This window comes from Pseudomonas sp. BNK-45, from assembly GCF_047456255.1.
Lineage (GTDB): Bacteria > Pseudomonadota > Gammaproteobacteria > Pseudomonadales > Pseudomonadaceae > Aquipseudomonas.
Genome location: NZ_CP179909.1, coordinates 5614388 through 5725080, shown reverse-complemented (window position 1 = coordinate 5725080; position 110693 = coordinate 5614388). Strand labels below are relative to the sequence as shown.

Below are 110693 nucleotides of genomic sequence, written 5' to 3'. Positions count from 1 at the left end.
GGTCAGCAAGACGTCGGCGGCGCGCAGCGGTGCGCACAGCAGCAGACTCAGCAGGAACAGGCCCCAGCCGAGTCGGCGACGCAAGTCCAAGGCCCCCGAGGGCCGCTGCCGGGCCACGCTAGAACTCCAGCTCGGCGCTGAAATAGACCAGGTGCCGCGAGTCGTAGCGGTTGTCGGCGAAGGTGCTGGGCTGGTGGTCGAGTCGTTGTTGCAGTGTGCCCGCCAGTTCCAGGTTGGCCTTGCCCAGGGCCAGGCGCTTGGCGATGCGCGTGTCGACGCGTTCGAAGCGGTAGCCGTTGAGGGCGCTGTCAGCGTAATAGAACAACGCGCTGGACCAGCCCCGGCCCCAATTGCGCAGCCAGCCGGCGGAGCCGCTGTTGCTGGCGGTCAGGCGCTGGTCCAGGGGGTTGCTGGCTTGGGCGTGGACATAGGCGTAGGTCAGGCGCAGGCGGTCGGCGTGGCTCAATTGCCAGTCCAGCTGGCTTTCGGTGCCGGAAAAGCGTGAGGAATTGCTGTTGCTGGCGATGTATTGGTTGTTGCGCAGCGGCTCGCTGATCATGCCGCTGATTTCGTCGTAGAACAGCTTGATGTCGAGGTTCAGGGCCTGGTCGACGAAGTAGCCGTTGTAGCCCAGCTCGCGGGAGCGCATGTGTTCCTGATCGAGGTTGCCCGGGCCCCGGGTCTTGACGAAGTACTGGGCGCTGCTCTGGCCGTAGACCGGGTTGCTCAGGCCGGTGACCCGGTAGCTCCAGTTGACGTTGTTCTCGAACATGTCCGGGGAGCGGATGGCTTCCGAATACACCGCCCGCAGCCCGTGGCGCGGGTTGATCAGGTAGTTGACGGCGATCCGTGGCGTCAGCGAGTTGCCGGTCAGCTGGGTGTCTTCGTACATAGCCCCGCCCTGGATCAGCCAGTGTTCGCTGGCTCGCCACTCCAGCTGGCCGAACAGGCGCCAGGTGGTGTCGTCGAGGGTGCCGTTGAAATAGGTTTCGGAGTCGGCCCGGTCGTAACGATAGTTCATGCCGCTGACCAGTCGCAGGTTATCGCTGAGGCTCAGGGTGTCCTGCAGTTCAAGGTCGTAACGGGTTTCGCGGGTGCTCTGGTCGATGTTGCCGCAGACGGGGTTTTGGCCTCCGTCATTCCATTGATCGATGATTTGGCTTGCCAATGCCCGTTCCGTTGCAGTTCCTGAGGGGGCGCCACTCAAGGTACTTGGCATATTCCTCGCCAGACGTTCGGCGTAATAGGGATTGAGTTGCCAAAGACGCGTCAGTTCAGGGCTGAAGGAAACCGCGGCATCACAGGCTCTCCATGTCTGCTGGCGGTCCCAGTGTTGGGCCGAGCCCTGTATATAAAGGCTGTGCTGTGGATTGAGCTCCAGGTTCCAGCGTAGAGAGCCTGCGTAGTCCTTGGCGACAATGTCAGAGTTGTAGCCCTTCTCGGCATAGTCCTTGAACACCGGTTTATAGGTATAAGGCCGCTGGTTGGTGCCTTCCTTGGCATTCAATTGCCAATCGATGCTCTGCTGCTCGTCGAGCATCTGGCTCACCGACAGGCTGAAGCGGTTCAAGCGCTTGCTGTCGCGGTAGTCGGCGCCCAGGCGATTGTGGTCGAAGCCGTCATCTTCCTGTCCGGACAACGACAAGCGCAGGTCGCCGGTTTCCCAGCCCGTACCCTGGCTGGCGTACCAGTCGCTGATGCCGCGCTGGCCCCGGGTCACCTTGAACCGGGTGCCGTGGCTGTTGGCCGGTGCGCGGGTAATGATGTTGACCACCGCCATCAGCGCATTGGCGCCGTAGCTGACGGTGTTGGGGCCGCGAAACACCTCGATGCGTTCGATGTCTTCCATGGCCACCGGAATGTCGCTCCAGTCCACCGTGGCCAGGCCCGCGCGATACACCGAGCGCCCGTCGATCAGCACCTGCATGCGCCGCGCTTCGCTGGTGTTGGTGCCGTGGTAGTTGACCGTGGCCTGGTTGCCGCTGATGGCCCCGACCATCATCCCGGGCACCAGGCGCAGCAGCTCGCTGACGTCCCGGGCGCCGCTGGCCCTGATCAGTTCGTTGTCGAGCACGGTCATGCTGCCCGGCACGGCGGCGGGGGATTGTTTCAGGCGTGTGGCGGTCAATACCTCGGGCAGTGCGCTGCCGTCGAGAAACAGATCGTCGGCCAGCACCGGGTGGCCGAAGAGCATGCCCAGCAGCAGCGACAGACGAAGAGGTGAGGGACCAACGGACACGGCACAGCCTTGAATCTTGAAAGATGGCGCGCATGTTAACCGAGATAGTCGAGTTTTCCAGTCGATAAGCCCGACATTCCCCGAATGACAACGCGTGTTCCCGACAGGTTGCCTGAATGGCCGGTGGGGCTGGTGGTGGGAAAAGCGCCCCGTATAATGCCGCCATCGCCACTGCTATGGATAAACGGATTGCATATGACACAACAGCGCCCTATTGCGGTCCTGGGAGGCGGAAGTTTTGGTACCGCCGTGGCCAATCTGCTGGCCGAAAACGGTCACCCGGTGCGGCAATGGATGCGTGATCCCGAGCAGGCCGAGGCCATTCGGGTCAATCGCGAGAATCCGCGCTATCTCAAGGGCATCAAGATTCATCCGGCGGTGGAGCCGGTCACCGACCTGCTGGCCACCCTGAATGACTGTGACCTGTGCTTCGTCGCCTTGCCTTCCAGCGCCCTGCGCTCGGTACTGGCGCCCCACGCGCAGTTGCTGAGCGGCAAGCTGCTGGTCAGCCTGACCAAGGGCATCGAGGCCCAGACCTTCAAGCTGATGAGCGAGATCCTCGAGGACATAGCCCCGGCGGCGCGCATTGGCGTGTTGTCGGGTCCCAACCTGGCCCGGGAAGTGGCCGAGCATGCTCTGACCGCCACCGTGGTCGCCAGTGAAGATGAAGAGCTGTGCCAGCGGGTCCAGGCGGCATTGCACGGGCGGACCTTCCGCGTCTACGCCAGTGCCGACCGCTTTGGCGTCGAGCTGGGCGGGGCGTTGAAGAACGTCTACGCGATCATCGCCGGCATGGCGGTGGCACTGGGCATGGGGGAAAACACCAAGAGCATGCTGATCACCCGTGCCTTGGCGGAGATGACCCGTTTTGCCGTCAGCCAGGGCGCCAATCCCATGACCTTCCTCGGCCTGGCCGGAGTCGGCGACCTGATCGTCACCTGTTCCTCGCCCAAGAGCCGCAACTACCAGGTGGGCTTTGCCCTGGGGCAGGGCCTGAGTCTGGAGGACGCGGTGACCCGCCTGGGCGAAGTGGCGGAGGGCGTCAACACCCTCAAGGTGCTCAAGGCCAAGGCCCAGGAACTGGGCGTCTACATGCCGCTGGTCGCCGGCCTGCATGCGATTCTGTTCGAAGGGCGGACGCTGAATCAGGTGATCGAGCTGCTGATGCGTGGCGAGCCGAAAACCGACGTCGACTTTATCTCCACCAGCGGATTCAACTGAGTAGCACAGGAGCCAGACATGAACGATACGAATTCCGAAGCCAAATACGAATCCATCCTCCTGCGCGTGCTGTGGATGCTGGTGTTCGTGATGGTGTGGCAGGTGGCGCAGTTTCTTCTGGGCGCCCTGGTCCTGGTGCAACTGATCTATCGCCTGATCTACGGCGCGCCGAATGCCGGGCTGATGAACTTTGGCGACAGCCTGAGCCAGTTCCTGGCGCAGATTGGCCGGTTCGGCAGCTTCCACACCGAGCAGAAACCCTGGCCGTTCGCCGATTGGCCGACCCCGCGGGCCCCTGAAGGGGAGGCCCCCCACAGTGTGCCGCCGGCGCCCCACCCGGTGCGTGACGAGGAGCCCAAGCTGTGAAGTTGTGGGTACTGCGTCACGGCCAGGCCGAATCCCATGCGGCCAGCGATGACCTGCGCAACCTTACGGCCCACGGCCGCCAGGAAGTGCTGGGCAGCGCCGCGCAGCTGATTGGCCAGCCCATCAGTGCGATCATCGCCAGCCCCTATGTGCGGGCCCAGCAAACGGCGCAACTGGTGCGTCAGGCCCTGGGCTTCGAGGGCGAGATCCACACCGTGCCCTGGTTGACCCCGGAGGCCAACCCATTGCAGGTGCTGGAGCATCTGGACAGTGCGGACAACCTGCTGCTGGTCAGCCACCAACCCTTGGTCGGCAACCTGATCGGCCTGTTGCAGCACGGTCATCTGCGCGATCCCCAGCCCATGAATACCGCCAGCCTGGCGGAGCTGGAAGGCGACTGGCCGCTGGCGGGGCTGATGACCCTCAATAGCGTCAAGCACCCCTAGAGCGCCACGGCGGCCAGGCAGTTCCTGGCCGCCGCCGGTCCGTCGGGGTGACCGACACCCGGTTGTGCGGCGCTACATTTCTTAACTTGCAGCCCTCCTTTGTGCGTGGAATAGTCGACCAAGCAAGTGCTTGGTTGGTGTCGCGAACAGAATAAAAACAAAGGAGCGAGTCATGGCTGCTGCTTTTCGTTTGCCGCTGCAAGTGTTCTACGAGCGCGAGGCTCGTCATCCCCAGCAATGTTTTCTGGTTCAGCCCAGCGCCGGGGGGCAGGTGCAGGAACTGAGCTGGTTCGAGGTCGGCCAGCAGGCCCGTCGCGCCGCCCAATGGCTGCGGGAGCGCCAGTTGCCCCCCGGCAGTCACATCGCAATCATCGGCAAGAATTCCGCGCACTGGATCATCAGCGACCTGGCGATCTGGATGGCCGGGCATGTGTCGGTGCCGCTGTATCCCAACCTCACCGCCGATTCGGTGGCCCAGGTACTGGAGCATTCAGAGTCGGCCCTGGTGTTCATCGGCAAGCTCGATGACTGGCCGGGCATGGCCCCGGGGATCAGGCCCGGTCTGCCCACCGTGCGCCTGCCGCTGGCCCCTGAAGGCACTTTCGACTGCACCTGGGACGATCTGCAAGGCTGTCAGCCGTTGACTGACAGCCCGAGTCCACCGGCCGAGCAACTGGCCACCATCATCTACACCTCCGGTACCACGGGCCTGCCCAAGGGGGTGATGCACAGCTTCGGCAATCTGGGTTTTGCCGCCACTCACGGGACACAACTCTTCGGCCTGGGCCCGGGGGATCGACTGCTGTCCTATCTGCCGCTGTGTCATGTGGCCGAGCGCATGTTTGTCGAGATGGCGGCGATCTATACCGGGCAGACCGTGTTCTTCGCCGAGAGCCTCGATACCTTCCTGGCGGACCTGCGGCGGGCCCGGCCCACGGCCCTGTTCGGCGTGCCGCGAATCTGGACCAAGTTCCAGATGGGGGTCTACAGCAAGGTGTCGGCCAGGCGCCTGGACGTTCTCTTGAGCCTGCCGTTGATCGGCAAGCGCGTCGGTCACAAGGTGCTGGCCGGGCTTGGGCTGGACGCCTTGCGGGTGGCCTTGTCCGGGGCGGCGCCGGTGCCCCAGGCACTGTTGCACTGGTATCGGCGGTTGGGCCTGGACGTACTGGAGGTCTATGGCATGACCGAGAGTTGCGGTTATTCCCATATCGGCCGTTCCGGGGAGCAGGTGCCGGGCTGGATCGGTCGGCCCTGTCCCGGGGTTGAAGTGCGTATTGATGACGCGGGCGAGGTCCAGGTGCGCAGCGGGGCCACCATGCAGGGCTATTACAAGGACCCGCAGAAGACCGCCGAGACCATCACCGAAGACGGTTTTCTGCGCACCGGCGACAAGGGCGAACAGGACGCAGCCGGCAATCTGCGCCTGACCGGCCGGCTCAAGGAAATTTTCAAGACCAGCAAGGGCAAGTACGTGGCCCCAGCACCCATCGAGAATCGCCTGGCCGTGCATGCCCATATCGAGCAGGTGTGCGTGGTGGGGGACGGTCTGAGCGCTCCTCTGGGGTTGTGCGTGCTTTCGGCGGCGGGCTTGCAGGCCGCGGCAGGGAGCGCCCGGGAAGGGTTGCACAGCAGCCTGGAAAACCTGCTGGCCCAGGTCAATGGCGGCCTGGACAAGCATGAACGGCTGCATCGGCTGGTGGTGGTCAAGGACAACTGGGCCGTGGAGAACGGCTTTCTGACCCCGACCCTGAAGATCAAGCGCAATGTGATCGAGGCCACCTATGGCGGCAGTTTTCAACGCTGGAGCGAGCGCAGCGAAGCCGTGCTGTGGCAGGATTGATCGACAATAACCACCCAGAAGGGAAGCAGCGATGAGCCTATGGCGTACCACTCCGAACATCGAGCAACTGAACGCGGCACAGAAGAACACCATCGGCGAAGTGCTGGATATTCGCTTCGAGTCGTTTGATGAGGAATCGCTGAGCGCAAGCATGGTCATCGACCATCGCACCCACCAGCCCTACGGGTTGCTGCATGGCGGGGCTTCGGTGGTGCTGGCGGAAACCGTCGGCTCCATGGCCAGCTACCTGTGTATCGATGCCAGCAAGTTCTATTGCGTGGGCCTGGAGATCAACGCCAATCACCTGCGTGGCTTGCGCAGCGGACGGGTGACGGCGGTGGCCCGGGCCATTCATATCGGGCGCACCACCCATGTCTGGGATATCCGCCTGAGCAGCGATGAAGGCAAGGCCAGCTGTATTTCGCGCCTGACCATGGCGGTGGTGCCTCTGGGGCAAACGCCGCCGGCGCAATGAGTGAGCGCGCCATAGGCTGAGCCTGGGTGTCAGTATTCCTGTCCGTTACGGTCATTGCCCTGGTGCAAGGGCCTGCGGACAATCGGTGTTGGTTTGGTGGATGGATAGGTCGGTATGTCGCAACAGGTGTTTTTCGCTCACGCCAATGGGTTTCCCTCGGGCACGTACGGCAAGCTGTTTGCTGCCCTGGCGCCGGAGTTCGAGGTGGCTCATTTGCAGCAGCATGCCCACGACCCGCGCTTTCCGGTGGACGACAACTGGCAGAGTCTGGTGGATGAGCTGATCCACCACCTGCAACAGCAGGCGCAGCCGGTGTGGGGCGTGGGGCACTCGTTGGGGGGCGTGCTGCACCTGCACGCGGCCCTGCGCTGCCCGGAGCTGTATCGGGGGGTGGTGATGCTCGATTCGCCAGTGCTGACCCGGGCCGACCAGTGGGTGATCCGCGCCGCCAAGCGCTTTGGTTTCATCGACCGCCTGACTCCCGCCGGGCGAACCCTGGGGCGCCGCGAGGAGTTTACCGATGTCGAATCGGCGCGCAGCTACTTTGCCCGCAAGACGCTGTTCCGAGCCTTCGACCCCGATTGCCTGGACGCGTACTTGCAGCATGGCCTGCAGCAGGTGGGCGACCGCTTGCGCCTGCGTTTCGATCCGGCGACCGAGATCAGCATCTATCGCGGCGTACCGCACACCAGCCCCGGCAGCGCTCGCCAGCTCAAGGTGCCCCTGGCCGTGGTGCGGGGCCAGCAGAGCAGGGTGGTGATGCGGCATCACACCAGTGCCGTGGGGCGCATGCCCCTGGGCGAGTCCCTGACCATGCCCGGCGGCCACATGTTTCCTCTTGAGCGGCCCGAAGCCACCGCCACCCTGCTCAAGGAACTCTTCACCCGCTGGGAACAGCGCCGGAGCTGTGCATGAGCCAGGTCGTCGAGGAAGTTCGCCTGAACCTGCCCCACATCGAGCTGGCGGCCCATCTGTTCGGGCCCGAGGACGGCTTGCCGGTGATCGCCCTGCATGGTTGGCTGGACAACGCCAACAGCTTCGCCCGGCTGGCGCCCAAGCTCAAAGGCCTGCGCATCGTGGCCCTGGACATGGCCGGTCACGGGCATTCCGGGCACCGTCCGCCGGGCGCGGGTTATGCCCTGTGGGATTACGTCCACGACGTGCTGCAAGTGGCTGAACAGCTGGGCTGGAAGCGCTTTGCCCTGATGGGACATTCATTGGGAGCGATCGTGTCGCTGGTGCTGGCGGCGGCGCTGCCGGAGCGGGTCAGCCATCTGGCCCTGATCGACGGCGTGATTCCTCCGACCGCCAGCGCTGCAGGTGCCGCCGAGCGGCTGGGCATGGCCTTGCAGGCGCAACTGGACCTGCAGGACAAGCGCAAGCCGGTCTACAGCACGCTGGAGCGAGCCATCGAAGCGCGGATGAAGGGGCTGGTGGCGGTCAGTCGCGAGGCTGCCGAGCTGCTGGCCCTGCGTGGTCTGATGCCGGTGCCCGGTGGCTATACCTGGCGCAGCGACAGCCGCCTGACCCTGGCATCGCCGCTGCGCCTGACCGAGGAGCAGGCCATGTCCTTCGTCGAGCGGGTCAGTTGCCCGACGCAGTTGGTGGTGGCTGCCGACGGCATGCTGGTTCGGCACGAGTCCCTGCTGCAGCGTCTACCCTTTAGCCGGGAACAGCTGCCGGGCGGCCATCATCTGCACCTCAACGATGAGGCCGGCGCAACCTCTGTCGCAGACTGTTTCAATCAGTTTTTCGCCGTTCCTTGACTTGACGGGGTCAACTGTCGAGGCTGGGCGGGTTGAAATGGGAGACAACCATGATAGATCTGTACACCGCTGCGACCCCCAATGGCCACAAGGTTTCCATCCTGCTTGAAGAGCTCGGATTGCCCTACACGGTGCATGCTCTGAGTTTCGACAAGCGCGAGCAAAAGGCGCCGGCGTTTCTGAAGATCAATCCCAATGGGCGTATTCCGGCCATCGTCGACCGAGACAATGGCGATTTTCCCGTATTCGAATCCGGCGCGATCCTGGTGTATCTGGCCGAGCGCAGCGGGCAACTGCTGCCCAGCGATGCCAAGGGCCGCTCGATCGTCATGCAGTGGCTGATGTTCCAGATGGGCGGCATCGGGCCCATGCAGGGCCAGGCCAACGTGTTCTTCCGCTATTTTCCGGAAAAGCTCCAGGGCGCCATCGATCGCTATCAGCATGAAACCCGGCGCCTGTATGAAGTCCTCGACACCCGCCTGCAACAGGTCGAGTACCTGGCCGGGGACTACAGCATTGCCGACATCGCCACCTTCCCCTGGGTGCGCGGTCATGAGTGGTCCGGTGTTTCGGTACAGGGCTTGCCGGCCCTGCAACGCTGGATGGCGGCCCTGGAGGCCCGGCCTGCGGTCCAGCGTGGCTTGCAGGTTCCGCAACGCAGTGACGACGCCAGCGTCGTCAAGGGCGCCCAGGCCATGCTTATCCGATGAGAGTTTCCATGCGTTCACTCAGTGTTCTGGGCTTGTCCTTCCTTAGCACCCTGGCCCTTGCCGCCGATCTGCCCGGCAGCCATGACCTGCCCCTGGTGCCCCGTCTGACCGATGCACAAATCGTCGACTACCGTCCGCAAGTGGAGCAGGAGCGTGTCTACCCGTTGGGCTCGATCCGCAGAATCAGCGGCCAATTGCGCTTTGACGGTCAGGTCAATGCCTGGGGCAAACTCACGGCCATCACCTACCAATTGCCCGCCGAACGCACTTCCAACGAAGCCTTCACCCTGGCTCGCGAAGCCCTGCAGAAACAGGGGGCAGAGCTGCTGTTCTGGTGCCAGGCCCGGGATTGTGGCGAGAGCAGCCTGTGGGCCAATGAGGTGTTCGGCAACGCCAAGCTGTTTGGCGCCGACGAGCAGCAAGCCTATTTGCTGTTGCGCCTGGCGGCGCCCCAGGACAACTCCCTGGTGGCCCTGTACAGCATTACCCGGGGTAACCGCCGGGCCTACCTGCACGTGGAGCAGTTCGACGCCAGCGCTGCCCTGGGCGACTTGCTGCCCACTTCGGCGACCCTGCTGCGGCAACTGAAGGACACGGGCAAGCTGGACCTGCCCAAGCTGACCGATCCCCAGCCCGTCTGGCTCAACCTGCTTTCCCGCGGGCTGAACCTGGACACCACGCTGCGGGTCAGCCTGTCCGGCCAGCAGGCCGAGGCCTGGCGCCAGGCCCTGATTGGCCAGGGCGTGCTGGCGACGCGCATGGAAACCGGCGACACCCAAGCGGCCGGGCTGCACTTCGAACTGCTGCGTTAAGCTGTTTCAGGCGGCCTGCACTCGCGGGTTCGCCTACTCTTCTCCGTTTACCCTTGTGCGAGACATTTCATGCCCAATAACGATCGCCTGCTGGTGCAGATTCTGCTCCTGGTGTTGTTCGGTGCCAGCTTCTGGGTGATGGCGCCTTTCTGGTCGGCGCTGTTCTGGGGCGCGGTGCTGGCCTTTGCCAGCTGGCCGCTGATGCGTTTGCTGACCCGCTGGCTCAATGGCCGCGAGTCTCTGGCGGCGGCCCTGTTGACCCTGGGCTGGATGGTTTTGGTGGCGGCGCCGCTGGTCTGGCTCGGGCTCAACCTGGCGGATCACGTGCGCGATGCCACGGCCTTTATCAAGGATGTGCAGGTGGACGGCCTGCCCGAGGCTCCCGCCTGGCTGGGCAGCCTGCCATTGGTGGGGGAGCGTCTGGTCGGGCTGTGGAACAGCATCGATCAACAGGGCGCGGCGCTGATGCTGGCCGTCAAGCCGTATCTGGGGCAGGTGGGCAACTGGCTGCTGGCCCGCAGTGCACAGATCGGCGGCGGTATTCTCGAACTGACCCTGAGCATCGTCTTCGTGTTTTTCTTCTACCGTGACGGTCCGCGCCTGGCGTTGTTCGTACACAAGCTGCTGGAACGGTTGATCGGCGATCGGGCCGGCTACTACATCGATCTGGTCGCTGGCACCGTGCAACGGGTGGTCAACGGGGTGATCGGCACCGCTGCGGCCCAGGGCCTGCTGGCGCTGATCGGCTTTCTCATTGCCGGGGTGCCAGGGGCGCTGGTGCTGGGGATCGTCACCTTCCTGCTCAGCCTGATTCCCATGGGGCCGCCCCTGGTGTGGATTCCGGCCACGGCCTGGCTGGCCTGGAAGGGCGAATACGGCATGGCGGTGTTTCTGGGGATCTGGGGCACTTTCATCATCAGCGGCGTCGACAACGTGCTCAAACCCTACCTGATCAGTCGCGGTGGCAACCTGCCCCTGGTGATTGTGCTGCTCGGGGTGTTCGGCGGCCTGATCGCCTTCGGCTTTATCGGTCTGTTTATCGGTCCGACCCTGCTGGCGGTGGCCTACAGCCTGCTGCTGGACTGGAGCGCCAGTCAGGCCCGGACCCAGGAGCCGCGCTGAGCCGCGGCTTGCCGCTCGACAGGGGAGCGGCAAGCACCCATCAGGCGGCGACGTTGACGCTGTTGCCGACGCTGCTGGCAGGGTTCAGCTGATACTGCTTGCTGAGGTTGGCGATCATCTTGCCCAGGGCTTCGGTCAGGTTGGCCTGCGGGTTCTGAGTCTCGCTGTCCTGGTTGCGCCCGGCCTGCAGCGCGGCCTTGAGCTCATCGCTGCTGATGCCGCCGCTGCTGTCGCTGTCGAGTATTTTCAGCAATGCCGAACTGCTGTCGTTGCTGGCCGAGTTCTTGTCGCCGGACTGCAGGGCACTACTCAGTTCGTCGGCACTGATGCTGCCGTTGCCGTCGCTGTCGAGCTGGCCGAACAGTTGCTCGCCGGAGAGCTGTTGCGGGGGCGGTGGAGGCGGCGTCAGGCTGGCGGCCAGTTCGTCTGCACTGACGTTGCCATCCTGATTCTTGTCCAGGGCCGAGAAGAGCTGCTTGCTGTCGGCGCTGCTACCGGCACTGCTCAAGCCGCTGCTCAGTTCGTCACTGTTGATGACGCCGTCGCCGTCACTGTCCAGAGCGCTGAGCAGGGCGTCCGCCAGTTCGGTGCCGGGCGCCTGTCCGTGATGCGCCGGTGGCGCCATGGCGGCCATTTCATCGCTGCTCAGGCTGGCGTTGCCATCGCTGTCCAGTTCGCTGAAGTTCTTGCTCAGGCTGACCAGGACACCCTTGTCGCCCTTGTTCGACAGAGCGTTGTTCAGCTCGTCCTGGTTCACCTCGCCGTCGCCGTTGCTATCGAGCCTGGCGAACAGGTCCTTCTGCAATTGTTGGCCGCGGCTGGTGCTGGAGGCACTGCTGCTGGAGCTGTAATAGCTCGAATAGTTGCTGCTGACGCTACCTATCATTGGACTCGCTCCTTGGGATGAATGGATCCGGTGGAGGCACCGGCTCATGCAGCCTCAAGGCTGGAGTTGTCCTGGGTATGGGCGCTTTGTACCCGTGGCTACACAAGGGACTCAGGGGCGGGGCAGGCGCAGCACCGCGGTCAGGCCGCCGCCGGGAGTCTCTTCCAGCAGCAACTGGCCGCCCATGCGCTCTGCCGCTTCGCGGGCGATGGTCATGCCCAGGCCGACGCCGCCGGAGTTGCGGTTGCGTGAGCCTTCGAGGCGGAAGAAGGGTTCGAACACGGCCTCGCGCTTGTCGGCGGCGATGCCGGGACCATGGTCGATGACCCGGATCAGCAACTGATCCCGATGGTCTTCCAGGGCCAGGGTGGCATGGCCGGCGTAGCGCAGGGCGTTGTCCAGCAGGTTGTTGATGCACGACTGCAGGGCCATGGGCTGGACCAGCAGCGGGGCGCAATGGCCCTGGGCCTGGGCATCGGCGCCCTGGTCCTGGGCGTTCTCGCACAGCGACTCCACCAGCGCCTGCACGTCCATCCATTGCTCGGCCTCGCTGGTGCGCTGTTCATGCAGGTAGCTGAGGGTGGCGTCGAGCATCTTGATCATGTCGTCCAGGTCCTGGCGCATCTGCCCCTGCAGCTTGCTGTCCTCGATCTGTTCCAGGCGCAGTTTCAGGCGTGACAGCGGTGTGCGCAGATCATGGGACACGGCGCCGAGCATGCGCCCGCGTTGTTGGACCTGTTCCCGTATGCGTTTCTGCATCTGGTTGAAGGCGCTGGCGGCCTGTCTTGCTTCCCGCGGGCCGACCTCTTCCAGGGGCGGGCTGTCGAGGTTTTCGCTCAGGCGTTCGGCGGCGTCGCTCAGGCGCTGGATCGGCCGCGAGAGCAGCTTGGCGCCGTACCAGGCGGCAATGACCAGGGAGATCAGTTGGAAGGTCAGAGGCACCAGCGGTCCGCCGAACCAGGGGCGTGGCGGACGTTGCGGGAAGTACGGCGGCGGCCCAGGAGGGCTATTGCCGAGGGCCACCGGCGGCGGTGGTGGTGGAGGGGGCGGCGGATGTCCGTAATGGTGGAACCAGAAAAACGCCAGAAGGTGGGCGAGCACGATCGCGATCAGCAGGAGGCCAAACAGCCGGCCGAACAGCGTATCGAAGCGCCCGCGCATCAGCCGATGTCTCGTGCGTCGAACAGGTAGCCTTCGCCACGCACGGTCTTGATCAGTTGCGGCGATTTCGGGTCGTCCCCGAGCTTCTGCCGCAGGCGCGACACCAGCAGGTCGATGCTGCGATCGAAGGCCTCGATGGAGCGGCCCCGGGCCGCGTCCAGCAGTTGTTCGCGACTCAGCACTCGGCGCGGGCGTTCAATGAATACCCAGAGCAGGCGGAACTCGGCGTTGGACAGCGGCACCACCAGCCCGTCGGCGGAGATCAGCTGGCGCAGGACGCTGTTCAGGCGCCAGTTGTCGAAGCGGATATTGGCCCGCTGTTCGCTGCGATCGTCGCGGACCCGGCGCAGGATGGTCTGGATCCGCGCCACCAGCTCCCGCGGTTCGAAGGGCTTGGCCATGTAGTCGTCGGCCCCCAGTTCGAGGCCGATGATGCGGTCGGTGGGCTCGCAGCGGGCGGTGAGCATGAGGATCGGAATGTCCGATTCGCTACGCAACCAGCGGCACAGGGACAGGCCGTCTTCACCGGGCAGCATCAGGTCGAGCACCACCACGTCGAAGTGCTCGGCCTGCAAGGCCTGGCGCATTGCTGCACCGTCGGTGACACCGCTGGCGTGGATGTTGAAGCGCGCCAGATAGTCGATCAGCAGTTCGCGGATCGGCACGTCGTCATCGACGATCAGGGCCCGAGTGTTCCAGCGCTTGTCGTCGGCATTGGCCACGGCTTTGGAGTCGTCGTTCAGAGGGGCTGGAGTGTTATGCATGGGTGCGTTCATCTGCCAGGTAGGCTGCCGGCCATCAGGAGGCGACGGCGAGGTTATGGCTTCAGCATAGGCGTCCGGCCCGGGGGCAGGAAGTGCTGTTCGAGGGTGTTGCGGCTGGCGAGGGTAGCGCCGGGTATTGTTGCTGGCGTGTCGTCAGTGTATCTGCGTTGATACAAATGCCGGGGCGGCCCGCGGATTTGCCGGCGGATCGAAGATCCCTGGCACCGTTGAGGAGGATTTACCTCTGATCGGGTCCCGGATCGTCCCGGCTTGCGCTACAATCCGCGCCGATTTCGACTTGCCTGAGAGCCCCTTCATGTCCGCCTGCCAGACTCCTATCATCGTCGCCCTGGATTTTCCCACCCGTGACGCCGCACTGAAACTGGCCGATCAACTGGACCCGAAACTGTGCCGGGTCAAAGTCGGCAAGGAGCTGTTCACCAGCTGCGCCGCCGAGATTGTCGGGACCCTGCGCGACAAGGGTTTCGAAGTGTTCCTGGACCTGAAGTTCCACGACATTCCCAACACCACCGCCATGGCGGTCAAGGCCGCCGCGGAAATGGGCGTGTGGATGGTCAATGTGCACTGCTCCGGCGGCCTGCGCATGATGGCGGCCTGCCGCGATGTGCTGGACCAGCGCAGTGGTCCCAAGCCGCTGCTGATCGGCGTCACCGTGCTCACCAGCATGGAGCGTGAAGACCTGGCCGGCATCGGCCTGGACATCGAGCCCCAGGAGCAGGTGCTGCGCCTGGCCGCGCTGGCGCAGAAAGCCGGGATGGACGGCCTGGTGTGCTCGGCCCTGGAAGCCCAGGCCCTGAAGAGCGCCCATCCGACCCTGCAACTGGTGACGCCGGGTATTCGTCCGGCGGGCAGTGCCCAGGATGACCAGCGGCGGATCCTCACTCCGCGCCAGGCCCTGGATGCCGGTTCCGATTACCTGGTGATCGGTCGTCCCATCAGCCAGGCGGCCGACCCGGCCAAGGCCCTGGCTGACGTGGTCGCCGAACTGGCCCTGTAACACCCGGGTCTGCAGGAGCCGGCCAGCCGGCTCCCGCAGGTTCAGACTTTCAGCACCAGCTTGCCGAAGTTCTCGCCGCTGAACAGCTTGCCCAGCGTCTCCGGGAAAGTCTCCAGGCCTTCGACAATATCCTCCTTGCTCTTGAGCTGCCCCTTGGCCATCCAACCGGCCATTTCCTGCCCGGCCGCGGCGAACTGCGCGGCGTAGTCCATGACCACGAAACCTTCCATGCGCGCCCGGTTGACCAGCAGCGACAGGTAGTTGGCCGGTCCCTTGACCGCTTCCTTGTTGTTGTACTGGCTGATGGCGCCACAGATCACCACCCGCGCCTTGACGTTCAGGCGGCTGAGCACGGCATCGAGGATGTCGCCGCCGACGTTGTCGAAATACACATCGACGCCTTTCGGGCATTCGCGCTTGAGCCCGGCGTTGACGTCTTCGCTCTTGTAGTCGATGGCGCCGTCAAAGCCCAGTTCGTCGATGAGGAACTTGCATTTGTCCTGGCCGCCGGCAATGCCCACCACGCGACAGCCTTTGATCTTGGCGATTTGCCCGGCAATGCTGCCCACCGCGCCAGCGGCGCCGGACAGCACCACGGTGTCGCCGGCCTTGGGCGCGCCGACGTCCAGCAGGGCGAAGTAGGCGGTCATGCCGGTCATGCCCAGGGCCGACAGGTAGCGTGGCAGAGGGGCCAGCTTGGGGTCGACCTTGTAGAAGCCACGGGGCTCGCCGAGGAAGTAGTCCTGCACCCCGAGGGCGCCATTGACGTAGTCGCCGACGGCGAATCCGGGGTTGTTGGAGGCAATCACCTGGCCCACGCCCAGGGCACGCATGACTTCGCCGATGGCCACCGGCGCAATATAGGACTTGCCCTCGTTCATCCAGCCGCGCATGGCCGGGTCCAGGGACAGGTATTCATTCTTCACCAGGATCTGCCCGGCGGCGGGCTCGCCCACGGCTACCTGCTGGTAGGTGAAGGTGTCGCGGGTAGCCGGGCCGACGGGGCGTTTGGCGAGCAGGAACTGGCGATTGGTCAGGCTGGTCATGGCAGGCACTCAAGGGGTGGATGAAGCCCTAGTTGATAGACCCTCAGGTGGGTTGTCGCAAGGTTTGCCGATTCAGCGAATGGGGGTCGATCCAGTGTGGTGATGAACGCCCCGGCATTTTCATCACCGGGATGCATAAGACCTCAACCGGCCTTCTGATAATGCTGACGCCGACCGGGACGGCTATGGCTAGATGGGCCCCACAGCTGACCCGTATCTGAACGAGGATCTTTGCAATGAGCATGACGTTTTCCGGCCAGGTGGCCCTGGTGACCGGCGCGGCCAATGGAATCGGCCGGGCGACGGCCCTGGCGTTTGCCGCTGAAGGCTTGCAGGTGGTGGTGGCGGATCTGGACGTGGCCGGGGGCGAAGGCACCGTGGCGCTGATCCGCGCGGCGGGAGGCGAGGCGGTGTTCGTGCCCTGCAACGTCACCCAGGAAGCGGATGTACAGCAGCTGATGGCCCGTACTCTCGAGGCTTATGGCCGTCTGGACTATGCCTTCAACAACGCCGGGATCGAGATCGAGAAGGGCCGCCTGGCAGAGGGCAGCCTGGACGAGTTCGACGCCATCATGGGGGTCAACGTCAAGGGCGTCTGGCTGTGCATGAAGTACCAGCTGCCGTTGCTGCTGGCCCAGGGCGGCGGGGCCATCGTCAATACCGCCTCGGTGGCGGGCCTGGGCGCGGCGCCGAAAATGAGCATCTATGCGGCGTCCAAGCATGCGGTGATCGGCCTGACCAAATCGGCGGCCATCGAGTACGCCAAGAAAAAGATCCGGGTCAACGCGGTCTGCCCGGCGGTCATCGACACCGACATGTTCCGTCGGGCCTATGAAGCGGATCCGAAGAAGGCCGAGTTCGCCGCGGCGATGCACCCGGTGGGGCGTATCGGCAAGGTCGAGGAAATCGCCAGCGCCGTGCTTTACCTGTGCAGCGATGGCGCGGCCTTCACCACCGGTCATGCGCTGGCAGTGGATGGTGGTGCCACCGCGATCTGAGCCCTCGGCCGGCCCCCCGGCGCCTGTCGCCGCGGGGGCTGGATGGAATCGACCTCCAGTGTCCTGAAAACGACCTCCGCGTAGCTATTTGCCATTATTCCGGCTGTGAAGACTTGTGCGTCGGTGCACGCCGTTGCGACCCTTCGCACAGACGGATGGCCCTATGGCCATTGGGGATTGGAAGGGGACTGCGCACCATGACTTCGGCCGCGAGTGGACGTTTTGCCAACCTGGGCATGGCAAAGAAACTGGGTATCGGTTTTGCCCTGGTATTGCTCTTGACGGCCCTGGTGGCCGGCATTGGCGTCTGGTCGCTGCAGACCATCAGCCAGCGCTTCGATGGCCTCAAGCAGATGTCCCAGCTCAACAGTGGCGTGCTCAAGGTGCGGCTGCTGGAGCAGGACTACGCCCTGCATGGCGACAGCCAGACCGTGGACAGCCTGCACGAGAGCCTGGAGGGGCTGTTGCGGCTGGCCCAGCAGCTCAAGGGGCAGTCGGCGGCCAACCAGACGGCGATGGCCGATGTCGAGTTGGCGCTGGCGGACTATCGCAAGGCCTTCGACGAATTCGTCGAGCTGACCCAGGCCAAGGACCTGGCTCTGGAAATGGCCAGTTGGTCGGTGTCCAGCGTGGCCAACAACCTTGACGTACTGCAGGCCGGGCTGGCGGATGACGGCGCCTACACCCTCAAGGATTCCCAGGGCAAGGAGGGCGCGGAGTTCATCGAGCAGGCCAACCAGATCAGCCAGGTTTCACGCCTGATGCTGCAGGCCATGAACGAAGCGCGGTTGCGCCTGGACCAGAACCGCAAGGGCGATGAGCAGGCCAGTGCCGAGCAGGGCAAGATCGAACAGGCCGAGCAGGCGCTGGCTCAGGCCGAACAGCTGAAGACAGCGGTCAAGGATGCGGGCTACCAGACGGTGCTCAACGAGGTGTCGGGGCACATCGGCAACTTCAGTGAAAAACTCAACGAATACACCGGTCTGCTGACTCAGGAAAAACAGGTCTATCAGACGCTGCATGAACGCGCGGCCCAGGTGATGACGCGGGTCGACCAGGCCTATGTCGCCCAGGACCTGGCGATGCAGGGCGAGCTGGACAAGAACTCCTTGCTGATCATCGGCTCCTCGGCCCTGGCCCTGCTGGTGGGGCTGTTGGCGGCCCTGAGCATCACGCGCCTGATCGTGCGGCCGCTGCGCAGCGTGATGCATGTGGCTCAGCAGATCGCTGCCGGGGACCTGACGGCCAGCGTGGCGGTGACCCGGCGGGACGAGATCGGCCAGTTGATGCAGGCGATGCAGCAGATGGGCAGCGGCCTGAGCGGTATCGTCAGCGGCCTGCAGGCCGGGATCGAGCAACTGGCCAGTTCGGCCCAGTCGCTGTCCTCGGTGACCGAGCAGACCAACCTGGAAGTCAGCAGCCAGAAAGAGGAAACCGAGCAAGTGGCCACCGCCATGAATCAGATGACCGCCACGGTGCACGATGTGGCGCGTAACGCCGAGGAAGCCGCCCAGGCGGCCCAGGCTGCGGATGACAAGGTCGAGAGCGGGCAACAGGTGGTGCGCCAGAGCATGCAGCGGATCGAGCAGTTGGCGGACTCCGCGACCCGGGCCAGCAGCGGCATCGAAAGCCTGAGCGCCGAGATCGACAACATTGGCAGTGTGCTGGATGTGATCAAGAGCGTGGCCGAGCAGACCAATCTGCTGGCCCTCAATGCCGCCATCGAGGCTGCCAGGGCGGGGGAGCAGGGCAGGGGCTTTGCCGTGGTGGCCGACGAAGTGCGGGCCCTGGCCAAGCGGACCCAGCAATCCACCGAGGAGATCGCGCGCCTGGTGACGGCGTTGCATGCCGCCGCCGATTCTTCGGTGCAGCAGATCCAGAGCAGTGGCGAGCTGGTGAAGCTGGCAGTCAGTGATGCCCTGCAGACGGAAAGCGCCCTGGGCAGCATTGCCGCGGCGGTGTCGTTGATCCAGCAGATGAACCAGCAGATCGCCGCCGCCGCCGAGCAGCAGAGTTCGGTGGCGGAGGAGATCAACCGCAGCGTGACCAGCATTCGTGCCAGTGCCGATCAGTCGTCACTGGCCATGCAGGGCAATGCCGCGTCGAGCATCGAGCTGGCGCAGTTGGGGGTGGAATTGAAAGGGATGGTGGGGCATTTCCGCTTGTAGCGGCGGGGAGGGCGTAGCGCTATCGAACCCTTGTCCGGCGCGGGTGCGCCGGACAAGGGTTTTTTATTTCAGTCGTAGATGGCTTTCTTTTTCCAGTCGGCGTCGGCTTCCACGGTCTTCAGGCCCTGGGTCAGCTCGTTGACCTCATCTTCCGCCGGCTCCAGGGTCGACAGCACCATGGAGTTGGCGCGAACCAGGAGCTTGTCCAGGTACTCCAGCTGTTCCTTGTAGACCGCCGGATCCGGTTGCTTGCGCAGGTATTGCACACCGCGTTCGAAGGCCAGGCGGGCCTGGCCCGGCTGGTTCTGTTGCAGGGCGTACTGCCCCAGGTTGTTGAAGAACTCGATGTGCAGCAGCACCAGGATGTGGCGGATTTCCTTGATCCAGCGCTTGGCTTCATTGGGTTGCAGGAAACCGTCGTGGGCGGCACGGGTGACCTGGCCGTGCATCGCCTCCAGCAGGAAGCGCACATCCTTGGCCTTGGCTTCGGTCTGGATGGGGGCCGGCGGGTTGTTCACTGGAATCGATTCGCCCTGGCCAATCAGGGTATTGAGCTCGGCCTGGCGTGCCTTGAGCGCGTTGTCGGTCTTGTCGAGACTGAGCATGCGCTGCACCACGTTCAGCTCCAGGCGGGTCAGCAGCAGTTTGAGGGCCGGGGTCATGAACTGGCCGGGGAAGGTTTCGGTGATCTCGCCGCAGCGGCGCAGGCGGTCATTGAGTTCGACCTTGGTGCGGGCCTTTTCCAGTTTGTTGTTTTCCACCACATGGTTCATGTAGCCAATGGCGATCAATAGTGCGATCCCGGCTATTACCAGCAGGGTGATCATGAGTGGTGTCACCGTTAAAACCTCGTTATAGGATTCGCGTGCGAGTGTAGTGGCTTGGCATTTAGGCGCATAGCGCCGCTCGACGAGCCGGGCATGGCGGGTACTGCTTATATAGATGGCAATGGTCCGGGCAGCACCTCGGGTTCAAATTGCCATTACCGGCTGCGGAGGACTATAACGCCTTGTCGAGTGACAGAATATAGGCGTCAAAGCCTGGACCACAGAAAACCCCGCAGCGGGTCTGAAACTGCCCCGAAGTCATTGATTTAAATAAAATTATATCTGGGGGTTGACGGCCTCCCAAAGCATCCATAGAATGCGCGCCACTTTCAACGGAAAGCAAAGCGCGAAACGTTGAAGGCAGTGAATGTTGTAGCGTGTCCCCTTCGTCTAGTGGCCTAGGACACCGCCCTTTCACGGCGGTAACAGGGGTTCGAGTCCCCTAGGGGACGCCAATGCGGGAATAGCTCAGTTGGTAGAGCACGACCTTGCCAAGGTCGGGGTCGCGAGTTCGAGTCTCGTTTCCCGCTCCAATTTTAAACGACACTGCTTTCGGGCGGGGTCGAGTGAAACCAGAACCGAAGTCTTAGGACCAGGGTCTGGACACCGAAACACACACCATGTGTTCCGGGTAGCGTGTCCCCTTCGTCTAGTGGCCTAGGACACCGCCCTTTCACGGCGGTAACAGGGGTTCGAGTCCCCTAGGGGACGCCATTTGCGGGAATAGCTCAGTTGGTAGAGCACGACCTTGCCAAGGTCGGGGTCGCGAGTTCGAGTCTCGTTTCCCGCTCCAATTTTAAACGGCACTGCTTTCGGGTGGGGCCGAGTGAAACCAGAACCGGAGTCTTAGGACCAGGGTCTGGACACCGAAACACACACCATGTGTTCCGGGTAGCGTGTCCCCTTCGTCTAGTGGCCTAGGACACCGCCCTTTCACGGCGGTAACAGGGGTTCGAGTCCCCTAGGGGACGCCATTTGCGGGAATAGCTCAGTTGGTAGAGCACGACCTTGCCAAGGTCGGGGTCGCGAGTTCGAGTCTCGTTTCCCGCTCCAAATTCACAAAAACGCCGCTCATCGAGCGGCGTTTTTGTTTGTCCGCGATTCAGCCCTTCGTCCTGCCCTGGACAAAAAAAGGCCCGCCAGTCAGACGACTGTGCGGGCCTTTGTCATGGGGCGCTTACAGCGACAGCAACAGGCGTCCGGCGAACAGCAGCAGGATCAGTCCCATGCAGCGCTCGAACCAGTGCCCCAGGCGCATGAACAGCAGGCGCACCCGGGCGCTGGAAAAGAACAGCGCGACGATCACGAACCATAAAGCGTTGACCAGGCACATCCAGGCCCCATACGCCGCCTGAATGCCCAGCGGTGTGGTGGCGCTGACCAGGGTGGTGAAGATCGCCAGGAAAAACAGGGTCGCCTTGGGGTTGGTGGCGTTGGTCAGGAATCCGGTGGTAAAGGCCCGCAACAGGGTCTGTTGTGGTTCATCCTGCGCGGTTTCACCCGGGATCGCGGTCTTGGCCTTGCTGCGCAACAGGCTGACACCCAGGTACAGGATGTAGACGGCGCCCAGCAGTTTGGCGGCGCTCAGCAGCCAGGGCGTCGCGTGCATCAAGGCGCCGACTCCCAGCAGGGTGTAGAGCACGTGCACTGAAATACCGGCGCCGATCCCCAGGGCGGTGCAGACCCCGGTCATCCGGCCGAAGCGCACGCTCTGGCGGATGGTGACGGCAAAGTCCGGCCCCGGGGCGACCACGGCGAGGAAGTGAACCAGGGCCAGGGCGAGAAACTCGCCAAGATAATTGGACAGCATGCTGACTCCGCAAAGCAGTTTGGAGGGGGGGGGCGCGGGCGTTTTCAGTCGAGGCTGTAGCTGACCGAGAGAATGCCTTTCTTCTGCGAGACCGAGTCGATGCTCACCCGTCCCAGTTGTTGCAGGTGCTGGACATGGGTGCCACCGCAACCATAGGCGGGCAGCGGGCCAAACCCGACCTGGCGGGTTCCGGCGGCCAGGGAAATATGTCGGGGCAAATCCTCGCCAATCCATTGTTCGAGGGCGTTCTGCACCCTGGCGCAGTCGATTTCCCCAGGTTGTTCGCCCGGTTTGAATGAGACCCGGCCCTCTCCCGGCCAGTGATGGGCCTTGATCGGCGTCCAGCCCTGGCTTTGCACAAAGTGGCCGATCAGGTGCCCGGCCGAATGCATGCGGCTGTTGAATAGGCGCTGCGGCTCATCCACGCGAGCCGCATGGCTTCCCGGTGTCAGAGGCTGGTTCAGGTAATGCACGATCTGCTCATCTTCCTGGGCGACCCGCAGCACCTGCGCGGCGCCGATCCAGCCGGTGTCGCTGGGCTGGCCGCCGCCCTGGGGGTGAAAGGGCGTGGCATGCAAGGTTGCGGCAAACAGCCCGTCCCGGGGGAGGCAGCTCAGCAGTTCGACCTGGGCGGTCAGCAGGTCATGTTCGTAGTACAGGCGAAGCGTCATTTCTCAAACCCTGAATCCAAATGATTTTTTATTATGGGGCCTGGGTAATTGCGTGATAATCCGTTCAAAACTCAATGGACTATTGCGTCATGAGCATAAATCTACCGCTGCCATTACTGGCGGAAATGGCCATCTTCGTCAGGGTGGTGGAAACCGGCAGCTTCTCCGAAGCCGCGCGCCAGTTGGGGTCCTCGCCGTCTGCCGTCAGTCGCAGCATTTCGCGCCTGGAGAAGGCCCTGGCCACCCGCCTGCTGCAACGCACCACCCGCAAGTTGCGCTTGAGCGACGGCGGCGAAGAGGTGTTCAAGCGTTGCAGCGAAATGGTCAGCGCGGCCCGTTCGGTCATGGAGATCAGTGGTCAGTTCACCCATGAGGCCGAAGGCGTGGTGCGAGTCAGCGTGCCCAAGGCGGTGGGACGATTCGTGGTGCATCCCCATATGCCGGAGTTTCTGCGGCGCTACCCGAAGGTGGATGTCGAACTGCTGCATGAAGACAGGGATATCGACCTGATCGAAGACAATGTCGACCTGGCGATCCGCATCACCGATCGCCCGCCGCCGGGCTTGATCGGGCGCCAGTTGTTGCGCATCGATCACCTGCTGTGTGCCACCCCGCAGTATCTGGCGGAACATGGCACGCCGTTGCACCCACAGGATCTGCGTCAGCACAGTTGCATCTATCTCGGGGAGACCCCCAGCGACGCCCGCTGGAAATTCACCCAGGGCGGCAAGGCGGTGACTGTCGGTGTGCGCGGGCGTTACGCCGCCAACCACACCGGTGTGCGCCTGGACGCGGTGCTGCAGCATCTGGGCATCGGCAGCCTGCCGTATTTCACCGCGCGTCATGCCCTGGAGCAGGGACTGATCGTCCAGGTGCTGCCGGAGTGGACCTTTCTTGCCTCCTACCACGGCGGGGCCTGGCTCCTGCATTCGCCGACCCGCTACTTGCCGCCCAAGCTGCGGGTGTTCATCGACTATCTGGTGGAGTGCCTGGCCAGGGAGCCGACCCTGCACCGCCCCGGCAAGGGCGAACGCATCTTGTAGGCGCTGGCTTGCCAGCGAAGGTGTCTCTGAGGGCGATGCAAGACCCAAGGGCCTCTTCGCCGGCAAGCCGGCTCCTACGAGGACGACGCGCTAAGGCGGGCACAAAAAAGGCCCGCCGGACGAACCGGGCGGGCCTTGGCTGCGCGAGGCGCGGCGATCAGTGCTTGCTGTCCTGGGCGGAGAGCGCCAGCAGCTGTTTTTCCTGGTTCCAGTCGAAGGGCTCGTCGTTCTGCTCGGCTTCGAAGCGGCGTTCTTCCAGGGCCTGGTACAGGTCGATTTCTTCATCGGGCATGTAGTGCAGGCAGTCGCCGGCGAAGAACCACAGCAGGTCGCGAGGTACCAGGTGAGCGATCTGCGGATAGCGCTGCATGATCTGGCACAGCAGGTCCTGGCCCAGGTACTGGCTTTCGATCGGGTCGATCGGCAGCGAGGCGCGCAGTTCGTCGAAGCGCTCCAGGAACAGCGCATGGCTTTCCTCGGGAACCTGTTCGGCTTCTCCCACCGCCACCAGGATGCTGCGCAGGTGGTCCAGGAGGACGAGATGATCGGCGACGACGTTGGACATGACAGGGTCCTCAAGAGCAAAACGGGCGCGGGAGTATATAGCCCCAGCGCCCGGTTTCATAATCGGCCTGCCTCAAGGGCCGCCGTTCAGCGGGTCTTGCCCTCAATCAAGGTCAGATCCTCCTTGGCGAAGTCGTCCACGTCGATGACTTTGCGTCGCGCCGCTTCGGCATCCCGCAGGCTCTGGGCTTCGGCCGCTTGCAGCACGCCGGCCTCCAGGGCCGCATCGATGGCCGATTCACCGGCCGCCGGTTTGACCTGGCCGCTTTTCAGCGCTTCGTGGAGTTTTTTCTGCAGTGGATGGCTCGCGCTCAGCAGGTTGCAGGCGTGCTGCAGGGCGCCTACCGGATCGTCCGTGGATTGCGGGCGATAGCAGCCGGCGAGTACCGCTTCCAGGGCCGGGTCGCCCTGGGCGCGGCCAATGATTTGCGCCACTTCGGCATCCTGGCGGTCCGACGGCCCGGTATGGCGACGGCCGAAGGGAAACACCAAGACCCGTAGCAGGCAGCCGAAGAGGCGGCTGGGGAAGTTGCTGAGCAACTCGTCCAGGGCGCGTTCGGAGTGGCCGAGGCTTTCTTCCAGGGCCCAGGTCAGCAGGGGCCGCAGGTACTCCGGTGAATCCAGATCGTGATAGCGCTTGAGTGCCGCCGAGGCCAGGTACAGGTGGCTGAGCACATCGCCCAGGCGCGCCGAGAGCCGCTCGCGCCGCTTGAGCTCGCCTCCCAGGAGCATCATGGAAAAGTCGGCCAGCAGGGCAAAGGCCGCGGCCTGGCGGTTCAGGGCGCGGAAGTAGCGCTGGCTGAGCGGGTCGCCGGGGGCCTGTTCGAAGTGGCCCAGGCCCAGGTTCAGCACCAGGGTGCTGGCGGCATTGCTCACGGCAAAACCAATGTGCTGGAGCAGAAGGGCATCGAACTCCTTCAGCGCCTGGTCATGGTCCTCGCGTCCGGCCAGCGCCATTTCCTTGAGCACGAACGGGTGGCAGCGGATCGCCCCCTGGCCAAAGATCATCAGGTTGCGCGAGAGGATGTTGGCGCCTTCCACGGTGATGAAGATCGGTGCGCCCTGCCAGCTGCGGCCCAGGTAGTTGTTGGGCCCCATGATGATGCCCTTGCCGCCGTGCACGTCCATGGCGTGGCTGATGCACTCGCGTCCGCGCTCGGTGAGGTGGTACTTGAGGATGGCCGAGAGCACCGAGGGCTTTTCCCCCAGGTCCACGGCATTGGCGGTGAGCATGCGCGCGCTGTCCATCAGCCAGGCGTTGCCGCCGAGGCGGGCCAGGGCTTCCTGGATGCCCTCGAAGGCTGCCAGTGGCACGTTGAACTGTTCGCGCACCTGGGCGTACTGGCCGGTCACCAGGCTGGTGAACTTGGCGGCGCCGGTGCCCACCGCCGGCAGGGAGATCGAGCGTCCCACCGACAGGCAGTTCATCAGCATCATCCAGCCTTTGCCGAGCATCTCCCGGCCGCCGATCAGGTAGTCCAGGGGAATGAACACGTCCTTGCCGGAGTTCGGGCCGTTCATGAAGGCGGCGCCCAGGGGCAGGTGGCGGCGGCCGATCTCCACCCCCGGGGTGTCGGTGGGGATCAACGCCAGACTGATGCCCAGGTCTTCCTGCTCGCCCAACAGATGGTCCGGGTCGTGGGCCTTGAAGGCCAGGCCCAGCAGGGTGGCCACCGGGCCCAGGGTGATGTAGCGCTTTTCCCAGTTCAGGCGCAGGCCGAGGGTTTCCTCGCCTTGCCATTGACCCTTGCAGATGATGCCGGTGTCGGGCATCGCGCCGGCGTCGGAGCCTGCCAGCGGGCCGGTGAGGGCGAAGCAGGGAATGTCGTCACCGCGGGCCAGGCGCGGCAGGTAGTGATTGCGTTGTTCATCGGTGCCGTAATGCAACAGCAGTTCGGCCGGGCCCAGGGAGTTGGGGACCATGACGGTCGAGGCCAGGTCGCCGCTGCGGGTGGCCAGTTTCATCGCCACCTGGGAGTGGGCGTAGGCGGAAAAGCCTTTGCCGCCGTACTCCTTGGGAATGATCAGGGCAAAGAAACCGTGCTCCTTGATATGGGCCCAGGCCGCGGCAGGCAGGTCCATGTGCTGGCCGATCTGCCAGTCGCTGACCATGGCGCAGAGTTCTTCGGTGGGGCCGTCGATGAACGCCTGTTCTTCAGCGGTCAGTTGGGCCTTGGGATAGGCCAGCAAGGTGTTCCAGTCGGGGCGGCCGCTGAACAGCTCGCCGTCCCACCAAACGGTGCCGGCATCGATGGCGTCGCGCTCGGTTTGCGACATGGGCGGCAGAACTTTCTGGAACCAGGCGAACAACGGGGCGCTGAAGTACTTGCGGCGCAGGTCGGGCAGCAACAGCGGCGCGGCAACGGCCGCCAGCACTATCCAGAACACCAGCAGCAGCCAGCCGGGAGCCCGGCTGAAGGCACCCATGGCCAGCAGGTAGACGGCGACGGCGCCCAGGGCGGGCAGGGGAGCGGTGCGACGGTGCGCCAGGTAGGCGACCCCGACCAGCAAAACCAGTATCCACAACAACAGCATATTCAATCCTCCATGAAGCCAGGGGCCAAATCACCCTCAGAGCTTAGTCGGCCTCCGACAAAGCGGGTGATCGCGGCGGTGCGGGTGCAACGGTTGACTTTGCCGGCCAGTGGGGGCTTTGACGAACGGCTGGTGGTACTCGGGCCGACCCTGATCTTTGGCCGAAACGTCGTTATCGCCAGGGCGGACGTCTCGATAGACTCCAGGCTTCGCTTGGAGGTTTTGCCCATGAACCAGTACTTGCGTCCCAGCCGCTTCATCGATAGTGACCACCCTGCGGTGGTGGAGTTCGCCGAATTTCATCGCGGTGCCGGCGGCGATCCGCGGCAGCAGGCGGTAAACCTTTATTACGCGGTGCGTGAGGCCGTGCGTTACAACTTCTATTCCTTCAGCCCTGATCCGCAAACCCTGCGGGGCAGTCATGCCCTGGCCGCCGGCGAAAGCTACTGTGTGCCCAAGGCCACTCTGCTGGCCGCTTGTGCCCGGCATTGCGGGATCCCCGCGCGCATCGGCCTGGCGGACGTGCGCAATCACTTGTCGACCCCGCGTCTGCTGGAGCTGTTGCGCAGTGATGTGTTCGCCATGCACGGCTACACCGAGCTGTACCTGCAGGGGCGTTGGGTCAAGGCCACGCCGGCGTTCAACCAGAGTCTGTGCGAGCTGTTCGATGTGGCGCCGCTGGAGTTTGACGGGGTGCAGGACAGTGTCTTTCACCCCTTCAACCGTCAGGGCGACCAGTCGATGGAGTACCTGGTGGACCATGGGCACTTCGCCGATGTGCCGCAGGCGCTGTTCTTCAGCCACCTGCAGGCATGCTATCCCCATCTGTTCGGCGAGCAGGGAGGCGTTCTGCAGGGGGACATCCGCAGTGATTTGAGTCGCGGCTGATCCGGCGTAGACTGCCCCGGCATTCATAACTGAGGGATGGTCATGCTGAAGATCTGGGGTCGCAAGAACTCGTCGAATGTCAGGAAGGCGTTGTGGTGTGCCCAAGAACTGGGGCTGGCTTATGAGTCCCTGGATGCCGGGGGCGCCTTTGGCGTGGTGGACACTCCGGCCTACCGGGCGCTGAACCCCAACGGGCGCATCCCGTTGATTGAAGACGACGGCTTCGTGCTCTGGGAGTCCAACACCATCGTGCGTTACCTGGCTGCTCGGCATGCCGCCAACAGCCACTGGTATCCGGCCGATGTGCAGGCCCGGGCCAGTGCCGAGAAGTGGATGGACTGGACCACCTCGACCTTCGCCGAACCTTTCCGCCATCTGTTCTGGGGCATATTGCGCACTCCGGCGGCGCAGCAGGACTGGCAACAGATCAATGCCGCCAAGGCAACCTGCGTCGAGCTGCTGGCCCGGGTCGAGCAGACGCTGGCCGGGCAGCCCTATCTGTCGGGAGAAGAGATCGGGGTCGGCGATATCCCGCTGGGCAGCTTCATCTATGCCTGGTTTGAAATGCCCATCGAGCGGCCGTCGATGCCCCATCTGCAAGCCTGGTATGAGCGTTTGAAGCAGCGCCCGGCCTATCGTCAGGCAGTCATGACCGCTTTGACTTAATACCCACTATCAACAAGCGTGACTGTACTTGCGTGGCTTGGACCCGCACCATGGCGTGCGTCCGGCGTCGTTGCAATCCGACCGGACCGCCCTTACTTATTCAATTCCCCTTCTTGGTGCATGAATCCGATATGAGTTCCGCTCTGTCCATCCGGCAGCTAACCAAAACCTACGGCAACGGTTTCCAGGCCCTGAGTGGTATCGATCTGGACGTCGCCGAAGGTGATTTCTTCGCCCTGCTCGGCCCTAACGGGGCCGGTAAATCCACCACCATCGGCATTCTCTCGACCCTGGTGAACAAGACCAGCGGCAGCGTCAATGTCTTCGGCCACGACCTTGATCGTGAGCCGGCGGCGCTCAAGCGCTGCATCGGTGTGGTGCCGCAGGAATTCAATTTCAACCAGTTCGAGAAGACCTTCGACATCGTCGTGACCCAGGCCGGCTACTACGGCATTCCGGCGAGAATCGCCAAGGAGCGGGCCGAGCAGTACCTGACCCAGCTCGGCCTGTGGGACAAGCGCGATGTGCCTTCACGCTCCCTGTCCGGTGGCATGAAGCGACGCCTGATGATCGCTCGGGCCCTGGTCCACGAGCCGCGCCTGCTGATCCTCGACGAACCCACTGCCGGGGTCGACATCGAGCTGCGTCGCTCGATGTGGACCTTCCTCACCGAGCTCAACCAGAAAGGCATCACCATCATCCTCACCACCCATTACCTGGAAGAGGCTGAACAGCTGTGCCGCAACATCGGCATCATCGACCACGGCACCATCGTCGAGAACACCAGCATGCGTCAGCTGCTGAGTCAGCTGCATGTGGAAACCTTCCTGCTCGACCTCAAGCACGACCTCAGCGTGGCGCCGCAGTTGGCCGGCTATCCAACCCGGCTGGTCGACAGCCACACCCTGGAAGTCCAGGTGGACAAGGCCGTCGGCATCACCGCGCTGTTCGGTCAGCTGGCCCTGCAGAACATCGAGGTCTTGAGCCTGCGTAACAAAACCAACCGACTTGAGGAGCTGTTCGTGTCCCTGGTGGAGAAGAATCTATCGAAGGTGGCGGTATGAGTTCGGAGTTGAAACCCAACCTGGTGGCACTCAACACCATCGTCTATCGGGAGATCCGCCGCTTCACCCGGATCTGGCCGCAGACCCTGCTGCCGCCGGCCATCACCATGGTCCTGTACTTCGTCATCTTCGGTAACCTGATCGGGCGGCAGATCGGCGATATGGGTGGCTTCACCTACATGGAGTACATCGTGCCGGGGCTGATCATGATGTCGGTGATCACCAACTCCTACGGCAACGTGGTGTCGAGTTTCTTCGGCAGCAAGTTCCAGCGCTCGATCGAGGAACTGATGGTATCGCCGGTGTCGCCGCACACCATCCTGATCGGCTACACCCTTGGCGGGGTCCTGCGGGGCCTGATGGTGGGGATCATCGTGACCCTGCTGTCGCTGTTTTTCACCACGTTGCAGGTGCATCACCTGGGCGTCACCGTGCTGGTGGTGGTGCTGACGGCGACCATATTCTCGTTGCTGGGCTTCATCAACGCGGTGTTCGCGCGCAACTTCGATGACATCTCGATCATTCCGACGTTCGTGCTGACCCCCCTGACCTACCTGGGCGGGGTGTTCTATTCGATCAACCTGCTGCCGCCGTTCTGGCAGACCGTGTCCCTGGCCAACCCGGTGCTGCACATGGTCAACGCCTTCCGCTTCGGCATCCTCGGGGTGTCGGACATCCGGATCAGCGTGGCCATTACGTTCATGCTGGTGGCCACCGTGGTGCTGTACATCGGTTGCGCCCGGTTGCTGGTCAGCGGGCGCGGCATGCGTCAGTGAACGGCTTGCGCGTCTGATGCAAACGGCCTCCTTCGGGAGGCCGTTTGCGTTGTTCATAGGCGCTGCTGCTTGCGCCTGCGCCACTGGCGAGCGACCCACCAGCGCCAATAGAGCATGGTCAGGCAATAGGCCGCGGCTCCCAGCACCAGGCCGGCCACCACCGACCCCAGGAGAAAGGGTTGCCACAGGGTGCTGAGCTGACCGCTGATCCACTCCCAGGTCAACTCGTCGGGCAGGGTGCGGGCCGGCACGTTCATCAGCCAGGCCCCCAGTTGATAGGTGCAGAAGAACACCGGCGGCATGGTGATGGGATTGGTCAGCCACACCAGGCTGACACTGATGGGCATGTTGGCCCGCAGCCAGACGGCCAGCACCGCCGCCAGCAGCATCTGCATCGGAATGGGGATGAAGGCGGCGAACAAGCCCACCGCCATGGCGCGGGCCACGGAGTGTCGATTGAGGTGCCAGAGGTTGGCGTCATGCAACAGCGTGCCAAGAAAGCGTAAGGACTTGTGTTCCCGGATGCTGGCCGGATCTGGCATGTAACGTTTGAATAAGCGCCGGGGCATAAGGCTTCTCGGTTGGATCAGGCCGCGATTATGAACGGATTCTAGTCAGGGCAAATTCAGACATTGTGACAAATGATAAAGCCGCGCCGCCGATCCTCGGCTAAGCCCAGAGTAGGGACTGCCAAGGAGGGGCTGGCTGATGGGGACGGGGTTGCTGGCACTGGCCGCGGGGCTGCTGGCGCTGGGTTTTCTACCGGTGTTGCCGCCGGTCTGGCTGTTGCTGGCGTTGGCGGTCGTGGGGCTGATGCTGCTGCCGTTTCGTACACATCCCGTGGCATTTTTTCTCTTCGGTTTCGCCTGGGCTTGCGTTTCCGGGCATTGGGCCCTGAATGATCGCCTGGCTCCTGGCCTGGAAGGACAGACCCGCTGGCTGGAGGGGCAGGTCAGTGGTTTGCCGGAGCAGGGCCAGGGCGTGGTGCGCTTTGAGCTGCAGGGTGCCCAGGCGCGACGCGAGCGTCTGCCGCGGCGGATACGCCTGGCCTGGCACGACGCCCCGCCGCTGCACAGTGGCGAGCGCTGGCGCCTGGCGGTCACGTTGCGGCGTCCTGCCGGGCTGCTCAATGTCCAGGGGTTCGATCACCAGGCCTGGCTGCTGGCGCGGCGCATCGGGGCCACCGGCACGGTCAAGGCCGGGCAGTTGCTCAGGCCCGCCCGCCTGGCCTGGCGCGAGGGCCTGCGCCAGCACCTGCTGGGTGTCGAGGCACAAGGGCGTGGCGCCGGGCTGGCGGCACTGGTGATGGGCGACGGCTCGGGGCTGACGCGCCAGGACTGGCAGGTGCTGCAGGACACCGGCACGGTTCACCTGATGGTGATTTCCGGTCAGCACATCAGCCTGCTGGCCGGGGTGATCTACCTCGGGGTGGCCGGGCTTGCCCGCTGGGGCATCTGGCCCGAGCGCCGGCCATGGCTGCCCTGGGCCTGTGCCCTGGCCTTTCTCGGGGCTCTGGGCTACGGCCTGCTGGCCGGGTTCGATGTGCCGGTGCAACGGGCTTGCGTGATGGTCGCCCTGGTCCTGCTCTGGCGGCTGCGCTTTCGCCATCTGGGCGTCTGGCGACCCTGGCTGCTGGCGTTGAATGCGGTGTTGCTGTTCGAGCCCCTGGCCAGTCTGCAGCCGGGATTCTGGCTGTCCTTTGCCGCGGTGGCGATCCTGCTTCTTACCTTCGCCGGGCGCCTGGGGCGCTGGCGCTGGTGGCAGGCCTGGAGCCGTGCGCAGTGGCTGATCGCCATTGGCTTGCTGCCGCCGCTGCTGGCCCTGGGGTTGCCCATCAGTTTCAGCGGTCCCCTGGCCAATCTGCTGGCGGTGCCGTGGATCAGTCTGCTGGTGCTGCCGCCGGCCCTGCTGGGTTGTCTGTTGCTGCCGGTGCCACATGTGGGCGAGGGTTTGCTGTGGCTGGCCGGGGGGCTGCTGGATGGGCTGTTCCTTTTGTTGGGGACGATCGCCGGTGCCTGGCCGGCCTGGGTGGCGCCGTTGCTGCCCTGGTGGCTTTGGGGGCTCAGTGCCCTGGGGGCCTTGCTGTTGCTCCTGCCCAGCGGTGTACCGCTGCGGGTGCTGGGGTGGCCGCTGTTGCTATTGGCCATCTGGCCGCCCGAGCAAGTGCTGCCCGAGGGTGAGGTGGAGGTCTGGCAACTGGACGTGGGGCAGGGGCTGTCGATGCTCCTGCGCACCCGCGATCACGCCATGCTCTACGATGCCGGCGCCCGGGTGGGGGATTTCGATCTCGGCGAGCGGGTGGTGCTGCCCAGCTTGCGCAAGCTGGGGATCAGGCAGCTGGACCTGATGCTGCTCAGTCATGCCGACAACGATCATGCCGGTGGCGCCCTGGCGGTCTGGCGCGGAATCGATGTGGCCCGGGTGCGCAGCGGCGAGCCCGGGGCATTGCCCGACGCCCTGCAAGCACAGCCTTGCGAGTCGGGCCTGGGCTGGCAATGGAATGGGGTGCGCTTTTTGCTGTGGCAATGGCCGGCGGCGGCCGATGGCAACCAGGCTTCCTGCGTGTTGCAGGTCGAGGCTCGGGGCGAGCGGCTGTTGCTCACCGGCGACATCGACGTGCATGCCGAACGGGCATTGCTCGCCAGTCCGCTGGCGGTTCACACCCACTGGTTGCAGGCCCCCCATCATGGCAGTCGCACTTCTTCGTCCATGGCCCTGCTGCAACGCCTGCGACCGACCGCGGTGCTGATTTCCCGCGGGCGGGGCAATGCCTTCGGTCATCCCCATGCCGAGGTACTGGCGCGCTATCGACGGCTGGGGGTGGTTGTGCATGACAGCGCCGATCAAGGAGCGCTGAAACTGCGCCTGGGGACTTTCGGGCCCGTGCAAAGCCTGCGCGCGCAGCGGCGTTTCTGGCGCGATTGAGCACTAATGCCTTAAATAACCGTGAGTTATTAAAGCCTGTGAGCATGCGACATCACGGTCTTCGGTGCGTCCGGCCCCTATGTTAGAGTGGCGCACTTTTTCGAGGGGACTGTCACTGTGTGGGAATTGGTCAAATCCGGCGGCTGGATGATGTTGCCGATCATTCTGAGTTCCATCGCGGCTGTGGGCATCATTGCCGAGCGTTTGTGGACCCTGCGGGCCAGCCGGGTCACCCCGCCCCATCTGTTGGGTCAGGTCTGGCGCTGGATCAAGGACAAGCAACTGAACAAGGAAAAGCTCAAGGAGCTGCGCGCCGATTCGCCCCTGGGGGAGATCCTGGCCGCGGGCCTGGCCAACTCCAAGCATGGTCGCGAGATCATGAAGGAATGCATTGAAGAGGCGGCAGCCCGCGTGATCCACGAGCTGGAGCGCTACCTCAATGCCCTCGGCACCATCGCCGCCATGGCCCCGCTGCTGGGCCTCTTGGGCACGGTGCTGGGCATGATCGACATCTTCAGTTCGTTCATGGGCTCGGGCATGACCACCAACGCCCACGTGCTGGCCGGCGGTATTTCCAAGGCCTTGATCACCACTGCCGCGGGCCTGATGGTGGGGATTCCTTCGGTGTTCTTCCACCGCTTCCTGCAACGTCGGGTCGATGAGCTGGTGGTGGGCATGGAACAGGAGGCGATCAAGCTGGTGGAAGTGATCCAGGGTGACCGCGATGTCGACCTGGCCGAGGGCAAAGCGTGAAATTCCGTCGCAAACCCCGGGAAACCGTGGACATCAACCTTGCGTCATTGATTGACGTGGTGTTCATCCTGCTGCTGTTTTTCGTCGTCACCACCACCTTTACCCGGGAGACCCAGTTGCGGGTCGACCTGCCGGAAGCGGTCAGCGGCTCACCCGCCGAAGACCAGGAGGTCAAGCAGCTGGATATCGCCATCAGCGCCGACGGGGTGTTCTCGGTCAACAATCAGGTCCTGCCGAAAAGTGACCTGGCCACCCTGATGGAGGCCTTGCAGAAGGAGTCGGCAGGGGACACCCATCTGCCGCTGTCCATCAGCGCCGACGGCAAGACTCAACATCAAGCGGTGATCACTGCCATGGACGCGGCCGGCAAGCTCGGTTTCAGCCACCTGCGCATGACCACCGTCGAGGCGGCGCCGGCACCCTGATGGCACTCTCCGATCGTTTGCTCGCCGCCTGGTACAACGGCCATCCCGCGCTGAAGCTGCTGCAGCCTCTGGAATACCTGTACCGTCGAGTGGTGGTGGGCAAGCGCCGGCGCTTTCTGGCGGGCGAGGGGGCGATCTATCAGCCGCCGGTGCCGTTGATCGTGGTGGGCAACATTACCGTAGGCGGCACGGGCAAGACGCCGTTGATCTTGTGGCTGGTGGCGCACTGCCAGCGCCTTGGCCTGCGGGTCGGGGTGGTCAGTCGCGGCTATGGCGCCAAGCCGCCGCAACTGCCCTGGCGGGTGACGGCCGATGACAGCGCTGCGGTGGCCGGCGATGAACCGCTGCTGATCGTCCAGCGCTGTGGCGTACCGCTGATGATCGACCCTGATCGCAGCCGCGCGGTGCAGGCCTTGCTGGCCGCCGAACCGCTGGACCTGATTCTCTCCGACGACGGCCTGCAGCATTACCGCCTGGCCCGTGACCTGGAGCTGGTGCTGATCGACGCGGCCCGCGGCCTGGGCAATCGCCGCTGTTTGCCGGCCGGGCCCCTGCGCGAGCCGGTGGAGCGCCTGCAGAGCGTCGATGCACTGCTCTACAACGGCGCCTTTGATGATCATGCCGACGGCTTTGCCTTCCATCTCAAGCCTTCGGCGCTGGTCAATCTGCAGAGCGGCGAGCGCCGCCCGGTGGAGCACTTCGCGCCAGGGCAGGCGGTGCACGCGGTGGCCGGTATCGGCAACCCCCAGCGTTTCTTCAATACCCTTGAAACGCTACACTGGCGGCCTGTCCCCCATGCATTTGCCGATCACGCTCAATACAGTGCGCAGGCCCTGGCCTTCACCCCGTCATTGCCGTTGGTCATGACCGAGAAAGATGCGGTCAAGTGCCGTGACTTCGCGGCTGCCGACTGGTGGTACCTGGCGGTGGATGCGGTGCCGTCCGCGGCCTTCATCGCCTGGTTCGATACCCAGCTGATGCGCCTGCTGCCTGATCGTCTGTTGCCTTAATCGCTTTTATCCAGGGAAACCTCATGGACACCAAACTGCTCGACATCCTGGCCTGCCCGATCTGCAAGGGCCCGCTCAAACTCAGTGCCGACAAGACCGAGCTGATCAGCAAGGGCGCCGGCCTGGCCTATCCGATCCGCGACGGCATCCCGGTGATGCTGGAAAGCGAAGCCCGTACCCTGACTACCGAAGAGCGCCTGGACAAATGAGCTGCGCCTTCACCGTGGTCATCCCGGCACGCTTTGCCTCCACCCGCCTGCCGGGCAAGCCCCTGCAACTGATTGCCGGCAAGCCGATGATCCAGTGGGTCTGGGAGCAGGCGTGCAAGAGCGGCGCCGAGCGTGTGGTGGTGGCCACCGACGACCCGCGTATCGTCGAGGCGTGCCAGGGCTTTGGCGCGCAAGCGCTGCTGACCCGGGAAGACCACAACTCGGGGACCGATCGCCTGGCGGAAGTCGCCAGCCAGCTTGGCCTGGCGGCGGATGCCATCGTGGTCAACGTCCAAGGCGACGAGCCGCTGATCCCGCCTTCGGTGATCGATCAGGTGGCGGCCAACCTGGCGGCCCACACCGAGGCGCGCATGGCCACCCTGGCCGAGCCGATCGAGGATGTGCAGACGCTGTTCAATCCCAACGTGGTCAAGGTGGTCACGGACCTCAACGGTCTGGCCCTGACCTTCAGCCGTGCCACCTTGCCCTGGGCGCGGGATGCCTTCGCCAAGAGTCATGAGCACTTGCCGGAAGGCGTGCCTTACCGGCGCCACATCGGCATCTATGCCTATCGCGCCGGTTTCCTCCATGACTTCGTCAGCTGGGGCCCGTGCTGGCTGGAAAACACCGAATCCCTGGAGCAGTTGCGTGCCTTGTGGCACGGCGTGCGGATTCATGTCGCCGATGCTCTGGAGGCCCCACCCACTGGCGTCGATACCGCCGAAGACCTTGAGCGCGTTCGGCGCCTGCTGGAGGCCTGATGCGGGTTCTGTTCGTCTGCCTGGGCAATATCTGTCGCTCGCCCACTGCCGAGGGTGTGCTGCGCCACAAGTTGCGCGCCGCCGGCCTGGGCGATCAGGTGCAGGTCGCGTCGGCTGGCACCAGCGACTGGCATATCGGCAAGGCCCCGGATTCACGCAGCCAGCAGGCGGCCTTGCGCCGTGGCTACGACCTTTCGGCGCAACGGGCGCAGCAGGTCGGCAGTGCCGATTTCGCCGTGTATGACCTGATCCTGGCCATGGACCAGAGCAACCTGCGCAACCTCAAGGCCCTGCAGCCGGCCCGGGGCAAGGCCGAGCTGGACCTGTTCCTGCGCCGTTACGAGTCGGTCCTGGATGAGGTGCCCGATCCCTACTACGACGGCGAGCAGGGCTTCGAGCAGGTGCTGGACCTGATCGAAGAGGCCTGCGACCGGCTGGTGATCGAGTTGAAGGGGCGGCTATGACCCTGCACATTCAGTCCGATGTCTCGCTCAAGCCGTTCAACAGCTTCGGAGTCGAGGTCAAGGCCCTGCGCTTTGCCCAGGCCCACAGCGATGACGACGTGCGCGAAGCCCTGGCCTATTGCGCCGCGCAGCAGTTGCCCCTGCTGGTGATCGGTGGTGGCAGCAACCTGCTACTGACCGCGGATATCCGGGCCCTGGTGCTGCGCATGGCCAGCCGCGGCATCCGTCTGCTCAGCGACGATGGGCAACGGGTGGTGGTGGAAGCCGAGGCCGGGGAAACCTGGCATCCCTTCGTGCAGTGGACCCTGGAGCAGGGCTTGTCCGGGCTGGAGAACCTCAGCCTGATTCCCGGCACCGTGGGCGCGGCGCCGATGCAGAACATCGGCGCCTATGGCGTGGAGATCAAGGACGTGTTCGCCGGCCTGACCGCCCTGGACCGGCAAACCGGGGAGTTGCGCGACTTTGACCTGGCCCAGTGCCAGTTCGCTTACCGCGATAGCCTGTTCAAGCATGAGGCCGGTCGCTGGTTGATCCTGCGGGTGCGTTTTGTCCTGAATCGCGTCGATCATCTGCACCTCGAGTACGGTCCGGTGCGTCAGCGCCTGAACGAGCAGGGCATCGAGCATCCGACGGCCAGCGACGTCAGTCGGGCGATCTGCAGTATCCGCAGCGAGAAGCTTCCCGACCCGGCGGTGCTGGGCAATGCCGGCAGTTTCTTCAAGAACCCGGTGGTCCCGGCGTTGCTGGCGGCGCAGATCAAGCAGGCCTATCCGGGGCTGGTGGGTTATCCCCAGGCCGATGGGCAGGTCAAGTTGGCGGCCGGCTGGCTGATCGAGCAGGCGGGCTGGAAGGGCTTTCGTGAAGCCGATGCCGGGGTCCATCGCCTGCAATCCCTGGTGCTGGTGAACTACGGCACGGCCACCGGCCTGCAACTGCTGGAGCTGGCCCGGCGGATCCAGCGCGATATCGCCGAGCGTTTCAGTGTCGAGCTGGAGATGGAGCCGAATCTGTATTGAGGCGACTCTTGAACTAAGCTCAGCGCTTGAGCCCAAGGCCTTGCACGGTGCACACCCTGCAAGGCTTTTTTATGTCCGGCGGCTTAACTTAGCTTGCTAACAATGTAAGTATTTGTCGTCCCCAAAGGCCCGGTGAAGCCCCGTCTTCACAAGAGAGCCCGATTAGCCTGAGCCGATCTGCGCGCACCGCAGCCGCGTTGCCCCGTGGCAGATGGCTCGACCCCATCACCTCATAGAATGCGGGCGTGCCCATGATTACCCTGAAGCTCAACGGTCAAGATCATCCCCTGGACGTCACCGAGGACATGCCGCTGTTATGGGCCATCCGCGATGTGGCGGGTTACAGCGGCACCAAATTCGGTTGCGGCATGGGTTTGTGCGGTGCCTGCACCGTGCATGTCGACGGCGACCCGGCGCGCAGCTGCATCACCCCGGTCGGCTCGGTGCTGGGCAAGAATGTCAGCACCATCGACTACCTGCACAACGATCCGGTGGGGCAGGTGGTGCAGCAAGCCTGGCTGGATACGGCGGTGGCCCAGTGCGGCTACTGCCAGGGCGGGCAGATCATGTCCGCCACGGCGCTGCTCAAGATCCATCCCAATCCCAGTGACGAACAGATCGAAGAGGCGATGCTCGGCAATATCTGCCGCTGCGGCACCTATAACCGGATCAAGACCGCGATCCGCCAGGCGGCCAACCATCTGCAGGAGGCCAAGGCATGAACCGGCTCCCCAGTGATTTTGCCCTCTGCAACCTTAGTCGCCGTGGTTTTCTCAAGGGGGTGGGCGCCACCGGAGCCCTGGTACTGGCGGCCAGTTGGGGCTGGCAGCAGGCGTTTGCCGAAGAGCAGAAGTTTGGCGCCGATGGCATGCCCCACGGCTGGGTCGACGATCCCAAGGTCTATGTGAGCATTGCCGGCGACGGCAGCGTGACGGTGATCTGCAACCGTTCGGAGATGGGCCAGGGGGTGCGTACCAGCCTGAGCATGGTGGTGGCGGATGAGCTGGAGGCCGATTGGGCCCAGGTCAAGGTCAGGCAGGCGCCCGGAGACGAAGCGCGTTTTGGCAACCAGGACACCGATGGCTCGCGCAGCATGCGCCATTGGTACGAACCCATGCGGCGTTGCGGCGCCGCGGCGCGGACCATGCTGGAGCAGGCGGCTGCCGCGCAGTGGCAGGTACCGCCGAGCGAATGTCGGGCGCAGTTGCACAAGGTGGTTCATACCCCCAGCGGGCGCGAACTGGGCTATGGCGCTCTGGCCGCAGCAGCGGCGGCTCTGGCGGTTCCGGCCCGGGACGGTCTGCGCCTGAAGCAGCCGTCGGAGTTTCGCTATATCGGCAAGGAGGCGACCCGCGCCATCGACGGCCAGGACATCGTCAATGGCCGCGCGGTGTACGGCGCCGATGTGCACTTTGAAGGCATGCTGTTCGCGGCAGTGGCGCGGCCCCCGGTCTATGGCGGCAAGGTCAAGTCCGTGGATGAGCGTGCGGCCCTCAAGGTGCCGGGAGTGATCAAGGTGATACCCATCGACAGTCGCCCCGTGCCTTCCGAGTTCCAGCCCCTGGGGGGCGTGGCGGTGGTGGCGAGCAATACCTGGGCTGCAATCAAGGGCCGCGATGCCTTGAAGATCGAGTGGGACGATGGGGTCAATGCCGGCTATAACTCCGTCGAATACCGCAAGGAGCTGGAGGCGGCGGCACAGAAGCCGGGCAAGGTGGTGCGCAGCACCGGTAATCCGGATGAGGCCATGAACGACGCCCAGAGCAGTCTGGAGGCCACTTATTACCTGCCTCACCTGGCCCAGGCCCCCATGGAGCCGATGGTGGCGGTGGCGCGCTTTCTCGACGGGCGCTGTGAAGCCTGGGCGCCGAGCCAGGCGCCTCAGGTGACCCGCGAGCGGATCGCCGAGCGCCTGGGCATCGGCTTTGATCAGGTCACGGTCAATGTCACCCTGCTGGGCGGCGGTTTCGGGCGCAAATCCAAGCCGGACTTCATTCTGGAGGCGGCCATCCTGGCCAAGGCCTTTCCCGGCAAGGCGGTGCGGGTGCAGTGGACCCGGGAGGACGATATCCATCACTCCTATTTCCATACCGTGTCGGCGGAGTACCTCAAGGCCGGCTTGAACGAGGACGGCATGCCCGCCGCATGGCTGCATCGCACCGTGGCCCCGAGCATCACCGCGCTGTTCGCCCCGGGGATGAACCACGAGGGCGCCTTCGAGCTGGGCATGGGCTTCACCAACATGGCCTATGCGATTCCCAATGTGCGCCTGGAAAACCCCGAAGCTGCGGCCCATACCCGGGTGGGCTGGTATCGCTCGGTGTCGAACATTCCCCACGGCTTCGCCATTCAGAGTTTTGTCGACGAACTGGCCCACAAGGCGGGCCAGGACCCACTGAAGTACCAGCTCAAGCTGCTGGGGCCGGACCGTCAGATCGATCCGCGAACCCTGAGCGAAGAGTGGAATTACGGCGAGTCCCCGGAGCGTTACCCGATCGACACCGGGCGCATGCGTGCGGTACTGGAAACCGCGGCCAAGGCCGCCGGGTGGGGCCGCTCGCTGCCCAAGGGGCGTGGCCTGGGGCTGGCGATGCACTACAGCTTCGTGACCTATGTGGCAGCGGTGATCGAGGTGGAGGTCAAGGACGATGGCACGCTGATTGTGCACCAGGCCGACATCGCCGTGGATTGCGGCCCGCAGATCAACCCCGAGCGTATCCGCTCGCAGTTTGAGGGCGCCTGTGTCATGGGTCTGGGCAATGCGGTGCTGGGGGAAATCAGCTTCAAGGACGGCAAGGTGCAGCAGGACAACTTCCACATGTACGAGGTGGCGCGCATGTCCCTGGCGCCCAAGCAGGTGCAGGTGCACCTGGTAACGCCGCCGGGGGAGGTGCCGTTGGGCGGTGTTGGCGAGCCCGGCGTGCCGCCGATTGCCCCGGCTCTGTGCAATGCGATCTTCGCCGCTACCGGTAAGCGCATCCGCAATCTGCCGGTGCGTTATCAGTTGCAAGGCTGGCAGCAGGCGGGTGCCTGATGGACAGTGTCGACCTGAATGTCCTGCGCAGCGTGCTGGAGTGGCGCCGTGCCGGGCGCGGGGTGCTGCTCTACAGCGTGGTCCAGACCTGGGGCAGCGCGCCGCGCCCTCCGGGCGCCATGCTTGCCCTGCGCGACGACGGCGTGGTGATCGGCTCGGTGTCCGGCGGCTGCATCGAGGACGACCTGATCAGCCGCCTCGGGGACGGGCGTCTCGCACCGCAGGGGCCGCCGGTGCAACTGGTGACTTACGGTGTGACGGTGGAGGAGGCGGCGCGTTTCGGTCTGCCCTGTGGCGGCACCCTGCGTTTGACCGAGGAGCGGGTCGGCGATCCGTCCTGGGTCGCCGAGTTGCTGCGACGTTGCGCGGCGCATCAGATCGTGGCCCGGGAGTTGAACCTGAGCACCGGCCAGGTGCTGCTCAAGGCAGCGGGCAAGCGGGATGAGCTGGCGTTTGACGGTGTCACCCTGCGGGCGATCTACGGACCGCGCTGGCGCCTGTTGCTGATCGGCGCCGGGCAGCTGTCTCGTTATGTGGCGCAAATGGCGCGTCTCTTGGATTTCGAGGTGCTGGTCTGTGATCCGCGCCAGGAGTTCGTGCATGGCTGGGAGGAGCAGGATGGACGCCTGGTCGCCGGCATGCCCGACGATGCGGTGTTGAGTATCGAGCCGGATGAGCGCACCGCGGTGGTGGCCCTGACCCATGATCCGCGCCTGGACGATATGGCGTTGCTGACGGCCCTCGATTCCCCGGCGTTTTATGTCGGCGCCCTGGGTTCGCGGGTCAATAGCCAGAAGCGCCGGGACAATCTGGCCCTGCTGGGATTGTCGAGCGCGGCCATCGAGCGCTTGCACGGGCCGGTGGGGCTGCACATTGGCAGTCATACTCCGGCGGAGATTGCCCTTTCGCTGATGGCGCAGATCGTGGCGCTGAAAAATGGTGTCGAGCCCCTGTCGCAGCAGCCGGTGGCGCGCGTGGCCGAGGTGGCCGGATGAGTCCCTGGCCTTGCGCGATCATCCTGGCGGCGGGGCAGGGCAGTCGTTATCGGCAGGCGCTCGCAGACGATCAGGACAAGTTGCTGGCGCCTTGTGTGGGGCGCGATGGCGTAGAGCGGCCGGTGCTGGAGCAGGTGCTGGTCAACCTGCCTGCCGAAGTGGTACGGCGGGTGCTGGTCACGACGCCGGGACGGCCGCGGGTGGCGGAGCTGGGGCGGGCTTATGGTTGTCAGGTGTTGTTGCTGGACTCGCCGGGCATGGGGCACAGCCTGGCAGCTGCGGTAGCGGCCAGTGCCGACGCCAATGGCTGGGTGGTGTTGCTGGGGGACATGCCTTTCATCCTGCCGGCCAGCATAAGGCGGGTGATCGCGGGGTTGACCGAGGAGAACATCAGCGTGCCGCGGCTGGGGGACGATCTGGGGCATCCGGTGGGGTTTGGTCGGGTTTATGCCGCTGCGTTGCAGGGGTTGTCCGGTGATCGTGGCGCCAGGTGTCTGTTTGCTGCGGGCAAGGTGGTCGAAGTGCCCTTGAGCGACCCGGGCGTGGTGTGGGATGTGGATCTGCCGGCAGCGCTGGTGTTTCGCGAGCATTGAATGGCGGGCATGAAAAAGCCCCGCCCGGTTACCCGGGCGGGGCTTTTTCATTGCCGATGGAGTCAGGCGAGAGGTTTAGGCTCGTGCTGCTTTTCCTCGGTGTGGGCTACGTGCTCAACGGCGTGCTCGACGTTGTGCGGTGCCTCTTCCACCACCGGGGCAGGTTGCTCTGCCACAGGTTCGGTGACCGGCGCAGATGCTGCTTCAGCCGCCTCGACAGGCGCTGGAGCGGCTTCGACCACCACTGGCGCTTCGACCGGAGCGGGTTCGGCAGCAGCCAGCGCTTCAACCGGGGCGGCAGCGGCAGCCAGCTCGGCTTCCTTCTGCAGACGCTCGGCTTCACGCTTGCGACGGCGCACTTCGCGCGGATCGTTTGGTGCGCGACCGTTGCTGGTCAGGGCGCTCACCGGAGCCGCTTCAACCACTGGAGCCGGGGCTTCGGTGACGGCAGGGGCAACAGCCGGTGCAGGCTCTTCAGCCTGGGCAGGCTGCTGGGCAATCACTGGCTGCTCGATGGCAACAGGTTCAGCGGCCGGGGCCGGAGCTTCCTGGGCAGGCTCGATGGCTGTTTCCTCAACCACCGGCGCCTGGACCGCAGGTTCTGCAACAGGCTGCTCGGCTACCACAGGTTGTGCTTCGACAGTCACGGCGGGTTCGGCGGCGACTTCAACCTGAGGCTGCTCTGCAACAACCGGAGCAACTTCGGCCGCTGGGGCCTGTTCAACTGGGGCCAGTTCAACAGCTGGAGCAGCCGGCGCTTCCACTTCAGTAGTGGCTTCGACCACAGGTGCTTGCGGAGCCTGCTCTGCAACAGCGGCGGTCGCGCGTTCGGCTTGCTGATGCGCTTGTGCTTCAGCGTTGGCGCTGATGGCGGTGCTGGCAACAGCGGCAGTGACCGCGAGGCCGGCGGCCAGATCGGCGCTGCTTGGCTCTTCGGCGTTCTCTTCCGAACCCTCGATCACGTTGCCGTTGGCATCACGCTGACGCTCGCGACGGTTGCTGCGACGACGCTGGCCGCGGGAGCGACGGCGTGGACGTTCGCCGTCGGCGTTGTCCTGGCCTTCTTCCTGCAGTTGCTCTTCGTTCGGCAGTGCTTCTTCTTCGCTGGCGGCAGCTGCCTGAGCCTGTTCGGCGCGTGGCTGACGCTCTTCGCGCGGCGGACGCGGCTGGCGCTCTTCCCGTGGCGGACGAGCCGGGCGTTCTTCGGCAACGGCAACGGCAACGGCGGCGGTAGCAGCGGCTGCGGCCGGAGCGGCATCCAGAGGCTCGCGCAGTTCGCGAACACGCTCTTCACGCTCGCCGCGTGGCTTGCGGTCTTCACGTGGGGCGCGTGGTTGACGCTCTTCGCGCGGAGCACGCGGTGCGCGTTCTTCGCGGGCTACACCTTGGACTTCTTCGCGAGCTTCACGCACTTCGCGAGGTTGACGCTCTTCCCGTGGTGCGCGCTCTTCACGCGGTGCACGTTCTTCACGTGGCTTGCGCTCTTCGTCGCGGCGACCGTTGCGGTTACGGCTCTGTTGACGGCCGTTGCGACGCTGCTCTTCGTTGTTGCGGGCAGGGCGCTCGGTTGCCGGCTTCTCGACCACGACCGGAGCGGCCGGCTCTTCCTTGGAGGCGAACAGGCTGACCAGGGACTTGACCAGGCCTTTGAACAGGCTTGGCTCGGCAGCAACCGGGGCTGGAGCGGCAACCGGAGCGACGGCTTCGGTCGGCACAGGGGCATTGGCGCGGGCCGGTGCGGTCTTCACCGCGGCTTCCTGGCGAACCAGGGTGCGGGTGGCGGCGGCTGGCTGCACTTCTTCGGCTTCGGCTGCGGCCGCGGCGATTTCGTAGCTGGACTGGTTGGTGTTGGCTTCCGGGCTGTCATCGCGCAGACGCTGGACTTCGAAGTGCGGCGTTTCGAGGTGATCGTTCGGCAGGATGACGATGCGGGCACGGGTGCGCAGTTCGATCTTGGTGATCGAGTTGCGTTTTTCGTTGAGCAGGAAGGCGGCGACCGGAATCGGCACTTGGGCGCGAACTTCGGCGGTGCGGTCTTTCAGGGCTTCTTCTTCGATCAGGCGCAGGATCGCCAGGGACAGCGATTCGACGTCACGGATGATGCCGGTGCCATTGCAGCGTGGGCAGACGATGCCGCTGCTTTCGCCCAGGGAGGGGCGCAGGCGCTGACGGGACATTTCCAGCAGGCCGAAGCGCGAGATGCGGCCGATCTGCACGCGGGCGCGGTCGGCTTCCAGGCATTCGCGGACTTTTTCTTCCACGGCGCGCTGGTTCTTGGCTGGGGTCATGTCGATGAAGTCGATGACGATCAGGCCGCCGATATCACGCAGACGCAGTTGGCGAGCGATTTCTTCCGCTGCTTCCAGGTTGGTCTGCAGAGCGGTTTCTTCGATGTCGCTGCCTTTGGTGGCGCGAGCCGAGTTGATGTCGATGGACACCAGGGCTTCGGTCGGGTCGATGACGATGGAGCCGCCGGAAGGCAGTTCGACCACGCGCTGGAAGGCGGTTTCGATCTGGCTTTCGATCTGGAAGCGGTTGAACAGCGGCACGCTGTCTTCGTACAGCTTGATCTTGCTGGCGTACTGCGGCATCACCTGGCGGATGAAGGTCAGGGCTTCGTCCTGGGCTTCAACGCTGTCGATCAGCACTTCGCCGATGTCCTGGCGCAGGTAGTCGCGGATCGCGCGGATGATCACGTTGCTTTCCTGGTAGATCAGGAATGGCGCGGAGCGATCCAGGGAGGCTTCCTTGATGGCGGTCCAGAGTTGCAGCAGGTAATCCAGGTCCCACTGCATCTCTTCGCTGCTGCGGCCCAGGCCGGCAGTGCGCACGATCAGGCCCATGTCGGCAGGAGCTACCAGGCCGTTCAGCGCTTCACGCAGTTCGTTGCGCTCTTCGCCTTCGATGCGGCGGGAGATGCCGCCGGCACGCGGGTTGTTCGGCATCAGTACCAGGTAGCGACCGGCGAGGCTGATGAAGGTGGTCAGGGCGGCGCCCTTGTTGCCACGCTCTTCTTTCTCGACCTGGACGATGACTTCCTGGCCTTCGCTCAGGACGTCCTTGATGTTGACGCGGCCTTCGGGGGCTTTCTTGAAGTATTCGCGGGAGATTTCTTTGAGGGGCAGGAAGCCGTGGCGCTCAGAGCCGAAGTCGACAAAGGCAGCCTCGAGGCTTGGTTCGATGCGAGTGATGCGGCCTTTATAGATGTTGGCCTTTTTCTGCTCGCGTGCACCGGACTCGATGTCCAGATCGTAGAGGCGCTGGCCGTCTACCAGGGCAACACGCAACTCTTCGGGTTGAGTTGCGTTAATCAGCATTCTTTTCATGTAGTACCGTCGGTTTCCGGGCTGCCGGAAACGGCGTTCGGCACACACGACTTCTCACGGTCGGTGTCAGGTGCGTCAGGAGTGGTTGACCACTCGAGTGTCTAGCGAGGTTCGTCCGAATAACTAAGAACGAAGTCGCGACTCACGCGTCCTGCTTGCTGTGGTGACTAAGGCACCGCTTAAGCAAAAGTCTGTCAGGAGGAGGAATCAACCGGCGACTGTGGACGAGATGAAGCGTCTTGAATAAAGCCTAATGCTACACAGTCCGACGGTTGTGCATCTCCACCCTACACGTATCCCTGATAATTCGGGTGCTGCCGCGCGCAGAATCCGCAGCGGGTTGGCATTTACCGTGAACTCCGAAAGGGGAGGTCACGCATCATGGCTAAAGGCGTTGTTTCCACAACCTTCGCTTGGGGTTGTCAGGCGCTGACTGCACTTTGTGAACTGGCCGTTAATCGCTGCATAAAAGGCGAGTGATAACTCTGCTTTTTACGGGTTTCAGGCCTCATGTCACCTGCGCTTGTTACAACGTCAGACTCTTCCGGTATGTAGCGAGAGCTGCGTAGGACGGCCTTGCGTCCTTATGAATTGCGTTGGTCAGGGCCGGCTAGTTGCCGCTGTTCCGCTGTCCAGCCGCTTTTGGCGGCGTTCGCGACTATAGCAGCAATCATTAAGTGCTTCAAATCCATAAAAAATTGTTATCATTCGCGCCATGACGACTACTGCCCCCTCGACTCCAGGCGTTCAATTGCTTGAGGTCTCGCCGGAATATGCCGGCCAACGTATTGATAACTTCCTTCTCGCGCGACTCAAAGGCGTGCCCAAGACCTTGATTTATCGCATTTTGCGTAAAGGCGAAGTGCGGGTGAACAAGGGACGGATCAAGCCCGAGTACAAGCTGCAGGCCGGTGATGTGGTGCGCGTGCCGCCGGTGCGCGTGCCCGAGCGCGACGAGCCGGTGCCGCTGGCTCAAGGGTTGTTGCAGCGACTGGAAGCCTCGATTGTCTTTGAAGACAAGGCGCTGATTGTGATCAACAAGCCCGCCGGCATTGCCGTGCACGGCGGCAGCGGCCTTAATTTCGGTGTGATCGAAGCCTTTCGTCAGTTGCGTCCGGATGCCAAGGAGCTGGAGCTGGTGCATCGCCTCGATCGCGACACCTCCGGCCTGCTGATGATCGCGAAGAAGCGCAGCATGTTGCGCCACCTGCACGCCGCGCTGCGTGGTGATGGTGTGGACAAGCGCTACATGGCACTGGTGCGTGGCCACTGGGCAACGGCCCTGAAGCAGGTGCGCGCGCCTTTGCTCAAGAGCAACCTGCGTTCTGGCGAGCGCATGGTGGAGGTCAATGAAGAAGGGAAGGAGGCCTTGACGGTGTTCAAGGTGCTGCGCCGCTTCGGCGAGTTCGCCACCATGGTCGAGGCCAAGCCGGTGACTGGTCGCACTCACCAGATTCGCGTGCACACCCTGCATGCCGGGCACTGCATTGCCGGTGACAGCAAGTACGGCGACGATGATTTCACCCGCGAGATTCGCGAATTGGGCGGCAAGCGCCTGTTCCTTCATGCCTATATGTTGACGGTGCCGCTGCCTGATGGCGGCGAGCTGAAGCTGCAGGCGCCAGTGGATGAAATGTGGGCCAAGACCGTGGAGCGCTTGAGTGCACCCTGATTACCAGCTGTTGATCTTCGATTGGGACGGCACTCTGGCGGATTCCATTGGTCGGATTGTCGAGTCGATGCATGTGTCGGCCGATCGCTCCGGTTTTCCCCGGCGTGACGATTTTGCCGTCAAGGGCATCATCGGTCTTGGCTTGCCGGAGGCGATTCGTACCTTGTATCCCGAAATCGACGAGGGTCAGTTGGTGGCCTTTCGTCAGCATTACGCGGATCACTACATCGCGCTGGAGGCTGAGCCTTCGCCGTTGTTTGCTGGCGTGGTGCAGTCTCTGGAGGCTTTCCGGGCCGAGGGTTATCGGTTGGCAGTTGCCACGGGCAAGGCTCGGCGCGGATTGGATCGGGTGCTGAAGGCCCATGGCTGGGAAGAATATTTCGATATCACCCGGGCGGCCGACGAAACCGCGAGCAAGCCTCATCCGTTGATGCTGGAGGAAATTCTTGCTCATTGCGGAGTCGGCCCAAGGCAGGCTCTGATGGTTGGCGATTCCTCCTTTGATCTGTTGATGGCGCGCAATGCCGGCATGGATTCGGTGGCTGTGAGCTACGGTGCTCAGTCCATCGAGGCTTTGCGGGCTTTCGAGCCGCGCTTGTCCATCGACCGTTTTCCTCAATTGCATGCCTGGCTGAGTCAGGCTGCCGAATAAGTTTTTGCTGGGGTAGCAGGCATGAGCGACGAATGGAAAGCGCCAAGCAAGGCGGGCGCTGAAGAGAGTGATGACAAGAGCTGGAAGCTGCTGGAAAAGACGCTCCTGGCCGGTGTCCAGGAGCAGCGTCGTTCGCGGCGCTGGGGGATCTTCTTCAAGCTGCTGACCTTTGTGTATCTGTTTGTGGCGTTGGCTTTGTTCACGCCGCTGATGACCATGGAAAAGAACGCGGCTCGTGGCGGCAGCTACACCGCGGTGATCGATGTCACGGGTGTGATTGCCGATAAGGAGTCGGCCAGTGCGGACAATATCGTCGGCAGTCTGCGCACCGCCTTCGATGATCCCAAGGTCAAGGGTATTGTTCTGCGCATCAACAGCCCTGGCGGCAGTCCGGTGCAGTCTGGCTACGTCTATGACGAGATTCGTCGTCTGCGGGCTTTGCACAAGGACACCAAGGTCTATGCGGTGATCTCTGATCTGGGGGCTTCTGGTGCTTACTACATCGCCAGTGCTGCCGATGAGATCTATGCCGACAAGGCGAGTCTGGTGGGCTCCATCGGCGTTACGGCGGCCGGGTACGGGTTTGTCGGCGCCATGGAGAAATTGGGGGTCGAGCGTCGTACCTACACTTCCGGCGAACACAAGTCGTTCCTCGATCCGTTCCAGCCACAGAAACCTGATGAAACTCAGTTCTGGCAGGGCGTGCTGGACACCACTCACCGTCAGTTCATAGCCAGCGTCAAGCAGGGGCGTGGCGAGCGCCTCAAGGATAAAGAGCATCCTGAGCTGTTCTCGGGGTTGGTCTGGTCCGGTGAGCAGGCGTTGCAACTGGGCTTGATCGACGGCCTGGGTAATACCAGCTCGGTGGCGCGGGACGTGATTGGTGAAAAAGAGCTGGTGGACTTCACTGTCCAGGAGTCGCCACTCGATCGCTTCTCGAAGAAGCTGGGCGCCAGCGTGGCTGAACAGATCGCCATGTGGATGGGCTTTCAGGGGCCGGCCTTGCGCTGATTGTGCGGTACTGAACAAACCAAGCCGGCCAGAGTGCCGGCTTTTTAGTGTCTGGTCAGGGGATGGCCACGCCTTCGGCTAGCAGCATGTCCACCAGGCGGATCAATGGCAGGCCTACCAGGCTGGTGGCGTCGCTGCCGGTGGTGCTCTGGAATAGGCTGACTCCCAGGCCTTCGGCCTTGAAGCTGCCGGCGCAGTCGAAGGGTTGCTCGGCGTGCAGGTAGCGCTCGATGCGTTGCTGGTCGAGGGTGCGCATATGCACGGTGAAGGGGACGCAGTCGACCTGGCAGTGGCCTGTCCGGCTGTTGAGCAGGGCCAGGCCGGTGAGGAAGGTCACGCTGGCGCCGCTGGCGTCCAGCAGTTGCTGGCGTGCCTTGTCGAAGGTGTGGGGTTTGCCGATGATGCGTTCCCCCAGTACCGCTACCTGGTCCGAGCCGATGATCAGGTGATCCGGGTGTGTGGCTGCAAGGGCGCGGGCCTTTTCTTCCGCCAGGCGTTTCACCAGTGCCATGGCGGGCTCCCCTGGTCGGTGGCTTTCGTCGATATCGGGAGAGCTGCAGGTAAAGGGCAGTTGCAGGCGGGACAGCAATTCCCGGCGATAGACCGAGCTCGAGGCGAGTAATAAAGGCAGCATGCGCATCTCCTGGGATGGGGCGGGAATTCTAGCGGGGCCGGCAAGTGACGGACAGGGCTGAATTTCCTTTGACATGGCTGGGGGCATCCCTATAATGCTGCGCCTATGTTGAATGACCCGATTCCACCTCACGTTGACCCGCGCAAATTGGCTGACCGTGGCACCACCCTTCAAGGTGAACTGCTGCTGGCCGATTTGGAGAGACTCTGCGACCCGCTTTCCGACAATGTCGGTACGGTGCAGGCTAAATTCGTTTTCGAGCGTGACGAGCGTAAAGCTGTAGTTATCCACAGCTCCATCGACGTCGAAGTCAAAATGGTTTGCCAGCGTTGTCTTGAGCTGGTCACCCTGCCGATCCACAGCGAGTGCAGTTACGCCGTGGTGAAGGAGGGTGCGAATACCCAGTCGTTGCCGAAAGGTTATGACGTGCTGGAACTGGGCGAAGATCCTTTGGATCTGCAGGCGTTGATCGAGGAGGAGCTTTTGCTTGCCTTGCCCATCGTGCCTGCTCATCATCCGGAAGAATGCCAGCAGCCGGCGGGGCTCGATGAGCCCGAACCGAGCGAGGACGAGGTAACGCGGTCCAACCCGTTCAGTGTATTGGCGCAGTTAAAGCGTGACCCAAACGTTTAGGAGTTAATCAATTATGGCTGTTCAGCAGAACAAAAAATCCCGCTCTGCCCGTGACATGCGTCGCTCCCACGATGCTCTCGAGGCAAGCACTCTGTCCGTAGAAAAGACCACCGGTGAAGTTCACCTGCGTCACCACGTATCGCCAGAAGGCGTATACCGTGGTCGTAAAGTGATCGACAAGGGCGCTGACGAGTAATCCTTGTCCGCTCAAGTCATCGCGATTGACGCAATGGGCGGGGACTTCGGTCCCCGCAGCATTGTTCAGGCCAGTATTGCTTGCCTGTCTGCTACCCCCTCGCTGCATCTGACCCTGGTGGGTCAACCCTCCCTTCTTGAAGATCTGCTCTCCGGCCATTCGGCTGTGGATCGCGCGCGCCTGACAATCGCTCCTGCCAGTGAAGTGATCACCATGGACGAGAAGCCTGCCCAGGCTCTGCGCGGTAAGCCCGATTCTTCGATGCGGGTGGCGCTTGAGCTATTGCGGGATGAAAAGGTCCAGGCCTGCGTCAGTGCCGGCAATACCGGGGCGCTGATGGCGTTGTCGCGCTATGTGCTCAAAACCCTGCCTGGCATCGACCGTCCGGCGATGGTGGCGGCGATTCCCACTCAGCGTGGCTATTGCCAGTTGCTGGATCTGGGGGCCAACGTCGATTGCAGTGCCGAGCACCTGTTGCAATTCGCAATCATGGGTTCGGTTGCAGCGCAATGCCTGGGCATAGTGCGGCCAAGAGTGGCCTTGCTGAACATCGGCACCGAAGACATCAAGGGCAACCAGCAGGTCAAGCTGGCGGCGAGCCTGCTTCAGCAGGCGCGGGGTCTGAACTACATAGGCTTCGTCGAGGGTGACGGACTGTATCGCGGCGAGGCGGATGTGGTGGTGTGCGACGGTTTTGTCGGCAACATCCTGCTCAAGTCCAGCGAGGGGCTGGCCACCATGATCGCTGCCCGTATCGAGGCATTGTTCAGGCGGAATCTGCTGTCCCGGGCTGTCGGTGCGCTGGCCTTGCCGCTCATGCGGCGATTGCAGGCGGACCTGGCGCCGGCTCGGCACAATGGGGCGAGCTTTCTCGGGTTGCAGGGAATAGTGGTGAAAAGCCACGGTTCTGCGGGTGTTCAGGGGTTTCAGAGTGCAATTCAGCGCGCGCTGATCGAAATCCAGGAAGACTTGCCGCGACGCCTGCACGGGCGCCTTGAAGATCTGTTGCTTTAGGCGTTTATCCTGTGGAGTGCTTAAATGTGACCGCTCAGTTCAATTGGCCATCCAACTGTCAGTTTCTTGCGTCCACTGCGGTGTGACGTCAATTCTCCGACGACAAGATCATTAGGGGCTTGTTACATGTCTGCATCCCTCGCATTCGTCTTTCCAGGACAGGGCTCGCAGTCCCTCGGCATGTTGGCCGAGTTGGGCGCGCAGTACCCACTGATCCTCGACACATTCAAGGAAGCCTCCGATGCTCTGGGCTACGACCTCTGGGCTCTGACCCAGCAAGGTCCCGAAGAGCTGCTCAATCAAACCGACAAGACTCAACCGGCCATCCTCACCGCCTCCATCGCCCTGTGGCGCGTCTGGTTGGCCGAGGGTGGCGCGCGTCCGGCCTTCGTTGCGGGTCACAGCCTGGGTGAATACAGCGCCCTGGTGGCGGCTGGCAGCCTGACTCTGGCTGAGGCGGTCAAGCTGGTCGAACGTCGTGGTCAGCTGATGCAGGAAGCTGTGCCGGCAGGTCAAGGCGGCATGGCGGCGATTCTTGGTCTGGATGACGCCGATGTCGTGGCGGCCTGCGCAGAAGCGGCGCAAGGTGAAGTGGTCAGTGCGGTGAACTACAACTCCCCGGGCCAGGTGGTCATTGCCGGTGCCAAGGCGGCGGTGGACCGTGCCATCGAGGGCTGCAAGGCCCGCGGTGCCAAGCGCGCCATGCCGCTGCCGGTCAGCGTGCCGTCCCATTGCGAGCTGATGCGCCCTGCGGCTGAACGTTTTGCCGAGTCGATCGCGGCGATCAACTGGCAGGCGCCGCAGATTCCTCTGGTACAGAATGTCAGCGCCGCCGTAGCGGCCGACCTCGATACTCTCAAGCGCGATCTGCTGGAGCAGCTGTACAAGCCTGTGCGCTGGGTCGAGTCGGTACAGACCCTGGCAGCCCAAGGCGCCACCCAGCTGGTGGAATGCGGTCCGGGCAAGGTCCTGGCCGGTCTCAACAAGCGCTGCGCCGAAGGCGTGTCGACCTCTAACCTGAATACCCCAGATGCCTTCGCTGCCGCCCGTGCAGCGTTGGCCTGAACTAGGAGAAGCTTGCATGAGTCTGCAAGGTAAAGTTGCACTGGTGACCGGCGCCAGCCGTGGTATCGGCCAGGCCATCGCGCTTGAGCTGGGTCGTATGGGCGCTATCGTGGTGGGCACAGCCACTTCCGCCTCCGGTGCCGAGCGCATCGCCGCTACCCTCAAGGAAAACGGCATTCAGGGCACCGGCCTTGAGCTCAATGTCACCAGCGACGAGTCCGTGGCTGCAGTGCTGGCCAGCATCACTGAGCAGTTCGGTGCGCCGGCGATTCTGGTGAACAACGCCGGCATCACCCGCGACAACTTGATGATGCGCATGAAAGATGACGAGTGGTACGACGTGGTCGATACCAACCTGAACAGCTTGTACCGCCTGTCCAAGGGCGTTCTGCGCGGCATGACCAAGGCTCGTTGGGGTCGAATTATCAGTATTGGCTCGGTTGTGGGTGCCATGGGCAACGCCGGCCAAGTAAACTACGCCGCCGCCAAAGCCGGTCTGGAAGGTTTCAGCCGTGCCCTGGCGCGTGAAGTGGGTTCGCGGTCGATCACTGTGAACTCGGTTGCTCCAGGTTTTATCGACACCGATATGACCCGCGAGTTGCCGGAAGCACAGCGTGAAGCCCTGCTGACGCAAATTCCGCTGGGTCGTCTGGGTCAGGCTCAAGAGATCGCGCAAGTGGTCGCTTTTCTGGCATCCGACGGTGCGGCATACGTTACTGGGGCTACAATCCCGGTCAATGGCGGGATGTATATGTGAGTCAAATGTGACGGATTGCTTCAAAAAAATGTCATACGAGCTGTCTAAAATCCGTTATAAAGCTGCAATCAATTTATAGGCAGATGGCCAAAGGGTTTGAGGGACGAAGCTTTCAGTTGAAAAGCTGAAAAGCCTTTCTATACACTTACCCACTGGCCAGCTGCCTGAATTTGTCCATTAGGAGTGAAAACAAGGTATGAGCACCATCGAAGAGCGCGTCAAGAAAATCGTTGCTGAGCAACTGGGCGTTAAAGAAGAAGAAGTTGTGAACACCGCTTCCTTCGTTGAAGACCTGGGTGCCGACTCCCTTGACACCGTTGAGCTGGTGATGGCTCTGGAAGAGGAATTCGAGACCGAAATCCCTGACGAAGAAGCTGAAAAGATCACTACCGTTCAAGCAGCTATCGACTACGTTACCAGCCACCAGGCTTAATCGTTTTTAGTCGTCTTTTGCTGTCATGGAAAAACCGCACTGCCGTTACGGCGTGCGGTTTTTTCTTTAGGCCTGATACAAAGTGTCGTCATTAGAAAAAGGAGAGTGCTGTGTCGCGTAGACGCGTCGTAGTCACCGGTATGGGTATGTTGTCGCCACTGGGTACGGATGTGCCGAGTAGTTGGCAGGGCATTCTGGCTGGCCAAAGTGGCATTGGTCTGATCGAACACACCGACCTTTCTGCCTATTCCACCCGTTTTGGCGGCTCGGTAAAGGGCTTCAATGTCGAGGAGTACCTGTCGGCCAAAGAGGCTCGCAAACTCGACCTGTTCATTCAGTACGGTCTGGCGGCCGGATTTCAGGCGGTGCGCAACGCCGGTCTGGAAGTCACCGATGCCAACCGTGAACGCATCGGCGTGGCCATGGGCTCGGGTATTGGCGGTTTGACCAATATCGAGGAAACCAGCCGCACCCTGCACGATTCCGGCCCGCGCCGGATTTCTCCATTCTTCGTGCCGGGCTCGATCATCAACATGATTTCCGGTTTCCTGTCCATCCACCTGGGTGTCCAGGGGCCGAACTACGCTATTTCCACGGCGTGCACCACCGGCACCCACTGCATCGGCATGGCCGCGCGCAACATTGCCTACGGTGAAGCCGACGTGATGATTGCCGGCGGTGCCGAGATGGCCGCCTGTGGCCTGGGCATGGGCGGCTTCGGTGCGTCCCGTGCACTGTCGACCCGTAATGACGAACCGACCCGTGCCAGCCGTCCCTGGGACAAGGGGCGTGATGGCTTCGTGTTGTCCGACGGTGCCGGCGCCCTGGTGCTCGAAGAGCTGGAGCACGCCAAGGCTCGTGGCGCCACCATCTACGCCGAGCTGATCGGTTTCGGCATGAGTGGCGACGCCTATCACATGACTTCGCCTCCTGCCGACGGCGCCGGTGCCGCTCGCTGCATCGCCAATGCCTTGCGCGACGCCAAACTCAATGTCGATCAGGTGCAGTACATCAACGCTCATGGTACTTCGACCCCTGCCGGCGACCTGGCAGAAGCCGAAGCGATCAAGACCGTGTTTGGCGAGCACGCCTACAAGCTCGCAGTCAGCTCCACCAAGTCCATGACCGGTCACCTGCTGGGTGCCGCCGGGGCGATCGAGGCGATCTTCAGCGTGCTGGCCATCAACAGCCAGGTCGCGCCGCCCACCATCAACCTGGATGAGCCGGATGAGGGCTGCGACCTCGATTTCGTGCCGCACACTGCGCGCAGCATGGACATTGATGTGGTGCTGTCCAACTCCTTCGGTTTTGGTGGCACCAACGGCTCCCTGGTGTTCCGCCGGTTCTCCGAGTGATGCACTGCTGGGTCGACGGTCGGCCGGCTGACGCCGTGTCGCTCAAGGACCGCGGCCTGGCCTATGGCGATGGTCTGTTCGAGACCATCGCTGTCAGATCCGGGCAGCCGCAACTGTTGGAGCGGCACTTGCAGCGCTTGGCCGAAGGTTGTCGACGTCTGGCGTTGAATGCCGATCAGGCACTGATTCGCCACGAAGTGCTGGCCTATGCGGCGGCCTTGGGGGAGGGCGTGCTCAAGCTGATCCTGACCCGCGGCGACAGTCTGCGGGGCTATGCCGCCGATCCGGCAGCCACGGCGCGACGCATTCTCCAGGGCGCTGCCTTGCCGGCCTATCCCCCGGCCAATGCCGAGCAGGGCATTGTGCTGTTTCCCTGTGCCACGCGCTTATCCGAGCAGCCGTTGCTGGCGGGCCTCAAGCATCTCAACCGGCTGGAACAGGTGCTGGCTCGCGCCGAATGGCGTGATGCCGAGCATGCCGAAGGCTTGATGCTCGATGGCGCCGGGCGAGTGATCGAAGCGGTGTTCAGCAATCTGTTCCTGGTCAGCCAGGGGCGCTTGCTGACCGCCGACCTGAGCCGGTGCGGGGTGGCCGGGGTGATGCGCGCGGAAATTCTGTTTCAGGCCGCGTCACTGGGAATTTCCGTGGAGGTCACGGACATCAGCCTCGATCAGTTGCAGCAGGCGGACGAAGTCTTCGTCTGCAATAGCGTCTATGGCATCTGGCCGGTGCGTGCCTGTGCCGGGATGCGCTGGTCGGCGGGACCGCTCACCCGTAAACTGCAGGGCATTACCCGCGCACTACTGGATGCTTGATTCGTGAGACGTAAATTACTGCTCCTGCTGGAAACCGGACTGGTCCTGGCAGGGCTGCTGCTGGGCGCGAGTGCCTGGAAACTGCACTCGGCCCTGGAACAACCGCTGAACCTCTCCCAGGAACAGTTGCTGGATGTTCCCGCCGGTTCGACGCCCACCGGCACCTTCAATCGTCTGCAAGCCGATGGCGTGATCCGGGATGGGTTCTGGTTGCGTCTGTACTGGCGCTTCAATCTTCAGGGCCAGCCTCTGCACAGTGGTGAGTACCGCATGACGCCGGGCATGACCGCCGAAGGCCTGATCGGTCTCTGGCAACGCGGCGAGGTGGTGCAGTACAGCCTGACCCTGGTGGAAGGCTGGAACTTCCGCCAGGTGCGCAATGCCTTGGCCAAGAGCGACAAGCTGCAGCAGACCCTGGCTGGCCTCAGCGACACTCAGGTGATGGAAAAGCTCGGCCACGGCGGGGTGTTTCCCGAAGGGCGTTTCTTCCCCGATACCTATCGTTTTGTAAAGGGCATGACCGACGCCGAGCTTCTGGAAAAAGCCTACGATCGCCTGGACGATGTGCTGGCAAAAGAGTGGAGCAAGCGGGCTGATGACGCGCCTTACAGCGATCCCTATCAGGCACTGATCATGGCGTCGCTGGTGGAAAAGGAAACCGGCGTGCCCCAGGAACGTGGACAGATCGCCGGGGTTTTTGTGCGGCGCATGCAGATCGGCATGCTGCTGCAGACCGACCCGACGGTGATCTATGGCCTGGGCGAGCGCTACACCGGCAAGCTGACCCGGGCTCATCTCAAGGAAGCCACGCCCTACAACACTTACGTGATTGCCGGACTGCCGCCGACGCCGATTGCCATGGTCGGGCGCGAGGCGATTCACGCCGCCCTCAATCCGGTGCCGGGCAAGAGCCTGTATTTTGTTGCCCGGGGCGATGGCAGCCATGTGTTCTCCGATGACCTGGATGCCCATAACAGTGCGGTGCGCGAGTTCCAGCTCAAGCGTCGCGCCGACTACCGCTCCAGTCCGGCGCCGCTGGCCGCCCCGGCCACGCCCGAGGCCGAGAGCCCGGCACCTGCCGTCACCCCGAGCCCGGACAGCGAGTCGCCAGCGCCCGCCGAGGCTCCCGCTGCGGTGGAACCTGCGCCCGCGCCGAAAAGCCCGCAATGACTTTGATTAAGGACTGCCTGTGACTGGCTTGTTTATTACCCTGGAAGGCCCGGAAGGGGCTGGTAAAAGCACCAACCGCGAGTACCTCGCCGAGCGCCTGCGCGCCGCGGGTATCGAGGTGGTGCTGACCCGTGAGCCCGGCGGCACGCCCTTGGCCGAGCGGATTCGCGAAGTGCTGCTGACGCCGGGTGAGGAAGTCATGAATGCCGACACCGAGTTGCTGTTGGTGTTTGCCGCCCGTGCCCAGCATCTGGCCACAGTGATTCGCCCGGCACTGGCTCGCGGCGCGGTGGTCTTGTGTGACCGTTTCACCGATTCGACCTACGCCTATCAGGGGGCCGGTCGTGGCCTTAGCCTTGAGCGCATCGAGGCCCTGGAACGTTTCGTCCAGGGCGAGCTGCGCCCGGACCTGACCCTGGTTTTCGACTTGCCGGTGGATGTCGGCCTGGCCCGGGCCAGTGCCCGCGGTCGGCTGGATCGCTTCGAACAGGAAGGTCAGGCGTTTTTCCAGAAGGTGCGCCAGGCGTACCTGACACGCGCCGCCGCCGCTCCTCAGCGTTATTGCCTGGTGGATGCGGCGCAGCCCCTGGCCCGGGTCCAGCAGTCCCTGGACGCCTTGCTCCCGCAATTGCTGGAGCGCGCCCGTGGCTGAAGTCTTTCCCTGGCAGGACGGCCTCTGGCAGCAGTTGGCCGGGCGCACGCAACATGCCCACGCCTATCTGCTGCACGGCCCGGCGGGCATTGGCAAGCGAGCCCTGGCAGAACGCCTGATGGCGCGTCTGCTGTGCCAGCGTCCGAACGGGCTGGATGCCTGTGGCCAGTGCAAGTCCTGCCTGTTGCTCCAGGCCGGTAGTCATCCGGACAACTACGTGCTGGAGCCCGAAGAAGCGGACAAGGCGATCAAGGTCGACCAGGTGCGCGAGTTGGTGAGCTTCGTGGTGCAGACCGCGCAGCTGGGGGGGCGCAAGGTGGTGCTGATCGAGCCGGTGGAGTCGATGAATATCAATGCCTCCAACGCCTTGCTGAAAAGCCTTGAGGAGCCTTCCGGGGATACCGTGCTGCTCTTGGTGAGTCATCAGCCGAGCCGCTTGCTGCCGACCATCAAGAGTCGCTGTGTCCAGCAGGCATGTCCCTTGCCCAGCGCGGCGATGAGCCAGCAATGGCTGGCCGGGGCCCTGCCCGAATGTTCCGATGAGGAGCGCCTGGAGCTGTTGACCCTGGCCGCCGGATCACCGCTGGCCGCTGTCGGCTTGCAGGCCCAGGGGGTTCGCGAGCAGCGGGCGCTGGTAGTGGACGGGGTGAAGAAACTGCTCAAGCAGCAGCAATCGCCGACCCAGCTGGCCGAGGCCTGGAACGCCATCCCGCTGTTGCTGTTGTTCGACTGGTTCTGTGACTGGTCGAACCTGGTCCTGCGTTACCAGCTGACCCAGGACGAGGACGGCCTGGGCCTGCCCGACATGCGCAAGGTGTTGCAGTACCTGGCACAGAAGTCCGGCCAGGACAAGGTGCTGGCGATCCAGGACTGGATCCTGGCCCAGCGACAGAAGGTCCTGAGCAAGGCCAACCTCAACCGCGTGTTGCTGTTGGAGGCACTGTTGGTGCAATGGGCGGCGTTGCCGTCCCGGCACTGAGCGGCCTGCTCCTGAATCAGGCTGGTATCCGGTCGGACGACAACGCCCGGCCCTTTCATTGATCGGATGTAGTTGTAGGCTCCCATGCTCGTAGATTCCCATTGCCACCTTGATCGTCTCGACCTTGCCGCCCATGACGGTTCCCTGGATGCGGCACTGGCCGCTGCCCGCCAGCGCGGTGTCGGGCACTTCCTGTGCATTGGCGTCAGTGCCGACAACGCCGCGGACGTCAAGGCCCTGGCCGAGCGTTACGACGATGTCGATTGCTCGGTAGGGGTGCACCCGCTGGACGTGCAGCCCGGCGCGGCGCCGGCCCTGGACTGGCTGCTGGAGGAGCTGAACCACCCGCGGGTGGTGGCCATTGGCGAAACCGGTCTGGACTATCACTACGAACCGGAAGCGGCCGAGCTGCAGCAGGAGTCTTTCCGTCTGCATCTGCAGGCCGCGCAGCAGACCGGCAAACCGGTGGTGGTGCACACCCGCGGTGCCCGTGCCGACACCCTGGCGCTGCTGCGGGAAGCCGCATTGCCCAATGCCGGCGTGCTGCATTGCTTCACCGAAGACTGGGACATGGCCAAGGCGGCTCTGGACCTGGGGTTCTATATCTCTCTGTCGGGCATCGTCACTTTCCGCAATGCCGATGCCTTGCGCGATGTGGCTCGCCAGGTGCCTGCCGATCGGCTGCTGGTGGAAACCGACTCGCCGTACCTGGCGCCCATCCCTTATCGCGGCAAGCCCAACCTGCCGCAGTATGTGCGCGAAGTGGCGGAGTTCCTGGCGATGCTGCGCGGCGAGGCCTACGAGGCCTTTGCCGAACAGACCACGGCCAACTTCAAGCGCCTGTTTCCCCTGGCTCGGGTCAAGAGCGGGGCTTGATCCGGTGGTGGAAAGCTTGAATTTCAGGCAAAAAAAACCCGGGTTCTGGGGGGGGGAATCCGGGTTAAGACCATTAGGAGTAAAACTAAGGCACGCGGTCCATCGGTACCTAAATCGGCGTTTCACTTGGGGGAGATGTCCCGCCGACAGTTGAAGTATTGATCACTATTGCATTCAGTCCAGTTGCCCCTGCTTGGTTTTTAAACAAATTTGGAATACGCGCGCTTCGCTTGAGTTCTCATTTTTTCGAGGTTCGCCGCATTTTTTCCTGTAATTCCGCTCTTTTTCACTGTTTTTGGCGCAATGCGGCGTAAAACAACGATTGTTGCCGCGCTTTTTGCACACAAGCTGTTGCAGTTCAGTCCTCCACTCAGCCTGATCCTGATCAATGGCATCGGCATTTTCAGAATGTTCGTCCGTTCCCGATGTCTTTTTCGGTGCTTTTCAGGGGTTTTTCTAATCTCCATTAAGCAACGAAGCTGACAAGCAATGACGTCATTGCGACTCGTGAATGTATTTTCGTCGAGTAGGGGGCGTGGGCGGGTGTCGGGACCCTGTTATGGAAAAGCTCTAGACTTTGCGGTCTGATCCGAGGCTCGAAGGCCCTGGATGTTTGCTATGTGAACCGCGCGCCGACCCCGTATTCACGGGATTTTCCTGGTTTCGGCGACCCATTCAGGGGCTGGCGTCAGGTGGGCTTTTCCGCCAGAAACAGCTGCAACGAAGGATGATCCGTGCATTTTGGCGCAAGTTAGGCATAATACGCGGCTTCGATTTTGACCCCGAACAGACCTTTTCTTATGCAGAAAGAACCTCGTAAGGTCCGTGAGTTTCGTCGCCGCGAGCAAGAAATTCTCGATACCGCGCTCAAGCTGTTCCTCGAACAAGGTGAAGACAGTGTCACCGTCGAGATGATTGCGGATGCCGTGGGTATCGGCAAAGGGACCATCTACAAGCATTTCAAGTCCAAGGCGGAGATCTACCTGCGCCTGATGCTCGACTATGAGCGTGACCTGAACGAGCTGCTGCACTCGGCCGATGTCGACAAGGACAAGGAAGCCCTGTCCAGGGCCTACTTCGAATTTCGCATGCGCGACCCGCAGCGCTACCGGTTGTTCGACCGCCTGGAAGAGAAGGTGGTCAAGGGCAATCAGGTGCCGGAAATGGTCGAGGAACTGCACAAGATCCGCGCCTCCAACTTCGAGCGACTGACCTTGCTGATCAAGGGCCGTATCAGCGAAGGCAAGCTCGAAGACGTACCGCCTTACTTCCACTACTGCGCCTCTTGGGCGCTGGTGCATGGCGCGGTGGCACTGTACCACTCGCCGTTCTGGAGCAATGTGCTCGAGGACCAGGAGGGCTTCTTCCAGTTCCTGATGGACATCGGTGTGCGCATGGGCAACAAGCGCAAGCGCGACCCCGACACCTCGAACAGCTAAGGCATTCAGCCGCTGTATTGCGCCATCGACCATCTGTATGGCGCAGTGTCCGAGGAATATACTCAGGCATGGGACTTGCCAGAACCTGATTTTTGAGTCAGGTTTTGGCCGGTTCTCCCTTCCTACGCCGGAGTCATCCATGATCGTTGATCGTCAAGGCAGGCGCTTTCGCAATTTGCGGATCAGTCTGACGTCCGCCTGCAATTACGCCTGTACCTACTGCGTGCCCAACGGCAAGCGGCTGGTGGCTGCCCAGGATGAGTTGTCGGCCGAGGCAATGGCTCGGGGCGTGGCGTATCTGATTGAAGCGGCCGGCATTGAGCGGCTGCGCATCACCGGCGGTGAGCCGCTGGTCAGTCCCAAGCTGGAAACCTTCATGGCCGCGGTCGGACGCATGGGTCTGGAAGACATCAGCCTGACCACCAACGGCCAGTTGCTGGCACGCAAGCTGCCATTGCTGGTGGACGCGGGGATCCGCCGGATCAATGTTTCTCTCGACACCCTGGATGCCGCGGCTTTTCGCAGCATCGCCCGGGGTGGCGACCTGGCCAGCGTGCTCGATGGCATGCAGCAAGCACGCGCGGCCGGGCTGAAGATCAAGGTCAACATGGTGCCGTTGCGCGGGCAGAACCTGAATCAGGTCATGCCCATGCTCGACTACTGCCTGGAGCGAGGCTATGAGCTGCGTTTCATCGAGCTGATGCGCATGGGGCACCTGGCCAGCGACGGCAATGCCTTCCTGCAGCAGTTTGTCAGCCTGCAACAGTTGCTGGAGATGATCGGCGAGCACTACGAGTACCTCCAGGCCGACGCGCCGCTGGATGCGACCGCCGTGCGCTACGAGATTCCCGGGCGCGGTCATTTTGGGGTGATTGCCAACGAAAGCGTGCCGTTCTGCCGGACCTGCTCGCGCCTGCGCCTGTCCTCGACCGGTTGGCTGCACGGCTGCCTGTCGTCAAGCAATCGCCACTATGTTGGCGACCTGCTGGACAAGCCGCGCCATCAAGCCTTGCCGGCGCTCCAGCGCCTGCTGGTCAAGGCCCTGGGCGACAAGCAGGACCTGGCCTTTTCCGGCGGCGCCACGGTGATGAAAATCATCGGTGGCTAGTTTGGCCGACGCTGGAATGTCCTCCATTTGCCTAGCTGGCGCGGAAGCTGCATCCCGTGGCCATTCGCCGGTTTTCCGTCACCGGTTTTTGGAGGGTAGGATGCGTAGCCTGGTTTTGCTGCTGGCCTTTTTGGCACTCGGCGGCTGCATGAATGTCAGTGATATGGGCGAGGGGGTGCGCTATCACCTGAGCGATGCGGGGATGCTCGATCACAGCGATACCCGTCGTACCAGTTCATTTCGCATTCAGCCGGATTCGTTCATTTTCATCGCCCAAGGGCACTTTGTACCGCCGGGCGGTGCTTACCCGCGACCCAACGTAGTGGCCGAAGAGGCCTTCAACGGCTTTGTCGAGTATTTCCCCATGGTGCGCCGGGCCAAAGCTCCCGAAGGCTTGAACGAAGCCATGGTCGAAGCCCGGGAAGCGGGCGCCCACTATTTGCTCTACGCTCGTTTCGCCAAGGCCGACGACCGTATCGGCAACTCCGATGAGTGGCTGGACCAGGAGGCGGTGGATCGCCTGGGCGTCGATACCAGCACCATCCAGATCATGCTGATCGAAACCAGTACCCAGTACCTGATCGATACGACCCGTATTCGCAGTCGTGGCGGATTACTGACGTTCCACGACAACAAGCCCCAGGACCTGCTGGGCCCGCCGTTGCAGCAATATGCCCGCGGTTTGCTGGGCCTGAGCGACTGATTGAACGAGGAGAGCGACATGAGTGGTCCAGGCAAGGCCAACGACCTGTTGGCGCAGATTCCCAAGGCCGAGAAGGGCCTGCCGCCGGTCCACCTGTGGAATCCCGATTTCTGTGGCGATATCGACATGCGTATCGCCCGCGACGGCACCTGGTACTACCTGGGTTCGCCCATCGGTCGCAAGCCGATGGTCAAGCTGTTCTCCACCATCATCCGCCGCGATGGTGACGATTACTTTCTCATCACCCCGGTGGAGAAGGTGGGCATCAAGGTCGACGATGCTCCCTTCGTCGCCGTGACCCTGGAGGTCGAAGGGCAGGGTGAAGGGCAACTGTTGCGCTTTACCAGCAATGTCGACGAGCAGGTGGTTGCCAGCCTCGAGCATCCGCTGCGGGTGGTGATCGACCCGCTGACCCAAGAGCCTGCGCCTTATGTTCTGGTTCGAAACAACCTTGAGGCGCTGATCCATCGCAATGTCTTCTACCAGTTGGTGGAGCTGGCACAGACGCGTGTTCTGGATGGCCAGCGCTGGCTGGGAGTGTGGAGTGATGGGGTGTTCTTCCCCATTGGCCTGGAGCCCTAAAGACATTTCAATTTCGATTTCGAGATATTTCTTGATCTTGATCCCGGGTTTCATGTATCAACCCGGACATGCCTAAACATGTTCGATTCGATAAGAAAACAAGAGTGGTCGACGAGCTGATCCGGCGCATTGAAAGCGGTCTGCTGGAAGACGGCTTCCAACTGCCGGGAGAGCACCAGTTGGCCGGGGAGTTCGGTGTCAGTCGTGGCACCTTGCGTGAAGCCCTGGCCGAGCTCAAGCGTCGCAACTACATCGCCACGCAGAGCGGGGTGGGGTCCATCGTCACCTTCGACGGCGTGGCCCTGGACCAGCATCATGGCTGGGCCCAGGCCCTGGCCGAGAGCGGCGCACTGGTCAACACCGAGGTGCTGCGCCTGGAGGCCGTGCGCCGACCGGAGCTCAAGCACCGCCTGGGCACCGACCAGTTCATAGCCCTGGATCGCCGCCGGCGCAGCACCGACGGCAGGGTGCTGTCCCTCGAACGTTCCCTGATCCCAGCCTCCGGCGAGCTGGAAGGCTTGCCCCGGGTCGGCCTGATCGATGATTCCCTGACCATTACCCTGGCCGCCTACGGCTATATCGGCGAGCGCGGCGATCAATGGATCGGCGCCGAGCCCCTGAACGCCGAAGACGCCGAGCTGCTCGGGCGGGCGCCGGGAGATGTGTTTCTCAAGGCCCTGCGCACCACCTATGATCGCCAGGGGCGTTTCATGGAGCAGGTCGAGAGCCTGCTCGATCCACAGCATTTCCGCATGCACCTGCAATTCGGAGAGTCGCGTTGAGCCCGCTTCAGCGGGCACTTGGCGCCTTCTATGGCCTGGCCCTGGGCGATGCCCTGGGCATGCCCACCCAATCCTTGAGTCATGAACAGATCCACCAGCGTTTCGGCGTGATCCGCACCCTGGAAGACGCAGGGCCCGAGCAGCCGATTGCTGCCAACCTGCCCGCAGGGACCATCACCGACGACACCGAACAGGCGATCCTGGTGGGGCGCCTGCTGGTTCAGGGCCAAGGCCGGATCGATCCGGCGGCCCTGGCCCGGAGCCTGATCCAGTGGGAGGCGGCGATGCAGGCCAAGGGTTCCCAGGACCTGCTCGGCCCGTCCACAAAACGCGCCATTGAAATGATCCTCGCCGGTGAATCGGTGGAGGAGGCCGGACGCTATGGCACCACCAATGGCGCCGCCATGCGCATCACGCCGGTGGGCATCGCCGCCGATGTCGCCGGCACTCAAGGCTTTGTCCAGGCGGTGGTCGAGGCCTGTCAGGTCACGCATAACACCAGTCTGGGAATCGCCAGCGCGGCAGCTGTGGCGGCGGTGGTGTCCGCCGGCATCAATGGCGCCGCGTTGATCGAGGCCCTGCCCCTGGGGGCGCAGATTGCCCGCCAGGCACAGGTTCATGGTCATTGGGTGGCCGGGGCCACTATCGCGGCGCGCCTGGAGTGGGCCGGCACCTTGAGGATTGAAGGCGACAAGCAGGCCTTTGCTCGAATGCTGTATGAACTGATCGGTACCTCGGTGGCCTCCCAAGAGTCGGTGGTGGTCAGTTTCGCCCTGGCCCGGCAGGTCGCCCTGGGGCACCTTGAGGCCTTCGAGGCACTGTGCATGGCCGCCGGTCTTGGCGGCGACACCGACACCATCGCGGCGATTCTCGGCGCCATGCTGGGCGCCTGCCTGGGCTTGCAGGCCTGGCCTGCGGAGTTGATCCATCAGGTGCAACAGGTCAATGAACTGGACCTGCTGCCTCTGGTAGAAGCGTTGCTGGCGCTGCGTTAAGTCGTCGCGCCCAGTGCCGAGCCCCAGGCTCGCGACACCTTTCGGCCGTACTGCCGATCGCTAGGGAAAGCTGGAACACGGCCAGGAATGCCGGACTGTTCTGTGACTTCCGAAATTGCCAGACACCCCAATAACGGCAACAGGAGTTTCATTCATGAGTTCATCGACGGTCGGCTCAGGCGCCGGGCAACTGGAAACCCGCGGCATCGAACCGGTACCCGAGGCGGAGTGCAACGGTCATCCGTTGCAGCTGTTCTGGGTCTGGTTCGCGGCCAATATCAGTATTCTCGGCTTGCCCCTCGGGGCGACGCTGGTGGCGTTTCGTGGCCTGTCGATCTGGCAGGTGCTGTTGGTGGCGATCCTCGGTTCAGTGGGTTCGTTCGCCGTGGTCGGCCTGATCTCGGTGGCCGGCCGACGCGGTCGGGCCCCCAGCCTGACCCTGTCCCGGGCGATCTTCGGCGTGCGTGGCAACATCGGTCCGACCCTGGTGTCGATGCTTTCGCGGGTCGGCTGGGAAACGGTGAACACCACCACCGCAGCCTTTGTCCTGCTGTCGCTGAGTTCGATCCTGTTCCAGACCCCGGCTTCGGCCAAGGACGCGCCACTGCTGACCCTGCTGTTCATTGGCATCTTCGTACTGATGACCCTGAGCGTCTCCGGCCTGGGCCACGCCACCTTGCTGGTGATCCAGAAGTGGGCCACCTACGGTTTTGGCGCGTTGAACGTACTGGTGGGCGGTTTCCTCTGCGCCACCATCGACTGGACGGCGGTGTTCAATGCGGCACCGGCCCCCATGAGCGCGATGATCATCGGGGTCGGCACCATGGCGGCCGGCACCGGGATCGGCTGGGCCAGCTCCGGGGCCGACATGTCGCGCTACCAGCATCGCTCGGTGACGGCAGGACGCCTGGTGGCCTCGGCGGCGTTCGGTGCCGGTATCCCGCTGGTGCTGCTGATCACCCTGGGCGGCCTGCTGTCGGTGGGCAACGATCACCTGGCTTCGGCGGTGGACCCGATCATCGCGATCCGCGACATGCTGCCCACCTGGATGGCCGTGCCTTACCTGATCGCGGCCTTTGGTGGCCTGCTGCTGTCCAACAATCTGTCGGTGTATTCCGCCGGTCTCACCGCGCTGACCCTGGGCCTCAAGGTCAAGCGGGTCTACGCGGTGCTGGTGGATATCGTGGCGATCTTCCTCGGCTCGATCTACTTCATGCTGATTGCCGACAGCTTCTACGGGCCCTTTATCAGCTTCATTTCCCTGCTGGCGGTGCCGATCACTGCCTGGGTGGGGATCTTCGTGGTGGACCTGATCCATCGCCATTACTACAGCGCCGATGATTTGTTGAATGTCGGACCCAGCAGTGCCTACTGGTATCAGGGCGGGATCGAGTGGCGGGCTTTCGGCGCCTGGGTGCTGGCGATCATTCTGGGCTTCTGTTTCACCAGCATCGGCACCACCGCTGAGGACGTCTGGTTCACCGGGCCGCTGGCCGATTCCTGGCTGGGGCATAACGGCCTGGGCTGGATCGTCACCTTCCTGGTGGCCGGCGGTGGGTACGCTCTGCTGGGCGGAGCCCGCGATCGGCGTGGGGCCTTTGTCGAGAATGCCAATGCCTAGGTTGCTCCATAGCGGCCAGGTGATCGTCGACCTGGTGATGGCCGTGGACCGCCTGCCGGCTGCCGGTGGTGATGTCCTGGCCCAGTCGGCGAGCTTCGAGGCCGGCGGCGGCTTCAATGTCATGGCCGCGGCGGCGCGCAATGGCTTGCCGGTGCTCTACCTGGGGCGCCACGGCCAGGGGCGCTTTGGCGACCTGGCCCGAGCGGCGATGCAGGCGGAAGGCATTGGCCTGAGTCTGCCGTCCAGCCCGGGTGCCGATACCGGTGTGTGCGTGGCCCTGACCGATGCCTCGGCCGAGCGCACCTTCATCTCCCATATCGGCGCCGAGGGTGAGCTTTCGGCCCAGGACCTGGCGCAGGTCAGGGTCCAGGCGGATGACTATCTGTATGTCAGCGGCTACAGCCTGCTGCAGGCGAGCAAGGCCCAGGCCCTGATCAACTGGCTGCTGGCATTGCCGCGCTCGGTGCCCGTGATGTTCGATCCGGGCCCGCTGGTGGACTCGCCCGACTCCCCCCTGATGGCGGCCCTGTTGCCGCGGATCGATATCTGGAGCAGCAACCGCGCCGAAGCCTTGGGCTTTACCGCCAGTTCGAGTATCGAGATGGCCTTGCAGCGGCTTGGCGCGTGGCTGTCACCCACGGCCTTGCTGGTGCTGCGCGACGGCGCTCGGGGCTGTTGGATAGGCGCCCAGGGGCAACAGGCGCAGGTTGACGGATTCAAGGTCCAGGCGCTGGACAGCAACGGGGCCGGCGACGCTCATGCCGGAGTCTTTGTCGCGGGGCTGGCGGCGGGGCTTGAGCCACTGGTGGCGGCCCGTCGAGCCAATGCCGCAGCGGCCATTGCCGTGACCCGCCGTGGTCCGGCCACCGCGCCGGGCCGTGCTGAAGTGGACGCGTTGCTGCAGGCCCGGGAATCTCGCTAAGTGCCCGGCGCAGGCCGGACATCGGCTTGCGCGATGCCTCGAACGGCGCCAGGTGCAATGAACCCCGGCCCAGCCTTACTGGCTGCTACCTTCGGAGCCGGAGCCGCCGCTGGTGGTTTTCGAGGCGGTGCCGGTCTTGCCGTTGTCCGGGGTGGCCTGTTGAGCGCCCGCGCCGCCTTGGCGGCCATTGTCGTTGCCCTGGGTGCGCGGGTCGGTGCCGGTGGCCGGTGGCAGCGAACCTTCGTCCATGGGGGCCGGGTTGATGTTGATCTTGGGTGTGTTCTTGGGCGCGGGGGATGTCGGCCCGTCCACGGGATTGTCCGGCCCGGTGGCGCCGGCCAGTGCACAGGTGGACAGCAGTCCGGCCAGGGTCAGTACAGCCAGTTGAAGCTTGATCATGGTGTCGCCTCCATTCGTCAGAGTCGTTACCTGATATTGGTCTGTGCTGCCTGGCGGTTGGTGCCTGACGACCGACGAACGGTGTCAGGCCCCTGGGCCATCTGGGGTGCCTGCAAGCGGCGCCACCCCAGGCGCGCGAGGCTGATCATCCAGTTCAGCACGGCAATGGCCAACACGCTGAACAGCAGCGCCTGGATACCGGCCTCGACGATGATCCTGCCGGCCAGCCAGGGAAAGCCGAACACCCCGATGAAGTAGGACAGGCTGAACAGCAACAGGGATTGTGACGTGTTGCCGTTCGGCGCTTCGTTGGCCGCCAGACCATTGATCACCGAATAGGTCAGGCCATAGCCGACACCCAGGACGGCGGCGGCCAGCAGGTAGCTGGCGCTGCCGTTCACGGCGAACAGCAACAGCAGGATCGATATCACCATCAGTCCCGAGAGCAGGCAGGCGGCGCGATAGGGATCGTGCCTGACCACGATGCCGGCCAGCAGCAGGCGGCTGGCGATGGCCGCACTCATGAAACCGAGGAAGAACAGCGAGTAATCCACGCCTCGGGAGGGGCCGTAGCTGGTCTGGAAACTCGACAGTCCACCAAAGACACAGCCCCCCAGGCCCACCATGAGAATGGGGAACAGTGCCTTGGACGAGAGCACGCGGGCCGCGCCGTTGCAGCTGATTTTCGCCGCTGAGGCGCCCAGGTGATTGGTCTGTCGAAGCAGCTTGGCGCCCAGCTTCCAGAAGATCAGCACCCCCATCAGGCTGGCTGCTGCCGCCAGCCAGAAGGCACTGGTCAACGGGTAGTCGAGGGCGCTGGCCAAGCGGCCCAGGAGAGGGCCGGAGCCAATGCCGCTCAGCATGCTGCCCGACAGCAGGGCGAAATAGCGCGCCCTTTGTGCGGGCTGCACCAGCGTCGCCACGATGATCGGCCCCAGGGTGTAGAACACCCCCCAGCCCAGGCCCAGGGTCAGGCCGAACCACAGCAGGCTGTGGCCGAGCCCCGGCGTCAGGGCAAACCCCAGGCTGGCCACCACCAGGAGACAGCCGAACAGCGCCACCGAGCGGGCGGCGCCGAGCCAGTCCGAGAGGTGGCCGGAGCCGATCACGGCGACAAAGGTGCTGAGCATTGCGGCTGCGATCACGCGGCCGGCGTCGTGCTCATTGCCGCCACGGCTGCTGATCAGCAGGGACAGAAGAAAGGTCGAGCCGTAGGACAGAGACAGCAGATAGCTGCCTAGGCACAACAGCCCGAACAAGGGGCCTGGCACCTCGGATTGCGGCTTGGCCTGCGTGGACATGAAAGCGCCTCGTCATGCTGGAAGTCATGTCGGGCTTTCTAACATGGCGCCGCCGCCTATTGGTTGTGTTCCTGGTGGTCTCAGGGTTAGCCGCCAGCGGAGTAAGCTCGCAGGCTCACTCGCCGATTTCCTCCAGCAACTCCTCTCGGAAGCGTTGCAGGCGCTCTTGCCGGATCCGCGCCAGTCGGGTGCCGCAGGACGTCTGGAAACCTTCGGCCAAATGCAGCAGCTTGGTCTGGAAGTGATCCAGGGTGAAGCGTGAGTCATCGAGTTCGCGCTGCCGGGCCGTGGGGTCGGCGGGGTCGTAGAGGGCCAGGCCCAGACGGCCGGAGACGTAGAAGGTCCGCGCCACGCCCAGGGCGCCCAGGGCATCGAGGCGATCGGCGTCCTGAAGGATCCTGGCTTCCAGGGTGGCAGGGGTGAGGGCGGCGGAAAAACTGTGGGCGGCGATGGCGTGGGCTACCGCTTCGCGCTCGGCGTCGCTCCAGCCCAGCCCGGCAAGAATGCCGCGGGCCTTGTCCGCCGACAGACGTGACGCCTGGGCGCGCAACGGCGAGTTTTTTTCCACGCTCACGCAATCGTGGAGCAGGGTGGCGGCCAGCAGCACCCGGAGGTTGCCGCCTTCTTCGTCGACTATGCGTCGCACGTTGTGCCAGACCCGTTGCAGGTGGGACAGGTCGTGGGAGCCGTCCTTGGTCGGTTCGAGGGCGTGGGGCAGCAAGGTTTCTGCCAGGGCGTGCAGGGGGGCAAAGTGCATTCGGCGGTCCAGGATATGCGGTTCGGTGTGCTGCATGATCGGTGATTGGCCGATTCCCATAAATGCCCGTGCAAGTCTTTCGACTGTCGTTCTAATATGGCCGCCTGATTCCGCCATGAGAACCGTCGATGTCCGTCGAAATCCGTCCCGCACTGCCCAGTGATGCCCCACAGATTCTTACCTTTATCACCGAGCTCGCCGACTACGAGCGAGCACGTCATGAGGTGATCGCCAGTGTCGCCGACATCGAGCGCAGCCTGTTCAGCGAGGGCGCCACGGCCCACGGCCTGATTTGCCTGCGCAACGGACAGCCGATCGGTTTCGCGGTGTTTTTCTTCAGCTATTCCACCTGGCTGGGCAGCAACTGCCTGTACCTGGAGGATCTCTACATCACTCCGGAACAGCGGGGCGGCGGGGCGGGCAAGCAACTGCTGCGGCACCTGGCGCAGATCGCCTGTGACAACGATTGCGGACGCTTCGAATGGAGCGTGCTGGAGTGGAACGAACCGGCGATCCAGTTCTACAAGTCCCTGGGCGCCCAGCCTCAGGAAGAGTGGGTCAAGTACCGCATGGACGGTGAGGTGCTGCGCGCCTTTGCCCGCGGCTGATCACCGCCGCTGTTCGCCGACGCCGGCTTGGGCGGGAGCCGGCTTGCCGGCCAAGGCCGCTCCATGGAGCGCCTGCCACCGCCAAGCCGGGTCTGCATGACGCGATGATTCAGCCCTTCAGGCTCGCCATGTCGATCACGAAGCGGTATTTCACATCGCCCTTGATCATGCGCTCAAAGGCTTCATTGATCTGGCGGATGTCGAGCATTTCGATATCGCAGGTGATGCCGTGCTCGGCGCAGAAGTCCAGCACCTCCTGGGTTTCGGCGATGCCGCCGATCAGTGAGCCGGCCAGCACCCGACGGCTCATCACCAGTTTGCCGGCGTGCAACGCCGGGTCCACCGGCTCGATCAGGCCCACCAGAATGTGCACGCCATCAAAGCGCAGGGTATCGAGGTAGGGGTTGAGGTCGTGGGGCACCGGAATGGTGTCCAGCAGAAAGTCGAAATGCCCGGCCACCGACTGCATCTGCGCCGCGTCGGTGGACACGATCACGTGATCGGCGCCCTGGCGTCGCGCTTCTTCGGCCTTGCTCGCCGAGCGGGTGAACAGGGTCACTTCGGCGCCCAGGGCCTTGGCGAACTTGATGCCCATGTGGCCCAGGCCGCCCATGCCGAGGATTCCCACCTTGTCGCCGGGCTTGACCCCGTAGTGCTTGAGCGGCGAGTAGGTGGTGATGCCGGCGCAGAGAATCGGCGCGGCGCTGGCCAGGTCGAGTTTCTCCGGGATGCGCACGACAAAGTGCTCGCTGACCACGATGCTGTCGGAGTAGCCGCCCATGGTGTTGCTGCCGTCGATCCGGTCCGGGGTGGCGTAGGTCATGGTCGGACCTTCCAGGCAGTACTGTTCCAGGTCCGCGGCGCAGGCCTCGCAGTGGCGGCAGGAATCCACCATGCAGCCGACGCCCACCAGGTCGCCGACCTTGTGCTTGCTGACGTTGGCGCCGACCGCGGTGACCTTGCCGACGATCTCGTGGCCCGGCATCAGCGGGTACACGGCGATGCCCCATTCGTTGCGGGCCTGGTGGATGTCGGAGTGGCAGACGCCGCAGTAGAGGATCTCGATGGCGACGTCGTCCGGGCGCGGGCTGCGGCGCTGGAAACTCATGGGGGCGAGGGGAGTGGTGGCCGACTGGGCGGCATAACCGATGGCGGTGTACATGATGGACCTCGCGAAAACGCTGACGATTGAGGCGGGGCATTCTCGGCGTTGGGCCTGCGCCCAACCATGGCGATTCCTCGGCATGTCATGCCTATTCCTCCGTCATTGGCGGTTTTCACGCGGCATTGGCGGACAGACCTGCGATGATGTTTTCATCCCTTTTTCCGTGAAGTTTTTCCCATGCTGCTGACCCGTCATCTGGACGCCAACGCCACCCTGGTTTCGCTGATCCGGCCCCTTGCCAGCCGAGATGGTTTCGTGGCTACCGCCTTGCCTGGAGTCCAGGTGCTGCGAGCCAGCTGCGATGTGGCGCGCGGCCCACAGATTTATGAGCCGAGCCTGATGATCATTGTCCAGGGCAGCAAACTGGCCTATCTGGGGACGCGGACCCTGGAATATGGGGCCGGGCACTACCTGATCCAGGCCCTGTCGGTGCCCTTCGAATGTGAAACCTTCGCTATGCCCGATGCGCCGCTGCTGGGCATTTCCATCGCCATCGACCGGGCGGTCCTCAGCGAGCTGGTGCTGGCCATGGGCATCACCGAAGGCCGGGCCGCTTCGGCGCAGACCCTGGAATCCATGACCTCGGCGGTGCTCGATGACAGCATGCGTGGTTGTGTGGAGCGGCTGCTGCGCTGTCTGCACGATCCTCTGGAGTGCAAGGTCATGGGCGCCTCCAGGGTGCGCGAACTGCTTTTCGCTGCCCTGCGTGGGCCCCAGGCCGATGCCCTGCGGGCACTGGTGGAGCAGCAGGGGCATTTCGCCCGGGTCGCGGCATCGCTCAATCATCTGCACGAGCATTACACCGAGCCCCTGAGCGTCGAGACCCTGGCCCGCTGCGCCAATATGAGCCCCTCGACCTTCCACGAGCATTTCAAGCGCAGCACCTTGCTCTCGCCGGTGCAGTACCTCAAGCGCCTGCGCCTGCTCAAGGCCCAGCAGCTGCTGTTGGGGGAGGGGCTGGGCGTGGCCCAGGTAGCGCATCGGGTGGGCTACCAGAGCACCTCGCAGTTCAGTCGCGAGTACAAGCGCTACTTCGAGCGCAACCCCGGCGAAGAGCGCGCTGCCTGAGCAGCCATGCCCTTGCAGGCGTCGGCTTGCCAGCGAAGATGCCCCTGAGCCGGTACCGGGCTTGAGGGCGCGTTTTCGCCGGAAAGCCGGTTCCACAGGCTGCCGGGGCGGCGAATGCCGGGCATGAAAAAGGCCCCCATATAGGGGGCCTCTTGTGTCGCGCGGCGAGTTACATGTTCGGGTAAGTCGGGCCGCCGGCGCCTTCCGGAGTGACCCAGGTGATGTTCTGGGCCGGGTCCTTGATGTCGCAGGTCTTGCAGTGCACACAGTTCTGCGCGTTGATCTGGAAGCGCTTCTCGCCATCTTCCTGGGTGATCACCTCGTACACGCCGGCCGGGCAGTAACGCTGGGCCGGTTCATCGTACAGCGGCAGGTTGCGGCTCAGCGGGATGCTCGGGTCGGTCAGCTTCAGGTGGCACGGCTGTTCTTCTTCGTGGTTGGTACCGGAGATGAACACCGAGCTCAGTTTGTCGAAGCTGAGTTTGCCGTCGGGTTTCGGGTAGTCGATCTTCGTGCAGTCCTTGGCCAGCTTCAGGCAGGCGTAGTCCGGCTTGGTGTCGTGCAGGGTGAAGGGCAGCTTGCCACCGAAGATGTTCTGATCCATCCAGTTGAAGCCGGCACCGATGATCGGGCCGAACTTGTGCATGGCCGGGCCGAAGTTGCGGCTGGCGAACAGCTCTTCATACAGCCAGCTGGATTTGAAGGAGTCGACGTAGCTCTTGAGCTCGTCGGCGCCTTCGGAGCCGACGAACAGCGAGTCGGCCACCGCGTCGGCGGCGAGCATGCCGGACTTCATGGCCGTGTGGCTGCCCTTGATCTTGGCGAAGTTCAGGGTGCCCAGGTCGCAACCGATCAGCGCGCCGCCCTTGAACACCATCTTCGGCAGCGAGTTCAGGCCGCCCTTGCAGATGGCACGGGCGCCGTAGCTGATGCGCTTGCCGCCTTCCAGGTACTGCTTGAGCACCGGGTGATGCTTGAGGCGCTGGAACTCGTCGAACGGCGACAGGTAGGTGTTGGCGTAGGACAGGTCGACGATCAGGCCCACCACCACCTGGTTGTTTTCCAGGTGATAGAGGAAGGAGCCGCCGGTGTTCTCGTTGCCCATGATGTCCAGCGGCCAGCCGGCGGTGTGCACCACCAGGCCCGGTTGGTGCTTGGCCGGATCGATTTCCCAGATTTCCTTGAGGCCGATGCCGTAGTGCTGGGCGTCGGCGTCGCTGTCCAGGTTGAAGCGCTTGATCAGCTGCTTGCCGATATGGCCGCGGCAGCCTTCGGCGAACAGGGTGTATTTGCCGCGCAGTTCCATGCCGGGGGTGTAGAGGCCGTCTTTTGGCTGGCCTTCACGGTCGACGCCCAGGTCGCCGGTGATGATTCCGCGCACCACGCCGTTTTCGTCGATCAGGGCTTCCTGGGCGGCGAAGCCCGGGTAGATTTCCACGCCCAGGTTCTCGGCTTGCTGGGCCAGCCAGCGGCACAGGTTGCCCAGGGAGATGATGTAGTTGCCTTCGTTGTGCATGGTCTTGGGCACAAAGAAGTCCGGAACCTTGGTGGACGTTTCGCCGCTGCGCAGGACATAGATGTCGTCGCGGGTCACCGGAGTGTTGAGCGGGGCGCCCAGTTCCTTCCAGTCCGGGAACAGTTCGTTCAGGGCCCGTGGTTCGAACACGGCACCGGAAAGGATGTGAGCACCGACTTCGGAGCCTTTCTCGACCACGCAGACGCTGATTTCCTTACCGGCTTCAGCGGCCTTCTGCTTAAGGCGGCAAGCGGCGGACAAGCCTGCGGGGCCGGCACCGACGATGACCACGTCGAATTCCATGTATTCGCGTTCCACTAGGCTATCTCCTACTCAAGGCTCAACGGTTTTTTCTAATTGGAGGTTTGGCGTTGCATCCGCGCTTTCTCCCATCGCAAATGGGGGGAGGAGGGGTGGATGGCCGACCTTTCTCTCTGGGCGGCGCATTATATCTACACCACTCTCAGCGTCCAATACAAACGTTTGTTTGAAATTGCTGCAGCCCAGATAAATCAAAGAAGCGCGGCTTATAAACGGCTATTTTGCCGTATTGACCAGAAAAGGCGTTCCGGTCAAGATACGGTCGGTTTTGCGCTCGCCGTAGGCTGACTGTTGGTTTCAAGAGCACCTCTAAAGACAGGGCAAAGGCAGTAAAGGTGATGCGCCGCACAGCTTGAACGTGCGCAGTTTACACGCCGCGATAATGAATGACTCGCCGGTCACCACTGACCAACGGTCATCACTCCCGTGAGCAAGGTCATCCTTTATGTACGCCAGCGTTTTTGGAGGTGCCCTTGTGCCGATGAGCATCAACCGCCAGGTTCTCGCCTAGGCGACTTTCTTTTCACCGGAGAGTAACGAGGAATCCATGAAGGTTCTTGTAGCTGTCAAACGAGTGGTCGACTATAACGTCAAGGTTCGCGTCAAAGCGGACAACTCCGGCGTCGACCTCGCCAACGTCAAGATGTCGATGAACCCTTTCTGCGAAATCGCAGTGGAAGAAGCCGTACGCCTGAAAGAGAAAGGTGTAGCGACTGAAATCGTCGTCGTCTCCATCGGTCCTGCTACTGCTCAAGAGCAACTGCGTACCGCCCTGGCACTGGGTGCCGATCGCGCAATCCTCGTCGAGTCCGCTGAAGAGTTGAACTCCCTGGCCGTGGCCAAGCTGCTCAAGGCTGTGGTCGACAAGGAGCAGCCACAACTGGTGATCCTCGGCAAACAGGCCATCGATAGCGACAACAACCAGACCGGCCAGATGCTGGCGGCCCTGAGCGGTTACGCTCAAGGCACCTTCGCCTCCAAGGTCGAAGTGTCCGGCGACAAGGTCAATGTCACTCGCGAAATCGATGGCGGCCTGCAGACCGTTGCACTGAACCTGCCAGCCATCGTCACCACCGACCTGCGTCTGAACGAGCCGCGCTACGCGTCTCTGCCAAACATCATGAAAGCCAAGAAGAAGCCGCTTGAAACGCTGACTCCTGATGCTTTGGGCGTTTCCACCGCCTCCACCAACAAGACCCTGAAAGTCGAAGCGCCGGCTGCACGCAGCGCGGGTATCAAGGTCAAGTCGGTGGCTGAACTGGTCGAGAAACTGAAAAACGAAGCGAAGGTAATCTGATCATGACTATCTTGGTAATCGCCGAACACGATAACAAGGCGCTGGCTCCGGCCACCCTGAACACCGTTGCCGCCGCCGCCAAAATCGGTGGTGACATTCATGTACTGGTCGCCGGTCAGGGCGTTGGTGCTGTGGCTGAAGCCGCCGCCAAAGTCGCTGGCGTGGCCAAAGTGCTGGTGGCCGACAACGCCGCCTACGCTCACCAGCTGCCGGAAAACGTTGCGCCGCTGGTCGCCGAACTGGGCGCTGGCTACAGCCACATCCTGGCTGCCGCGACTTCCAACGGCAAAAACATCCTGCCGCGGGTTGCCGCCCAGCTGGACGTTGACCAGATCTCCGAGATCATCTCGGTCGAAAGCGCCGATACCTTCAAGCGTCCGATCTATGCCGGTAACGCCATCGCCACCGTGCAGTCCTCGGCTGCGGTGAAAGTCATCACCGTGCGTGCCACCGGCTTCGACGCCGTTGCCGCTGAAGGTGGTTCGGCTGCGGTTGAAGCGGTTGGCGCCGCTCACGATGCGGGCAAGTCGAGCTTCGTTGGCGAAGAGCTGGCCAAGTCCGATCGTCCTGAGCTGACCGCTGCCAAGATCGTCGTTTCCGGCGGTCGCGGCATGCAGAACGGCGACAACTTCAAGCACCTGTATGCCCTGGCCGACAAGCTGGGTGCCGCTGTCGGCGCTTCCCGCGCTGCAGTGGACGCAGGCTTCGTGCCCAACGACATGCAGGTCGGCCAGACCGGCAAGATCGTTGCGCCACAGCTGTACATCGCTGTCGGTATCTCCGGCGCGATCCAGCACCTGGCCGGCATGAAAGACTCCAAAGTGATCGTTGCGATCAACAAGGACGAAGAGGCGCCGATCTTCCAGGTGGCCGATTACGGCCTGGTGGCGGACTTGTTCGAAGCCGTACCCGAGTTGGAGAAGCTGGTCTAATCCGGCGTCTTCACTTATAAAGAGCCCGGCCTTTTGGCCGGGTTTTTTTATGGGTGTTTTTTGTTGGGGGAGGGTATCGCCATGGATCTGCACCGCATCAGTGGCTGGGCAGCGCTGTTGGGCCTGGCGTTGTCGCCAGCGCTGTCACTGGCAGCAGGCAAGTGCGAGCGTCTGGTGGTGACCGGCAGCCCGGACGCGCCACCGTACCTGTGGCAAGACCCGCAGAACCCCAAGCACCTGATGGGAGCCAGTGCCGATCTGCTGCAGCAAGTGGCGGGGGAGCTGGGACTCAAGGTCGAGCTGTTGTACGCCGGCAAACGTTCCGAAGCCCTGGATGAAGTTCGTAGCGGGCGCATGGACCTGCTGGCCGATGCGCCACTGACCTTCAATGAGCTGGAGTCTCTGGACTACATCCATCCGGCGCTGGTGCAGAACGACTATCTGGTGTGGACCCGCAAGGACTCGACCCTGAGCTACACCCAGGTGGCGGACCTTGCCGGTCATCCGGGAGCGGTTTCGGAAAAGGCCCGGTTGACCCAGCCCTTTCAGGTCGTGGCCAAGGAGCACTTGCAGCTCAAGCGCCTGCCGAACTTGACCCAGGTCTTCCAGACCTTGCTGCTGGGGGAAGTGGACTATGTTCTGGCACCGCGCTATGCGGGCATGGCCATGGCCCAGTCCCTGGGAATGGCGGCGGACCTGCAGGCGTTTCCCCAGGCCATCGACAAACCGGGACTGTTTCTCGCGCTGTCCCATAACTCCGCCTGCAATGGCCCATGGTTGCGCGGACAGCTGGCAAAAAAGATGACAGAATTGCCCGCGTCCGGTCTGACGGAGGCCTTGCTGCAGCGCAATCTGGAGCGCTGGAAGGCCCAGTTGCAGCAACCCGTCAGCAGCCCAAAACCGTAGGAATCACGTGTGACTATTCGACCTCTTTTCCCTGCCCTGGCCCTGTTGGCCATGGCGGGTTGTGCAACCGATCCGGCGCCCACCGAGCAAATGCGCCTCACTGCCCAGGCACTGGAGCAAGCCAAGGCCGTGGGGGCCTCGGCCGAGGCGATGCCTGAGTTGAAACTGGCCGAAGACAAGTTCTCCCGGGCTCAGGGCAATATGCAGGATGAGTCCTACAAGAAGGCGCGGATGCGTGCCGAACAGGCAGAACTGGATGCCCGATTGGCCGAGGCCAAGGTCCTGACCCAGAAGAGCCAGGAACAGGTGAACGAGCTCAACACCCGCATCACCCGCCTGCGCAAGCAACTGGGAGATGCCCAATGAGCCTTTCGACCCGCATCTTTGGTGGCGCGTTGCTGTTGGCCTGCGCCGGTCTCTATGGCTGTGCCGGCCAGCACAGCGAGGAAGCCCTGCAGCAAGCCGGTGCCGACTTCCAGAAGGTCAAGGAGGACTCCAACGTGTTGCGTATCGCGCCCAAGGACGTGATACGCGCCGGAGAATCCCTGGCCCGTGCCGATCGACTGTCGACCTACTGGGGCAGCGGCGCCGATGTGGAGCACTATGCCTACCTCAGTCGGCGCTACAGCGAAATTGCCCGGGAACACACGGATCAGGCGCTGAACCAGGAGCGCGCCGCCAAGCTCGAACTGGAACGACAGCGCCTGCAACTGGCCCTGCGTGAGGCCAAACTGTTGAGCGTGCAGCAGCAGGGCAAGTGGCTGGAGGAGCAGATCATCAGCCTGGCGACCACCCAGACCGACCGTGGCCTGGTGATGACGCTGGGCGACGTGCTGTTTGACACCGGCGAGGCCGAATTGAAGAACTCGGCCAATCGCACAGTGCTCAAGGTGGTGCAGTTCCTGCAGCTGAACCCCAAGCGTGTCGTGCGCATTGAGGGCTATACCGACAACACCGGTGAGCGTCAGAGCAATCTGCAGCTGTCGCGTGATCGGGCCCAGGCCGTGGCGGACGTGCTGGTGGATCTGGGGATCGACGAGAAGCGGATCCAGGTCGAAGGCTACGGTGACGACTACCCGGTGGAAGCCAATGCGTCGGAGCGTGGCCGGGCGCAGAACCGGCGAGTGGAAATCGTCTTCTCCGACGAAAAGGGCCAGCTTGGCGCCGCTCGCTGAAACCCCTGTTGTCCCCGAAAAACCCGACGTCCGCTAGGCGTCGGGTTTTTTTATGTCTGCCAAGGTGCTCACAAAAACCCTACAGTTCTACTTTTCACTGCCCGGTGTCCTCGACTATTGTAGGAACTGTCCCAGTACACTTCTAAACTGTGCCGGTATTGTTTCACACAAGAATAAAACGCCGTGAAATCGAGTGCTGTGCCATGACCAATCTCTTGCTCTATCAACGTATCGCTCAGCAACTGGCTGAGGATATTCGCCGTGGTGTCTACCAGCCGGGGGAGCGCGTGCCGTCGGTACGCAAGATGAGCTCGCAGCTCAACGTCAGCCACGCCACGGTGCTCCAGGCCTACGCCAACCTCGAGGACCAGGGGCTGATCCGCGCGCGCCCCCAGTCCGGTTACTACGTGCACCAGACGCCGGCGCTGACCGCGCCCACGCCGGACATCGCCCGGGTCGAGCGTCCAGGGCTGGTGACCCGCAGCAGCATTATCCAGCAGGTGTTGGTGGAGTCCCGTCGCGAAGGGGTCTTTCCGCTGGGGGCTGCGGTGCCCAGCGTCGACTACCTGCCGGTGCGGGCCTTGCACCAGCAATTGGCCAAGGTCACGCGGTTTCACAGCCCCCGGGCGTTCAGCTACATGTTCAGTCCGGGCTTCGAGCCACTGCGACGCCAGGTGGCGATTCGCATGCGTGACGCCGGGGTGGTGGTCGATCCTTCGGAAGTGGTGATCACTCACGGTTGCGTCGATGCCCTGCAAATGTCGCTGCGGGTCCTGACCCGGCCGGGCGATCTGATCGCCGCGGAATCACCGACCTATTACGGATTGCTGCAACTGGCGGACCTGCTGGGGCTCAAGGTCATCGAGATTCCCAGCGATCCTTCCACCGGGATGAGCCTCGAAGCGCTGCAACTGGCGGCCAACCAGTGGTCGATCAAGGCTCTGGTGCTGACGACGCGTCTGAGCAATCCCCTGGGCGGCACCATGCCGGAGGAACGGCAGAAGCAGTTGCTGCGTCTGGCTTCGGATTTCGATATTCAGGTGGTCGAGGACGATATCTACGGCGAGTTGATGTTCGAGGTAGGGCGCACCAAGGCCCTCAAGGCCTATGACCGCCTGGACCGGGTGATCTACTGCTCGAGTTTCTCCAAGACCCTGTCACCGGGGGTGCGCATCGGCTGGATGATCGCCGGCAAGTATCAGCAGGAGATCCAGCGCCTGCAGACCTTCAGTACTCATTCGGCGTGCAGCGTGACGCAGATGGGCGTTGCGGCGTACCTGGAGAACGGCGGCTACGACCGGCATTTACGCTACATCCGCCAGGAGTACCGCAAGAACCTCAGCGCCTTTCAACTGGCGGTGCAGCAGTACTTTCCGGAAGGCACGCAGATCACCCGACCCAACGGCGGTTTCATTCTCTGGGTCAGCCTGCCGGGGCGGGTCAACACCCAGGAATTGCATGTGCGGGCCCTGCAGCAGGGCATCAGCATCGCCCCGGGGTTGATCTTCAGTAACACCGAGCAGTTCAACCACTGCGTGCGGCTCAATTGCGGCACCCCCTGGAACCGTGAGGCCGAGCGGGCCTTGATGACCCTGGGCATGCTCGCCAGCCAGTTGTGCCAGGAGGCGGCCGGCGGTTTTTAAACAATGCGGCCCTGTGCTTGTCATGGGGCTTGCAACAAGCGAGCATAGGGCACCTTTTGTCGATCTACCTGCCTTTATGAATGCCTTTTTTCCTGCCATCTGGTTATCAGCCTGTCTGTTGGGAGTTGTCGCTGTCACGCCTGTCCAGGCAGCCTCGGCCGCCGATAAACCGGCCGCCAGCAGCGCCCATCCGAGCAAGCCTGCTACCGCCAAGCAGGCCTCGGCGAGCAAGGCCAAGGCCCAGGCCAGCACTGGCAAGAGCAAGCCGGCAAGCAAGAAGGCTGCAGCCAAGCCCAAATCCAAGTGGGCCTATCAAGACATCAAGACGCCGCTGAAGAGCCCCAAGCTGGACCTCAGCCTGCCGCCGGAAATGGTCAAGCATCTGCAACCTGTCGGCAGTGTGCCATTGCCCAAGCGCGAACCATTGCTGCCGCAGATGTTTGGCGAGAAACCCAAGGAAAGCAGTCCGTTCCAACTCAACGGTCGCTTGCTGAGCAACGAAATGCAGTTGCAGTTGCGCAATGAGGAGCGTCGTGAAATCGAAGGCGCGGCCCTGGATTTCGAATTCAAGCAGTAAATTCTTCAACCTGTTTGTGACTGGCTGCAGCGACGCTTTGTCGGAGACTGATCAGTCACGCACGGTTGTGCGTCAAATCCGTTCTTTGAGTAATTTTAAACGGCTGTTTTAGCGGTTACTCTTGTGCGGCGTCATTCAACACTATGCTTGTCGCGAGGAGCTTTCGTCATGAAATGCCGTGAAGGTTGTGGCGCCTGCTGCATTGCCCCTTCCATCAGCTCACCGATCCCCGGAATGCCCAATGGCAAGCCGGCGGGAGAACGTTGCCTGCACCTGTCTGTCGAACACCTGTGTGGCTTGTTCGGTAGGCCGGAGCGGCCAGCGGTGTGCGGCGCGTTTCAGGCAGATCCCGAGGTTTGCGGCGAAAGCCGGGAAGATGCCATCCGCTTGCTCGGATGGTGGGAACAAGTGACAGCGGCTTAGAGTGTTCTCAATGAACGGAACTTCAACAATAAGGAATAAGACAATGGGTTCGCTGTATCGAATGGCTGTGCTCTGTGGCTTCACCGTGCTGTTGTCGGCAACAGCCCACGCCGAAGACTGGCAAACGGCGAAGGACGAAGACGGCATCAAGATCTCCTTGAGTGAAGTGGCCGGTTCCAAATACAAGGCCTACCGTGGCGTCACCACCATGAAGACCTCCATCGCCAAGCTTCGTGCACTGCAGGAAGACGTGGTGGGTGCCTGCGCCTGGATCCACGAGTGCAAGACCCAGAAACTGCTCAAGCACGAAGGCGATCAAACCTGGACCTACACCCAGTTCAACACGCCTTGGCCGGTCACTGCGCGTGACTCGGTGCTGCACATCACGACCAGCGAAGCCGCGGACGGCAGTCTGACCCGCAAGCTGGAAGGCGTGCCGACCTACATCCCGGAAGAGAAAGGTTTCGTGCGTGTATCCCAGGTCGAGGGTTACTGGAAGTTCGTGCCCAAAGGTGCCGATCAGGTCGAAGTGACCTATCAGGTGCACACCGAGCCCGGTGGCAGCGTGCCGTCCTGGCTGGCCAACAAGTTCGTGGTGGATGCGCCCTTCAACACTCTGAAGGCGCTCAAGGCCCGTGCCGAAAAGCCGTGATCGGCTGACGGTCCAAGGGTTCGATCAAGGCCGCCTCCGGGCGGCCTTTTTGTTGGCTGGCCCGCCCGCGCCGCGGAACGTTTGCCTCTGGCTCAAGGTCGAGATGTTGTAGGCCCACTGACAGGGCTATCGAGGAGGCGCTGATGCAAAAGTGGCAAGTCACTTTCGTGGACGATCATGGTGTGCAGTCCGTCGAAGACTTCGATTGCGAGCAGGAGCCGACGCTGGAACGGGCCGCGCAGCTGGTTAGGGCCAAGCTGCTGCCGGTCAGTGCCGAACTGGATCTGAATGATCTCGACGGACGTATCGAAGCCCCCACTCTCAAAAGCCTGAAAGAGCAGAACAGCATTCAGATTCTCAGCATCACGCCGATCTAGAGACGACAGAGATCGCTTGCGCAGCTATTTCTGGCGGCGCCCAGGCGTTGGCGCTAATCTGCAAACGAGATCAGCAAATTCTTCGCCTAGCTCTGATCTTGTCAGCTCCATGCTTGTTTCCTGACGACCCGCCCCGGGTCGTGATGCCGGTTGCTTTGGCCGGCGAGTCGGGAAGCACGGAAAGTCTATCCATCGGTTTGAGGAGGACGTTTCATGAGCACAGCCGTTCAAGAAGACCTCAGCAGCAGTGTGCTGCGCCGCATGAAAGAAGGCGGTTTTGATTTTTCACGATTCCATCCCATCGAGTTCTACGCCATTTTCCCGGATGAGGAGCGGGCGCGCAGGGCGGCAGGACAGTTTCGCGGTGAATCCTTGAACGCCCAGGTCAGCGTGCGTGATGACGGCGCCTGGTATCTGGAACTGAGCAAGGTGATGTACGCCACCTATGGCGGCATCGGGGATTTTGAACAGGACTTCGAGGCCGTGGTCGAGCCTCTGGGCGGCATCATTGAAGGATGGGGGGTGAAGCAGGAGATTCGCGGGCGCCTGGTATAACCCGGAGCCATTGCATCAAGACGAACAATTGGCTGGCCCTCGGGTCGGCCAATTGCGTTTTCAGGGGGCTCAAAGGTAAAAAAAAAGCCACCCGGGAGGGTGGCTAAAAGGGAAGACCGGTCAGGAGAGGGAACCGGTCGGGAGAGCCCGGACCCGGTTGTCATCGGCGTCATCAAGGTTGCAGCAGCGACTTCATCAGGCGTGATGAAGTCTTTGCTCGATGGGCGCGATTGTCCGCCTGCCTGGCCGGACCGTGAAATCAACTCTGGCTATCCAGGCGATAGACAACACCCGCATCAGCTCAAGGCAACTGCTTGCGCCCCGCCATATGCCGCAGATAGCCCAGCAACAACTCCAGCTCTTGATCCGGCAACACAGTGCTGTCGAACCCGGGCATCTTGGCTTGTGGCCAGCGCCTCAGGCTCTGCGGATCGCGGATGTAGCGCTTGAGAAAGTCGCCACTGAAATACTCGGTAGGGTTGTAGGGAATGTTCAAGTCCGGCCCGAACTGTGAGTCACCGGCGGCATTGAGGCGGTGGCAGGCCAGGCAGTTCTTCTGGAACAGGATGAAACCCTGGTTGACCGGATCATTGCTGGCCAGCTTCGGATCCGGAGCCAGGGCCGGAAAGCGCTCTGCCACCGGCGCCAGGCGCTGGATGCGCGCCACCTGGAATGGCCATTGCTCGGGGCTCACATGCCCGGCTTGCGGGTTCGTCCACACCAGGTAGAAAGGCCCGGCGCCGGGCTTGTCCGCGGCCAGGGCAGGCCAGGGTTGGCTTGGGTCTTCAATGGCCAGCCAGGCCTGGGAGCCCTGGGTGTCGAGCAGAGGCGCGGCGCTCAGTTCGGCGGCGAAGCCGTCCAGGGCCACGGCCTGCAGGTGGTCATCGGCCTTGAGTCCCTGGAGCAGGGCCGCCATGGGCACGGCCCGGTACTGCATGTCGCGGTGGTAGGACACGTCGTCCTTGATCTGGATGGTCCGCGCGGCGGGGTGCTGGAGCAGTTCTTCGGTCTGCCAGGTGCGGCTGCCGGAGCCCAGGTCGATCAGCAGTTGGGCGGCGTATAGCGGGCTGCTCGTCAGGAGGGCAGCGCAAAGGAGGAGAGCTTTCAATGGATGGCCGTCGGATCTTCGTCAGTGGGTAGGCGTCATCGGGCTGCAGGTCTTGCGGTTGCGACACAGGGTCGACCAGGCATCCCGGCGTTCTTCGTGGTCAGCGTGGTTCACGATACCGAAATAGTCGCGCTTGGCTAGCGGGTCTTGGCCTTCCTGCGTGGACGGGGCGGTGGCGACATGAAGCCTCCTGCTTGCGGTTGCTCAGCAAGATGGACACGCGACAGCCCGCCCCCGGCGAGAACCGGGGGGCAAGGTGCTGGTCGGTTGGTCGAGCAACCCCGTATCAGCCGATCACTTTGGTGAGGTTCGGCAAGATCAACAGCAATGTGGTTGCGAAGAGGATGAGCCCCGCCTGACGTACTTTCGAATGTTTGAACATGGCTGAATGCCTTTTGTTGTTATTCCTGAGCATCAATGCATGCCGGTCCTGAATGTGATTGTGGGCCGGTTATGTGTCCCTTTTTTGACCTGTCCCGATGCAGAATCCGTCCGGGACTTCCTACAGCTTCTACCTTAGGGGCCTTGTATCCTCTGGCTTAGATCCAATTCGTATGAAGTTATAGCTGCAATCCCTGAAAACGCTATAAATCCACTGACACACCGGGTGGTCGCCCTTTGGCTAGACAGCTCGCGACCCTTCATCGGGCGATCGCTTAGCTGCCTACCGTTCGTCTGAGCGTCACCGTCAAGGCGGCTGAGCGCATCGGTCATTGAATCCACGGCTGTCGCGCCTAAGGTGAGGGCTCGACATTTCCCCTGCACAGCGGTTCGAGGACGTCATGACCCAAGCTTTGATATTCGATGCGTTACGCACGCCCCGTGGCAAAGGCAAGGCCGATGGCGCCTTGCACAGCGTGAAACCGGTGAACCTGGTGGCCGGCTTGCTGCGGGCTCTGCAACAGCGTTGCGAGCTGGACACCAGCCAGGTGGACGACGTGGTCCTGGGCTGTGTGACGCCCATCGGCGATCAAGGGGCCGATATCGCCAAGACCGCCGTTCAGGCTGCGGATTGGGATGTGAGCGTGGCCGGTGTGCAGATCAATCGCTTTTGCGCCTCGGGGCTGGAAGCGGTCAATCTCGGTGCGATGAAGGTGCGTTCGGGGTTCGAGGAACTGGTGGTGGTCGGTGGCGTGGAGTCCATGTCCCGGGTGCCCATGGGCAGCGATGGCGGGGCCTGGGTGCTGGACCCGGAAACCAATATGCACAGTCATTTCACCCCCCAGGGCATTGGCGCGGACCTGATCGCGACCCTGGAGGGCTTCTCCCGCGAGGAGGTCGACCGCTTCGCCCTGCAATCCCAGCAGAAGGCGGCTCGGGCCCGGGCCAGCGGCGCCTTCGCCAAGTCCCTGGTGCCGGTGCAGGACCAGAACGGCATCGTCTTGCTGGAGCATGACGAGTTCATCCGCGCCGACTCGACCCTGGAAGGCCTGGGCAGCCTCAAGCCGAGTTTCGAAATGATGGGTCAGATGGGCTTCGACGCCACCGCGCTGCGGGTCTACAGCCATGTCGAGCGCATCAACCACGTGCACACCCCGGGCAACAGTTCGGGCATCGTCGACGGTTCGGCGCTGATGCTCATCGGTTCAGAGGCCAAGGGCCGCGAGCTGGGGCTCAAGCCCCGGGCGCGGATCGTGGCCACGGCGGTGACCAGCACCGACCCCACCATCATGCTCACCGGCCCGGCGCCGGCCACCCGCAAGGCCCTGGCCAAGGCCGGGTTGCGGGTCGAGGACATCGATCTGTTCGAGGTCAACGAAGCCTTTGCCTCGGTGGTGCTCAAGTTCATCAAGGACATGGCCATCGATCCGGCCCGGGTCAACGTCAACGGGGGCGCCATCGCCCTGGGGCATCCGCTGGGCGCCACCGGCTGCGCGATCCTCGGCACCTTGCTCGATGAGCTGGAAAGCCGGCGCCAGCGCTACGGCCTGGCGACCCTCTGTGTCGGCGGCGGCATGGGTATCGCCACCATCATCGAACGCCTCTGAGCCCCGACTTCAAGGAATCAACTTCATGACCGATGCCATCCGTTACGAAAAGGGCCAGGACCAGATCGTCGTCCTGACCATCGATATGCCGGGCCAGAGCGCCAACACCATGAACGCGGTGTACCGCGACGCCATGGCCGGCGTCGTGGCGCGCCTGCAGGCCGAGCAGCAATCGATTGCCGGGGTGATCATCACCTCGGCGAAAAAGACCTTCTTTGCCGGCGGCGACCTCAATGAGCTGATCAAGGTCGACAGGCCGCAAGCCAAGGCTTTTCATGACCGGGTGCTGGCCCTCAAGGGCCAGTTGCGCGCTCTGGAAACCCTAGGCAAACCGGTGGTCGCTGCAATCAATGGCGCTGCCCTGGGTGGCGGCTGGGAAATCTGCCTGGCCTGCCATCACCGGGTAGCCCTGGACGATAAATCGGTACAGATCGGCCTGCCGGAAGTCACCCTGGGCCTGTTGCCCGGTGGCGGTGGGGTGGTGCGCATGGTGCGCATGCTGGGCCTGGAAAAGGCGCTGCCGTATCTGCTGGAAGGCAAGAAAGTGCGCCCGCAGCAGGCGCTGCAAGCTGGCCTGATCGACGCCCTGGCGACGGATCGCGATGAGCTGCTGGCCAAGGCTCGGGCCTGGATCCTCGCCAACCCGGCGCCCCAGCAGCCCTGGGACGTGCGCGGTTATCAGATCCCCGGCGGCACGCCAGCCAACCCGAAAGTGGCGCAGATGCTGGCCATTGCCCCGTCGATCCTGCGAGCCAAGACCCAGGGCTGTTTCCCCGCGCCGGAGAAGATCCTGTGCGCCGCCGTCGAAGGCGCCCAGGTGGATTTCGCCACCGCGCACCTGATTGAGACTCGCTACTTCACCGAGCTGGCCACCGGCCAGGTGGCGAAGAACATGATGGGCACCTTCTGGTTCCAGCTCAATGAAATCAATGCCGGTGGCTCGCGCCCTCAAGGTATCGCGCCGCAGACCACGAAAAAGCTCGGGGTGCTGGGGGCCGGGATGATGGGGGCGGGGATTGCCTACGTCAGCGCGGTGGCGGGTATCGAGGTGGTGCTCAAGGACATCAGCGTCGAGGCGGCAGAGAAGGGCAAGGCCCACTCGGCGGCGCTGCTGGAGAAAAAGCTGGCGCGTGGGCAATTGAGCCGCGAGCAGCGTGACGCGACCCTGGCGCGAATCCGTACCACCGCCGAGGACGCCGACCTGGCCGGTTGCGACCTGATCATCGAGGCGGTGTTCGAGGACCGTGAGCTCAAGGCCAGGGTGTCCCGGGCTGCGCAGCAGGTGGTCGGCGCAGAAGCGGTGATTGCCTCCAACACTTCGACCCTGCCCATCACCGGACTGGCCACGGCGGTGCCGAATCCGGACAAGTTCATCGGCCTGCATTTCTTCAGCCCGGTGGAAAAGATGCCCTTGGTGGAGATCATCAAGGGCGCACAGACCAGCGAGGCGACCCTGGCCCGTGGGTTCGACTTCGTGCTGCAGATCAACAAGAGCCCGATCGTGGTCAACGACAGCCGCGGATTCTTCACCTCCCGGGTGTTCGGCACCTTCACCAATGAAGGGATTGCCATGCTCGGCGAAGGCATTTCGGCGCCGATGATCGAAACCGAGGCGCGCAAGGCCGGGATGCCGGTCGGGCCGCTGGCGATTTCCGATGAAGTGTCCCTGAGCCTGATGAGCCACATCCGTCAGCAGACCACCAAGGACCTGCAGGCTGAAGGCAAGCCGCCTATCAAGCATCCGGCGTTTGCCGTGATCGACCAGTTACTCCACGACCACAAGCGTGCGGGCAAGGCCGCCGGCGGCGGTTTCTACGATTACCCGGCCGGTGGCCAGAAGCACTTGTGGCCCGAGTTGCACACGCGCTTCTATCGCGCCGATGGACAGATCTCGCCCCAGGACGTGCGTGACCGCCTGCTGTTCATCCAGGCCATCGAAACCGTGCGTTGCCTGGAGGAGGGGGTGCTGCAGTCCACGGCGGACGCCAATATCGGCTCGATCTTCGGCATCGGTTTCGCTGCCTGGAGCGGCGGCGCCCTGCAGTTCATCAACCAGTACGGGGTGAAGGATTTCGTCGCTCGTGCGCAGTACCTGGCGCAGCAATACGGTGAACGATTCGCCCCGCCGACCCTGCTCCTGGAGAAGGCTCGCCAGGGGCAGTTGTTCTGAGGTTGACGGGCGCTCGATGAGTGGCCCCGGGGCTTGCCTTGCCGTGGTATTTCAAGGCAGGCTCTGGGCTGTTCATTATTGCCATCACCTTGTCAGGAATTTTTTATGTCGCTACGCATCTGCATTCTTGAAACCGATATCCTGCGTCCCGAACTGGTCGATCAATATCAGGGTTACGGGCAGATGTTCCAGCGCCTGTTTTCCCAGCAACCCATTGCCGCCCAGTTCAGCGTCTACAACGTGGTCCAGGGCGAATACCCCAGCGACGAGCTGGAGTTCGACGCTTATCTGGTGACCGGCAGCAAGGCCGACTCCTTTGGCACCGACCCCTGGATTCAAACCCTCAAGACCTACCTGCTGGGCCGCTACGAGCGCGGTGACAAGCTGCTGGGCATCTGCTTTGGCCATCAGTTGCTGGCGTTGTTGCTGGGGGGCAAGAGCGAGCGGGCGACTCAGGGCTGGGGCGTTGGCACCCATAGCTACAAGCTTTCCGCCAAGGCGCCGTGGATGAGCCCGGTGGTGGAGGAACTGACACTGTTGATCAGCCACCAGGACCAGGTCACCGCGCTACCGGAAAACGCCACAGTGATCGCCTCCAGCGATTTCTGCCCCTATGCCGCCTATCACATCAATGACCAGGTGCTGTGTTTCCAGGGGCACCCCGAGTTCATCCACGACTACTCCCGGGCGCTGCTGGACCTGCGCCAGGAGTTTCTCGGCGAGAAGATCTACCAGAAGGGCCTGGCCAGTCTCGAGCACGAGCACCACGGCACCACCGTTGCGGAATGGATGATGCGTTTCGTCGCCCACAAACCCGAAGCCGCATGACCTGGCAGGGCCCTGGCGTCCGCGCCCGGGGCCCAGTCCCCTAGAGCCAGCCGGAACGCTTGAAGCTGGCCCACAGGCTGATACAGCCGACACTGATAAAACCCAAAACACCAAAGTAGCCGTAGTGCCAGCTCAGTTCCGGCATGTTCTGGAAGTTCATCCCGTAGATCCCCGCCACCGCGGTGGGAAACGCCAGGATCGCCGCCCAGGCGGCGAACTTGCGCTGCACGATGCTTTGCCGTGAAGCCTCCAGCAGTACACCGATCTCGATGGTCTGGCTGGCAATGTCGCGCAGGGTCGACAAGTCCTCCATCTGCCGGGTGACGTGAATCTGCACGTCACGGAAATACGGCCGCATGTTCTTGTCGATGAACGGAAAGCTGAGTTTCTGCAGCTCCTCGCTGATCTCCACCATCGGCGCGACATAGCGGCGCAGGCGCAGCACGTCGCGGCGCAGGCCGTGGAGGTTCTGGATATCCCGTTCGTTCAGCGAGTTGCACAGGACGTTGCGTTCCAGTTCGTCGATCTCGCCGTGGATGGCCTCACTGACCGGCTGGTAGTTCTCGGTGACGAAATCCAGCAGCGCATAAAGGACGAAGTCTTCGCCGTGCTCCAGCAGCAGGGGGCGCGCCTCGCAACGCTGGCGTACATAGCCATAGGAGGCCGAGTGGCCGTTGCGGGCGGTGATGATGTAGCCGTTGCCGGCAAAGATGTGGGTTTCGATGAACTCCAGCTTGCCCTCGGTGCGCACCGGCGAATACGTGACGATGAACAAGGCGTCGCCAAAGGTTTCCAGCTTGGGGCGGCTGTGCTTCTCCAGAGCGTCTTCGATGGCCAGTTCATGCAGGTTGAACTGGCGTTGCAGATTGGCCAGTTCGTGGGCATTGGGTTCCTCCAGGCCGATCCACACGAAGTGGCCGGGTTTCGCGGCCCAGGCAGCCCCTTCGTCAAGGCTGATATCGGTGACTTTCTTTCCGCCGCTGTACACGGCGGCAGCAACAACTCTACCCATGGCTCTGCTTCACTTCTTCTTATCAATGGGGCGGTTACAAATCAGCAGCTTAGCCTGCAATGCAGCATCAGAGTCACTGCCGGAGCTGGAGTTCGCAGACAAATTAAAGCCCGCACGGGGCGGGCTTGCTGGCATCGGGGGAGGGCTCGCGGTTCAGGCGGCTTGCAGCTGGCGATCCATGTGGGCGATGCATTCGCGCATCTGCTCACGACACTGAGCGATCAGCCGTGGCATGTCGTCCATGGTCAGCCCGGCGGTGGGAATTGCCGGCAGCGAGCGGATCAGGATCTTGCCGCTGTTCCAGCGGTTCAGGCGCATGTGCTTGATGTAGCTGCTGACGCACACCGGCACGATCGGCACGCCGGCGGCGATGGCCATCTGGAACGCGCCCTTCTTGAACGGCAGCAGGTCCTCGCCGAGGTTGCGGGTGCCTTCGGGGAAGACCCAGATCGAGGTGTCCTTGTGTTGCAGCGTATGGGTGGTGGTGAGCATGGAGCGCCGCGCCTTGTGCGGGTTGCCGCGATCGATCAGGACATTGCCCGCCAGCCAGAACAGTTGCCCGAACAGCGGCACCCATTTCAGGCTCTTCTTGCCGATGCACACCGTGCGTCGCGGCACCACGTTGCCGAACACGAACAAATCGTAATTGGACTGGTGGTTGGCGATGATTACGCAGCTCTCAGGCTTGTCCATCAGCGGCCCGACTTCGGCCTTGACCCGCAGGCGCAGGATGCACATGGCCGGCCAGGCGTAGAGGCGGGCGCACAGGCGACTGTTGTCCGGGTTGAAGGGGCGGCACAGTCCAAGCAGCAGGCCCAGGCTTCCGGCAAGGATAAAGTGCAGGCCCATCAACGACATACGAAACAGATACAGCATCTAAACGGCCCACCGGGGACAAAAGGTGGCGCAGTGTACGGATGTGCACTGTTTTCGGCAATTGCCGCTCTCAGCCGGGAGATGGGCGATGTTTAAGTACATGTTTCCGCAGGCTGGTGCCAGCCGCGGTCTAGAGGCCTTTGCCTGTTCATTTCGGCCAGGCAAGAAAAAGCCCGACACACAGGTCGGGCCGATTCATTCCACACCGGCGATTCAGCCCATGTGTTCCTGGTCGAGGATGATGGCGTTGTCGAGGGTGTCCAGCAGGGCCTTGCGCACCTTCAGCTTGGTGTTCTTGTGGGCCAGCATATTGATCTTCTTCAGCTGGCGTGCGGCGGCCAGGGCCGTGCCTTGCAGTTCCTCGGCGCTCACCACCTTGTCGAGGAAGCCGGCATCCACCGCGCCTTGCGGGTCGAACATCTCGCCATTGATTACCGAACGATGGAAGGCCGAACGCCGCAGGCGATCGCGGGCCAGCTCGATGCCGGCATGGTGCATGGTCATGCCGATCTGCACTTCATTCAGGCCGATGCTGAAGGGACCGTCGACGCCGATACGGTAATCCGCCGACAACAGCAGGAAGGCACCCTTGGCCACCGCGTGACCCGGGCAAGCGACGATCACCGGGAACGGGTGGGACAGCAGGCGGCGGGCCAGGGTCGAGCCTTGGGTTACCAGCGCCACGGCTTCTTTGGGACCGGCTGTCATGACCTTGAGGTCGTAACCGCCGGAGAGAATGCCCGGCTGACCAGTGATGATCACCACGGCGCGATCGGCGGTGGCCTGATCTAGCGCAGCGTTGAAAGCGGCAATCACGTCCGGGGAGATGGCATTGACCTTGCCATTGCTCAAGGTCAGGGTCGCGATACCGTCTTCGAGATGGTAGGAAATCAACTCACTCATGACGCAATTCCTTGTATTGAAGTGCAGCAGAAGTTACCCACCACGACCGATCTGGTAAAGCGCCGTGACTGACTGATGAGTCAGGTGCAAGGCCGGGCATTGGCCTGCACGCCGCCGCCGGCCATGCCTGCTTTCTTCTATATAGCTAGAGACAAGGCTGAAGAATGGCCGGTTTGCCTTGTTGCCGCTGGCTCCCAGCCCCCTGCAACGACGGATCGATCTTAAGCGCATGAAAATTCTGAAAAAAAAGTTTGCCATCTGAAAAGCTATCGACTACATTAGCGCGCCTCGACAGACTGAATCGGTTTGACGAGATACGGTGAAGTGTCCGAGTGGCTTAAGGAGCACGCCTGGAAAGTGTGTATACAGGAAACTGTATCGAGAGTTCGAATCTCTCCTTCACCGCCAAATTCGCAAAGCCCCGGTAGTTAAAAGCTCCGGGGCTTTTTGCTGTCTGGCTCCTTCAAAGCTCGCCCGAAATGCGTACACCGGACGAGTACACCGCATGGTTTTAGCTATGACCCGACCTACCCTGGATTCCCGTGGGGTTTATCAGTTCAGACGCAAGGTTCCCCCGCATTTGATTCCCATCATGGGGAAGCGTGAGTGGAAGCGCAGCTTGGGCACCAAGGACTGTGAGGTTGCGATGCGCCGCGTTTACAGCGTCAGTGAAGAGTGCGCCCAAGCGTTTGCCCTTGCTCAGGGGCTATACGACGGTAACGTACGGCTGGATGCGAACGACGTTCAGCAGCTAGCTGCCAGGTGGTTCCGGGAAGAGCTAGCGCGGCTTGAAGCGACAGGCGATTACGGGCACTGGCTGGTGGAGTCCTATGGTGGCGGTTTCAATGAGCGAGACGGGGAGCCAGTCGGTCGTTACTTTGTTACGTACCAGATGGTAGTTGACCCTGACTCTAACGCCGACATTGCTAGGCATACTGCTCCGTCTATTGATGCCGTGCTACAGCAGCACAAGCTGCCCCTCGTTGCGAAAGGTACGCCTTTACACAATCAATTGGCCGAAGCTTTCTGGTCGCACTTATGTGACTTGTCCACCCTTTGTTTGGCACGTGTTGATGCTGGGGGCAGGTATGTGGCTCCCCCCGTGATAGCGCCTGTTGCGCCTCTTTCCTTTGAGCGTGCTGAGGCGTTCAAGCATGAGGGGCGCACCATTTTGGCTGTTTGGGATGCCTACAAGACTGACCGTATTGCGAGTAGGAGGGCTGCAACGGACACCACGCTCAATGACTACAAGGGCATCGTTCAGCACTTTGTCGAGTTGTTCGGTGATGTACCAATTTCCAGTTTCACTAATGAGCTGGCCCAAGAGTACAGGCTGAAGCTGGCCCGAACTCCGGTTAGCAAAGGTGTGGGTATACGCGGAATTGACGCCCTTCAGCAAATCGCGTTGGCAGATGCCCAGGACTTGCCACGCATTAGCCCTGCGACCGCAAAGAAGCGTCTTCGGGCTATGTCGTCGATACTTACGTTCGCTAAGGATATGGGCTGGATTCAGGCGAACCCCATTGTCGATTCTGGGGTATCAAAGCGTGTGGCGCGCGACATTATCAAATCTGGTGGTAGTCGCCGCCGCAAAGACTATAGTCGGGATGAAATAAAGGCCATTCTGTCGAGCCCCGTATTCGTTGCGAACTGGAAGCCGCCCCTTACGGATCTTGGTCAAGCGCTTTACTGGATGCCGCTGCTAGCTGCATATACAGGGGCCCGTCAGAACGAATTGGCCCAGCTCTATGTTCGTGATGTACGTCAGACTACTGATGGGGTTCACTACCTGAGTATTCTCAATGACGACGTTGATGATGGGCATGGCCGTCGGGTCAAGACCGCCAGTAGCCGGAGGGATGTTCCACTCCACGCTGACTTACTTGCACTGGGGTTCGGTGCTTACGTGGCGTCTTTACCTTCGTCAGGTCAACTATTTCCGAAGTTGGCGCAGGATGCTCGGGGGAAGTTCGGCCAATCTTTTGGCCGGCACTGGGGGCCTTACCTGTCTAAAGTCGTAGGTCTTGAGAGCCCAGCGGCTCCTATGCATGGGTTTCGACATGCATTCAAGACCTTGTGCCGGGGTGTGGGAATTCCAGATGACGTCCACGAAGCCATCACTGGGCACAGCGGGGGCACCGTTGGGCGGTCTTATGGACATATGCCTTTAGCTCGAATGGCAGAGGAGTTGCGCAAGTTTCCGCGCTTGGCGCAAGAAGCGGGCCTACTACAGTAGCCTTGCCGTGGCCTCTACAGCGACGGGAGTAGGCGAAAGTTCGGGGAGATAGTCAGTTGTAAACACTGTCGCCATTCTGCATGAGCCTGTGTTACTGCTCGTTTTTGTCGCTGCTGTCTGGCTTGGTCGGTTCTGGTCCTGCGACGGAGCTGTCCTCGGGAAATATCTCGCTCGCATAAAACAGGTCTTCGACTTCTTTATCCATAGCGCTGAATACTTCGGCGTCAAAAGCGAACTGACCTTTCAAGAACCCGATGCGTGGTAGCTTCGGCCGGCATGGCACGAGCTTCACCAACGGCTCACCGTCACGGGTGATGACGATCTCCTCCCCGTTATATGCTCGCTCGACGTAATGCTCGAAGTTGGCCTCCAGCTCCGCATAATCGATGTAGTGCATGTGCAGCTCCACTCCGTGTTTACTGCTTGATGATAGTAGGGGGAGGGTGGCGTCTGACGTTGGAGCCTACTTCCCAAGTAAAGGCTTGCATAACTGGATGCACTTGAGCGTGGCCAGCACCGACCAAGCAGTTTGCGCCAGAAGGTGATAGCCCCCACGGTTTGCGCTAGGCCAGACCTTCCCTGGCGCTCCCCTCCGCCACTAAAACTACAGGGGAGTGCACACGTCCCCTCCTGGTGCATCCTCACGTGCAACAAGCCAAGGGTCTTATGTTGCTAGTTGCGCCTCCTGGCGGTAGTCAATGCGCTCCCCCAAACACCCACGACTGGCTAGAGCGTCCGCTCGCTCGTTGTCCGCATTGCCTGTATGACCTCTCACCCACACGAAGGTGACTTGGTGATACTGAACTAACGCGTCAATAGCCTCCCAGAGGTCCACGTTTTCGACAGGCTTATTCTTTTTCCTTTTCCACCCCTTAGCCTTCCAACCTGGAAGCCATTCATTAACACCTTTCACTACCATTTCATTGTCACAGTACAGCGTTACTACTGAAGGGGCCTTGAGCCGCTGCAAAGCACGAATGACCGCTACCATTTCGGCACGCGGCGAGGTCGGGGTTATTCCGTCATTCAAAGGTCCGGCTATCTCTAGTACAGCACCATCACTGCGTCGGAGAACCGCTCCATATCCACCCTTGGCGAATTGGGTTCCGTTGCCCATACAAGAACCGTCTGTGTGAATTATGTAGCTGATAGAGGTCATGTCGCGTTCCCATGTTGGTAGTTTCGCGGGCATGGCTTCGCCGTAAGCCATAGGTATTCCCCGGCTTATGCCCGCTAGTTAAATTCTCGGAAGCCTTGTTTTACGGCGGCTGTAGGTGATTCAGGGCTCTGAGACCCCCTTACCTGGAGCTCTGTTTACAGTTCGGCAATGGGTTTTGTGCTGCCAGCCTGTGGCTCTGCATACCGCTGGGTATTCAAGGCGGCCACTGCGTCTTGCAACCGGGCGTACTCCAGGTCTTCCATACCGTCATCATCGTTGTCGTCGCCCAACACAGGCTGACTGATCTTGGGCTTGAATTTGTTGATTAGGTACTCAATGGCATTGGGGCGCTGGGCATGCTCACCCAACTCGACTAATGCTCGGAGAACGTCCGTAGGATCATATTCACCGTCAGTACCCAGGACCGTCTGAACTACTGCCATCTTGATCTTGTGGCGCATTGCAGCGGCGCTTGCTGGGCTAGAGGGCTTGCGGCGCGCCTGTTTGTGCGTCCGCCAACTGACCACTGCAAGGTGCTTTCTCGCAGCGCGCCCCCAGTAGGCCAGTAGTTGCATGTCGATCTTTTCCTTGCTGGCATTGGTGTCAATCTTGCCCGCATCAATTCCATCCTGACGGACAGCGGCCCGGAAGCGTTTGATAGTTGACTCAGACACTCCCAGGACTTCTGCCGCCTCCTTAACAGCTAACCGGCGGTAGGTGTCCCGCTCCTGGTTCATTGCTGACCAAGCGTTTTCAGTTCGTTCGTCAGGGCTCATGCCCTGGACAATGTCCTGGTTTGAAAGTCGGCACGCATCAAGAGCATCTAAAAAGCCAAGACCAGGAAGAACGGTAACTAGCGCTGTAGGAATGCCTACTCGTTGAAGTGCCTCCAGGCGGTGGTGGCCGTCGACTAGGAAGAACTTCGAGGGTACTGGGTGCGCCCTGTCAGCCCCCTCTGCTAGCGCCCACTGGCAGCCCTCGTCCGAAGCAACCACTAACAAAGGGGTTAGTTGGCCCTTTGTGCGCATGCTGCGGCTAAGGTCTGCGATGTGGCCTTTGTACCGTTTGCCGTCGCTGTACTCCTTGAACTTCTGCATTCCGACATTGCGGTTCTGAAGGCGCTTGTCGGTGACAATTGCGTCCAGCGCGATGGTTACAGACTGCTGCGTGGTAAGTGTTCCCATTGCAGCAGCCTCAGTGTGTTAGAGCTGACGGCAGTAATACCTGCCCGCCGCGTCTGTTTACAGGGCCAATCTTGAGCCAGTGGTCGGCGGCGCGGTCGGATACGACCAAGCCCATTAAGTCGTTGTCGGTCCAGGCCAGGCTTGCGACCAAGGCGACCTCTAGTGCCTCCCCAAGACGCACATCGCGCCTCTTCATTGTGGTCATCTGGTTGGCGAGTTGGACTAGTCTGCCGACCTGGTCGCGGCGCATGTGTACGTTGAAGCGGACAAGAGTGTCCGGGAGCTTCGCTTTCATTGGGTAAAGTTCCTGAGTTGATAGAAGCACAGGCGCCCCGTACAGCTTTGCTATACAGGGTTAGGCATCAATGTGGGGTCATTCTTGATAGGGGTTATACAAGGATTGGCAGTATCTTGGGTCGTATAGGGATTGTCCTGCCCCACCCAACCAACGAGCCCGCCTTTAGGCTTCATACTGTTTTTTACCTTTCCCTTCTTCGCCATTTCGAAGTGCACTCCGGGTTCATCGAGTGCACTTTTTTAACAGCCAGGACCAGTTCGAAACAGTCTGTTTCTCAAGTGTGATATCGTTGATTCTATGACCTGTAGCCCCGCAACTACGGGCCCTAGCTACGCTCTCATAGACCCGGTTCCGGTTCTATTTGTGGCAAATGGCCATAAACGCCCATAGCCTCTTACTGGCTGGCAGCTATCTGGAGCTTCTTGGCGCGCTGTACTGTCGCCGTACTGGTGCCGGTAGCTGATGCGGTTTCCCGGATGCCCATACCTTTAGCCAGGCACGCCAGAATGCGCTTGTGCTTGTCTTGGTCAATGGACTTACCCACGTAGCGTTTTTCGTTCTTGGCCTTCTCAATGCCCTGCCGCTGACGTCGTAGGCGGTCTTCGTAGTCCTTCCTTGCTACAGCGGCGAGCATGTCCAACAACATGGCGTTGACGGCTTCTATGACACGCCCTGTGAAGGCGTCAGCGGCGTTGTTCGTGTTAGCCGGCGCCATTGCCATGTGTGACGTCGGCAAGTCCAGTGACACGACCTTAACGCCCTTGGCTTTGATGACCATCAGGAGCTTCTGCCAGTCAGCCTCGGTCAGGCGTGATAGCCGGTCTACCTGTTCGACCAGGAGAACGTCCCCGGGGTAGGCGTCTTCCAGGAGACGGAAAAGCTCAGGCCGCTGTAGGGAGGCTCCGCTTACGTTCTCCGTATAGGTCGTGGCGATGGTGTGCCCGTGCTGCTTGGCGAAGTCCACCAACGACTGCTTGGCCCTAGTGGCGTCCTGTTCAGCGGTAGAGGCGCGGAGATAGGCACGGATGAACATGGAGTAAAGCCCCTGTGGTCGTAGAAGTGTGGTCACTATAGGCGTGGTCGCAATAGTGGTCAACTATATCTAAACGAACATAATTGGCCATGCCTCCCGCCGTGGTTGGCCAGGTATACCCATACGGCTACGAGATAAGCCAATGGTTGGGCCGTGTATCGACCAAAGCGCAAAGCGTAAGTGAACGTGCTTGGTTGTTCTCGGAATGAGGAAGGGTAGTCCTGTTAACCATACGATTAGGTATAGGTGGCGATTGATGGGGGGAGGGGGGGAAGTAGCTACGGCATTGAGTACTAAAGTCAGACAGATTTTTTTGCCTAAAACTTGCGCGGCATTGCGCCTGATGCTGCGTTATGAGGACTATGTCTGACCAACGGGGGGGGGGGCGGCAGGGCTGGCCATTTAATGCCATGTGTAGCGTGTGGTGCTTGAAATAAAGTAGAGTCATCTAGCTTGCGCATGGTCCGCAGCCAGGTTAACCCGACTATGTCACACGAAAAGGAGATCCAGTTGGCGTACATAGTGACTTACCGGCCCCGACTTCCCGTACCAAAGGATGTTAATCCGTGAGCATCTCCTTACCCCAGGATCGTTGGTCCGCCATTTTAAACGACCCTGAAATAAATGAAATCGGCGGGGAAAATAATAACGAAGGGGTGGACTACGCTCGTTATTGGGCAATGGCGTTGCTAGTGGAAATGGAAACAAAAAAAACGCCTGATTACGTACTGCTATTTGAGTATCTTCAGGATGTTGCTGTTCTAGATAAAGCCGAGATGCCAACGGCGGCAACCCTATATCAAGTTAAGAAAAAAAATAAAGGCAACTGGAGTAAATCCGCGCTTACAAAAAAAGAGTCCCCCCCAAAGTAGATGCAATTCCTGTCGAAGAGGCTGTCGCGCCAAAGGTCCAAACGAGTAAAAAGCTAGCAGGCAGATCGCCGTTGGGGAAGCTTCATCTTTGTGTTGAAAAGCTTTCTAGTATTGCAAGTGTCCATGGTGTATTTGTTTCCAATGCTGGTTATGATTTGAATGATACTTCGGGTGCCCCGATACATTCGAATTCTCGTTGCTCGTTATCGGCTCTGCATGCTGATGACTTGGACTACGTGAAGGCAAGGCTGGTGAAGGAGTTGAAAGGTAACTCGGTTGCGCATTTGACTGCTTTAAGTGTAGAACAGTCAATAGTGTCACCGTCTTCAATGCGGGAAACTGTGCGAGGTCTTATTGATGAATTACTTAGCTCTAAATACCCAACTCTTCCAAGCGTTTCTGGAAGAATTCAAGAAAGCCTTTTAGAGTTATTTTCTGCTGGCTCGGGGCCGAAGACAGGACAGACGCTTTCAGAGCTAATAGCTAAGAAAGGTTTTACGCGCGATGCTTTCTGTGAGCTGATTGAGAAATATGCGAAGACCAAGCCGTTCACCACTGCTTTAGATACTGTGATTGGTTCCTTGAAATTTGAAGGTATGCTGCCGAGGGCAGCAGATAAATTACATATTGAGGCTAATCGCTTACAGATTCAAATGGTAAATTCACCGCAGACTAAAGAGGTTATATGTTGGGATGCTGCCTTGAGTTCTGCGGAACATAATTCGAGTATTGCGGAGTATCGGGAACTTCTTAATGCTGTTCAGGGTTCTATAGATGCTGAATTAAAAAGCAGAGGTGATACTCTTCCTTCTATTACAATTTTAGCGGCAGCTCTATTGGCGGTGATTTATGTCGACCAGCAATCTTAGGCGGCTTGTACGTAATTTACGGATGAAAAACGATGAAAAGCTTTCGATTCATAAATCTCTGGCTACTCTCAGAGCTAGATCAGAAGGCCCGAGTGATCGAGTTTCGGGAAAACGTGAACGCCCTGATAGGGACTAACCATACTGGTAAGTCTACAATTGTCAGAAATCTCTTTACAGCGTTCGGATGCAAAACTCGCCCTTATGGAAAGGAGTGGCGGCAGGATACTATTTCGGCGGTCGAGTTCTCTGTAGAAGAAAAATACTATTTAATTCTGTACCGAGAAGGTATTCATACGTTGTTTGATGCGTCACTACAGGTGCTGTGGTCTACCTCTGATGGGGGGGAGCTGCGAGACCATTTCAGTAGTCTCGTGGGCTTTACTCTTCCCTTAATGGCGCAGGATGGTGAAATTAAAACAGCTAGGCCGGCCTTCTTTTTCGTACCTTTCTTTGTAGATCAAGATGGTAGTTGGGACGCGCCTTGGAGAACCTTTCAGTCTCTAGGTGAGTTCAAACAGTGGGAGAAAGCCACCTTAGACATCGCATTAGGAGCTAGGGCTTCCGTTTACTGGGAGACGTGGGGGAAGGTCGCATTAACAAAAAAAAACATTGAGGAGTTGTCTCATGAGTTGCGATTGCTTTCGAATACACGGTCGCGCTTGGCAGAGCAATTTCCGAAAATGCCGTGGTTTCGTGATGCACTAGCTTTCCGTAAAGATCTCAAAGAGCTAGAAGAACGCGCTGACAAGTTAGCGAAAGATCAAAGTGAGTTACGTCGCCAAGCAACCGATACCACAACATCCATAAATGTCATGTCTGCACAGGTTCGGCTAATTGAAGGGGCGCTTAGTGCGCACTCCGAAGATATGTTGTTTTTAGATGGGCTTCCCTCTAATCAAGATATAACTTGTCCGACCTGCGGGACGGCGCATGAGCATTCGTTTCATGAACGGATGAAGTTGGAGGCCGAAGCGGATGAGTTGAGGGAGTTAAAGTCTAGTTTTAGAGCTCGTATGGTTGATTATGAAAACTCCCAAGTTTTGACGCAGGATAAGCTGTTGCTGGTAGATAAGCAGGCTAATGAAATTGATGAGCTTTTAGATAAAACACGTGGCGCCCTTCGCCTTCGCGAGGTGATAGATAGGGCTGGATTGGATAAGGCGTTTTCAGCTTTTAAAATTCAACTTGAAAAGATTTCAAAGTCTAAGGCGAAGGAAGAAGAAGCGCTAAGTAATTTAGAAGGTCTACTCCGTTCGCTGGATGATAAGAAACATACGAAAAAAGTGAGGGATACGTTCAATTCATTCTATGCTAAGTTCGCAGGGGAGCTAGAGGTACCACCGTCCTTACTTAATAGGAAAGGAGATATTAAGATTAAGCCTCAGCAGGGTGGGAGTGGTGGCCCTAGGGCGATATTGGCATATTATTTTGCTTTGGCACACACGGCAAATATGTATTCTTCTCAAATTATTCCTCCTTTGGTTATCGATTCCCCGCATCAAAAAGCGCAGGATGATATAAATAGACCGATTGTTACCGAGTTTATTATTAGGAATCGTGTGCCAGGTCAGCAATTGATCGTAGGTTTGGAAGAAGATATTCCAGTTTCGGTTGTGTTGGGTGAGGAGGATATGAAACTAATGCTTGCTGATAAATTTTCAGTGCTTATAAAAAGCGATTATAAAAAGGCATTTGATTTTTTTGCGTATTTGATTTCTCAAGAAAGAGAGTTTGTAGAGAAAACTCTTAATTGATTTTGTGTTTGGTGTGTAGTGGTCAATCAGTAGTTCATGGAAGAAATGATGCTGAAAAAATTCTTTGTCGCTTCGTTGTTAACTTTATCCACCCAGCAGGCTCATGCTTTCCTCTCCACAAAGGCCACTCTCAATTGGCTTGATAAGGGAGGTGAACAAGCTGCGGCTGCTCGAATGTACTTGAATGGGATGGTCGAAGCTTTTTGGGTCGGGTCTTTGGCGTCACAGACCATGGGGCAGAATGGTTCGATTTGCTTCCCTAAAAGTCAGAACCTCCAAACAGAGGAGCTGCGTTTGATGGCCGTACTGTCGTTGAAGAAGGCTCTGAACAAGTTTGATGCCGACGGGGACCTAGCCGGGAAAGCTTCATTTCTGAAGGCCCCGGTGTCGTTAAGCTTGCAGATGACCTGGCAATTTGAGTTTCCGTGTGGTTAGACGCATAAGATGGTAAGCGCCGGGCTTTTCATGCGTACTCGTGATGCGTACACTTTGCTCTATTGGTTGAGAAAAAAAACCAGTAAAAACTGGGCTTTGTGAGGTTTTGGTAGAATCGAGAGTTCGAATCTCTCCTTCACCGCCAAATTCGATGTACAGAAAACCCCTGGTTTCCGCGAGAAGCCAGAGGTTTTTTGCATTCTGGCCCTGCGCGGTGCCGTTTGTGGCTGGTGCGTGCAGGCTTGATCAGGCCCTGTGGCCGTTGATGATTGTTGTGAGTCTTGTCGACAGGTTCTGCCGCCGCTCCGGTTGTGCGCGAAAGATTGTCCTGGATCAGCTTTCCTCCTGGTGCCTTGGCCGCTCGTCGGTGTCTGGCGATTTTGAACGGCAGGTCGGTAAATGACTGTCTAGTCTGATCTGCCGTGGCGATCAGTATTTTCCAGGCAATCAGGAGCTTGCCGGTACTGATCGGTTGTTGGAGGGAGCTGGGAGATGAGGAGTCTTGCCTATATCGAAGACAACGGGGATGAGTTCCCAATCAACAACTTGGTGCGTTGCGGTCAGGCCGCATTTGAAGTGGAAGATCAATCCCGGGTCAGCGTGAGTAACAGGAAAAAAACTGCACCGCTGCCGGTAGCCAGTAATACGATGTTTTTCCCCAAGGCATTGCCGAAGAGAAAGTAAAGTTCAGTTATAAGAGCCCCGCCAGATGCGGGGTTTTTTATTGTCCGCAGGTTATCGATGACAGATGTTGGAAGGCCCGGCGTTTCAATGGTGGGGGCGCAAGTGTGTTCAGGGCGCGAGGTTGCCTAGGACAGGGCGGATAAGCTGTTTCCCGGGGTCAGGCGGCGTTTTCCGGGGTCTGTGGTGCCGTGGGCAAGTGCCATTGGTAGGTGGGGTTCAGTGGTGTTGCGGGTCAGGTGCATGCGGCAGGGGTGAGCCAGTTTGTGTATTAAATTTTTGATTGATTTTGAGTAGCCGTATTAATTGTTTATCGCCAGTGCGAAGAGTTCAGTAAAGAAGGTTCTGTTGTGATTTGGGAATCTTCTTATCTCAATTGGCTATAACTGACGATATGTTCCTTATCCCGATTAAAGCGGGGCTGTGCATCCAGCGATGATGCCTCTATATGAAAAGCGATAAGGAAATAAACGTGAAAGCTATTTTCAAACTCCTCGCCCTGTCCACGCTTGTAGCCGCTGCCACCGGTTGCACCAGCTACAACATCAGCCAGCCATCGGCGCCTATCGACAGTCAGGTCAAGGCTGACCTGAAGGCGGACGTGGCAGTGGGCGAGGCGATCTCGGGTCAATCGTCGGTGAACATCCTGTTTGGCTTCCTGCAGTTTGGCGGCGATAGCCAGTTCGCTGACGGTGTGGCTTACGGCGGTGATGGTGGCGGTGCATTGGGTGGCCTGGGCCTGGACCCGGTCAGCTCGGTCAAGTCCGCTGCAGCCTACAAGGCCGTCAAGTCGTCGGGCGCCGACCTGATCGTTGCCCCGCGTTATGAAGTGAACGAAGAAAACTACTTTGTCTTCAAGAAAGTCTCGGTCACGGTCAAAGGCAATAAAGGCAACATCCGCAGCATTCGTTGATTCGTGCTGCGCATGAGCGTCCTGGGTGGAGGCCGGATCGTGCGGCAGCAGTCTTCCAAGGGGCTGCGGGCTGCCGATCTGGCCTGAACATCTTCAGTCAGGTGAGCTGAAGTTGCCTTGGGATCTGTGAGTTGAAGGATCTGCCGCTGTTGCTCCCAGCGGTAGGGTCTTTTCACAGAATCTTCACATCTGCCTGAGTACGCTCAAACCATCCGTTAAACGCAATACCCCTAGCCCGTTCCCCAGCGGGCTTTTTTTTGCGCGGTGATAAAACTCTTTTAAAATCAGCTGTCCAAGCCACCGGAGAGCAACCCGGTGTTGCCGTGACGCCGCATCTCGGGCGGCGCGGCGCTGGTCTTACAAGTCGGATCCACAGTCTTTTTTTGAGGTTCAAGTCATGCGTTCAACTTTACCTGCCCTGGTTGTGGGACTTCTGCTGGCTCAAGGCGCCATGGCCGGTGATGGCACCGCAGCCATCGGTGGCGGCCTCGGCGGTGCGCTGGGCAACGTGGTTGGCCAGCAGCTCGGTGGCAGCACCGGGGCAGCCATTGGTGCGGGTGTGGCCGGGGCGGCCGGCAGTGCAGCGGGTGCGCGCAAGGGCAGCCGGGCCAAAGCGGCGATTGGCGGCGGCCTGGGTTCGGCAGGTGGGTCGCTGATCGGCAACCGTCTGGGCGGCAGCACCGGTTCCACCGTGGGGGCCGGTATCGGCGGCGCGGCGGGCGGAGCCCTGGGCAGCAGCATGGGCCACAAGAAGCGTCATTGATCGTTGTTGTTTGCAAAGAAACCCGGCCCTGTGCCGGGTTTTTTGTGCGCGTCGGTTCTGGCTTCACCATACTCAACAGTGTCAGCCCCGATATTCCAGGAGACGATCATGCCCCGCGAGACTCCAGGCACTACCCAGCCACCCACCGTCGAACCGCAGGTGATCAACGACCCGGGCAACGAAGATCCGGGCTCCTTGATGGACGATGCGCAAGTGCCGTTGCAAGAGGCACCTGAATCGCAGGAGGACGAATCCTCGGACGATGCCTGATGCCGTCCCGCGCAACCCTGGCCATGCCCCTTGGTTGCTCCTGACCCAGCCCCGCCGCTATGCTGCCAAACCCTTTAATTGACGCGTTGCCAAGAACACGGGCCGTATCCGAGCCGCTCCCTGGAATGTACTTTTGCTAACGGATCCGATGCGATGAATGCACAGTTGAATGATTTGGGGCCGATCAAGGCGGTGATTTTCGACATGGATGGCCTGCTGCTCGACACCGAGGGCATCTACACCGAGATCACCCAGTTGATCGCCGAGCGTTATGGCCGCACCTACGACTGGACCATCAAGCAGAACATCATCGGTCGCGGGGCCGCTGATCTGGCGCGCTACGTGGTGCAGGCCCTGGACCTGCCCATCAGCGCCGAGGAGTTCCTGGTCATGCGCGAGCCGTTGATGCGCGAGCGCTTTCCTCGCGCCGAAGCCATGCCGGGCGCCCAGCAACTGGTGCGCCACTTGAAGGATCACCGGATCCCCATTGCGGTGGGCACCAGTTCGTCACAGATGTCCTTTGGCGAGAAAACCACCCGCCATGGCGATTGGTTCGCTCTGTTCGACACCATCGTCACCGCCGATGATCCGGAAGTGACGGCGGCCAAGCCGGCGCCGGACATCTTCCTCACCGCCGCCCGACGCCTGGGCGTGGCGCCGCAGGAGTGCCTGGTCTTCGAGGATTCGCCGTTCGGCGTGACCGCTGCCCGGGCCGCGGGTATGAGTGTGATCGCGGTCCCCGATCCGGCCATGGCCGATGCCAAGTTTGCCCATGCCGACAGGATTCTGCGTTCGCTCAAGGGCTTCGAACCTGCGACCTGCGGTTTGCCCCATATGATCTGGGACTGAACGGGCGAGAGCGGCGTCCGCCTGTTGGAATAAGGCACTGCCAGGCTGTTTCCAGCCGCAAGCCGCAAGCCGCAAGCCGCAAGCTCGGGAGCCGCAAGCTCGGGAGCCGGGCCACCTCAGATGGGTGGCCCGGCTTTTTTCTGCTCGCGGTTTTCAGGCGCTGAAGCCGCCGTCGATGCTCAAGCTGGCACCGGTGATATAGGCCGCTTCTGGGCCGGCCAGGTAGGCCACGAAACCGGCGATCTCTTCGGCACGGCCGTAGCGGCGCACGGCCATGAGATCCAGCAGGCTTTCGGCAAAGGCGCCGTCGGCCGGGTTCATGTCGGTGTCCACCGGGCCGGGCTGGACGTTGTTGATGGTGATGCCCCGTGGTCCCAGGTCCCGCGCCAGGCCTTTGGTCAGGCCCACCAGCGCGGCCTTGCTCATGGCGTAGGGGCCGCCACCGGCGAAGGGCATGCGCTCGGCGTTGGTGCTGCCGATATTGATGATGCGTCCGCCTTCGCCCATGTGCCGCGCAGCCTCCTGGGTGGCGATGAACACGCTGCGGATGTTGATGGCCAGGGTCTGGTCAAAGTCTTCCAGCTTGAACTCGTCCAGCGGGGCCATTGCCAGTACCCCGGCATTGTTGACCAGGATGTCGAGGCCGCCGAAGGCCTGGATGGTACGTTGCACGGCTTCCCGAATGGCTTCGGCGTCGGCGCTGTCGGCCTGGATCGCCAACGCCTTGCCGCCCTTGGCGAGGATGCTGTCCTGCAGGGCCTGGGCCTTGCTCGCCGAGCTGACATAGGTAAAGGCGACGCTGGCGCCTTCGGCGGCCAGGCGCTCGACGATGGCGGCGCCGATACCGCGGGAACCGCCTTGGATCAAGGCCACTTTGCCGCTGAGGTTGTGCTTGCTCATGTGTTTCTCCAGAGATTCAAGGTCGGGTGCCTTGTGCTTGGCGTCGAGTATCGACTGTCGATTGGCCGCTGTGTAGCGGGTAATTCCTATACTCTGTGTAAACCAAAAGTATGGAATAACCGGTGATGGAAGCTTTCGGCAGTATCGAATGTTTTGTCCGCAGCGCTGAAGTCGGCAGCTTTGCCGAGGCGGCGCGACGCCTGGGATTGACCCCTGCTGCGGTGGGAAAAAGCGTAGCCAAGCTGGAGGCGCGGGTGGGTGTACGTCTATTCCAGCGCAGTACCCGGCGTTTGACCCTGACCGAGGCCGGGCGCTTGTTCCTGGCGGAAGTCAGCGACAGCCTGCAGACCATCCAGAACGCCGTGAGCAGCCTGTCCACCGTCCAGGGGCGCCCGGCAGGCACGCTCAAGGTCAGCATGGGAACGGTATTTGGCTGTTTTTACATCGTGCCGATGCTCGCCAGCTTCCTGCAGCGTTACCCGGATATCCAGCCGGACTGGCATTTCGACAATCGCCAGGTGGACCTGATCGGCCAGGGCTTCGATGCCGCCATCGGTGGCGGTTTCGAGTTGCCGCAAGGGGTGGTCGCCCGGCGCCTGGCACCGGCCCATCGGGTGCTGGTGGCCAGCCCGGCCTACCTCGCGGGGCGAGCGCCGATCCGTGATCCGGAGGACCTGCAGCATTGCCGGGGAATCCTGATCCGTTCTCCGCAGACCGGCCGCATCCGTCCCTGGCAACTCAGCGGGCGCGGCGGTGGCGTGCGGCCTTTGGAGCTCAAGGCCAGCATGACCATGAGCGATTCCGAAGCCGCCTGCGTGGCGGCCGCCCAGGACCTCGGGTTGGCCCTGGTGAGCATGCCGTTTGCCGTCAACTACCTGCGTTCCGGCGCGCTGCAACGGGTGCTGCCGGATTGGTACGTGGATGATGGCTACACCTCGATCTACTACGCCGAGCACAAGATGCTCCCGGGCAAGACCCGGGCTTTTGTCGACTTCGTCATCGAGCAATTCGCCGAACAGGGCCTGGCGCAAACCTTCAGCGCCCTGTAGGCGCCGTCTGGCTGGCAACCCCGGGCGCTGGCTAACTCAGCGCCCCAAACGCAGCGGCCAGCCAGCCACCCGTTTCGGCCGCGGCGTCGCGTAGGTCCGCACCTTCGAGGTGGACAGCCCCAGACGCACCAGGGACTCGGCGACGGTGACCGCCGCCGTGACCCCATCCACCACCGGCACCCCGGTGCGCTGGCGGATCTGTTCATCCAGCCCGGCCATGCCGCCACAGCCCAGGCAGATCACTTCGGCCTTGTCCTGGGTTACCGCCAGTTCGGCCTGGCGCACGATGGCTTCCACCGCCCGCAGCGGGTCTTCCTCCAGCTCCAGCACCGCCAGGCCGCTGGCCCGCACCGAGGCGCAGCGCTCGTAGAGGCCGGACAGCTTGAGCCGGTCCTCGATCAGCGGCACGGTGCGATCCAGGGTGGTCACCACCGAGTAGGCATGGCCAAGGAACATCGCGGTGCTGGCAGCGGCGTCGGTGATGTCCACCACCGGCACATTCAGCAACTCCTGCAGGCCCTCGCGGCCGTGCTCGCCGTAACCGGCCTGGATCACTGCGTCATAGGGCTGGTCGTAGGCCAGCACCCGATCCATCACGGCGATGGCCGCCAGGTAGCTTTCGAAGTTGCCTTCCACCGATTCGGCGCCGAAGTAGGGGGTCAAACCGACGATTTCCGTTCCCGGCGCCGCCACGCTTTGCGCCTGGCGGGCGATGGCTTGGGTGATGGAGTCGGTGGTGTTGACGTTGACCACGAGAATGCGCATGGGGGTTCCTTACTGGTTGGGCAGTTCAAGGCCCGGCGCACCGGGCCGTTCAGGTTCAATGACTGACGTTGTCCACGGCGATGGATTCGCCGCTAACATCGGCGTACCCGGGTTGGCGCTTGGCGATGATCAGGTACAGCAGGCCGGCGATACCGGCACCGATCAGCCAGGAAAACGGCGAGACGCTGGCAAAGCCCGGCACCAGGGCCAGCACGATGGCGATCAGCGCCGCGGGCACGAAGGCCGCCAGCGCCCGCAGATTGACCCCGCGGCTGTAGAAGTACGCGCCTTGCGGGTCTTCGCTGTACAGCTGCGGCACGTGGATCCGGGCTTTGCGCAGGATCCAGTAGTCCACCATGATCACCCCGTACAGCGGGCCGAGCAGGGCGCCCAGGCCGGAGAGGAAGTACACGATCACCAGCGGGCTGTTGTACAGGTTCCACGGCAGGATCAGCACCGCCAGCGCCGCACTGATCAGCCCGGCGCGGCGGAAGGTCAGGTACTTGGGCGCCAGGTTGCTGAGGACGAAGGCCGGGGCGACGAAGTTGGCCATGATGTTCACCGCCACGGTGACGATCAGGAAGGCCAGGCAGCCCAGCACCAGAAACAGCGTATTGGGGATCGAGGCGATGATCTGGGTCGGGCTTTCGATGACCTGGCCGTTGATCTGGAACTGCGCGCCGCACAGCAGCACGGTGATGGTGGCAAACACCAGGATGTTCACCGGCAGGCCCCAGAAGTTGCCGACCTTGATGGTCTTGCGGCACGGCGAGGAGCGCGCGAAGTCGCAGAAATTGAGGATCAGCGTGCCGTAGATCGCCAGCCACAGCGCGCCGCCGGCGAAGATCTGCCGCCACATTTCGCCACCGCTCAACGGCTCGCGGATCGACCAGGCAATCTGCCCGTCGGCCTGGGTGTACATCCACCCGGCGAGGCAGGCCACGGTCAGCAGAATGATCGGCCCGGCGAAGGCTTCGTAGCGGCGGATCATCTCCATGCCGTAGGCGAGGATCACCAGCTGCACCAGCCAGATCACCACGAAACAGGCCCAGCCCAGGCTCGACAGGCCGAGGATCGAGTCGTGGTCGTAATCGGCGAAACCGGGATGGATCGCGGTCAGCAACACGCGAAACACGACCGAAGCCAGGTAGGTCTGGATGCCGAACCAGGCGATCGCGATCACCGCGCGGATCAGCGCCGGTATCTGCGCGCCGTGGATGCCGAAGCTGATGCGGCTGATCACCGGGAACGGCACGCCGGTCTTCTGCCCCATGTAGCCGGACAGGTTCATGAAGCAGTACACCAGCGCCGCGCCTATCCCCAGCGACAGCAGGATCTGCCAGCCGCCCAGGCCCAGGGCGTAGAGGCCGATGGCAAAGGAGTAGTTGGCGATGTTGTGCACGTCGTTGGTCCACAGGGCAAAGATGCTGTAGCCACCCCAGCGCCGACCCTCGACCTTGGTCGGTGCCAGGTCGCGGTTGTGCAGGCGCGGGCTGAGGACAATAGGGTGCGGGTGGGGATCGGCGACGGGGGGCTGGGCGTTGGGCGAATGCAGCGAGGAGGGCAGATCCAGTGCGATGTGGTTGGAAGGGCTGGTACGCATTCCGGCATGCTCCTGACTCCAGCCCTGGATGACTGTGCTTGAGCGCAAAGCTCGACAATCTTCGTCGCAGGGGAGGAATCACTGGGTTCGGGGCATCTGCAGCTTGAGTCGTGGGTCAGGCGTGCGGACGGTTAGTGTATGTATGTTTTGATTGTTTTGTATACAAAACATAAATCGACTAAAGCCACTTCTGTGCCAATTTTGCAGCTATGAAATCGGCTGCTGATTTCGTTTTGTTATGAATTGCGCCTAACTGCATGAAACAGCGGGATTAAAAATTGACTGATTGAACAGGTATTTATTTTTTCTCGGGCGCGACAGTGCATGCCACGAAATCCGGTGGGAGAAAGGCCTGTAACCTTTTGGGGCGGTGGGTTCTGAAAGTGCACACAAAAATGGCACTGATGGTGACATTTCTGTGTACATCTTTGTTGTCTGCGTGGGCTGGGCGCGTTCGCTTTGTCAGCCAAGGCGTCCTCGGGGTGAGGAGCCTGGCGCCGGCAGAAGAAGGGAGGTCAGGCTTTGCTGATGAGGTTGCCGGCGTGCAGGCCGCATTCCTTCTGGGTGGCTTCTTCCCACCACCAGCGGCCTTCGCGCTCGTGCTGGTTGGGCAGTACCGGGCGAGTGCAGGGCTCGCAGCCGATGCTGATGAAGCCGCGTTCATGCAGGCTGTTGTACGGCAGTTCGAGCATGCGGATGTAACCCCAGATCTCCTCGCTGCTCATCTGCGCCAGCGGGTTGAACTTGTACAGCGGGCGTTCGGGGGTGGAGAAGGCGCTGTCGATCTCCAGCACCGCCACCTGGCTGCGGGTGCCCGGGCTCTGGTCGCGGCGCTGGCCGGTGGCCCAGGCGCTGACGGTGGACAGTTTGCGTCGCAGTGGCTCGATCTTGCGGATGCCGCAGCATTCGCTGTGGCCGTCCTTGTAGAAGCTGAACAGGCCCTTTTCCTTGACGAAGGGTTCGAGCTTGCTGTGGTCCGGCGAGATCAGTTCGATGTCGATCTTGTAGTGTTCGCGCACCTGATCGATGAAGCGGTAGGTTTCC

General features: G+C 61.9%; 113 protein-coding genes, 7 tRNA genes and 1 pseudogene (2 of these 121 running past the window's edge). 89 read left to right on the top strand and 32 right to left on the bottom strand.

Annotated elements, in window-relative coordinates; all coding sequences use genetic code 11:
- Both ACMGG8_RS25880 and ACMGG8_RS25875 read right to left on the bottom strand, forming a co-directional pair.
- On the bottom strand, window positions 1–84 hold the beginning of the coding sequence (locus tag ACMGG8_RS25880) for an ABC transporter substrate-binding protein (RefSeq protein WP_414158690.1). 813 nt of this gene lie to the left of the window's left edge; only the first 84 of its 897 coding nucleotides appear in the window; it begins with the start codon at window positions 82–84; its stop codon lies off the left edge, out of view.
- A 34-nt stretch (window positions 85–118) separates the two neighbouring features.
- Window positions 119–2239 (bottom strand): TonB-dependent receptor plug domain-containing protein, encoded by a 2121-nt coding sequence (locus tag ACMGG8_RS25875; protein WP_414158689.1) that lies wholly within the window; start codon window positions 2237–2239, stop codon window positions 119–121.
- A 195-nt stretch (window positions 2240–2434) separates the two neighbouring features.
- Here ACMGG8_RS25875 and ACMGG8_RS25870 point away from each other — a divergent pair, with 195 nt between their 5' ends.
- From ACMGG8_RS25870 to ACMGG8_RS25825, 10 genes are all read left to right on the top strand, one after another.
- Complete coding sequence (locus tag ACMGG8_RS25870) at window positions 2435–3460, top strand: NAD(P)H-dependent glycerol-3-phosphate dehydrogenase (protein ID WP_016965784.1); 1026 nt, start codon at window positions 2435–2437, stop codon at window positions 3458–3460.
- A gap of 18 nt (window positions 3461–3478) precedes the next feature.
- Window positions 3479–3826, top strand: a complete 348-nt coding sequence (locus tag ACMGG8_RS25865) for a DUF4389 domain-containing protein (protein ID WP_060838201.1) — start codon at window positions 3479–3481, stop codon at window positions 3824–3826.
- The gene (sixA, locus tag ACMGG8_RS25860) at window positions 3823–4272 is read left to right on the top strand and encodes a phosphohistidine phosphatase SixA (RefSeq protein WP_060842840.1); all 450 of its coding nucleotides are present in this window, start codon (window positions 3823–3825) and stop codon (window positions 4270–4272) included. Before ACMGG8_RS25865 ends, sixA begins: the two co-directional genes overlap by 4 nt.
- Before the next feature lie 172 nt (window positions 4273–4444).
- Window positions 4445–6112, top strand: a complete 1668-nt coding sequence (locus ACMGG8_RS25855; protein ID WP_414158688.1) for an AMP-binding protein — start codon at window positions 4445–4447, stop codon at window positions 6110–6112.
- A gap of 31 nt (window positions 6113–6143) precedes the next feature.
- Complete coding sequence (locus ACMGG8_RS25850; RefSeq protein ID WP_060838204.1) at window positions 6144–6587, top strand: hotdog fold thioesterase; 444 nt, start codon at window positions 6144–6146, stop codon at window positions 6585–6587.
- Window positions 6588–6701: 114 nt separating this feature from the next.
- Window positions 6702–7502, top strand: coding sequence for an alpha/beta fold hydrolase (locus ACMGG8_RS25845; RefSeq protein ID WP_060842842.1), 801 nt, complete (start codon window positions 6702–6704; stop codon window positions 7500–7502).
- Entirely contained in the window at window positions 7499–8353 is an 855-nt protein-coding gene (locus ACMGG8_RS25840) for an alpha/beta fold hydrolase (RefSeq protein WP_414158687.1), read from the top strand. Before ACMGG8_RS25845 ends, ACMGG8_RS25840 begins: the two co-directional genes overlap by 4 nt.
- Before the next feature lie 50 nt (window positions 8354–8403).
- Window positions 8404–9063, top strand: coding sequence for a glutathione S-transferase family protein (locus tag ACMGG8_RS25835; RefSeq protein WP_060842843.1), 660 nt, complete (start codon window positions 8404–8406; stop codon window positions 9061–9063).
- 8 nt (window positions 9064–9071) lie between these two features.
- Complete coding sequence (locus ACMGG8_RS25830; protein ID WP_414158686.1) at window positions 9072–9875, top strand: DUF4892 domain-containing protein; 804 nt, start codon at window positions 9072–9074, stop codon at window positions 9873–9875.
- Window positions 9876–9944: 69 nt separating this feature from the next.
- Window positions 9945–10997 (top strand): AI-2E family transporter, encoded by a 1053-nt coding sequence (locus tag ACMGG8_RS25825; RefSeq protein ID WP_060838209.1) that lies wholly within the window; start codon window positions 9945–9947, stop codon window positions 10995–10997.
- A gap of 40 nt (window positions 10998–11037) precedes the next feature.
- Here the strand turns inward: ACMGG8_RS25825 and xopAW are convergent, their stop codons facing one another.
- The 3 genes from xopAW to ACMGG8_RS25810 form a co-directional block, all read right to left on the bottom strand.
- A complete protein-coding gene (gene xopAW / locus ACMGG8_RS25820; protein ID WP_060838210.1) occupies window positions 11038–11883 on the bottom strand; it encodes a XopAW family type III secretion system calcium-binding effector in 846 nt (281 codons plus the stop codon).
- A 111-nt stretch (window positions 11884–11994) separates the two neighbouring features.
- The gene (locus ACMGG8_RS25815) at window positions 11995–13044 is read right to left on the bottom strand and encodes a sensor histidine kinase (protein ID WP_235758718.1); all 1050 of its coding nucleotides are present in this window, start codon (window positions 13042–13044) and stop codon (window positions 11995–11997) included.
- A complete protein-coding gene (locus ACMGG8_RS25810; RefSeq protein WP_414158685.1) occupies window positions 13044–13808 on the bottom strand; it encodes a response regulator in 765 nt (254 codons plus the stop codon). The genes ACMGG8_RS25815 and ACMGG8_RS25810 overlap by 1 nt, the downstream gene beginning before the upstream one ends.
- Before the next feature lie 316 nt (window positions 13809–14124).
- Between ACMGG8_RS25810 and pyrF the strand changes: the two genes are divergently transcribed.
- Window positions 14125–14826 carry an orotidine-5'-phosphate decarboxylase gene (pyrF, locus tag ACMGG8_RS25805; protein WP_060838212.1) on the top strand — a complete coding sequence of 234 codons (702 nt, stop codon included), beginning with the start codon at window positions 14125–14127 and terminating at the stop codon, window positions 14824–14826.
- Between the two features lie 41 nt (window positions 14827–14867).
- Here the strand turns inward: pyrF and ACMGG8_RS25800 are convergent, their stop codons facing one another.
- Window positions 14868–15872 carry an NADP-dependent oxidoreductase gene (locus tag ACMGG8_RS25800; RefSeq protein WP_060838213.1) on the bottom strand — a complete coding sequence of 335 codons (1005 nt, stop codon included), beginning with the start codon at window positions 15870–15872 and terminating at the stop codon, window positions 14868–14870.
- Window positions 15873–16108: 236 nt separating this feature from the next.
- On the opposite strand from ACMGG8_RS25800, the gene ACMGG8_RS25795 reads away from it, so the two are divergent.
- The 3 genes and pseudogenes from ACMGG8_RS25795 (at window position 16109) to ACMGG8_RS25785 (ending at window position 19038) form a co-directional block, all read left to right on the top strand.
- Window positions 16109–16870 (top strand): SDR family oxidoreductase, encoded by a 762-nt coding sequence (locus ACMGG8_RS25795; protein ID WP_060838214.1) that lies wholly within the window; start codon window positions 16109–16111, stop codon window positions 16868–16870.
- A 155-nt stretch (window positions 16871–17025) separates the two neighbouring features.
- Window positions 17026–18177, top strand: a pseudogene (locus ACMGG8_RS25790) (HAMP domain-containing protein); the annotation flags it as partial.
- Window positions 18157–19038, top strand: coding sequence for a methyl-accepting chemotaxis protein (locus tag ACMGG8_RS25785; RefSeq protein ID WP_414159982.1), 882 nt, complete (start codon window positions 18157–18159; stop codon window positions 19036–19038). The pseudogene ACMGG8_RS25790 and the gene ACMGG8_RS25785, both read left to right, overlap by 21 nt.
- Before the next feature lie 68 nt (window positions 19039–19106).
- On the opposite strand, the gene ACMGG8_RS25780 is transcribed toward ACMGG8_RS25785, so the two are convergent.
- Window positions 19107–19877 (bottom strand): hypothetical protein, encoded by a 771-nt coding sequence (locus tag ACMGG8_RS25780; RefSeq protein WP_016968251.1) that lies wholly within the window; start codon window positions 19875–19877, stop codon window positions 19107–19109.
- A 367-nt stretch (window positions 19878–20244) separates the two neighbouring features.
- On the opposite strand from ACMGG8_RS25780, the gene ACMGG8_RS25775 reads away from it, so the two are divergent.
- From ACMGG8_RS25775 to ACMGG8_RS25750, 6 genes are all read left to right on the top strand, one after another.
- Window positions 20245–20320 (top strand) — tRNA-Glu (locus ACMGG8_RS25775).
- Between the two features lie 2 nt (window positions 20321–20322).
- A tRNA-Gly gene (locus tag ACMGG8_RS25770) sits at window positions 20323–20398 on the top strand.
- A gap of 105 nt (window positions 20399–20503) precedes the next feature.
- Window positions 20504–20579, top strand: a tRNA-Glu gene (locus ACMGG8_RS25765).
- A gap of 3 nt (window positions 20580–20582) precedes the next feature.
- Window positions 20583–20658: transfer RNA gene (locus tag ACMGG8_RS25760), tRNA-Gly, on the top strand.
- 105 nt (window positions 20659–20763) lie between these two features.
- Window positions 20764–20839, top strand: a tRNA-Glu gene (locus ACMGG8_RS25755).
- Between the two features lie 3 nt (window positions 20840–20842).
- Window positions 20843–20918 (top strand) — tRNA-Gly (locus ACMGG8_RS25750).
- A 124-nt stretch (window positions 20919–21042) separates the two neighbouring features.
- On the opposite strand, the gene ACMGG8_RS25745 is transcribed toward ACMGG8_RS25750, so the two are convergent.
- The gene (locus tag ACMGG8_RS25745; RefSeq protein WP_414158684.1) at window positions 21043–21675 is read right to left on the bottom strand and encodes a LysE family translocator; all 633 of its coding nucleotides are present in this window, start codon (window positions 21673–21675) and stop codon (window positions 21043–21045) included.
- 44 nt (window positions 21676–21719) lie between these two features.
- Window positions 21720–22346, bottom strand: coding sequence for a hypothetical protein (locus ACMGG8_RS25740; RefSeq protein WP_060838217.1), 627 nt, complete (start codon window positions 22344–22346; stop codon window positions 21720–21722).
- A gap of 89 nt (window positions 22347–22435) precedes the next feature.
- Between ACMGG8_RS25740 and ACMGG8_RS25735 the strand changes: the two genes are divergently transcribed.
- Window positions 22436–23389, top strand: coding sequence for a LysR family transcriptional regulator (locus ACMGG8_RS25735; protein ID WP_060838218.1), 954 nt, complete (start codon window positions 22436–22438; stop codon window positions 23387–23389).
- 157 nt (window positions 23390–23546) lie between these two features.
- On the opposite strand, the gene ACMGG8_RS25730 is transcribed toward ACMGG8_RS25735, so the two are convergent.
- A complete protein-coding gene (locus ACMGG8_RS25730) occupies window positions 23547–23954 on the bottom strand; it encodes a PA2817 family protein (protein ID WP_016968255.1) in 408 nt (135 codons plus the stop codon).
- Window positions 23955–24040: 86 nt separating this feature from the next.
- A complete protein-coding gene (locus ACMGG8_RS25725; RefSeq protein ID WP_060838219.1) occupies window positions 24041–26488 on the bottom strand; it encodes an acyl-CoA dehydrogenase in 2448 nt (815 codons plus the stop codon).
- A gap of 228 nt (window positions 26489–26716) precedes the next feature.
- Here ACMGG8_RS25725 and ACMGG8_RS25720 point away from each other — a divergent pair, with 228 nt between their 5' ends.
- The 4 genes from ACMGG8_RS25720 to ACMGG8_RS25705 all read left to right on the top strand — a co-directional run bounded on the left by ACMGG8_RS25720 (window position 26717) and on the right by ACMGG8_RS25705 (window position 29882).
- A complete protein-coding gene (locus ACMGG8_RS25720) occupies window positions 26717–27376 on the top strand; it encodes a transglutaminase-like domain-containing protein (RefSeq protein WP_060842849.1) in 660 nt (219 codons plus the stop codon).
- Window positions 27377–27418: 42 nt separating this feature from the next.
- Window positions 27419–28042 (top strand): glutathione S-transferase family protein, encoded by a 624-nt coding sequence (locus tag ACMGG8_RS25715; RefSeq protein ID WP_060838222.1) that lies wholly within the window; start codon window positions 27419–27421, stop codon window positions 28040–28042.
- A gap of 131 nt (window positions 28043–28173) precedes the next feature.
- Window positions 28174–29106, top strand: coding sequence for an ABC transporter ATP-binding protein (locus ACMGG8_RS25710; protein WP_060838223.1), 933 nt, complete (start codon window positions 28174–28176; stop codon window positions 29104–29106).
- Window positions 29103–29882, top strand: a complete 780-nt coding sequence (locus tag ACMGG8_RS25705; RefSeq protein WP_060838224.1) for an ABC transporter permease — start codon at window positions 29103–29105, stop codon at window positions 29880–29882. The genes ACMGG8_RS25710 and ACMGG8_RS25705 overlap by 4 nt, the downstream gene beginning before the upstream one ends.
- 53 nt (window positions 29883–29935) lie before the next feature.
- On the opposite strand, the gene ACMGG8_RS25700 is transcribed toward ACMGG8_RS25705, so the two are convergent.
- Complete coding sequence (locus ACMGG8_RS25700; protein ID WP_060838225.1) at window positions 29936–30451, bottom strand: DUF2062 domain-containing protein; 516 nt, start codon at window positions 30449–30451, stop codon at window positions 29936–29938.
- A 139-nt stretch (window positions 30452–30590) separates the two neighbouring features.
- On the opposite strand from ACMGG8_RS25700, the gene ACMGG8_RS25695 reads away from it, so the two are divergent.
- The 12 genes from ACMGG8_RS25695 (at window position 30591) to ACMGG8_RS25640 (ending at window position 42067) form a co-directional block, all read left to right on the top strand.
- Complete coding sequence (locus ACMGG8_RS25695; RefSeq protein WP_414158683.1) at window positions 30591–32807, top strand: DNA internalization-related competence protein ComEC/Rec2; 2217 nt, start codon at window positions 30591–30593, stop codon at window positions 32805–32807.
- A gap of 117 nt (window positions 32808–32924) precedes the next feature.
- Complete coding sequence (locus ACMGG8_RS25690; protein ID WP_016968261.1) at window positions 32925–33560, top strand: MotA/TolQ/ExbB proton channel family protein; 636 nt, start codon at window positions 32925–32927, stop codon at window positions 33558–33560.
- Entirely contained in the window at window positions 33557–33985 is a 429-nt protein-coding gene (locus ACMGG8_RS25685; RefSeq protein ID WP_060842852.1) for an ExbD/TolR family protein, read from the top strand. Before ACMGG8_RS25690 ends, ACMGG8_RS25685 begins: the two co-directional genes overlap by 4 nt.
- Window positions 33985–34995 carry a tetraacyldisaccharide 4'-kinase gene (lpxK, locus tag ACMGG8_RS25680; protein WP_414158682.1) on the top strand — a complete coding sequence of 337 codons (1011 nt, stop codon included), beginning with the start codon at window positions 33985–33987 and terminating at the stop codon, window positions 34993–34995. The genes ACMGG8_RS25685 and lpxK overlap by 1 nt, the downstream gene beginning before the upstream one ends.
- 23 nt (window positions 34996–35018) lie before the next feature.
- Window positions 35019–35204, top strand: coding sequence for a Trm112 family protein (locus ACMGG8_RS25675; RefSeq protein ID WP_011060103.1), 186 nt, complete (start codon window positions 35019–35021; stop codon window positions 35202–35204).
- Window positions 35201–35965, top strand: a complete 765-nt coding sequence (gene kdsB, locus ACMGG8_RS25670) for a 3-deoxy-manno-octulosonate cytidylyltransferase (protein ID WP_060842853.1) — start codon at window positions 35201–35203, stop codon at window positions 35963–35965. Before ACMGG8_RS25675 ends, kdsB begins: the two co-directional genes overlap by 4 nt.
- The gene (locus ACMGG8_RS25665; RefSeq protein WP_060842854.1) at window positions 35965–36429 is read left to right on the top strand and encodes a low molecular weight protein-tyrosine-phosphatase; all 465 of its coding nucleotides are present in this window, start codon (window positions 35965–35967) and stop codon (window positions 36427–36429) included. Before kdsB ends, ACMGG8_RS25665 begins: the two co-directional genes overlap by 1 nt.
- Window positions 36426–37445, top strand: coding sequence for a UDP-N-acetylmuramate dehydrogenase (gene murB, locus ACMGG8_RS25660; RefSeq protein WP_060838231.1), 1020 nt, complete (start codon window positions 36426–36428; stop codon window positions 37443–37445). The genes ACMGG8_RS25665 and murB overlap by 4 nt, the downstream gene beginning before the upstream one ends.
- Before the next feature lie 251 nt (window positions 37446–37696).
- The gene (locus ACMGG8_RS25655; RefSeq protein WP_016968267.1) at window positions 37697–38167 is read left to right on the top strand and encodes a (2Fe-2S)-binding protein; all 471 of its coding nucleotides are present in this window, start codon (window positions 37697–37699) and stop codon (window positions 38165–38167) included.
- Entirely contained in the window at window positions 38164–40479 is a 2316-nt protein-coding gene (locus ACMGG8_RS25650; RefSeq protein WP_414158681.1) for a molybdopterin cofactor-binding domain-containing protein, read from the top strand. The genes ACMGG8_RS25655 and ACMGG8_RS25650 overlap by 4 nt, the downstream gene beginning before the upstream one ends.
- On the top strand, window positions 40479–41474 hold the full coding sequence (locus ACMGG8_RS25645; RefSeq protein WP_414158680.1) for an XdhC family protein: 996 nt from the start codon (window positions 40479–40481) through the stop codon (window positions 41472–41474). The genes ACMGG8_RS25650 and ACMGG8_RS25645 overlap by 1 nt, the downstream gene beginning before the upstream one ends.
- The gene (locus tag ACMGG8_RS25640) at window positions 41471–42067 is read left to right on the top strand and encodes a nucleotidyltransferase family protein (protein ID WP_103741206.1); all 597 of its coding nucleotides are present in this window, start codon (window positions 41471–41473) and stop codon (window positions 42065–42067) included. Before ACMGG8_RS25645 ends, ACMGG8_RS25640 begins: the two co-directional genes overlap by 4 nt.
- Before the next feature lie 62 nt (window positions 42068–42129).
- Here the strand turns inward: ACMGG8_RS25640 and rne are convergent, their stop codons facing one another.
- Window positions 42130–45393: a ribonuclease E gene (gene rne / locus ACMGG8_RS25635; protein ID WP_414158679.1), complete on the bottom strand. Its 3264-nt coding sequence runs from the start codon at window positions 45391–45393 to the stop codon at window positions 42130–42132.
- Window positions 45394–46108: 715 nt separating this feature from the next.
- Between rne and rluC the strand changes: the two genes are divergently transcribed.
- Genes rluC through sppA form a run of 3 tightly spaced genes read left to right on the top strand, consistent with a single transcriptional unit; the run spans window position 46109 to window position 48728 of the window.
- The gene (rluC, locus tag ACMGG8_RS25630; protein WP_016965316.1) at window positions 46109–47065 is read left to right on the top strand and encodes a 23S rRNA pseudouridine(955/2504/2580) synthase RluC; all 957 of its coding nucleotides are present in this window, start codon (window positions 46109–46111) and stop codon (window positions 47063–47065) included.
- The gene (locus ACMGG8_RS25625) at window positions 47055–47717 is read left to right on the top strand and encodes an HAD-IA family hydrolase (RefSeq protein ID WP_414158678.1); all 663 of its coding nucleotides are present in this window, start codon (window positions 47055–47057) and stop codon (window positions 47715–47717) included. Before rluC ends, ACMGG8_RS25625 begins: the two co-directional genes overlap by 11 nt.
- Window positions 47718–47738: 21 nt before the next feature.
- Entirely contained in the window at window positions 47739–48728 is a 990-nt protein-coding gene (sppA, locus tag ACMGG8_RS25620) for a signal peptide peptidase SppA (RefSeq protein ID WP_060842861.1), read from the top strand.
- A 55-nt stretch (window positions 48729–48783) separates the two neighbouring features.
- Here sppA and ACMGG8_RS25615 read toward each other — a convergent pair whose 3' ends face one another.
- Complete coding sequence (locus ACMGG8_RS25615; protein ID WP_060838238.1) at window positions 48784–49362, bottom strand: Maf family protein; 579 nt, start codon at window positions 49360–49362, stop codon at window positions 48784–48786.
- Window positions 49363–49467: 105 nt separating this feature from the next.
- On the opposite strand from ACMGG8_RS25615, the gene ACMGG8_RS25610 reads away from it, so the two are divergent.
- From ACMGG8_RS25610 to ACMGG8_RS25515, 20 genes are all read left to right on the top strand, one after another.
- Window positions 49468–49995 (top strand): YceD family protein, encoded by a 528-nt coding sequence (locus ACMGG8_RS25610; RefSeq protein ID WP_009047832.1) that lies wholly within the window; start codon window positions 49468–49470, stop codon window positions 49993–49995.
- A 13-nt stretch (window positions 49996–50008) separates the two neighbouring features.
- Window positions 50009–50191 (top strand): 50S ribosomal protein L32, encoded by a 183-nt coding sequence (gene rpmF, locus ACMGG8_RS25605; protein ID WP_003179396.1) that lies wholly within the window; start codon window positions 50009–50011, stop codon window positions 50189–50191.
- Window positions 50192–50194: 3 nt separating this feature from the next.
- Window positions 50195–51205, top strand: coding sequence for a phosphate acyltransferase PlsX (plsX, locus tag ACMGG8_RS25600; protein ID WP_082729196.1), 1011 nt, complete (start codon window positions 50195–50197; stop codon window positions 51203–51205).
- Between the two features lie 126 nt (window positions 51206–51331).
- Window positions 51332–52270 (top strand): ACP S-malonyltransferase, encoded by a 939-nt coding sequence (gene fabD / locus ACMGG8_RS25595; RefSeq protein WP_016968270.1) that lies wholly within the window; start codon window positions 51332–51334, stop codon window positions 52268–52270.
- Between the two features lie 16 nt (window positions 52271–52286).
- Window positions 52287–53027, top strand: a complete 741-nt coding sequence (gene fabG, locus ACMGG8_RS25590) for a 3-oxoacyl-ACP reductase FabG (RefSeq protein ID WP_047284730.1) — start codon at window positions 52287–52289, stop codon at window positions 53025–53027.
- A 196-nt stretch (window positions 53028–53223) separates the two neighbouring features.
- Window positions 53224–53460, top strand: a complete 237-nt coding sequence (gene acpP / locus ACMGG8_RS25585; RefSeq protein WP_003175607.1) for an acyl carrier protein — start codon at window positions 53224–53226, stop codon at window positions 53458–53460.
- Between the two features lie 110 nt (window positions 53461–53570).
- A complete protein-coding gene (fabF, locus tag ACMGG8_RS25580; RefSeq protein ID WP_060838241.1) occupies window positions 53571–54815 on the top strand; it encodes a beta-ketoacyl-ACP synthase II in 1245 nt (414 codons plus the stop codon).
- Window positions 54815–55630 (top strand): aminodeoxychorismate lyase, encoded by an 816-nt coding sequence (gene pabC / locus ACMGG8_RS25575; RefSeq protein ID WP_414158677.1) that lies wholly within the window; start codon window positions 54815–54817, stop codon window positions 55628–55630. Before fabF ends, pabC begins: the two co-directional genes overlap by 1 nt.
- Window positions 55631–55633: 3 nt before the next feature.
- Window positions 55634–56800 carry an endolytic transglycosylase MltG gene (gene mltG / locus ACMGG8_RS25570; protein ID WP_414158676.1) on the top strand — a complete coding sequence of 389 codons (1167 nt, stop codon included), beginning with the start codon at window positions 55634–55636 and terminating at the stop codon, window positions 56798–56800.
- 19 nt (window positions 56801–56819) lie between these two features.
- Window positions 56820–57452 carry a dTMP kinase gene (tmk, locus tag ACMGG8_RS25565; protein WP_016968275.1) on the top strand — a complete coding sequence of 211 codons (633 nt, stop codon included), beginning with the start codon at window positions 56820–56822 and terminating at the stop codon, window positions 57450–57452.
- A complete protein-coding gene (locus ACMGG8_RS25560) occupies window positions 57445–58431 on the top strand; it encodes a DNA polymerase III subunit delta' (protein WP_060838244.1) in 987 nt (328 codons plus the stop codon). Before tmk ends, ACMGG8_RS25560 begins: the two co-directional genes overlap by 8 nt.
- A gap of 84 nt (window positions 58432–58515) precedes the next feature.
- Complete coding sequence (locus tag ACMGG8_RS25555; protein ID WP_060838245.1) at window positions 58516–59307, top strand: TatD family hydrolase; 792 nt, start codon at window positions 58516–58518, stop codon at window positions 59305–59307.
- An 800-nt stretch (window positions 59308–60107) separates the two neighbouring features.
- Window positions 60108–60746: a TetR/AcrR family transcriptional regulator gene (locus ACMGG8_RS25550; protein WP_011060125.1), complete on the top strand. Its 639-nt coding sequence runs from the start codon at window positions 60108–60110 to the stop codon at window positions 60744–60746.
- A 139-nt stretch (window positions 60747–60885) separates the two neighbouring features.
- Window positions 60886–61854, top strand: a complete 969-nt coding sequence (locus tag ACMGG8_RS25545) for a GTP 3',8-cyclase MoaA (protein ID WP_414158675.1) — start codon at window positions 60886–60888, stop codon at window positions 61852–61854.
- Between the two features lie 100 nt (window positions 61855–61954).
- Window positions 61955–62557, top strand: coding sequence for a DUF4823 domain-containing protein (locus tag ACMGG8_RS25540; RefSeq protein ID WP_414158674.1), 603 nt, complete (start codon window positions 61955–61957; stop codon window positions 62555–62557).
- Window positions 62558–62575: 18 nt separating this feature from the next.
- Window positions 62576–63139, top strand: a complete 564-nt coding sequence (locus ACMGG8_RS25535; protein ID WP_060838248.1) for a DUF1285 domain-containing protein — start codon at window positions 62576–62578, stop codon at window positions 63137–63139.
- A 68-nt stretch (window positions 63140–63207) separates the two neighbouring features.
- A complete protein-coding gene (locus ACMGG8_RS25530; protein ID WP_047302846.1) occupies window positions 63208–63921 on the top strand; it encodes a GntR family transcriptional regulator in 714 nt (237 codons plus the stop codon).
- Window positions 63918–64916, top strand: a complete 999-nt coding sequence (locus ACMGG8_RS25525) for an ADP-ribosylglycohydrolase family protein (RefSeq protein ID WP_414158673.1) — start codon at window positions 63918–63920, stop codon at window positions 64914–64916. Before ACMGG8_RS25530 ends, ACMGG8_RS25525 begins: the two co-directional genes overlap by 4 nt.
- Window positions 64917–65070: 154 nt before the next feature.
- On the top strand, window positions 65071–66537 hold the full coding sequence (locus ACMGG8_RS25520) for a purine-cytosine permease family protein (protein ID WP_060838250.1): 1467 nt from the start codon (window positions 65071–65073) through the stop codon (window positions 66535–66537).
- A complete protein-coding gene (locus ACMGG8_RS25515) occupies window positions 66530–67459 on the top strand; it encodes a PfkB family carbohydrate kinase (RefSeq protein WP_414158672.1) in 930 nt (309 codons plus the stop codon). Before ACMGG8_RS25520 ends, ACMGG8_RS25515 begins: the two co-directional genes overlap by 8 nt.
- A gap of 75 nt (window positions 67460–67534) precedes the next feature.
- On the opposite strand, the gene ACMGG8_RS25510 is transcribed toward ACMGG8_RS25515, so the two are convergent.
- The 3 genes from ACMGG8_RS25510 to ACMGG8_RS25500 form a co-directional block, all read right to left on the bottom strand.
- On the bottom strand, window positions 67535–67858 hold the full coding sequence (locus ACMGG8_RS25510) for a hypothetical protein (protein ID WP_060838252.1): 324 nt from the start codon (window positions 67856–67858) through the stop codon (window positions 67535–67537).
- Window positions 67859–67884: 26 nt separating this feature from the next.
- Window positions 67885–69159 carry an MFS transporter gene (locus tag ACMGG8_RS25505; RefSeq protein WP_414158671.1) on the bottom strand — a complete coding sequence of 425 codons (1275 nt, stop codon included), beginning with the start codon at window positions 69157–69159 and terminating at the stop codon, window positions 67885–67887.
- Window positions 69160–69274: 115 nt separating this feature from the next.
- Window positions 69275–69916 carry an HD domain-containing protein gene (locus ACMGG8_RS25500; protein ID WP_108544908.1) on the bottom strand — a complete coding sequence of 214 codons (642 nt, stop codon included), beginning with the start codon at window positions 69914–69916 and terminating at the stop codon, window positions 69275–69277.
- Window positions 69917–70044: 128 nt separating this feature from the next.
- Between ACMGG8_RS25500 and ACMGG8_RS25495 the strand changes: the two genes are divergently transcribed.
- Window positions 70045–70524 carry a GNAT family N-acetyltransferase gene (locus ACMGG8_RS25495; RefSeq protein WP_060838254.1) on the top strand — a complete coding sequence of 160 codons (480 nt, stop codon included), beginning with the start codon at window positions 70045–70047 and terminating at the stop codon, window positions 70522–70524.
- Window positions 70525–70633: 109 nt separating this feature from the next.
- Here the strand turns inward: ACMGG8_RS25495 and ACMGG8_RS25490 are convergent, their stop codons facing one another.
- Window positions 70634–71686: an NAD(P)-dependent alcohol dehydrogenase gene (locus ACMGG8_RS25490; RefSeq protein ID WP_235758687.1), complete on the bottom strand. Its 1053-nt coding sequence runs from the start codon at window positions 71684–71686 to the stop codon at window positions 70634–70636.
- Window positions 71687–71866: 180 nt separating this feature from the next.
- On the opposite strand from ACMGG8_RS25490, the gene ACMGG8_RS25485 reads away from it, so the two are divergent.
- Window positions 71867–72757 (top strand): AraC family transcriptional regulator, encoded by an 891-nt coding sequence (locus tag ACMGG8_RS25485; protein WP_060838256.1) that lies wholly within the window; start codon window positions 71867–71869, stop codon window positions 72755–72757.
- 169 nt (window positions 72758–72926) lie between these two features.
- Here ACMGG8_RS25485 and ACMGG8_RS25480 read toward each other — a convergent pair whose 3' ends face one another.
- The gene (locus ACMGG8_RS25480; protein WP_414158670.1) at window positions 72927–74591 is read right to left on the bottom strand and encodes an electron transfer flavoprotein-ubiquinone oxidoreductase; all 1665 of its coding nucleotides are present in this window, start codon (window positions 74589–74591) and stop codon (window positions 72927–72929) included.
- 99 nt (window positions 74592–74690) lie between these two features.
- On the opposite strand from ACMGG8_RS25480, the gene ACMGG8_RS25475 reads away from it, so the two are divergent.
- The 12 genes from ACMGG8_RS25475 to ACMGG8_RS25420 all read left to right on the top strand — a co-directional run bounded on the left by ACMGG8_RS25475 (window position 74691) and on the right by ACMGG8_RS25420 (window position 83131).
- Window positions 74691–74882, top strand: a complete 192-nt coding sequence (locus ACMGG8_RS25475) for a hypothetical protein (protein ID WP_016964459.1) — start codon at window positions 74691–74693, stop codon at window positions 74880–74882.
- 259 nt (window positions 74883–75141) lie between these two features.
- Window positions 75142–75891, top strand: coding sequence for an electron transfer flavoprotein subunit beta/FixA family protein (locus ACMGG8_RS25470; protein ID WP_015634720.1), 750 nt, complete (start codon window positions 75142–75144; stop codon window positions 75889–75891).
- 2 nt (window positions 75892–75893) lie between these two features.
- Window positions 75894–76823, top strand: coding sequence for an electron transfer flavoprotein subunit alpha/FixB family protein (locus ACMGG8_RS25465; protein ID WP_047302861.1), 930 nt, complete (start codon window positions 75894–75896; stop codon window positions 76821–76823).
- An 81-nt stretch (window positions 76824–76904) separates the two neighbouring features.
- Entirely contained in the window at window positions 76905–77729 is an 825-nt protein-coding gene (locus tag ACMGG8_RS25460; RefSeq protein WP_414158669.1) for a substrate-binding periplasmic protein, read from the top strand.
- Window positions 77730–77738: 9 nt separating this feature from the next.
- Window positions 77739–78095 carry a DUF4398 domain-containing protein gene (locus ACMGG8_RS25455; protein ID WP_016964456.1) on the top strand — a complete coding sequence of 119 codons (357 nt, stop codon included), beginning with the start codon at window positions 77739–77741 and terminating at the stop codon, window positions 78093–78095.
- Window positions 78092–78904 carry an OmpA family protein gene (locus ACMGG8_RS25450; RefSeq protein WP_060838259.1) on the top strand — a complete coding sequence of 271 codons (813 nt, stop codon included), beginning with the start codon at window positions 78092–78094 and terminating at the stop codon, window positions 78902–78904. The genes ACMGG8_RS25455 and ACMGG8_RS25450 overlap by 4 nt, the downstream gene beginning before the upstream one ends.
- Before the next feature lie 203 nt (window positions 78905–79107).
- Window positions 79108–80547 (top strand): PLP-dependent aminotransferase family protein, encoded by a 1440-nt coding sequence (locus tag ACMGG8_RS25445; protein ID WP_011060145.1) that lies wholly within the window; start codon window positions 79108–79110, stop codon window positions 80545–80547.
- Window positions 80548–80623: 76 nt separating this feature from the next.
- Window positions 80624–81124 carry a hypothetical protein gene (locus ACMGG8_RS25440; RefSeq protein ID WP_060838260.1) on the top strand — a complete coding sequence of 167 codons (501 nt, stop codon included), beginning with the start codon at window positions 80624–80626 and terminating at the stop codon, window positions 81122–81124.
- 168 nt (window positions 81125–81292) lie between these two features.
- Window positions 81293–81547 (top strand): YkgJ family cysteine cluster protein, encoded by a 255-nt coding sequence (locus tag ACMGG8_RS25435; RefSeq protein WP_082729197.1) that lies wholly within the window; start codon window positions 81293–81295, stop codon window positions 81545–81547.
- A 43-nt stretch (window positions 81548–81590) separates the two neighbouring features.
- A complete protein-coding gene (locus ACMGG8_RS25430) occupies window positions 81591–82199 on the top strand; it encodes an START domain-containing protein (protein WP_060838261.1) in 609 nt (202 codons plus the stop codon).
- Window positions 82200–82342: 143 nt separating this feature from the next.
- Window positions 82343–82576, top strand: coding sequence for a hypothetical protein (locus ACMGG8_RS25425; protein WP_016964988.1), 234 nt, complete (start codon window positions 82343–82345; stop codon window positions 82574–82576).
- Window positions 82577–82789: 213 nt separating this feature from the next.
- Window positions 82790–83131, top strand: coding sequence for a ribonuclease E inhibitor RraB (locus tag ACMGG8_RS25420; protein ID WP_060842873.1), 342 nt, complete (start codon window positions 82790–82792; stop codon window positions 83129–83131).
- Between the two features lie 301 nt (window positions 83132–83432).
- Here the strand turns inward: ACMGG8_RS25420 and ACMGG8_RS25415 are convergent, their stop codons facing one another.
- Window positions 83433–84239 carry a c-type cytochrome gene (locus ACMGG8_RS25415; protein ID WP_414158668.1) on the bottom strand — a complete coding sequence of 269 codons (807 nt, stop codon included), beginning with the start codon at window positions 84237–84239 and terminating at the stop codon, window positions 83433–83435.
- Between the two features lie 782 nt (window positions 84240–85021).
- On the opposite strand from ACMGG8_RS25415, the gene ACMGG8_RS25410 reads away from it, so the two are divergent.
- The 3 genes from ACMGG8_RS25410 to ACMGG8_RS25400 all read left to right on the top strand — a co-directional run bounded on the left by ACMGG8_RS25410 (window position 85022) and on the right by ACMGG8_RS25400 (window position 89225).
- Window positions 85022–86227, top strand: coding sequence for an acetyl-CoA C-acetyltransferase (locus ACMGG8_RS25410; protein ID WP_060838264.1), 1206 nt, complete (start codon window positions 85022–85024; stop codon window positions 86225–86227).
- A gap of 25 nt (window positions 86228–86252) precedes the next feature.
- Window positions 86253–88397 (top strand): 3-hydroxyacyl-CoA dehydrogenase NAD-binding domain-containing protein, encoded by a 2145-nt coding sequence (locus ACMGG8_RS25405; protein ID WP_414158667.1) that lies wholly within the window; start codon window positions 86253–86255, stop codon window positions 88395–88397.
- Window positions 88398–88502: 105 nt separating this feature from the next.
- Window positions 88503–89225 carry an amidotransferase gene (locus tag ACMGG8_RS25400; RefSeq protein WP_060838266.1) on the top strand — a complete coding sequence of 241 codons (723 nt, stop codon included), beginning with the start codon at window positions 88503–88505 and terminating at the stop codon, window positions 89223–89225.
- Window positions 89226–89265: 40 nt separating this feature from the next.
- Here the strand turns inward: ACMGG8_RS25400 and ACMGG8_RS25395 are convergent, their stop codons facing one another.
- From ACMGG8_RS25395 to ACMGG8_RS25385, 3 genes are all read right to left on the bottom strand, one after another.
- Window positions 89266–90237 (bottom strand): magnesium and cobalt transport protein CorA, encoded by a 972-nt coding sequence (locus ACMGG8_RS25395; protein ID WP_060838267.1) that lies wholly within the window; start codon window positions 90235–90237, stop codon window positions 89266–89268.
- Between the two features lie 153 nt (window positions 90238–90390).
- The gene (locus ACMGG8_RS25390; protein WP_060842876.1) at window positions 90391–91113 is read right to left on the bottom strand and encodes a lysophospholipid acyltransferase family protein; all 723 of its coding nucleotides are present in this window, start codon (window positions 91111–91113) and stop codon (window positions 90391–90393) included.
- A 213-nt stretch (window positions 91114–91326) separates the two neighbouring features.
- Window positions 91327–92016 (bottom strand): crotonase/enoyl-CoA hydratase family protein, encoded by a 690-nt coding sequence (locus ACMGG8_RS25385; RefSeq protein ID WP_060838269.1) that lies wholly within the window; start codon window positions 92014–92016, stop codon window positions 91327–91329.
- A 318-nt stretch (window positions 92017–92334) separates the two neighbouring features.
- Here ACMGG8_RS25385 and ACMGG8_RS25380 point away from each other — a divergent pair.
- A tRNA-Ser gene (locus ACMGG8_RS25380) sits at window positions 92335–92424 on the top strand.
- A gap of 109 nt (window positions 92425–92533) precedes the next feature.
- Entirely contained in the window at window positions 92534–94252 is a 1719-nt protein-coding gene (locus ACMGG8_RS25375) for a DUF6538 domain-containing protein (protein ID WP_414158666.1), read from the top strand.
- Between the two features lie 91 nt (window positions 94253–94343).
- Here ACMGG8_RS25375 and ACMGG8_RS25370 read toward each other — a convergent pair whose 3' ends face one another.
- The 5 genes from ACMGG8_RS25370 to ACMGG8_RS25350 all read right to left on the bottom strand — a co-directional run bounded on the left by ACMGG8_RS25370 (window position 94344) and on the right by ACMGG8_RS25350 (window position 97926).
- The gene (locus ACMGG8_RS25370; RefSeq protein WP_414158665.1) at window positions 94344–94649 is read right to left on the bottom strand and encodes a type II toxin-antitoxin system Phd/YefM family antitoxin; all 306 of its coding nucleotides are present in this window, start codon (window positions 94647–94649) and stop codon (window positions 94344–94346) included.
- Window positions 94650–94916: 267 nt separating this feature from the next.
- Window positions 94917–95462 carry a ribonuclease H family protein gene (locus tag ACMGG8_RS25365; RefSeq protein ID WP_414158664.1) on the bottom strand — a complete coding sequence of 182 codons (546 nt, stop codon included), beginning with the start codon at window positions 95460–95462 and terminating at the stop codon, window positions 94917–94919.
- Between the two features lie 104 nt (window positions 95463–95566).
- Window positions 95567–96595 (bottom strand): ParB/RepB/Spo0J family partition protein, encoded by a 1029-nt coding sequence (locus ACMGG8_RS25360; RefSeq protein ID WP_414158663.1) that lies wholly within the window; start codon window positions 96593–96595, stop codon window positions 95567–95569.
- A 10-nt stretch (window positions 96596–96605) separates the two neighbouring features.
- On the bottom strand, window positions 96606–96890 hold the full coding sequence (locus tag ACMGG8_RS25355; RefSeq protein ID WP_414158662.1) for a hypothetical protein: 285 nt from the start codon (window positions 96888–96890) through the stop codon (window positions 96606–96608).
- Window positions 96891–97287: 397 nt separating this feature from the next.
- Entirely contained in the window at window positions 97288–97926 is a 639-nt protein-coding gene (locus ACMGG8_RS25350) for a recombinase family protein (RefSeq protein WP_414158661.1), read from the bottom strand.
- A 566-nt stretch (window positions 97927–98492) separates the two neighbouring features.
- Here ACMGG8_RS25350 and ACMGG8_RS25345 point away from each other — a divergent pair.
- From ACMGG8_RS25345 to ACMGG8_RS25305, 9 genes are all read left to right on the top strand, one after another.
- The gene (locus tag ACMGG8_RS25345) at window positions 98493–98798 is read left to right on the top strand and encodes a dsDNA nuclease domain-containing protein (protein ID WP_414158660.1); all 306 of its coding nucleotides are present in this window, start codon (window positions 98493–98495) and stop codon (window positions 98796–98798) included.
- 71 nt (window positions 98799–98869) lie between these two features.
- Window positions 98870–99667, top strand: coding sequence for a hypothetical protein (locus ACMGG8_RS25340; protein WP_414158659.1), 798 nt, complete (start codon window positions 98870–98872; stop codon window positions 99665–99667).
- 32 nt (window positions 99668–99699) lie between these two features.
- On the top strand, window positions 99700–101421 hold the full coding sequence (locus ACMGG8_RS25335) for a hypothetical protein (protein ID WP_414158658.1): 1722 nt from the start codon (window positions 99700–99702) through the stop codon (window positions 101419–101421).
- A 36-nt stretch (window positions 101422–101457) separates the two neighbouring features.
- Window positions 101458–101856 carry a hypothetical protein gene (locus ACMGG8_RS25330; protein ID WP_414158657.1) on the top strand — a complete coding sequence of 133 codons (399 nt, stop codon included), beginning with the start codon at window positions 101458–101460 and terminating at the stop codon, window positions 101854–101856.
- 492 nt (window positions 101857–102348) lie between these two features.
- Window positions 102349–102540, top strand: coding sequence for a hypothetical protein (locus ACMGG8_RS25325; RefSeq protein ID WP_016964335.1), 192 nt, complete (start codon window positions 102349–102351; stop codon window positions 102538–102540).
- Between the two features lie 445 nt (window positions 102541–102985).
- Window positions 102986–103450, top strand: a complete 465-nt coding sequence (locus ACMGG8_RS25320) for a hypothetical protein (protein WP_375136249.1) — start codon at window positions 102986–102988, stop codon at window positions 103448–103450.
- A gap of 397 nt (window positions 103451–103847) precedes the next feature.
- The gene (locus tag ACMGG8_RS25315; RefSeq protein WP_047302868.1) at window positions 103848–104213 is read left to right on the top strand and encodes a glycine zipper domain-containing protein; all 366 of its coding nucleotides are present in this window, start codon (window positions 103848–103850) and stop codon (window positions 104211–104213) included.
- 108 nt (window positions 104214–104321) lie between these two features.
- Window positions 104322–104483 (top strand): hypothetical protein, encoded by a 162-nt coding sequence (locus ACMGG8_RS25310; protein ID WP_181321579.1) that lies wholly within the window; start codon window positions 104322–104324, stop codon window positions 104481–104483.
- Between the two features lie 153 nt (window positions 104484–104636).
- Complete coding sequence (locus ACMGG8_RS25305; protein WP_414158656.1) at window positions 104637–105332, top strand: HAD-IA family hydrolase; 696 nt, start codon at window positions 104637–104639, stop codon at window positions 105330–105332.
- 153 nt (window positions 105333–105485) lie between these two features.
- Here ACMGG8_RS25305 and ACMGG8_RS25300 read toward each other — a convergent pair whose 3' ends face one another.
- The gene (locus ACMGG8_RS25300; RefSeq protein WP_414158655.1) at window positions 105486–106232 is read right to left on the bottom strand and encodes a 3-oxoacyl-ACP reductase family protein; all 747 of its coding nucleotides are present in this window, start codon (window positions 106230–106232) and stop codon (window positions 105486–105488) included.
- A gap of 125 nt (window positions 106233–106357) precedes the next feature.
- Here ACMGG8_RS25300 and ACMGG8_RS25295 point away from each other — a divergent pair, with 125 nt between their 5' ends.
- Window positions 106358–107281, top strand: coding sequence for a LysR family transcriptional regulator (locus ACMGG8_RS25295; RefSeq protein WP_102863866.1), 924 nt, complete (start codon window positions 106358–106360; stop codon window positions 107279–107281).
- Window positions 107282–107317: 36 nt separating this feature from the next.
- Here ACMGG8_RS25295 and ACMGG8_RS25290 read toward each other — a convergent pair whose 3' ends face one another.
- The 3 genes from ACMGG8_RS25290 to ACMGG8_RS25280 form a co-directional block, all read right to left on the bottom strand.
- Window positions 107318–108046: an aspartate/glutamate racemase family protein gene (locus tag ACMGG8_RS25290; protein WP_414158654.1), complete on the bottom strand. Its 729-nt coding sequence runs from the start codon at window positions 108044–108046 to the stop codon at window positions 107318–107320.
- Window positions 108047–108101: 55 nt separating this feature from the next.
- The gene (locus tag ACMGG8_RS25285; protein ID WP_414158653.1) at window positions 108102–109649 is read right to left on the bottom strand and encodes an NCS1 family nucleobase:cation symporter-1; all 1548 of its coding nucleotides are present in this window, start codon (window positions 109647–109649) and stop codon (window positions 108102–108104) included.
- Window positions 109650–110164: 515 nt separating this feature from the next.
- On the bottom strand, window positions 110165–110693 hold the 3' portion of the coding sequence (locus tag ACMGG8_RS25280; protein ID WP_414158652.1) for a phosphoadenylyl-sulfate reductase. 206 nt of this gene lie beyond the right edge of the window; 529 of the gene's 735 nt are visible here — the last part of the coding sequence; its start codon lies beyond the right edge, outside the window; it ends in the stop codon at window positions 110165–110167.

Bases quoted from the DNA above. Each gene is read 5' to 3' on its own strand.
- pabC (WP_414158677.1), top strand. From the start codon at position 54,815: ATGCACTGCTGGGTCGACGGTCGGCCGGCTGACGCCGTGTCGCTCAAG.
- ACMGG8_RS25800 (WP_060838213.1), bottom strand. From the start codon at position 15,872: ATGACCAGCCTGACCAATCGCCAGTTCCTGCTCGCCAAACGCCCCGTC.
- ACMGG8_RS25435 (WP_082729197.1), top strand. From the start codon at position 81,293: ATGAAATGCCGTGAAGGTTGTGGCGCCTGCTGCATTGCCCCTTCCATC.
- ACMGG8_RS25355 (WP_414158662.1), bottom strand. From the start codon at position 96,890: ATGAAAGCGAAGCTCCCGGACACTCTTGTCCGCTTCAACGTACACATG.
- ACMGG8_RS25740 (WP_060838217.1), bottom strand. From the start codon at position 22,346: ATGACGCTTCGCCTGTACTACGAACATGACCTGCTGACCGCCCAGGTC.
- rpmF (WP_003179396.1), top strand. From the start codon at position 50,009: ATGGCTGTTCAGCAGAACAAAAAATCCCGCTCTGCCCGTGACATGCGT.
- ACMGG8_RS25835 (WP_060842843.1), top strand. From the start codon at position 8,404: ATGATAGATCTGTACACCGCTGCGACCCCCAATGGCCACAAGGTTTCC.
- ACMGG8_RS25460 (WP_414158669.1), top strand. From the start codon at position 76,905: ATGGATCTGCACCGCATCAGTGGCTGGGCAGCGCTGTTGGGCCTGGCG.
- ACMGG8_RS25870 (WP_016965784.1), top strand. From the start codon at position 2,435: ATGACACAACAGCGCCCTATTGCGGTCCTGGGAGGCGGAAGTTTTGGT.
- pyrF (WP_060838212.1), top strand. From the start codon at position 14,125: ATGTCCGCCTGCCAGACTCCTATCATCGTCGCCCTGGATTTTCCCACC.
- fabD (WP_016968270.1), top strand. From the start codon at position 51,332: ATGTCTGCATCCCTCGCATTCGTCTTTCCAGGACAGGGCTCGCAGTCC.
- ACMGG8_RS25365 (WP_414158664.1), bottom strand. From the start codon at position 95,462: ATGGCTTACGGCGAAGCCATGCCCGCGAAACTACCAACATGGGAACGC.
- ACMGG8_RS25350 (WP_414158661.1), bottom strand. From the start codon at position 97,926: ATGTTCATCCGTGCCTATCTCCGCGCCTCTACCGCTGAACAGGACGCC.
- ACMGG8_RS25330 (WP_414158657.1), top strand. From the start codon at position 101,458: ATGGAAGAAATGATGCTGAAAAAATTCTTTGTCGCTTCGTTGTTAACT.
- ACMGG8_RS25865 (WP_060838201.1), top strand. From the start codon at position 3,479: ATGAACGATACGAATTCCGAAGCCAAATACGAATCCATCCTCCTGCGC.
- lpxK (WP_414158682.1), top strand. From the start codon at position 33,985: ATGGCACTCTCCGATCGTTTGCTCGCCGCCTGGTACAACGGCCATCCC.
- ACMGG8_RS25490 (WP_235758687.1), bottom strand. From the start codon at position 71,686: ATGTACACCGCCATCGGTTATGCCGCCCAGTCGGCCACCACTCCCCTC.
- ACMGG8_RS25410 (WP_060838264.1), top strand. From the start codon at position 85,022: ATGACCCAAGCTTTGATATTCGATGCGTTACGCACGCCCCGTGGCAAA.
- ACMGG8_RS25665 (WP_060842854.1), top strand. From the start codon at position 35,965: ATGCGGGTTCTGTTCGTCTGCCTGGGCAATATCTGTCGCTCGCCCACT.
- ACMGG8_RS25535 (WP_060838248.1), top strand. From the start codon at position 62,576: ATGAGTGGTCCAGGCAAGGCCAACGACCTGTTGGCGCAGATTCCCAAG.
- ACMGG8_RS25815 (WP_235758718.1), bottom strand. From the start codon at position 13,044: ATGCGCGGGCGCTTCGATACGCTGTTCGGCCGGCTGTTTGGCCTCCTG.
- ACMGG8_RS25485 (WP_060838256.1), top strand. From the start codon at position 71,867: ATGCTGCTGACCCGTCATCTGGACGCCAACGCCACCCTGGTTTCGCTG.
- ACMGG8_RS25500 (WP_108544908.1), bottom strand. From the start codon at position 69,916: ATGCACTTTGCCCCCCTGCACGCCCTGGCAGAAACCTTGCTGCCCCAC.
- ACMGG8_RS25405 (WP_414158667.1), top strand. From the start codon at position 86,253: ATGACCGATGCCATCCGTTACGAAAAGGGCCAGGACCAGATCGTCGTC.
- ACMGG8_RS25325 (WP_016964335.1), top strand. From the start codon at position 102,349: ATGAGGAGTCTTGCCTATATCGAAGACAACGGGGATGAGTTCCCAATC.
- ACMGG8_RS25830 (WP_414158686.1), top strand. From the start codon at position 9,072: ATGCGTTCACTCAGTGTTCTGGGCTTGTCCTTCCTTAGCACCCTGGCC.
- ACMGG8_RS25370 (WP_414158665.1), bottom strand. From the start codon at position 94,649: ATGCACTACATCGATTATGCGGAGCTGGAGGCCAACTTCGAGCATTAC.
- ACMGG8_RS25360 (WP_414158663.1), bottom strand. From the start codon at position 96,595: ATGGGAACACTTACCACGCAGCAGTCTGTAACCATCGCGCTGGACGCA.
- ACMGG8_RS25520 (WP_060838250.1), top strand. From the start codon at position 65,071: ATGAGTTCATCGACGGTCGGCTCAGGCGCCGGGCAACTGGAAACCCGC.
- ACMGG8_RS25745 (WP_414158684.1), bottom strand. From the start codon at position 21,675: ATGCTGTCCAATTATCTTGGCGAGTTTCTCGCCCTGGCCCTGGTTCAC.
- ACMGG8_RS25305 (WP_414158656.1), top strand. From the start codon at position 104,637: ATGAATGCACAGTTGAATGATTTGGGGCCGATCAAGGCGGTGATTTTC.
- ACMGG8_RS25390 (WP_060842876.1), bottom strand. From the start codon at position 91,113: ATGCTGTATCTGTTTCGTATGTCGTTGATGGGCCTGCACTTTATCCTT.
- ACMGG8_RS25675 (WP_011060103.1), top strand. From the start codon at position 35,019: ATGGACACCAAACTGCTCGACATCCTGGCCTGCCCGATCTGCAAGGGC.
- ACMGG8_RS25720 (WP_060842849.1), top strand. From the start codon at position 26,717: ATGAACCAGTACTTGCGTCCCAGCCGCTTCATCGATAGTGACCACCCT.
- ACMGG8_RS25425 (WP_016964988.1), top strand. From the start codon at position 82,343: ATGCAAAAGTGGCAAGTCACTTTCGTGGACGATCATGGTGTGCAGTCC.
- ACMGG8_RS25395 (WP_060838267.1), bottom strand. From the start codon at position 90,237: ATGGGTAGAGTTGTTGCTGCCGCCGTGTACAGCGGCGGAAAGAAAGTC.
- ACMGG8_RS25735 (WP_060838218.1), top strand. From the start codon at position 22,436: ATGAGCATAAATCTACCGCTGCCATTACTGGCGGAAATGGCCATCTTC.
- ACMGG8_RS25300 (WP_414158655.1), bottom strand. From the start codon at position 106,232: ATGAGCAAGCACAACCTCAGCGGCAAAGTGGCCTTGATCCAAGGCGGT.
- ACMGG8_RS25495 (WP_060838254.1), top strand. From the start codon at position 70,045: ATGTCCGTCGAAATCCGTCCCGCACTGCCCAGTGATGCCCCACAGATT.
- ACMGG8_RS25450 (WP_060838259.1), top strand. From the start codon at position 78,092: ATGAGCCTTTCGACCCGCATCTTTGGTGGCGCGTTGCTGTTGGCCTGC.
- murB (WP_060838231.1), top strand. From the start codon at position 36,426: ATGACCCTGCACATTCAGTCCGATGTCTCGCTCAAGCCGTTCAACAGC.
- ACMGG8_RS25715 (WP_060838222.1), top strand. From the start codon at position 27,419: ATGCTGAAGATCTGGGGTCGCAAGAACTCGTCGAATGTCAGGAAGGCG.
- ACMGG8_RS25700 (WP_060838225.1), bottom strand. From the start codon at position 30,451: ATGCCCCGGCGCTTATTCAAACGTTACATGCCAGATCCGGCCAGCATC.
- xopAW (WP_060838210.1), bottom strand. From the start codon at position 11,883: ATGATAGGTAGCGTCAGCAGCAACTATTCGAGCTATTACAGCTCCAGC.
- ACMGG8_RS25320 (WP_375136249.1), top strand. From the start codon at position 102,986: ATGAAAAGCGATAAGGAAATAAACGTGAAAGCTATTTTCAAACTCCTC.
- ACMGG8_RS25335 (WP_414158658.1), top strand. From the start codon at position 99,700: ATGAAAAGCTTTCGATTCATAAATCTCTGGCTACTCTCAGAGCTAGAT.
- ACMGG8_RS25850 (WP_060838204.1), top strand. From the start codon at position 6,144: ATGAGCCTATGGCGTACCACTCCGAACATCGAGCAACTGAACGCGGCA.
- sppA (WP_060842861.1), top strand. From the start codon at position 47,739: ATGAGCGACGAATGGAAAGCGCCAAGCAAGGCGGGCGCTGAAGAGAGT.
- rluC (WP_016965316.1), top strand. From the start codon at position 46,109: ATGACGACTACTGCCCCCTCGACTCCAGGCGTTCAATTGCTTGAGGTC.
- ACMGG8_RS25855 (WP_414158688.1), top strand. From the start codon at position 4,445: ATGGCTGCTGCTTTTCGTTTGCCGCTGCAAGTGTTCTACGAGCGCGAG.
- ACMGG8_RS25695 (WP_414158683.1), top strand. From the start codon at position 30,591: ATGGGGACGGGGTTGCTGGCACTGGCCGCGGGGCTGCTGGCGCTGGGT.
- rne (WP_414158679.1), bottom strand. From the start codon at position 45,393: ATGAAAAGAATGCTGATTAACGCAACTCAACCCGAAGAGTTGCGTGTT.
- ACMGG8_RS25470 (WP_015634720.1), top strand. From the start codon at position 75,142: ATGAAGGTTCTTGTAGCTGTCAAACGAGTGGTCGACTATAACGTCAAG.
- fabG (WP_047284730.1), top strand. From the start codon at position 52,287: ATGAGTCTGCAAGGTAAAGTTGCACTGGTGACCGGCGCCAGCCGTGGT.
- ACMGG8_RS25505 (WP_414158671.1), bottom strand. From the start codon at position 69,159: ATGTCCACGCAGGCCAAGCCGCAATCCGAGGTGCCAGGCCCCTTGTTC.
- ACMGG8_RS25705 (WP_060838224.1), top strand. From the start codon at position 29,103: ATGAGTTCGGAGTTGAAACCCAACCTGGTGGCACTCAACACCATCGTC.
- ACMGG8_RS25285 (WP_414158653.1), bottom strand. From the start codon at position 109,649: ATGCGTACCAGCCCTTCCAACCACATCGCACTGGATCTGCCCTCCTCG.
- ACMGG8_RS25810 (WP_414158685.1), bottom strand. From the start codon at position 13,808: ATGCATAACACTCCAGCCCCTCTGAACGACGACTCCAAAGCCGTGGCC.
- ACMGG8_RS25510 (WP_060838252.1), bottom strand. From the start codon at position 67,858: ATGATCAAGCTTCAACTGGCTGTACTGACCCTGGCCGGACTGCTGTCC.
- acpP (WP_003175607.1), top strand. From the start codon at position 53,224: ATGAGCACCATCGAAGAGCGCGTCAAGAAAATCGTTGCTGAGCAACTG.
- ACMGG8_RS25795 (WP_060838214.1), top strand. From the start codon at position 16,109: ATGAGCATGACGTTTTCCGGCCAGGTGGCCCTGGTGACCGGCGCGGCC.
- ACMGG8_RS25530 (WP_047302846.1), top strand. From the start codon at position 63,208: ATGCCTAAACATGTTCGATTCGATAAGAAAACAAGAGTGGTCGACGAG.
- ACMGG8_RS25295 (WP_102863866.1), top strand. From the start codon at position 106,358: ATGGAAGCTTTCGGCAGTATCGAATGTTTTGTCCGCAGCGCTGAAGTC.
- ACMGG8_RS25475 (WP_016964459.1), top strand. From the start codon at position 74,691: ATGGCCGACCTTTCTCTCTGGGCGGCGCATTATATCTACACCACTCTC.
- ACMGG8_RS25555 (WP_060838245.1), top strand. From the start codon at position 58,516: ATGCTCGTAGATTCCCATTGCCACCTTGATCGTCTCGACCTTGCCGCC.
- ACMGG8_RS25640 (WP_103741206.1), top strand. From the start codon at position 41,471: ATGAGTCCCTGGCCTTGCGCGATCATCCTGGCGGCGGGGCAGGGCAGT.
- ACMGG8_RS25515 (WP_414158672.1), top strand. From the start codon at position 66,530: ATGCCTAGGTTGCTCCATAGCGGCCAGGTGATCGTCGACCTGGTGATG.
- ACMGG8_RS25375 (WP_414158666.1), top strand. From the start codon at position 92,534: ATGACCCGACCTACCCTGGATTCCCGTGGGGTTTATCAGTTCAGACGC.
- ACMGG8_RS25540 (WP_414158674.1), top strand. From the start codon at position 61,955: ATGCGTAGCCTGGTTTTGCTGCTGGCCTTTTTGGCACTCGGCGGCTGC.
- ACMGG8_RS25730 (WP_016968255.1), bottom strand. From the start codon at position 23,954: ATGTCCAACGTCGTCGCCGATCATCTCGTCCTCCTGGACCACCTGCGC.
- ACMGG8_RS25615 (WP_060838238.1), bottom strand. From the start codon at position 49,362: ATGCTGCCTTTATTACTCGCCTCGAGCTCGGTCTATCGCCGGGAATTG.
- ACMGG8_RS25290 (WP_414158654.1), bottom strand. From the start codon at position 108,046: ATGCGCATTCTCGTGGTCAACGTCAACACCACCGACTCCATCACCCAA.
- ACMGG8_RS25545 (WP_414158675.1), top strand. From the start codon at position 60,886: ATGATCGTTGATCGTCAAGGCAGGCGCTTTCGCAATTTGCGGATCAGT.
- ACMGG8_RS25465 (WP_047302861.1), top strand. From the start codon at position 75,894: ATGACTATCTTGGTAATCGCCGAACACGATAACAAGGCGCTGGCTCCG.
- ACMGG8_RS25310 (WP_181321579.1), top strand. From the start codon at position 104,322: ATGCCCCGCGAGACTCCAGGCACTACCCAGCCACCCACCGTCGAACCG.
- ACMGG8_RS25445 (WP_011060145.1), top strand. From the start codon at position 79,108: ATGACCAATCTCTTGCTCTATCAACGTATCGCTCAGCAACTGGCTGAG.
- ACMGG8_RS25825 (WP_060838209.1), top strand. From the start codon at position 9,945: ATGCCCAATAACGATCGCCTGCTGGTGCAGATTCTGCTCCTGGTGTTG.
- ACMGG8_RS25650 (WP_414158681.1), top strand. From the start codon at position 38,164: ATGAACCGGCTCCCCAGTGATTTTGCCCTCTGCAACCTTAGTCGCCGT.
- ACMGG8_RS25430 (WP_060838261.1), top strand. From the start codon at position 81,591: ATGGGTTCGCTGTATCGAATGGCTGTGCTCTGTGGCTTCACCGTGCTG.
- ACMGG8_RS25550 (WP_011060125.1), top strand. From the start codon at position 60,108: ATGCAGAAAGAACCTCGTAAGGTCCGTGAGTTTCGTCGCCGCGAGCAA.
- ACMGG8_RS25400 (WP_060838266.1), top strand. From the start codon at position 88,503: ATGTCGCTACGCATCTGCATTCTTGAAACCGATATCCTGCGTCCCGAA.
- ACMGG8_RS25725 (WP_060838219.1), bottom strand. From the start codon at position 26,488: ATGCTGTTGTTGTGGATACTGGTTTTGCTGGTCGGGGTCGCCTACCTG.
- ACMGG8_RS25845 (WP_060842842.1), top strand. From the start codon at position 6,702: ATGTCGCAACAGGTGTTTTTCGCTCACGCCAATGGGTTTCCCTCGGGC.
- ACMGG8_RS25655 (WP_016968267.1), top strand. From the start codon at position 37,697: ATGATTACCCTGAAGCTCAACGGTCAAGATCATCCCCTGGACGTCACC.
- ACMGG8_RS25610 (WP_009047832.1), top strand. From the start codon at position 49,468: ATGTTGAATGACCCGATTCCACCTCACGTTGACCCGCGCAAATTGGCT.
- ACMGG8_RS25315 (WP_047302868.1), top strand. From the start codon at position 103,848: ATGCGTTCAACTTTACCTGCCCTGGTTGTGGGACTTCTGCTGGCTCAA.
- ACMGG8_RS25385 (WP_060838269.1), bottom strand. From the start codon at position 92,016: ATGAGTGAGTTGATTTCCTACCATCTCGAAGACGGTATCGCGACCCTG.
- kdsB (WP_060842853.1), top strand. From the start codon at position 35,201: ATGAGCTGCGCCTTCACCGTGGTCATCCCGGCACGCTTTGCCTCCACC.
- ACMGG8_RS25440 (WP_060838260.1), top strand. From the start codon at position 80,624: ATGAATGCCTTTTTTCCTGCCATCTGGTTATCAGCCTGTCTGTTGGGA.
- ACMGG8_RS25645 (WP_414158680.1), top strand. From the start codon at position 40,479: ATGGACAGTGTCGACCTGAATGTCCTGCGCAGCGTGCTGGAGTGGCGC.
- ACMGG8_RS25710 (WP_060838223.1), top strand. From the start codon at position 28,174: ATGAGTTCCGCTCTGTCCATCCGGCAGCTAACCAAAACCTACGGCAAC.
- ACMGG8_RS25420 (WP_060842873.1), top strand. From the start codon at position 82,790: ATGAGCACAGCCGTTCAAGAAGACCTCAGCAGCAGTGTGCTGCGCCGC.
- ACMGG8_RS25840 (WP_414158687.1), top strand. From the start codon at position 7,499: ATGAGCCAGGTCGTCGAGGAAGTTCGCCTGAACCTGCCCCACATCGAG.
- ACMGG8_RS25785 (WP_414159982.1), top strand. From the start codon at position 18,157: ATGCAGGCGATGCAGCAGATGGGCAGCGGCCTGAGCGGTATCGTCAGC.